The sequence below is a fragment of the Stenotrophomonas sp. GW821-FHT09E08 genome (assembly GCF_059416125.1).
Map to the genome: position 1 here is coordinate 30,555 of NZ_JBWKOO010000003.1, position 110,820 is coordinate 141,374.

The 110,820-nt window shown below is 65.0% G+C and carries 110 protein-coding genes and 5 tRNA genes (1 of these 115 cut by a window edge); 53 read left to right on the forward strand and 62 right to left on the reverse strand.

The annotated features are described in order from the left end of the window. The first annotated feature begins 4 nt into the window (after positions 1–4). From AC07M7_RS04760 to AC07M7_RS04770, 3 genes are all read left to right on the forward strand, one after another. Positions 5–80: transfer RNA gene (locus AC07M7_RS04760), tRNA-Glu, on the forward strand. A gap of 43 nt (positions 81–123) precedes the next feature. Continuing rightward, positions 124–199 (forward strand) — tRNA-Ala (locus AC07M7_RS04765). A gap of 47 nt (positions 200–246) precedes the next feature. Beyond that, positions 247–322, forward strand: a tRNA-Glu gene (locus tag AC07M7_RS04770). 140 nt (positions 323–462) lie between these two features. On the opposite strand, the gene AC07M7_RS04775 is transcribed toward AC07M7_RS04770, so the two are convergent. Continuing rightward, the gene (locus AC07M7_RS04775) at positions 463–879 is read right to left on the reverse strand and encodes a GNAT family N-acetyltransferase (protein ID WP_046987585.1); all 417 of its coding nucleotides are present in this window, start codon (positions 877–879) and stop codon (positions 463–465) included. Positions 880–956: 77 nt separating this feature from the next. Between AC07M7_RS04775 and AC07M7_RS04780 the strand changes: the two genes are divergently transcribed. Next, positions 957–1,913: an SOS response-associated peptidase family protein gene (locus AC07M7_RS04780; RefSeq protein WP_495206855.1), complete on the forward strand. Its 957-nt coding sequence runs from the start codon at positions 957–959 to the stop codon at positions 1,911–1,913. A gap of 45 nt (positions 1,914–1,958) precedes the next feature. On the opposite strand, the gene AC07M7_RS04785 is transcribed toward AC07M7_RS04780, so the two are convergent. Together AC07M7_RS04785 and AC07M7_RS04790 are read right to left on the reverse strand one after the other, a co-directional pair. Next, positions 1,959–2,156: a hypothetical protein gene (locus AC07M7_RS04785; protein WP_046987587.1), complete on the reverse strand. Its 198-nt coding sequence runs from the start codon at positions 2,154–2,156 to the stop codon at positions 1,959–1,961. Positions 2,157–2,225: 69 nt separating this feature from the next. Then, positions 2,226–2,606, reverse strand: coding sequence for a response regulator (locus AC07M7_RS04790; RefSeq protein ID WP_495206856.1), 381 nt, complete (start codon positions 2,604–2,606; stop codon positions 2,226–2,228). A 132-nt stretch (positions 2,607–2,738) separates the two neighbouring features. Between AC07M7_RS04790 and AC07M7_RS04795 the strand changes: the two genes are divergently transcribed. The 3 genes from AC07M7_RS04795 to AC07M7_RS04805 all read left to right on the forward strand — a co-directional run bounded on the left by AC07M7_RS04795 (position 2,739) and on the right by AC07M7_RS04805 (position 4,993). Then, positions 2,739–2,824, forward strand: a tRNA-Leu gene (locus tag AC07M7_RS04795). Positions 2,825–2,895: 71 nt separating this feature from the next. Next, positions 2,896–3,438, forward strand: coding sequence for a GNAT family N-acetyltransferase (locus AC07M7_RS04800; RefSeq protein WP_495206857.1), 543 nt, complete (start codon positions 2,896–2,898; stop codon positions 3,436–3,438). A gap of 115 nt (positions 3,439–3,553) precedes the next feature. Beyond that, the gene (locus tag AC07M7_RS04805) at positions 3,554–4,993 is read left to right on the forward strand and encodes a GGDEF domain-containing protein (protein ID WP_495206858.1); all 1,440 of its coding nucleotides are present in this window, start codon (positions 3,554–3,556) and stop codon (positions 4,991–4,993) included. Here the strand turns inward: AC07M7_RS04805 and AC07M7_RS04810 are convergent. Then, positions 4,990–6,816 (reverse strand): methyl-accepting chemotaxis protein, encoded by a 1,827-nt coding sequence (locus AC07M7_RS04810; RefSeq protein WP_495206859.1) that lies wholly within the window; start codon positions 6,814–6,816, stop codon positions 4,990–4,992. The two genes, AC07M7_RS04805 and AC07M7_RS04810, sit on opposite strands and share 4 nt — an antisense overlap. Before the next feature lie 255 nt (positions 6,817–7,071). Next, a complete protein-coding gene (locus tag AC07M7_RS04815; RefSeq protein WP_495206860.1) occupies positions 7,072–7,773 on the reverse strand; it encodes a GNAT family N-acetyltransferase in 702 nt (233 codons plus the stop codon). Here AC07M7_RS04815 and AC07M7_RS04820 point away from each other — a divergent pair. Both AC07M7_RS04820 and AC07M7_RS04825 read left to right on the forward strand, forming a co-directional pair. Beyond that, complete coding sequence (locus AC07M7_RS04820; protein WP_495206861.1) at positions 7,772–8,860, forward strand: DUF5694 domain-containing protein; 1,089 nt, start codon at positions 7,772–7,774, stop codon at positions 8,858–8,860. The genes AC07M7_RS04815 and AC07M7_RS04820 overlap by 2 nt on opposite strands. A 64-nt stretch (positions 8,861–8,924) precedes the next feature. Beyond that, entirely contained in the window at positions 8,925–9,884 is a 960-nt protein-coding gene (locus AC07M7_RS04825; protein WP_495206862.1) for a right-handed parallel beta-helix repeat-containing protein, read from the forward strand. Here the strand turns inward: AC07M7_RS04825 and AC07M7_RS04830 are convergent. The 10 genes from AC07M7_RS04830 to AC07M7_RS04875 form a co-directional block, all read right to left on the reverse strand. Further along, positions 9,858–10,142, reverse strand: a complete 285-nt coding sequence (locus AC07M7_RS04830; protein ID WP_046986760.1) for a hypothetical protein — start codon at positions 10,140–10,142, stop codon at positions 9,858–9,860. The two genes, AC07M7_RS04825 and AC07M7_RS04830, sit on opposite strands and share 27 nt — an antisense overlap. Before the next feature lie 62 nt (positions 10,143–10,204). Next, a complete protein-coding gene (locus AC07M7_RS04835) occupies positions 10,205–12,394 on the reverse strand; it encodes a PAS domain S-box protein (RefSeq protein WP_495206863.1) in 2,190 nt (729 codons plus the stop codon). Positions 12,395–12,601: 207 nt separating this feature from the next. Continuing rightward, on the reverse strand, positions 12,602–14,989 hold the full coding sequence (locus AC07M7_RS04840) for a Tex family protein (protein ID WP_495206864.1): 2,388 nt from the start codon (positions 14,987–14,989) through the stop codon (positions 12,602–12,604). Between the two features lie 207 nt (positions 14,990–15,196). Beyond that, positions 15,197–15,412 (reverse strand): hypothetical protein, encoded by a 216-nt coding sequence (locus tag AC07M7_RS04845; protein ID WP_006374014.1) that lies wholly within the window; start codon positions 15,410–15,412, stop codon positions 15,197–15,199. A gap of 771 nt (positions 15,413–16,183) precedes the next feature. Continuing rightward, positions 16,184–16,636 (reverse strand): hypothetical protein, encoded by a 453-nt coding sequence (locus AC07M7_RS04850; protein WP_065724526.1) that lies wholly within the window; start codon positions 16,634–16,636, stop codon positions 16,184–16,186. Next, positions 16,633–16,836, reverse strand: a complete 204-nt coding sequence (locus AC07M7_RS04855) for a PspC domain-containing protein (protein ID WP_006374017.1) — start codon at positions 16,834–16,836, stop codon at positions 16,633–16,635. The genes AC07M7_RS04850 and AC07M7_RS04855 overlap by 4 nt, the downstream gene beginning before the upstream one ends. A 65-nt stretch (positions 16,837–16,901) precedes the next feature. Next, complete coding sequence (locus AC07M7_RS04860) at positions 16,902–17,273, reverse strand: YfeK family protein (protein ID WP_046986298.1); 372 nt, start codon at positions 17,271–17,273, stop codon at positions 16,902–16,904. 53 nt (positions 17,274–17,326) lie between these two features. After that, complete coding sequence (gene phaC, locus AC07M7_RS04865) at positions 17,327–18,394, reverse strand: class III poly(R)-hydroxyalkanoic acid synthase subunit PhaC (RefSeq protein WP_495206865.1); 1,068 nt, start codon at positions 18,392–18,394, stop codon at positions 17,327–17,329. After that, positions 18,391–19,455: a class III poly(R)-hydroxyalkanoic acid synthase subunit PhaE gene (phaE, locus tag AC07M7_RS04870; protein ID WP_495206866.1), complete on the reverse strand. Its 1,065-nt coding sequence runs from the start codon at positions 19,453–19,455 to the stop codon at positions 18,391–18,393. Before phaE ends, phaC begins: the two co-directional genes overlap by 4 nt. Before the next feature lie 22 nt (positions 19,456–19,477). Next, positions 19,478–20,092, reverse strand: a complete 615-nt coding sequence (locus AC07M7_RS04875; RefSeq protein WP_180889873.1) for a CDP-alcohol phosphatidyltransferase family protein — start codon at positions 20,090–20,092, stop codon at positions 19,478–19,480. A gap of 344 nt (positions 20,093–20,436) precedes the next feature. On the opposite strand from AC07M7_RS04875, the gene AC07M7_RS04880 reads away from it, so the two are divergent. Further along, complete coding sequence (locus AC07M7_RS04880; protein WP_495206867.1) at positions 20,437–21,084, forward strand: class I SAM-dependent methyltransferase; 648 nt, start codon at positions 20,437–20,439, stop codon at positions 21,082–21,084. 75 nt (positions 21,085–21,159) lie between these two features. On the opposite strand, the gene AC07M7_RS04885 is transcribed toward AC07M7_RS04880, so the two are convergent. The 3 genes from AC07M7_RS04885 to ppsR all read right to left on the reverse strand — a co-directional run bounded on the left by AC07M7_RS04885 (position 21,160) and on the right by ppsR (position 23,168). After that, a complete protein-coding gene (locus tag AC07M7_RS04885; RefSeq protein ID WP_046986291.1) occupies positions 21,160–21,648 on the reverse strand; it encodes an NUDIX hydrolase in 489 nt (162 codons plus the stop codon). A 40-nt stretch (positions 21,649–21,688) separates the two neighbouring features. Continuing rightward, positions 21,689–22,198, reverse strand: coding sequence for a DUF1249 domain-containing protein (locus tag AC07M7_RS04890; protein ID WP_253078486.1), 510 nt, complete (start codon positions 22,196–22,198; stop codon positions 21,689–21,691). A gap of 148 nt (positions 22,199–22,346) precedes the next feature. Further along, on the reverse strand, positions 22,347–23,168 hold the full coding sequence (gene ppsR, locus AC07M7_RS04895) for a posphoenolpyruvate synthetase regulatory kinase/phosphorylase PpsR (RefSeq protein WP_012511422.1): 822 nt from the start codon (positions 23,166–23,168) through the stop codon (positions 22,347–22,349). A gap of 144 nt (positions 23,169–23,312) precedes the next feature. Here ppsR and ppsA point away from each other — a divergent pair, with 144 nt between their 5' ends. The 3 genes from ppsA to AC07M7_RS04910 all read left to right on the forward strand — a co-directional run bounded on the left by ppsA (position 23,313) and on the right by AC07M7_RS04910 (position 27,630). Further along, the gene (ppsA, locus tag AC07M7_RS04900; RefSeq protein ID WP_046986290.1) at positions 23,313–25,691 is read left to right on the forward strand and encodes a phosphoenolpyruvate synthase; all 2,379 of its coding nucleotides are present in this window, start codon (positions 23,313–23,315) and stop codon (positions 25,689–25,691) included. Between the two features lie 160 nt (positions 25,692–25,851). Continuing rightward, positions 25,852–26,625: a hypothetical protein gene (locus AC07M7_RS04905; RefSeq protein ID WP_337302707.1), complete on the forward strand. Its 774-nt coding sequence runs from the start codon at positions 25,852–25,854 to the stop codon at positions 26,623–26,625. 111 nt (positions 26,626–26,736) lie between these two features. After that, positions 26,737–27,630 carry a mechanosensitive ion channel family protein gene (locus AC07M7_RS04910; RefSeq protein ID WP_337302706.1) on the forward strand — a complete coding sequence of 298 codons (894 nt, stop codon included), beginning with the start codon at positions 26,737–26,739 and terminating at the stop codon, positions 27,628–27,630. A gap of 128 nt (positions 27,631–27,758) precedes the next feature. Here the strand turns inward: AC07M7_RS04910 and AC07M7_RS04915 are convergent, their stop codons facing one another. The 5 genes from AC07M7_RS04915 to AC07M7_RS04935 all read right to left on the reverse strand — a co-directional run bounded on the left by AC07M7_RS04915 (position 27,759) and on the right by AC07M7_RS04935 (position 31,654). Then, a complete protein-coding gene (locus AC07M7_RS04915; RefSeq protein ID WP_495206868.1) occupies positions 27,759–28,874 on the reverse strand; it encodes an alkene reductase in 1,116 nt (371 codons plus the stop codon). Positions 28,875–29,060: 186 nt separating this feature from the next. Further along, positions 29,061–29,933 (reverse strand): EcsC family protein, encoded by an 873-nt coding sequence (locus AC07M7_RS04920; protein WP_046986287.1) that lies wholly within the window; start codon positions 29,931–29,933, stop codon positions 29,061–29,063. A 114-nt stretch (positions 29,934–30,047) separates the two neighbouring features. Beyond that, positions 30,048–30,620 carry an oligoribonuclease gene (gene orn / locus AC07M7_RS04925; RefSeq protein WP_295381518.1) on the reverse strand — a complete coding sequence of 191 codons (573 nt, stop codon included), beginning with the start codon at positions 30,618–30,620 and terminating at the stop codon, positions 30,048–30,050. A 74-nt stretch (positions 30,621–30,694) separates the two neighbouring features. Further along, positions 30,695–31,219, reverse strand: a complete 525-nt coding sequence (gene tadA, locus AC07M7_RS04930; protein ID WP_136638195.1) for a tRNA adenosine(34) deaminase TadA — start codon at positions 31,217–31,219, stop codon at positions 30,695–30,697. Positions 31,220–31,294: 75 nt separating this feature from the next. Further along, positions 31,295–31,654, reverse strand: coding sequence for a winged helix-turn-helix transcriptional regulator (locus AC07M7_RS04935; protein ID WP_057501872.1), 360 nt, complete (start codon positions 31,652–31,654; stop codon positions 31,295–31,297). Positions 31,655–31,732: 78 nt separating this feature from the next. Between AC07M7_RS04935 and AC07M7_RS04940 the strand changes: the two genes are divergently transcribed. The 3 genes from AC07M7_RS04940 to AC07M7_RS04950 all read left to right on the forward strand — a co-directional run bounded on the left by AC07M7_RS04940 (position 31,733) and on the right by AC07M7_RS04950 (position 33,271). Further along, a complete protein-coding gene (locus AC07M7_RS04940) occupies positions 31,733–32,500 on the forward strand; it encodes an NAD(P)H-dependent oxidoreductase (RefSeq protein ID WP_136638196.1) in 768 nt (255 codons plus the stop codon). 68 nt (positions 32,501–32,568) lie between these two features. Further along, a complete protein-coding gene (locus AC07M7_RS04945) occupies positions 32,569–33,006 on the forward strand; it encodes an acetyltransferase (RefSeq protein ID WP_337302704.1) in 438 nt (145 codons plus the stop codon). 58 nt (positions 33,007–33,064) lie between these two features. After that, entirely contained in the window at positions 33,065–33,271 is a 207-nt protein-coding gene (locus AC07M7_RS04950) for a hypothetical protein (RefSeq protein WP_136638198.1), read from the forward strand. A gap of 22 nt (positions 33,272–33,293) precedes the next feature. On the opposite strand, the gene AC07M7_RS04955 is transcribed toward AC07M7_RS04950, so the two are convergent. Further along, a complete protein-coding gene (locus AC07M7_RS04955) occupies positions 33,294–33,791 on the reverse strand; it encodes a GNAT family N-acetyltransferase (RefSeq protein ID WP_136638199.1) in 498 nt (165 codons plus the stop codon). Positions 33,792–34,059: 268 nt separating this feature from the next. Here AC07M7_RS04955 and AC07M7_RS04960 point away from each other — a divergent pair, with 268 nt between their 5' ends. The 3 genes from AC07M7_RS04960 to AC07M7_RS04970 are packed head-to-tail and all read left to right on the forward strand — an operon-like array spanning position 34,060 to position 36,735. Further along, the gene (locus AC07M7_RS04960) at positions 34,060–34,716 is read left to right on the forward strand and encodes a hypothetical protein (protein WP_482997874.1); all 657 of its coding nucleotides are present in this window, start codon (positions 34,060–34,062) and stop codon (positions 34,714–34,716) included. A gap of 40 nt (positions 34,717–34,756) precedes the next feature. Continuing rightward, positions 34,757–35,410, forward strand: a complete 654-nt coding sequence (locus AC07M7_RS04965; RefSeq protein WP_480982226.1) for a hypothetical protein — start codon at positions 34,757–34,759, stop codon at positions 35,408–35,410. After that, positions 35,407–36,735, forward strand: a complete 1,329-nt coding sequence (locus AC07M7_RS04970) for an XVIPCD domain-containing protein (protein ID WP_480982227.1) — start codon at positions 35,407–35,409, stop codon at positions 36,733–36,735. The genes AC07M7_RS04965 and AC07M7_RS04970 overlap by 4 nt, the downstream gene beginning before the upstream one ends. A gap of 54 nt (positions 36,736–36,789) precedes the next feature. Here the strand turns inward: AC07M7_RS04970 and AC07M7_RS04975 are convergent, their stop codons facing one another. The 17 genes from AC07M7_RS04975 to AC07M7_RS05055 form a co-directional block, all read right to left on the reverse strand. Then, on the reverse strand, positions 36,790–38,064 hold the full coding sequence (locus tag AC07M7_RS04975) for a hypothetical protein (protein WP_495206869.1): 1,275 nt from the start codon (positions 38,062–38,064) through the stop codon (positions 36,790–36,792). A 97-nt stretch (positions 38,065–38,161) separates the two neighbouring features. Then, positions 38,162–39,166, reverse strand: a complete 1,005-nt coding sequence (locus tag AC07M7_RS04980) for an XVIPCD domain-containing protein (protein ID WP_495206870.1) — start codon at positions 39,164–39,166, stop codon at positions 38,162–38,164. A 57-nt stretch (positions 39,167–39,223) separates the two neighbouring features. After that, positions 39,224–39,760, reverse strand: coding sequence for a hypothetical protein (locus AC07M7_RS04985; RefSeq protein ID WP_032129521.1), 537 nt, complete (start codon positions 39,758–39,760; stop codon positions 39,224–39,226). An 887-nt stretch (positions 39,761–40,647) separates the two neighbouring features. Continuing rightward, a complete protein-coding gene (locus tag AC07M7_RS04990; RefSeq protein ID WP_495206871.1) occupies positions 40,648–41,229 on the reverse strand; it encodes a DUF4189 domain-containing protein in 582 nt (193 codons plus the stop codon). Then, positions 41,210–42,331: a TrbL/VirB6 family protein gene (locus AC07M7_RS04995; protein WP_495206872.1), complete on the reverse strand. Its 1,122-nt coding sequence runs from the start codon at positions 42,329–42,331 to the stop codon at positions 41,210–41,212. The genes AC07M7_RS04990 and AC07M7_RS04995 overlap by 20 nt, the downstream gene beginning before the upstream one ends. Before the next feature lie 59 nt (positions 42,332–42,390). Further along, complete coding sequence (locus AC07M7_RS05000; protein WP_495206873.1) at positions 42,391–43,236, reverse strand: hypothetical protein; 846 nt, start codon at positions 43,234–43,236, stop codon at positions 42,391–42,393. Beyond that, entirely contained in the window at positions 43,233–45,677 is a 2,445-nt protein-coding gene (locus AC07M7_RS05005; protein ID WP_495206874.1) for a VirB4 family type IV secretion/conjugal transfer ATPase, read from the reverse strand. Before AC07M7_RS05005 ends, AC07M7_RS05000 begins: the two co-directional genes overlap by 4 nt. Before the next feature lie 81 nt (positions 45,678–45,758). Next, positions 45,759–46,067 carry a VirB3 family type IV secretion system protein gene (locus tag AC07M7_RS05010; protein WP_010484859.1) on the reverse strand — a complete coding sequence of 103 codons (309 nt, stop codon included), beginning with the start codon at positions 46,065–46,067 and terminating at the stop codon, positions 45,759–45,761. Next, a complete protein-coding gene (locus AC07M7_RS05015; RefSeq protein WP_495206875.1) occupies positions 46,060–46,467 on the reverse strand; it encodes a TrbC/VirB2 family protein in 408 nt (135 codons plus the stop codon). The genes AC07M7_RS05010 and AC07M7_RS05015 overlap by 8 nt, the downstream gene beginning before the upstream one ends. A 73-nt stretch (positions 46,468–46,540) precedes the next feature. Beyond that, positions 46,541–47,479, reverse strand: a complete 939-nt coding sequence (locus AC07M7_RS05020) for a lytic transglycosylase domain-containing protein (RefSeq protein ID WP_495206876.1) — start codon at positions 47,477–47,479, stop codon at positions 46,541–46,543. Positions 47,480–47,482: 3 nt separating this feature from the next. After that, entirely contained in the window at positions 47,483–48,526 is a 1,044-nt protein-coding gene (gene virB11 / locus AC07M7_RS05025) for a P-type DNA transfer ATPase VirB11 (protein WP_046986269.1), read from the reverse strand. Positions 48,527–48,540: 14 nt separating this feature from the next. Beyond that, entirely contained in the window at positions 48,541–49,794 is a 1,254-nt protein-coding gene (locus AC07M7_RS05030; RefSeq protein WP_495206877.1) for a TrbI/VirB10 family protein, read from the reverse strand. Then, positions 49,791–50,579: a TrbG/VirB9 family P-type conjugative transfer protein gene (locus AC07M7_RS05035; protein WP_495206878.1), complete on the reverse strand. Its 789-nt coding sequence runs from the start codon at positions 50,577–50,579 to the stop codon at positions 49,791–49,793. Before AC07M7_RS05035 ends, AC07M7_RS05030 begins: the two co-directional genes overlap by 4 nt. After that, positions 50,576–51,631, reverse strand: coding sequence for a VirB8/TrbF family protein (locus AC07M7_RS05040; protein WP_046986266.1), 1,056 nt, complete (start codon positions 51,629–51,631; stop codon positions 50,576–50,578). The genes AC07M7_RS05035 and AC07M7_RS05040 overlap by 4 nt, the downstream gene beginning before the upstream one ends. Before the next feature lie 89 nt (positions 51,632–51,720). Further along, a complete protein-coding gene (locus tag AC07M7_RS05045) occupies positions 51,721–52,167 on the reverse strand; it encodes a hypothetical protein (RefSeq protein ID WP_046986265.1) in 447 nt (148 codons plus the stop codon). Between the two features lie 427 nt (positions 52,168–52,594). Beyond that, complete coding sequence (locus tag AC07M7_RS05050; RefSeq protein ID WP_046986263.1) at positions 52,595–54,274, reverse strand: type IV secretory system conjugative DNA transfer family protein; 1,680 nt, start codon at positions 54,272–54,274, stop codon at positions 52,595–52,597. 36 nt (positions 54,275–54,310) lie between these two features. After that, complete coding sequence (locus AC07M7_RS05055; protein ID WP_006374755.1) at positions 54,311–54,568, reverse strand: hypothetical protein; 258 nt, start codon at positions 54,566–54,568, stop codon at positions 54,311–54,313. A 235-nt stretch (positions 54,569–54,803) separates the two neighbouring features. On the opposite strand from AC07M7_RS05055, the gene AC07M7_RS05060 reads away from it, so the two are divergent. Then, a complete protein-coding gene (locus AC07M7_RS05060) occupies positions 54,804–56,015 on the forward strand; it encodes an MFS transporter (RefSeq protein ID WP_136638207.1) in 1,212 nt (403 codons plus the stop codon). A 16-nt stretch (positions 56,016–56,031) separates the two neighbouring features. Here the strand turns inward: AC07M7_RS05060 and AC07M7_RS05065 are convergent, their stop codons facing one another. Continuing rightward, positions 56,032–56,508, reverse strand: a complete 477-nt coding sequence (locus tag AC07M7_RS05065) for a MerR family transcriptional regulator (protein WP_046986697.1) — start codon at positions 56,506–56,508, stop codon at positions 56,032–56,034. A gap of 89 nt (positions 56,509–56,597) precedes the next feature. Here AC07M7_RS05065 and AC07M7_RS05070 point away from each other — a divergent pair, with 89 nt between their 5' ends. From AC07M7_RS05070 to AC07M7_RS05085, 4 genes are all read left to right on the forward strand, one after another. Next, positions 56,598–57,836, forward strand: a complete 1,239-nt coding sequence (locus tag AC07M7_RS05070; RefSeq protein ID WP_046986698.1) for an NADH:flavin oxidoreductase/NADH oxidase family protein — start codon at positions 56,598–56,600, stop codon at positions 57,834–57,836. Positions 57,837–57,929: 93 nt separating this feature from the next. Further along, positions 57,930–58,406 carry a hypothetical protein gene (locus tag AC07M7_RS05075; RefSeq protein ID WP_046986699.1) on the forward strand — a complete coding sequence of 159 codons (477 nt, stop codon included), beginning with the start codon at positions 57,930–57,932 and terminating at the stop codon, positions 58,404–58,406. 104 nt (positions 58,407–58,510) lie between these two features. Then, complete coding sequence (locus AC07M7_RS05080; protein WP_032971045.1) at positions 58,511–58,780, forward strand: hypothetical protein; 270 nt, start codon at positions 58,511–58,513, stop codon at positions 58,778–58,780. Positions 58,781–58,906: 126 nt separating this feature from the next. Continuing rightward, entirely contained in the window at positions 58,907–59,152 is a 246-nt protein-coding gene (locus tag AC07M7_RS05085; RefSeq protein WP_046986700.1) for a hypothetical protein, read from the forward strand. 45 nt (positions 59,153–59,197) lie between these two features. On the opposite strand, the gene AC07M7_RS05090 is transcribed toward AC07M7_RS05085, so the two are convergent. Beyond that, complete coding sequence (locus AC07M7_RS05090; RefSeq protein ID WP_495206879.1) at positions 59,198–60,727, reverse strand: FAD-dependent monooxygenase; 1,530 nt, start codon at positions 60,725–60,727, stop codon at positions 59,198–59,200. Positions 60,728–60,809: 82 nt separating this feature from the next. Here AC07M7_RS05090 and AC07M7_RS05095 point away from each other — a divergent pair, with 82 nt between their 5' ends. The 5 genes from AC07M7_RS05095 (at position 60,810) to AC07M7_RS05115 (ending at position 66,928) form a co-directional block, all read left to right on the forward strand. Beyond that, entirely contained in the window at positions 60,810–61,448 is a 639-nt protein-coding gene (locus tag AC07M7_RS05095) for a TetR/AcrR family transcriptional regulator (RefSeq protein ID WP_495207004.1), read from the forward strand. A gap of 153 nt (positions 61,449–61,601) precedes the next feature. Then, positions 61,602–63,428 carry a hypothetical protein gene (locus tag AC07M7_RS05100; RefSeq protein ID WP_046986703.1) on the forward strand — a complete coding sequence of 609 codons (1,827 nt, stop codon included), beginning with the start codon at positions 61,602–61,604 and terminating at the stop codon, positions 63,426–63,428. Between the two features lie 116 nt (positions 63,429–63,544). Then, positions 63,545–65,680 (forward strand): TonB-dependent siderophore receptor, encoded by a 2,136-nt coding sequence (locus tag AC07M7_RS05105; protein WP_495206880.1) that lies wholly within the window; start codon positions 63,545–63,547, stop codon positions 65,678–65,680. A 214-nt stretch (positions 65,681–65,894) separates the two neighbouring features. Then, positions 65,895–66,461: a putative periplasmic lipoprotein gene (locus tag AC07M7_RS05110; RefSeq protein ID WP_046986705.1), complete on the forward strand. Its 567-nt coding sequence runs from the start codon at positions 65,895–65,897 to the stop codon at positions 66,459–66,461. Continuing rightward, positions 66,458–66,928, forward strand: coding sequence for an outer membrane lipoprotein (locus tag AC07M7_RS05115; protein WP_046986706.1), 471 nt, complete (start codon positions 66,458–66,460; stop codon positions 66,926–66,928). The genes AC07M7_RS05110 and AC07M7_RS05115 overlap by 4 nt, the downstream gene beginning before the upstream one ends. Positions 66,929–67,005: 77 nt before the next feature. Here AC07M7_RS05115 and AC07M7_RS05120 read toward each other — a convergent pair whose 3' ends face one another. Further along, positions 67,006–67,287: a hypothetical protein gene (locus AC07M7_RS05120; protein ID WP_046986707.1), complete on the reverse strand. Its 282-nt coding sequence runs from the start codon at positions 67,285–67,287 to the stop codon at positions 67,006–67,008. Positions 67,288–67,501: 214 nt separating this feature from the next. Between AC07M7_RS05120 and AC07M7_RS05125 the strand changes: the two genes are divergently transcribed. The 7 genes from AC07M7_RS05125 (at position 67,502) to AC07M7_RS05155 (ending at position 74,444) form a co-directional block, all read left to right on the forward strand. Next, positions 67,502–68,176 (forward strand): response regulator transcription factor, encoded by a 675-nt coding sequence (locus AC07M7_RS05125; RefSeq protein WP_136638213.1) that lies wholly within the window; start codon positions 67,502–67,504, stop codon positions 68,174–68,176. Then, positions 68,176–69,525 carry a sensor histidine kinase gene (locus AC07M7_RS05130; protein ID WP_495206881.1) on the forward strand — a complete coding sequence of 450 codons (1,350 nt, stop codon included), beginning with the start codon at positions 68,176–68,178 and terminating at the stop codon, positions 69,523–69,525. The genes AC07M7_RS05125 and AC07M7_RS05130 overlap by 1 nt, the downstream gene beginning before the upstream one ends. Before the next feature lie 290 nt (positions 69,526–69,815). After that, entirely contained in the window at positions 69,816–70,265 is a 450-nt protein-coding gene (locus AC07M7_RS05135) for a hypothetical protein (RefSeq protein ID WP_495206882.1), read from the forward strand. Positions 70,266–70,400: 135 nt separating this feature from the next. Then, entirely contained in the window at positions 70,401–71,591 is a 1,191-nt protein-coding gene (locus AC07M7_RS05140) for an efflux RND transporter periplasmic adaptor subunit (RefSeq protein WP_495206883.1), read from the forward strand. Next, positions 71,588–73,558 carry a MacB family efflux pump subunit gene (locus tag AC07M7_RS05145; RefSeq protein WP_495206884.1) on the forward strand — a complete coding sequence of 657 codons (1,971 nt, stop codon included), beginning with the start codon at positions 71,588–71,590 and terminating at the stop codon, positions 73,556–73,558. The genes AC07M7_RS05140 and AC07M7_RS05145 overlap by 4 nt, the downstream gene beginning before the upstream one ends. Before the next feature lie 91 nt (positions 73,559–73,649). Further along, positions 73,650–74,036, forward strand: a complete 387-nt coding sequence (locus tag AC07M7_RS05150; RefSeq protein WP_495206885.1) for a hypothetical protein — start codon at positions 73,650–73,652, stop codon at positions 74,034–74,036. A gap of 30 nt (positions 74,037–74,066) precedes the next feature. Then, positions 74,067–74,444, forward strand: coding sequence for an EF-hand domain-containing protein (locus AC07M7_RS05155; protein ID WP_495206886.1), 378 nt, complete (start codon positions 74,067–74,069; stop codon positions 74,442–74,444). 177 nt (positions 74,445–74,621) lie between these two features. Here AC07M7_RS05155 and AC07M7_RS05160 read toward each other — a convergent pair whose 3' ends face one another. From AC07M7_RS05160 to AC07M7_RS05175, 4 genes are all read right to left on the reverse strand, one after another. After that, positions 74,622–75,077, reverse strand: coding sequence for a hypothetical protein (locus AC07M7_RS05160; protein ID WP_337302692.1), 456 nt, complete (start codon positions 75,075–75,077; stop codon positions 74,622–74,624). 94 nt (positions 75,078–75,171) lie between these two features. Next, positions 75,172–76,497: a Smlt3024 family type IV secretion system effector gene (locus tag AC07M7_RS05165; RefSeq protein WP_136638219.1), complete on the reverse strand. Its 1,326-nt coding sequence runs from the start codon at positions 76,495–76,497 to the stop codon at positions 75,172–75,174. Between the two features lie 31 nt (positions 76,498–76,528). Beyond that, positions 76,529–77,392 carry a Smlt3025 familytype IV secretion system inhibitor gene (locus tag AC07M7_RS05170; protein ID WP_495206887.1) on the reverse strand — a complete coding sequence of 288 codons (864 nt, stop codon included), beginning with the start codon at positions 77,390–77,392 and terminating at the stop codon, positions 76,529–76,531. A 197-nt stretch (positions 77,393–77,589) separates the two neighbouring features. Further along, positions 77,590–77,937, reverse strand: a complete 348-nt coding sequence (locus tag AC07M7_RS05175) for a winged helix-turn-helix transcriptional regulator (RefSeq protein ID WP_495206888.1) — start codon at positions 77,935–77,937, stop codon at positions 77,590–77,592. A gap of 102 nt (positions 77,938–78,039) precedes the next feature. Between AC07M7_RS05175 and acuI the strand changes: the two genes are divergently transcribed. Together acuI and AC07M7_RS05185 are read left to right on the forward strand one after the other, a co-directional pair. Then, positions 78,040–79,029 (forward strand): acrylyl-CoA reductase (NADPH), encoded by a 990-nt coding sequence (gene acuI / locus AC07M7_RS05180; RefSeq protein ID WP_495206889.1) that lies wholly within the window; start codon positions 78,040–78,042, stop codon positions 79,027–79,029. A 116-nt stretch (positions 79,030–79,145) separates the two neighbouring features. Continuing rightward, positions 79,146–79,478 (forward strand): hypothetical protein, encoded by a 333-nt coding sequence (locus AC07M7_RS05185; protein WP_248298424.1) that lies wholly within the window; start codon positions 79,146–79,148, stop codon positions 79,476–79,478. A 69-nt stretch (positions 79,479–79,547) separates the two neighbouring features. Here AC07M7_RS05185 and AC07M7_RS05190 read toward each other — a convergent pair whose 3' ends face one another. After that, complete coding sequence (locus tag AC07M7_RS05190) at positions 79,548–79,757, reverse strand: hypothetical protein (protein ID WP_253078526.1); 210 nt, start codon at positions 79,755–79,757, stop codon at positions 79,548–79,550. 178 nt (positions 79,758–79,935) lie between these two features. Between AC07M7_RS05190 and AC07M7_RS05195 the strand changes: the two genes are divergently transcribed. Beyond that, the gene (locus AC07M7_RS05195; protein WP_495206890.1) at positions 79,936–82,689 is read left to right on the forward strand and encodes a UvrD-helicase domain-containing protein; all 2,754 of its coding nucleotides are present in this window, start codon (positions 79,936–79,938) and stop codon (positions 82,687–82,689) included. A 153-nt stretch (positions 82,690–82,842) separates the two neighbouring features. Here the strand turns inward: AC07M7_RS05195 and AC07M7_RS05200 are convergent, their stop codons facing one another. Next, on the reverse strand, positions 82,843–83,094 hold the full coding sequence (locus tag AC07M7_RS05200) for a hypothetical protein (protein ID WP_046986722.1): 252 nt from the start codon (positions 83,092–83,094) through the stop codon (positions 82,843–82,845). A 351-nt stretch (positions 83,095–83,445) separates the two neighbouring features. Continuing rightward, positions 83,446–83,535: transfer RNA gene (locus AC07M7_RS05205), tRNA-Ser, on the reverse strand. Between the two features lie 124 nt (positions 83,536–83,659). Here AC07M7_RS05205 and AC07M7_RS05210 point away from each other — a divergent pair. Then, positions 83,660–84,727 (forward strand): DUF4241 domain-containing protein, encoded by a 1,068-nt coding sequence (locus AC07M7_RS05210; protein ID WP_495206891.1) that lies wholly within the window; start codon positions 83,660–83,662, stop codon positions 84,725–84,727. A 54-nt stretch (positions 84,728–84,781) separates the two neighbouring features. Here the strand turns inward: AC07M7_RS05210 and AC07M7_RS05215 are convergent, their stop codons facing one another. Beyond that, complete coding sequence (locus AC07M7_RS05215) at positions 84,782–85,774, reverse strand: LysR family transcriptional regulator (protein ID WP_006375981.1); 993 nt, start codon at positions 85,772–85,774, stop codon at positions 84,782–84,784. A 124-nt stretch (positions 85,775–85,898) separates the two neighbouring features. On the opposite strand from AC07M7_RS05215, the gene AC07M7_RS05220 reads away from it, so the two are divergent. Both AC07M7_RS05220 and AC07M7_RS05225 read left to right on the forward strand, forming a co-directional pair. After that, complete coding sequence (locus AC07M7_RS05220; protein ID WP_136638228.1) at positions 85,899–86,486, forward strand: FMN-dependent NADH-azoreductase; 588 nt, start codon at positions 85,899–85,901, stop codon at positions 86,484–86,486. 238 nt (positions 86,487–86,724) lie between these two features. Then, positions 86,725–87,075, forward strand: coding sequence for an SH3 domain-containing protein (locus AC07M7_RS05225; RefSeq protein ID WP_495206892.1), 351 nt, complete (start codon positions 86,725–86,727; stop codon positions 87,073–87,075). 105 nt (positions 87,076–87,180) lie between these two features. Here the strand turns inward: AC07M7_RS05225 and serS are convergent, their stop codons facing one another. Continuing rightward, the gene (gene serS / locus AC07M7_RS05230) at positions 87,181–88,461 is read right to left on the reverse strand and encodes a serine--tRNA ligase (RefSeq protein ID WP_253078531.1); all 1,281 of its coding nucleotides are present in this window, start codon (positions 88,459–88,461) and stop codon (positions 87,181–87,183) included. Positions 88,462–88,574: 113 nt separating this feature from the next. On the opposite strand from serS, the gene AC07M7_RS05235 reads away from it, so the two are divergent. Continuing rightward, the gene (locus AC07M7_RS05235; protein ID WP_136638230.1) at positions 88,575–89,213 is read left to right on the forward strand and encodes an energy transducer TonB; all 639 of its coding nucleotides are present in this window, start codon (positions 88,575–88,577) and stop codon (positions 89,211–89,213) included. A 119-nt stretch (positions 89,214–89,332) separates the two neighbouring features. Continuing rightward, positions 89,333–89,905 (forward strand): energy transducer TonB, encoded by a 573-nt coding sequence (locus AC07M7_RS05240; RefSeq protein WP_046987515.1) that lies wholly within the window; start codon positions 89,333–89,335, stop codon positions 89,903–89,905. Between the two features lie 212 nt (positions 89,906–90,117). Here the strand turns inward: AC07M7_RS05240 and aroA are convergent, their stop codons facing one another. The 4 genes from aroA to AC07M7_RS05260 all read right to left on the reverse strand — a co-directional run bounded on the left by aroA (position 90,118) and on the right by AC07M7_RS05260 (position 94,901). Beyond that, on the reverse strand, positions 90,118–91,425 hold the full coding sequence (aroA, locus tag AC07M7_RS05245; protein WP_495206893.1) for a 3-phosphoshikimate 1-carboxyvinyltransferase: 1,308 nt from the start codon (positions 91,423–91,425) through the stop codon (positions 90,118–90,120). A gap of 79 nt (positions 91,426–91,504) precedes the next feature. Beyond that, positions 91,505–92,704: a prephenate dehydratase gene (pheA, locus tag AC07M7_RS05250; RefSeq protein ID WP_006376055.1), complete on the reverse strand. Its 1,200-nt coding sequence runs from the start codon at positions 92,702–92,704 to the stop codon at positions 91,505–91,507. A 51-nt stretch (positions 92,705–92,755) separates the two neighbouring features. Further along, entirely contained in the window at positions 92,756–93,841 is a 1,086-nt protein-coding gene (gene serC / locus AC07M7_RS05255) for a 3-phosphoserine/phosphohydroxythreonine transaminase (RefSeq protein ID WP_337302680.1), read from the reverse strand. A gap of 253 nt (positions 93,842–94,094) precedes the next feature. Then, a complete protein-coding gene (locus tag AC07M7_RS05260) occupies positions 94,095–94,901 on the reverse strand; it encodes an FHA domain-containing protein (protein WP_495206894.1) in 807 nt (268 codons plus the stop codon). A gap of 125 nt (positions 94,902–95,026) precedes the next feature. Here AC07M7_RS05260 and AC07M7_RS05265 point away from each other — a divergent pair, with 125 nt between their 5' ends. From AC07M7_RS05265 to AC07M7_RS05275, 3 genes are all read left to right on the forward strand, one after another. Next, positions 95,027–95,302: a polyhydroxyalkanoic acid system family protein gene (locus AC07M7_RS05265; RefSeq protein WP_005410185.1), complete on the forward strand. Its 276-nt coding sequence runs from the start codon at positions 95,027–95,029 to the stop codon at positions 95,300–95,302. An 80-nt stretch (positions 95,303–95,382) separates the two neighbouring features. Next, the gene (locus AC07M7_RS05270) at positions 95,383–95,874 is read left to right on the forward strand and encodes a phasin family protein (RefSeq protein WP_495206895.1); all 492 of its coding nucleotides are present in this window, start codon (positions 95,383–95,385) and stop codon (positions 95,872–95,874) included. A 236-nt stretch (positions 95,875–96,110) separates the two neighbouring features. Next, positions 96,111–97,115 (forward strand): restriction endonuclease, encoded by a 1,005-nt coding sequence (locus AC07M7_RS05275; protein WP_495206896.1) that lies wholly within the window; start codon positions 96,111–96,113, stop codon positions 97,113–97,115. Between the two features lie 157 nt (positions 97,116–97,272). On the opposite strand, the gene hutC is transcribed toward AC07M7_RS05275, so the two are convergent. Both hutC and AC07M7_RS05285 read right to left on the reverse strand, forming a co-directional pair. Beyond that, positions 97,273–98,001 (reverse strand): histidine utilization transcriptional repressor HutC, encoded by a 729-nt coding sequence (gene hutC, locus AC07M7_RS05280; protein WP_253078537.1) that lies wholly within the window; start codon positions 97,999–98,001, stop codon positions 97,273–97,275. Positions 98,002–98,029: 28 nt separating this feature from the next. Next, on the reverse strand, positions 98,030–99,400 hold the full coding sequence (locus AC07M7_RS05285) for a formimidoylglutamate deiminase (protein ID WP_495206897.1): 1,371 nt from the start codon (positions 99,398–99,400) through the stop codon (positions 98,030–98,032). 67 nt (positions 99,401–99,467) lie between these two features. Between AC07M7_RS05285 and hutI the strand changes: the two genes are divergently transcribed. The 6 genes from hutI (at position 99,468) to AC07M7_RS05315 (ending at position 108,634) form a co-directional block, all read left to right on the forward strand. Further along, on the forward strand, positions 99,468–100,691 hold the full coding sequence (gene hutI, locus AC07M7_RS05290; RefSeq protein ID WP_495206898.1) for an imidazolonepropionase: 1,224 nt from the start codon (positions 99,468–99,470) through the stop codon (positions 100,689–100,691). Next, entirely contained in the window at positions 100,688–102,229 is a 1,542-nt protein-coding gene (gene hutH / locus AC07M7_RS05295) for a histidine ammonia-lyase (RefSeq protein WP_495206899.1), read from the forward strand. The genes hutI and hutH overlap by 4 nt, the downstream gene beginning before the upstream one ends. Beyond that, positions 102,226–103,080, forward strand: coding sequence for an N-formylglutamate deformylase (gene hutG, locus AC07M7_RS05300; RefSeq protein WP_428709322.1), 855 nt, complete (start codon positions 102,226–102,228; stop codon positions 103,078–103,080). The genes hutH and hutG overlap by 4 nt, the downstream gene beginning before the upstream one ends. Then, positions 103,077–104,744, forward strand: a complete 1,668-nt coding sequence (hutU, locus tag AC07M7_RS05305) for a urocanate hydratase (protein ID WP_478473638.1) — start codon at positions 103,077–103,079, stop codon at positions 104,742–104,744. Before hutG ends, hutU begins: the two co-directional genes overlap by 4 nt. A 149-nt stretch (positions 104,745–104,893) precedes the next feature. Then, positions 104,894–106,330 carry a serine hydrolase gene (locus tag AC07M7_RS05310; protein ID WP_495206900.1) on the forward strand — a complete coding sequence of 479 codons (1,437 nt, stop codon included), beginning with the start codon at positions 104,894–104,896 and terminating at the stop codon, positions 106,328–106,330. 192 nt (positions 106,331–106,522) lie between these two features. After that, positions 106,523–108,634 carry a TonB-dependent receptor family protein gene (locus AC07M7_RS05315; protein ID WP_495206901.1) on the forward strand — a complete coding sequence of 704 codons (2,112 nt, stop codon included), beginning with the start codon at positions 106,523–106,525 and terminating at the stop codon, positions 108,632–108,634. 46 nt (positions 108,635–108,680) lie between these two features. On the opposite strand, the gene AC07M7_RS05320 is transcribed toward AC07M7_RS05315, so the two are convergent. The 3 genes in view from AC07M7_RS05320 to AC07M7_RS05330 are tightly spaced (at most 13 nt apart) and all read right to left on the reverse strand, a layout consistent with a single transcriptional unit that may run on beyond the window. Continuing rightward, entirely contained in the window at positions 108,681–109,199 is a 519-nt protein-coding gene (locus AC07M7_RS05320) for a hypothetical protein (RefSeq protein ID WP_136638238.1), read from the reverse strand. A gap of 13 nt (positions 109,200–109,212) precedes the next feature. Further along, complete coding sequence (locus tag AC07M7_RS05325; protein WP_136638239.1) at positions 109,213–110,082, reverse strand: hypothetical protein; 870 nt, start codon at positions 110,080–110,082, stop codon at positions 109,213–109,215. Next, positions 110,082–110,820 carry the 3' portion of an energy transducer TonB gene (locus AC07M7_RS05330; protein ID WP_136638240.1) on the reverse strand. Its footprint extends 107 nt past the window's final position, so the window shows 739 of its 846 coding nt (coding positions 108–846); its start codon lies off the right edge, out of view; its stop codon occupies positions 110,082–110,084. Before AC07M7_RS05330 ends, AC07M7_RS05325 begins: the two co-directional genes overlap by 1 nt.

The window sequence follows — 110,820 nt, forward strand, 5'->3', positions numbered from 1 at the left end:
GTGCGTCCCCATCGTCTAGAGGCCTAGGACATCACCCTTTCACGGTGGCGACCGGGGTTCGAATCCCCGTGGGGACGCCAGTTTCAAACGGACTCTGCTCCCAGCAGAATTCCGACGTTTCATGGGGCCATAGCTCAGCTGGGAGAGCGCCTGCATGGCATGCAGGAGGTCAGCGGTTCGATCCCGCTTGGCTCCACCACTTCGACATTAGGCCGTCGAAGAATCTACAACTTGAAGTTTTCGTGCGTCCCCATCGTCTAGAGGCCTAGGACATCACCCTTTCACGGTGGCGACCGGGGTTCGAATCCCCGTGGGGACGCCAATTCTTGAAAACCCCGGTTTCGACCGGGGTTTTTCTTTGCCTGCGATCTGCTGGTGGAACGCATCCACGCATGGCGTGGATCTACCCCGACTCTGCAGTAGATCCATGCCATGCGTGGATGGAAAACGCTGGACCGCGCCTCAGAACCGCCGATACATCCCGATCGATGCCGGTGCCGTCGGTGCAAAACCGAACTGCGCGTACAGCCGATGCGCCTCGCCATCGGCCAACAGGCTCACATAGGCCGACGGCGGCAGGTTGCCCTGCATCCACTCGCTCAGGCGCCGCATCACTTCCTTGCCCAGACCCTGCCCCTGCAGGCGCGGCAACACCGCGATATCGCAGACCTGAAGGTGACATCCGCCATCACCAACGATCCGTCCCATCGCCACAAGTTCGTTGCCCTGGTAGGCACACACGCCGAACAAGGTATTGGGCAGTGCACGCGCCGCGGCCTCCTCGGTCTTGGCACTCAGGCCGGCCAGCACACGCAACCGGCAGTAGCCCTCGACGGTTGGCACAGTCTCGCGGAACTGGCAGGTGGCGGAATCATTCATGCGGTATCTCCCTATAGGTCGAGCTATCCTGCCTCATCCCCGTCGCAGTTGCTGCGATCCATCCCGGCAGATTTACCATGTGCTATTCCGCCCTGATCCGCGCCGACTACGCCAAGCTGGTGCGCGAGTTCGGCGCCATCCTGTCGCTGGAAGATTTCGCGGAGCTGTACGCGCACGATCCGGGCAAGAAGCGACCGAAGACACCCAAGGCGATGGATGACGGCTTCGCTGCTGCACGCACCGAGCTGGGGCGCGACATCGTGGCGAAGATCCAGCAGTGGCATGCGCAGGAGCAACGCGAATTGGAAGCGGACCTGGCCCGCCAGTGCGAGCGGCGTGATATCGCCAACGCCACGCTGGCGACCCGCCCTACCCAGAAAGCACGCAATGACCTGCGCGTGGCCGGCAACCGCATCGAGCGCGCGCAAGCCCGGCTTGAAGACCTGCACCGGGTGCAGTTGCTGCCACGCGATAACCGGATTTTCCCTGGCACCTATGCGCCGGTGATGATCAGCGAGAACGGTGAGCGGGTGATCAAGCCGATGCGCTACCAGTGCCGGCTTCCTGACAAGCCCGCACGCAACGACGTGCTTTATCCCGGCACCTACAACGCACGACGCGACAGTCTGGAAGGCTACTGGCGTGGTGCGTTCGGCCTGCGCCATGGCGTGGTGGTGGTGCAGGCGTTCTACGAGCACGTGCCCCGCCATGCCATCGCGGGACGCACGCTCGGCGCAGACGAAAAGGAACAGGACGTGGTGCTGGAGTTCCGTCCCGATCCACCGCGCGACCTGCTGCTGGCCTGCCTGTGGGCGGAATGGGAGGGCCCGGAGGGCCACCTGCTGTCATTCGCCACCATCACCGACACACCGCCCGGCGACGTTGCTGCGGCTGGTCATGATCGCGGCGTGGTACCTATCCGCAAGGAATACCTCGATGCCTGGCTCAATCCCGATCCGGACGACCTGGCGCGGCAGTACCGAATTCTCGATGACCGCGAGGACATCCGCTACGTGTATGAGGAAGCAGGTTGAACATGGCGCGCGAATGAAAAACCCCGCCTGGGCGGGGTTCCTGGATCAGGGGTTGCCGCCGCACATCGCCTCTTCGCAGAACGCTTGCTCCTGCAGGCACTGCTCAACCTCGCCACCCCGCGCAATGCAGCTCTTGTAGAGCTGGTAACAAGGCTGGCCGCACCACGCGGCAGAGGCCGTACCACCGAAGACAGCCATCGAAAGGACACCCGCAGCAACCACGCGCTTGATCCACTTCTTCATGCCACTCTCCTTGTAGGCCTGAGCATTCAGGCCCGGGCAGCATACGCCCGCCGATTCCATCAGGACCAATCAGGCCTTCGCGCTGGAACGACCCACCGCGCGCGCCAGCGCCCGGCTCAGATCCGCCGACAGGTACGGCTTGACCAGCAGCACACCAGCCAGCATGGACTCAGGCAGCTGCTCGGCCAGCATCCCCGTGGCCAGCACGAACGGTACGCCACGCGCCGACAGCGCAGCTGCGACCGGCTCGCTGGTTTCATTGCGGGCAAGGCGATAATCGAGCAGGGCCACGTCCGGCGCCGAATCCTCCAGCAGGCGCAGCGCTTCGGCCACGCCCGCCGCCAACCCGACCACGGTCGCGCCGGCATGCACCAGCTGCATCTGCAGCAAGGCGGCACTCATCTCGTCGTTCTCGACCACCAGCACCCTAAGGTCCTTCAACACTGTCATCGGCTACCGCTCCTGGAGGGATACATGCCGCCGCAGTATAGCCACCATGGGGTCGAAGCCGACAGGAAGCGCCCTGATCGCCTCTCCCCCTATGAAAGCCCTGCCGACCTCGGTTACACTCGCACGCTGCCTGCCGGTGTGGCGGAATGGTATACGCAGCTGACTCAAAATCAGCCGGGGGTGACCCCATGAAGGTTCGAGTCCTTTCACCGGCACCACTGCATCAAAGGCCAGGTCTCCGACCTGGCCTTTTTGCATTTCCGGGTTTGGAACGCCGACACTGGCAGCCATGCCCGCCCCTTTGCACCCCTCGCCTCCCGACACCCCGCCCCCGCGCCTGCGCTCGTTGCGGCCGGATGATGCTGTCGCCTGGTCGCGCTATCTTTCGCTGCCCGGCGTGACCGAACACACCAGCTGGGGTGACGTTTCTCCAGAAGCACTACGCCACCTGATCAACAGCTACGCAGCCTCGCCGGTCGACCGGCGCTGGGCACTGGTCGATGCAGACAACCTGCTGATCGGCACCGTAGGCCTGAACGGAATCGATCTTCAGCATCGCCGCGCCGAGCTCGCGTACGATCTCGATCCCCGCTGGCAGGGCCAGGGACTGGCCACGAACGCGGCGCGTGCCGTGCTGGCCTGGGGACGCACTACACTGGCGCTCGTCCGCATCCAGGCCACGGTGCTGGACAGCAATACCCGTTCGATCGCCGTGCTGGAACGCATCTGCATGCAGCGCGAGGGACTGCTCCGCGCTTATCGCCAGGTCCGCGGCCAGGCCGCTGACTTCTGGATGTACGCGCACATCGAGAACACCGCGTCATCGTGCTGAAACACAACGGCAACCACTGACAACGTTGCCAATGGACGCAGCGCACACTTTTCTTGCAAGCCTCACGTGCATCTGCCTATCTTGAGGGCAGCCGGACCTGGGGGCGGGGGAATGCATGACGTTGCGTGCTGCACTGTTTTTTCTGGTCACGCACGCGCTTGTCATTGCTCTGATCGGCCCTCAGGACCCGATAGGTTCCTTCCTGCTGTTGATGGCTGCTCCCCTGCTGGCGGCACTGGCATGTGTGCGGCGTGCCCGCGACAGCCGGGCCGCCTGCAAGTGGCGGCTGCTCGGCTTCGCCGTCGGCCTGTTCTCGATCGCCTTGCTGGCCCAGCTGTATCGCATCGCGGATGGCGGCGGGCAGGCACAGATGCCACTGTCGTCGCTGATCCTCTACGTGTTCTACCGGATACCGCTGACCTACGTGGCGGCCAGCCCTGGGGGCGGCAACCGCTACGTGCGCGCCGTGGACCTGTCGATCATTGCCCTGCTCTGGCTGCTGTACTACGTACACACGCGGGCGCTGGTGCACCTGGATGCAGCCCTGTGGATGCGGGGTCTGAACGCGATGAGCACCGTGCAGAACGGTCTCGTATTCTGCTTCGCGCTGATCCGCTTCCTGGCCGAAGACAATGCCGATCGGCGTGACTTCTTCCGTACCCTGACGACCTATGCGCTGGGCTATTTTCTGCTCGCGTTCTACATCAATCACTACCAGCCCCAGGTGCCCGACGGCGGTTGGGGCGACCTGCTGATCAGTGGCCTGTTCGTACTGCTGGCAGTGATGGCAGGCAGCCCATGGCGGCCGCCTGCGGTAGTGGTGTCGCGCAATCTGCGCCGCGTCGTCGATGCTGGTGTTCCATTGATGCTGCCCCTGTTGCTGATGATGGTGGCACTGCTGGTCTCACGCCTGCATCCAACACTGGCGATCGTCGGCTTCATCGGCGCCATGTTGGGTTACGCGTTGCGCAGCGTGCTGACCCAGGTCGAGATCCAGCGCCAGCGTGACGAACTGGAAGCACTGGCCCGGCGCGATCCATTGACCGGGTTGGGCAACCGGCGCAACTTCGACGAATCCCTCGGCAGTGCCCATCGCCGCGCACGCCGCCAAGGGCTGGGCCTGGCCGTGCTGATGATCGACATCGACCATTTCAAGCGGCTCAATGACACCTATGGCCACCCGGAAGGTGACCGCCGGCTGCGCGCGGCGGCCGGGATCCTGGACGGCTGCCTGCAACGCGGCGATGACCTGCTGGCCCGTTATGGCGGCGAAGAGTTCATCGCCGCCCTGCCCTCGCCCGATATCGCCCATGCCCTGAGCCTGGGTGAACGGTTGCGCGCGGCAGTCGAAGCCGCTGGCCTGCCGGCGGCCGAAGCCGTCGTCACCATCAGCATCGGCGTGGCCTGGCAGGCCGCCGGCGAGAACGGCGATCCGCGCGACCTGGTCGACCGCGCCGACCAGGCCCTGTACCGGGCCAAGCACGCCGGGCGCAACCGTGTGCACGGCGCCCCGGCCGCCACGGCCGGGAGCGAACGGCCCGACCGGCGCGCCTAGACCGCGCGCAGCACCGCTGCCCCGTGCAGATGCCCGGCCGCGCCCTGCACGCGGAAACCGGCCACGGTGTGCAGCAGCTGCGCCGACTGCTCCTCCACGCTGCGCGCCGCCGCCGACGCCTCCTCGACCAGCGCTGCGTTCTGCTGGGTGCCCTGATCAATCAGGTCGACCGCATGGTTCATCTGCTGGATGTCGTCGCTCTGCTGCTGCGCGGCGGTACTGATCTCGGTCATCAGATCGCTGACCCGACGCACGTTGACCACGATCTCGTCCATGGTCCGGCCGGCACTCTCGACCTGGGCGGTACCAGCGCCGACGTTGGCGACCGACTCGTCGATCAGGTGCTTGATCTCCTTGGCCGCGCTGGCCGAACGCTGCGACAGCTCGCGGATCTCGGTGGCGACCACGGCAAAGCCACGGCCGTGCTCGCCAGCACGTGCAGCCTCCACCGCTGCATTGAGCGCCAGGATGTTGGTCTGGAAGGCGATCCCGTCGATCACGCCGATGATATCGACGATGCGCCGCGACGAGGTGTTGATCACCGCCATGGTCTCGACTACTTCATGCACCACGCTGCCGCCCTTCGCCGCGACATCGGCAGCACCACCGGCAAGCTGGCTGGCCTGCCGCGCATTGGTGGCAGTGCGCTGCACGGTCTCGGCCAGCCCCTTCATCGACACCGCGGTTTCCTCCAGCGAGGCCGCCTGCTGCTCGGTACGCTGCGACAGGTCGCTGTTGCCCTGCGCGATCTCGGTCGCGCCCACCGCGATGGTGTCGGCGGCGAACTTGATCTGGCCGATGATGGCCGCCATTGCCTCGACCAGCGAGTTCACGCCCTCGCACAGCTCAGCGATCGGGCCACGCTTGTCGGCCGTGGCCACGCGCTGGGTCAGATCGCCGCCTTTGGCCGCCGCCACCACTTCACGGGTCTGCGCCACCGCCCGCTGCATGGCCTGGTTTTCATGTACCTGCGCGGTGATGTCCGTAGCGTATTTGACGACCTTGAACGGCTTCCCGTTGAGGTCAAGGATCGGGTTGTAGGACGCCTGGATCCAGACCTCGCGCCCGCCCTTGCCCAGGCGCCGGTACTGCCCGGCATCGTATTCGCCGCGTCCGAGCTTCTGCCAGAACTGCCGGTACGCTTCACTGCTGCGGTGGTCGGGTTCAACGAACAGCGAGTGATGTTGCCCACGCACCTCGTCCAGGCTGTAACCGGTGGTGGCGAGGAAATTGTCGTTGGCCGAGAGGATGCGGCCATCCATGCTGAACTCGATCACCGCCTGCGACTTGCCGATCGCTGCCAGCTGCCCGGCCGAGTCCGCCGCCTGCAGTTTCTGCGCGGTGATGTCGGTAGCGAACTTGACCACCTTGTAGGGGCGTCCCTGGCGGTCCAGCACCGGGTTGTACGAGGCCTGGATCCAGATCTCACGCTGGCCCTTGCCGAAGCGCCGGTATTGCCCGGCGTCATACTCGCCGCGCCCCAGCCGCGCCCAGAAGTCGCGGTACTCGGTGCTGCCGGCGTGCTCTGGATCGACGAACAACGAATGATGCTTGCCCTGGATCTCTTCCAGCCGATACCCCATTGCCTGCAGGAAGTTGTCGTTGGCCTGCAGGATGGTGCCGTCGAGCCCGAACTCGATGACCGCCTGCACGCGGTGCAGCGCCGCGACCTGCGCCTCAAGCTCGGCGCGGTCGTTCGCCGCCAGCTCGGTACTGGGCCGATGCCGGGGAGCCAACGCACCCAACAGCGCGCGCCAGGGAGACCAACGGGTATGCAGCTCGGCCGGCGCCTGCGCGCCCGCCGTGAAGCCTGGAATGAGCATTGTCTGATCCTCGGTGTCCGGTAAGCGGTTGCGATCCGACGGGCGGGATGCCCGGCGGCAACATCAGTTGCCTGGGACTACAGGTGCCGGCTGGCACCCCTCGAGCGGCTGGCAAGAACGTCTGGTGCGGGCGCGATCAGCATCTGGGAGCGGCGGAACACACGGCGCGGGCCGCCCATCGGGGGCAGCCGGGGGTCCTGCAGCGGGTGACTGGAGCGGGATCCAGAGGGGATATCGGCGATGCAGTCGGCGGCTTTAACCGGATTCCGCGACGCCCGTCGCATCTCCATGCTTTGCCGCAGGAATGCGGTAGACAATCGCCGTGTACTTCACGCCCTGCTCACGCCCGGCAGGCACGCCGCCAAGCGATTCGACCAGGCGCCGGCTCGGCGCGTTCTGCTCCGCCACCGGGTAGCGGAATGCCGCGCATCGCAGATGCGCGGAGGCCCGCGACCACACCGCCGAGACGGCTTCCCGGCCGTAGCCCTGCCCATGCATCGCCTCGCTGATCCAGATGCCGAGTTCGGGCTCGGCGTCTCTGCTGCGATGAAGGCCGGCCAAGCCAAGGAAGGCGCCATCGTCACGCCGGCGGATGACGAAGGTGATGTCCGTGCCCGAGGCGATGGTTGGCAACCACGCCTGCCAGACCACAGCGAAGGCCTCCTTCGACGGCGGCGGCTCGAACGCCATGTAACGGGTCAGCCCCGGCGTGATCGCTGCGAATGCCTCATCCGCATCCGCGGCCGTGAAAGGCCGAAGGCGCAACCGCGCGCTATCTATCATCCAGTTGCCGGATGCCATGTCATGCACCACCTGACCATTGAGCACAGCCTCGCCCAGCAGACTGATGCAGCGCAAGGCAAAAGGGTTTACATGACCAACGGGAGGTCCCCGGATACTGGGAAACGGCCAGCATGCAGTGACCTGCAGGACGTTCACGGACACGGAGATCAACATGCTTCCACGCTTGGCCAGCTACCTCTTCCTGGGCCTGTGCAGTACCGGCGCCCTGGCTGCCGATGCCAGCTACCGGCCGACCTTCCATCCCGACCAGCTGAAGGGCCCACCGGCCGGGCGTCCGAACGAGGTGCTGGTGTTGGGCAGCCCGCATCTGTCCAGCCTGCCGAAGACCTTCGAACCGGCGATGCTGGAGCCACTGCTGAAGCGGCTGGAGGCCTGGCAGCCCACCGCGATCGCGGTTGAGAACCTCTCCGGCCTGCAGTGCGATTTCATGCGCCGCAATCCGGCCCGATACGCAGAGAGCGTAGCGGACTACTGCGTCGATCCGGCGCCGGCACAGGCCGTCACCGGCCTGGACGTTCCCAGCGCCAACGTGGAAATGGAACGCCTGCTTGCAGATTGGCCGAAGGCGCCAACCGCTGCCCAGCGGCGCCGATTGGCTGCAGTGTTCCTGGCCGCGGGCGAAAGCAGTTCGGCAGTCGTCCAATGGCTGCGGCTGCCCAAGGAAGAGCGACGTGCCTCCGACAGCCTGACACCGGAGCTGGTGCAGTTCCTCGACACGCGCATGGCCCGCCGCAACGAGGCCGGCCTGGTGGCCGGCGTCCTTGCCGCACGCCTGGGGCTGGAGCGCGTGTGGTCGGTCGACGACCACACTGCGGATTCGCCGACGCCGGCATCCCAGCAGAAGGCCTATGCAGCGGCCATCCGGGGCGCCTGGGATAATCCCGTCGTCAAGGCACGCAGGGCGGCTGATGAACGGCTCGAAGCCAATCTTGCCCAACCGGACGGACTGCTCGCGATGTATCGCGCCTACAACACACCCGAGACCGCGATGGTGGCCTACAACAGCGACTTCGGCGCGACGCTGGTCGAGCCCTCGCCAGAAGGCTTCGGCCGCAACTACGTGGGCTACTGGGAAACCCGCAACCTGCGCATGGTCGCCAACATGCGCGACGTACTCGGCCAACAGCCGGGCACCCGCATGCTGACCATCGTCGGTGCCTCTCACAAGGGCTACTACGAGGCCTATCTCAACCTGATGCACGACGTACAGCTGGTCAGTTCGGATGAAGTGCTGCGTTGACGTCAAGCCGGTCGGCTGCGGTATCTTGGATGCAACTTCAACCACTCCACGGAAGGAACCCATAATGAAACAACGCATTTCCGCCGTACTCTTTGCCATAGGCCTGGCCGGTGCCGCGCAGGCCTCGGCATGCGATCTCACTCTCGACAGTGGTGGTAACCTTGCTGCCGCAGTGGCCACCGCACCTGGCAAGAAAATCTGCCTGCGGCCTGGCACCTACGTCACTGGCCCTGCACCACTGGAAGTTCCCTCCGGCACGACCATCGAGGGATTGGGTGCGAGCATGGCCGACGTCGTGATCTCCGCCCATGGCTCCCCACAGAAGGCGATCGGGCTCGGCAGTGGCACCATGCTGCACAACTTCACATTGTCCACCGGTGCAGGCGGAAACTTCGGTGTACTGGCCTATCATCAGGACCGCATCATCATCTGGAGCCTCGATATCGTCGGCTTCCAGATCAGCACTGGTGTCGTGGGCGGGAAAGGTGTGGATATATGGGACACCTTCATGCGTGCCAACGGCATAGCAGGCAACAATGTGGCGGACCCAAATCTGTGGATCACCGATTCCCGCGACGTCACCATTCTCTATGGGCAGCTGACCGGCCGAAAGGATGGCCCGGGGGGCGATGGCGAGATGGCCATCTACAACTCGAGCAACGTCATGATTGATGGCGCCCGCGTCATCGACTCCGGCGCCAGCGCCATCTATCTGGTGAACTGCGTCGACTGCACCATCAAGAACTCGGTGATCGAACGCCCTGGTGAATGGGGTATCGACGTCGTACAGGGTTCACAGCGCTTTCTTGCAGAAAACAATTCTGTAAGCGGTGCGAACTATGGTGGGGCGGTGTTTGAGACATCGGGCGGTACCACGGCCACATTCCGCTCCAACCGGTTCATTCAGAATCGTCGCTTGGGTGTTGGAAACTGCAACGGCATCAATGCAAAGGGTGGTGTTGCAGGCGTTCTATCGACAGGTAACATCTCTTTGCCTTCAGGTGATCTCTGCGCCTTCCCGTGAAGCGTGGGCCTGAGCATCAAGAGTATGAGGCGGTACCTCCTTCCGGCCCGCCCGCCACAACACGATGCTGGCCCCGCCGATACAGGACAGCGTGAACACCAGCAGGGCGATGGCACCGCCCTGCAGCACCGGCAGCAATGCCTGCGCGTGCAGATCGTCGCGCACTTCCTCCAGACGCAGGCAGGCCGCCAGCGCAAGGCACCAGCCAACCATCGCCGGGGCGTAGGCCCGCATCGCAACCGGGTTCCAGACCTTCATGGGATCACCTGCATGAGTGGATGTGCGCGCAGTATTCGCGCGCGTCCTCTCACAGGCTGAGATCAGCCTTCGGCCGCATCCGCGTCGTCGCCAGGCAGCTCACTGGCCTCACCCTGCACCTGCACGTTGTTGCGTCCCATCGCCTTGGCCCGGTAGCACTGGGCGTCGGCGGCGGCCACCGCCTGGTCCACGCTCATGCCGCCCGCCAGCGGCGCGATGCCGATGCTGGCCCCGACATGCAGGCGGTCCTGGTCCCACGGAATCGACAGCGACGCAAGGGTATGCAGCAGTTCGCCGCCGATACGCGCGGCACGCCGCGGCGTACAGCCGGACAGGATCACCGCGAACTCATCCCCCCCCAGCCGTGCCACCACATCCGAATCACGCACGCCATGGCGCAGCACGCTGGCCACCGCCCACAGCACCGCATCACCGGCCAGATGGCCCCAGGTGTCGTTGACCGGCTTGAAGCGATCCAGGTCGATGTACATCAACGACGCGGCCTGGCCCGTGCGCTCGACACGGGTGATCGCCTGCTGCAGGTGCACCTCGAAGCCGCGGCGGTTGCTCAGCTCGGTCAACGGGTCGATTTCGGCCAGGTGTCGCGCCTCGCGCTGGCGTGCACGCTGCTGGGTATCGTCGCGCAGCACCCACACCGCACCGCGTACATGGCCTTCGTCATCGCGAAGCCAGGCGCGGGTCAGGTCCACCGGTATGGTCGCCGTGCCCAGCCGCAACAGCAGGTCGGCATGCAGGTCCACTGCGTTGCTTTCCGGATCCAGCAGCACCGAGACATCCAGCACCGATCCAGGCGCGTACTCGGTGGTCAACGCCAGCACGTCCTGCACCTTGTGCCCGGCCAGCGACAGCGCACCATCACCGGCCAAGGTACGCACCGCAGCCGCATTGGCATAGTCGATGCGGCCATCGAGGCTGACACTGAGCACCAGGTCGGCGACCGCATCAAGAGTAATGCGGCTGCGCTGCTCACTTTCGAACAAGCGCTGCTCGCTGCTGCGCTGGGCGCTGATGTCCTGGATCTGCGACACGAAATGCACAGGTTCACCACGCTCGCTGCGCACCAGCGAAACCGACAGCCGCGCCCAGATCACCTTGCCGTCGCGATCGAGGTAACGCTTCTCCAGGTGGTAGTGGCTGCGCCGCCCGGCCAGCAGATCCTGCACCAGAGCCAGGTCGGTCTGCAGGTCATCGGGGTGGGTCAGGCGCTGGAAATCGACCTGCAGCAGTTCTTCGCGTGGATAGCCGAGGATCCGGCACAGCGCGTCATTGACGTCCAGCCAGCGCCCTTCCAGCGACACCAGTGCCATGCCCAGTGCAGCCGAGGTGAACGCACCGGCGAACTTCTCCGCCGACAGCCGTGCTTCGGCGCGCGCCTGCAGGATCTCGGTGATGTCGATCGCCATGCCGACGTAGCCGATCCGCGTGCCGTCGGCGCCATCCATGCGGCTGATCGACAGGCGGACCTGGCGTGACTGGCCATCCTTGCGACGCAGCGTCCATTGCCGCGAATAGGTCTGCCCATCGGCACGGGCACTGAGCGCCTCGAACACGCCAGGTACCTCGCCGTCGTCGCCCGCCAGCGGCTGCAGCCAGGCGCTCAGCTCGTCCGGGTCATGGAACGCATCCAGGCGCCGCTGGCCAACCACCTCCTCGGCGGTGTAGCCGAGCAGGCGCTGTGCGCCGGTATTGAACAGGGTGATGGTGCCGTCGATATCGGTGGCGATCACCGCAACCTCGTCGGAGGCGTCGACCACCGCCTGCAGTCGCTGCCGGGTCTCGGCCGCATCCTGGCGTGCCTGCTGCAGTTCGGTCACATCAGCATGCGCACCGGCCATCCACAGAGGCCGCCCCTGCCCGTCCCATTCGAACACGCGGCCACGGTCGTGGATCCACATCCACTGGCCGTTCTTGTGGCGCATGCGCAACAGGCAGACGTAATTGTCGCTGCGGCCCTCGAAATGGTCCTCGAGCGCCGCATCGGACAGGGCGATATCGTCGGGATGGACCAATGTCAGGAAGGTCTTCTGGCACACCGGCTCCAATTCTTCCAGCCGGTAACCGACGATCTCGGCCCAGCGCGCGTTGACCCGCATCTCGCCGGTCTGCACGTTCCATTCCCAGGTGCCGGCGGCGGTGCCGTCGATGATCATCGCCAGCCGGCGGCGTTCTTCAGCCAGCTCCTGCAGGCGCCGCTCCAGCAGCCCGTTGCCGTTGCTTCCCTGGCCGGCCATCAACCCGTTCCCCGGGACGCGCAGGCAGCCTCCGGCCGCAGCAGGGCGCTGCAGACGTCAATGAAGACGACGGGTCGTGCTGGCGTCATGGCCCTCCCCAGAGACAGCGGGGAGGCCACACGCCCCCCTCAGGCGCAAGTGTGCGCAATCACGGGGAAAATCGACAAGTCCCCCGCCCCGGATCAACCGTGACGGGGGACACGCTCCTCAGCTGCGCTTGGCGCGGGCGAAGGCGTCTGCCAGGGCATTGTTGGCCGGCGCCGCCGACTGGCCACCACGGCCGCCATTGCCCGGGCTGCGGTTGGGGCCACGGTTCTGGCCACCCGCGTCACGACGTGGCCCCTGGCCCTGATTGCGCTCATCGCGCTGGCCCGGGCGGCTGGTGGCCTGGCCGGGGGTGTCGTCCAAGCGCCGGGTCAGGGCGATGCGCTTGCGCGCCACGTCCACCTCCAGCACCTTCACCTTGACGATATCGCCGGCCTTGACCACGTCGCGCGGATCCTTCACGAACGTATCGGAGAGCGCCGAAATGTGGATCAGGCCATCCTGGTGCACGCCGATATCGACAAAGGCGCCGAAGGCCGCAACGTTGCTGACCACGCCCTCCAGCACCATGCCTTCGCGCAGATCCTTGATGTCCTCGACGCCCTCGGCGAAGCGGGCGGCCTTGAACTCCGGACGCGGATCGCGGCCCGGCTTTTCCAGTTCCTTGAGGATGTCGCGCACGGTCGGCACGCCGAAGGTGTCGTCAGTGAACTGTTCTGCCTTCAGGCCGCGCAGGAAGCTGCCATCACCGATCAGCGCCTTGATCGGGCGCGCGGTGCTGGCAACGATGCGCTCGACCACCGGGTAGGCTTCCGGGTGCACCGCCGAGGCATCCAGCGGCTGGTCACCATCGGCGATGCGCAGGAAGCCGGCGCACTGCTCGAAGGTCTTCTCGCCCAGCCGCGCGACCTTCAGCAGGTCCTTGCGACGCTTGAACGGACCGTTGTCGTCACGATGGCGCACGATGTTCTCGGCCACCGTCGCCGACAGGCCGGACACGCGCGACAGCAGCGCGGCTGAAGCGGTGTTGACGTACACGCCAACCGCGTTCACGCAGTCTTCCACGCGTGCGTCCAGCGCCCGTGCCAGGCGGTACTGGTCCACGTCGTGCTGGTACTGGCCAACGCCGATCGCCTTGGGCTCGATCTTCACCAGCTCGGCCAGCGGATCCTGCAGGCGCCGGGCGATCGACACCGCACCGCGCAGCGACACGTCCAGGCCCGGGAATTCCTTGGCCGCGAACTCCGAGGCCGAGTACACCGAAGCACCGGCCTCGCTGACCACCACCTTCTGCAGCTTCGGGTTGGCCGCGGCCTTGATCGCCTCTCCGGCCAGCTTGTCGGTCTCACGGCTGGCGGTGCCGTTGCCGATCGCGATCAGTTCCACGTTGTGCTTGGCGCACAGCTGCTTGATGGTCTGCAGCGACTGCTCCCACTGACGGCGGGGTTCGTGCGGGTAGATGGTGTCGGTGGCGACCAGCTTGCCGGTGGCATCGACCACGGCGATCTTGCAGCCGGTACGGATACCCGGGTCCAGGCCGAGCACGGTCTTCGGGCCAGCCGGAGCCGCCAGCAGCAGGTCCTTCAGGTTGTCGCCGAACACCGCGATGGCTTCGGCCTCGGCCTTTTCGCGGGCCTGGTTGAACAGGTCCAGCAGCAGATGGGTATGCAGCTTGGCGCGCCAGGTCAGGCGACAGGCATCCAGCAGCCAGCGGTCGCCCGCGCGCCCCTGGTCGGCAATGCCGGCCTTGCGCGCCACGCGGCCTTCCGCGTACTGGTGGCCAGCCTCGGCATCGCTGCCCGGGTCCAGCTCCAGGAACAGGATTTCCTCGCGGCGTGCGCGGAACAGTGCCAGCAGGCGGTGCGACGGAATCTTCGCCAGCGCTTCGGCGTGTTCGAAATAATCGCGGTACTTGGCGCCTTCGGTTTCCTTGCCCTCGGCCACGCGGGCACGGATCACCCCGGTTTCGCCGAGCCAGGTACGCAGTTCACCGACCAGCGCGGCGTCTTCGCCCCAGCGCTCCATCAGGATCGCGCGCGCGCCTTCCAGCGCGGCCTTGGTGTCGGCCACGCCCTTGTCGGCGTCGACAAAGGTGGCGGCTAAAACCTGCGGGTCCTGCGTCGGGTCGGTCAGCAGGCCATCGGCCAGCGGTTCCAGGCCGGCCTCGCGGGCAATCTGTGCACGGGTACGGCGCTTGGGCTTGTACGGCAGGTACAGGTCTTCCAGCCGGCTCTTGGTATCGGCGGCCAGGATGTCGTTGCGCAGCTCGTCGCTGAGCTTGCCCTGCTCGCCGATGCTGGACAACACGGCGGCGCGGCGGTCTTCCAGCTCACGCAGGTAGGTGAGGCGGGTTTCCAGGTTGCGCAGCTGGGTGTCGTCCAGGCCTCCGGTCACTTCCTTGCGGTAGCGCGCGATGAACGGGACGCTGGCGCCCTCGTCGAGCAGGCCGACAGCGGCGTGTACCTGGGTGGACTGGGCACCGATCTCGTCGGCGATGGTCTGGGCGATCTGCTGGGCGAGCGCGCTCTGGGCGTTCTTGGCGTCGTGCATTGCTTCAGGTCTGTGCCGCGATACGGGAAGACCCCATTCTGGCAATCCACGACGGAGCCGGACAAGGCATTGACAGGGGGCGAGGTTCAGCGGCGGGACCGGATTGGACGCCGGCATCCTGGCAAAGAGAGGGCTCGGACTGGCCCTGGGCTGGGATGCCGGCGCGGGCGCACGATGGTGGGCGCGCCCTGCCGCATGTTGCGAAGGTCAGCGGTAGTGGCGGGCGGCACGCTGCATGACGATCTCGTCACGCATGCTTTCCAGGGCCATCAGGCGGACCTTGCCGACACCCTGCAGTTCCATGAACCGCTCCGTGTAGAACTCCGGCCCCAGCGCGGTGTCGGCGCGGGATTTGCTGAAGCCGTAGGGCACCACGCCCTTCTCGCCATCCTTGCTACCACCGACATAAAGAACGATTGCCATGTGATGTCTTCCTCCAAATTGCTACTGCGTACTGCACTCGATGAGCGATGCTGCTAGCTCATCGAGGGAGAGCTTACCGCGTCGAACCTGACTGGAACGTCACAAAGGCTAATGACGATCGGTTGCATGCAGATGACTGCGGGATCGCAGCAGAATGCTTACGGATCTTTAACTTCCAGCTAACGAATCGGGGGTTTCCAGCGAACGGCGCAGCCCCTCGTGGGTGGTTTGGGATGATCGCGGAAAGCCGGTTTCCTGTAGGCTGGCCGGGTGGGTGGGGCTGGCGGGGACGCCGTGAACCCGTCCCTGGGGGCTTAGCCGCGGCATCCATGCCGCGGATACCCCACCAGCCCCGCCCACCCGGCCGCTGACAGATTTCTGCTGCGTCTGCCACCCACGGAGAAGAAAAAAGAAGATCAAAAGCAAAAGCAGCCTGGCTGGCCGCTTTTTGTAGAGCCGAGCCCACGCTCGGCTGCTTTCAGGCCAGTCCGCGAAGCCGACCGCAGGCTCGGCTCTATACGAGCAAGCGCAGCGCGCGACCCGCTTCTGCTCTTCTTTTTCTTCTCCGTGGGTGGTGCAGGCCATCGCCATCTGTCAGAGGACGGTCGGGTTGGGTTCGCGGGGGTGTCCGCGGCATGGATGCCGCGGCCAAGCCCCCATGGACGGGTTCACGGCGTCCCCCGCGAGCCCAACCCGACCGTCCAGCGCGACGGTTTTGCATTTGGCGACCAAACATCGCCAGCCACGAGGGGCTGCGCCGTTGGCTGGAAACTACGGCCACCAACCGTGCCCGAACCGGGCGAAATGATCGGCCGCGCGCTCGAACGGGTTGCGCGCACTCACCCCGCCGCACAGCAGGTATACCGGCAGGTACAGCGGCCCCAGCACCATGTACTGGTAGACGTGCGCGCGTTCGTGGTCATCCAGCCGGATCAGCGGCTCCACGCCCCACCCCGCCTGATGCGCATAGGTGCGGCAGGAAATGCCCAGGTCATGGCCGGTATGCAGGATCACGTTGCCCAGGGTGATCGCCCCGCCTGGTCCCCACGGCCAGCGATCGAACACCAGCGCACAGTCAAGGCTGCTCCAACGCAGCGTCGCCCCGCCAAGCATGCCGGCCAGGCCGCCGATCACGCCGAGCAGGGAATTGGGGGACGTCCACACCGCGCCCAGCACCTGCAGCGCGCGCAGCCAGATCGGCCAGGGCGTCACGGGAGTCTTCAATCGGCCTCGTTGGGAATCAGCAGCCACAGGATCAGGTAGACCAGGATGCCGGGGAAGGCCGCCGAGCCGATCGAGACCAGCACGAACACGATCCGCACCAGCGTGGGGTTCCAGCCGAAGCGGTGGGCGATGCCCCCCATCACGCCGGCAATCATGCGGTCGTTCAATGAACGCGACAGCGTGCGCGGCGTGGTGTTCATGGCGGTTCTCCTGAGCTACGGGAAAAAGCAGTCGTGCATGGCTCGACTTTACACCGCCCCTATGTCTACGGCGTGCGGTGGCGCAGGGCCTGCAGGCGTGCGCCGAACCAGGCGGCCGCGGTCTGTTCAGGCTGCCCTGGGCACTGGATGCGATAGGGCTTGCCGCTCATGCTGCTCTGGCTGGCGGCGCGCTCGATGAACTGCTCGGCGCTGTCCACCATGTCCTTCTTCAGCAGGTAGTCGTACTTGCGCTGCAGGTGCGCGCGCGCATCGCTGCCATCGTGCCAGCTGCCATTGCGCTGGAAGCGGCATTGGGAGCCGTCCAGGCTGGAGATCAGCTGCGCGATCTCCCGCTGCGCCTGCGGGCCGGGAGCGGCATGGGCGACAGGCGCTGCCAGCAGCAGCGCAGCAAGCATCATCGAAATCCGTTGCGACATCATCATTCTCCAGGCAGTCGAGCAAGCTCGACTCTACAAAAGCGAAGCAAGCCTTACACGTCGCGCGCTTTCAGCCAGCCATCGATCGTCGCCGGCACTTCGCGTTGTGCACGCCCGGAAACATAGATACCGATGTGCCCGCCGCGGAAACTGGACTCGGTGTAGTCGTCCGTGCCCAACCGGCCACGCATCGCGCGCGAGGCGTCCGGCGGCACCAGATGGTCCTGCTCGGCGTAGATGTTCAGTACCGGCAGGGTCACCTTCGACAGATCCACCGCCTCCTCGCCGATCCGCACCGTCCCGTTCATCAGCCCATTGCCCTGGTAGAACTGCTTGATGAAATCGCGGAACGCCTCGCCGGCCAGGTCCGGCGAATCGAAGATCCACTTCTCCATGCGCAGGAAATCCTCCAGCGCGGCCTTGTCATCGAGGATGTCGAGCAGGCCCACGTACTTCTGCACGTTCAGGCGGAACGGCTTGAGCATCAGGTAACTGGCATTCATCAGATCAGCCGGGATGTTGCCCAGCGTATCCACCAGCAGGTCTACATCCACCTGCTGCGCCCAATGCGAAAGCATGTTGTCGGTGGTGTGGAAATCGACCGGGGTGACCATGGTGATCAGCTTGCCCAGCTTCTGCCGGCGCAGCGCGGCGTAGCAGAGTGCGAACACGCCGCCCTGGCAGATGCCCAGCATGTCCACCGGACCACCGCTGCGCGCGCGCAGCGCATCCACCGCGCCATCGATGTAGCGCAGCAGGTAGTCCTCCAGGGTCTGGAAGCGTTCGGAGCGGTCCGGGTAGCCCCAGTCCAGCACGTAAACATCCTGGCCCAGCGCCAGCAGCTTCTGCACCAGCGAACGGTCGGCCTGCAGGTCAACCATGTACGGCCGATTGACCAACGCATAGACGATCAGCAGCGGCGTGCGCCGGGTCGGCGCCTGTTCGCCGACAAAGCGGTACAGCACCACCTTGCCATCGCGCCAGACCTCCTCGCGGGCGGTCACGCCGTAATCAACATCTTCGACCTGCGGCAGCAGCTTCAGCCCTTCCATCAGCTTGCGCTGCATGGCCAGGGTTTCCTGCATCAGGTCATCGGCGTTGAAACCCAGCGGCCCCTTCATCGGTCACGCGCCCGAGTGGAAGTACGAGGTGCGGCCTTCTTCGCAGACGACTTTTTCGCAGGCGCCTTCTTTGCGGGCACCGTCTTCTTCGCAGCCTTGCGCGCGGCCGGCTTCACCTTCGCCGGCGCCGGTTGCGCCACCGGATCCACCTCGGCGGTACCGGCCAGCACCGCCACCTGCGCCTGCAGGCGGCGCAGGCTGCGCTCCAGCTCGGCGATGCGGCGGTGTGCGGCGTCCATCTCGCTGCGGGTCGGCAGGCCGATCCGTTCACTCATCTGTTCCACCTCGCGCTGCAGGCCGGCGCGCAGGCGCATCTGTGCATTGCCCAGCGCGGCATACACCTGCTGGAACGGTTCGGACATGGCGACCTTGGCGTAGGCCTCCTCGGCCACTTCGATCCACAGGTCGAACATCGCCCGGGCGCTGGTCAGCTGGCTGCCTGGCTGCTCGTGCTCGGCCAAGCGCTGCTCGAACAGCGCAAAGGCCTCGTCCAGTGCCTGCTTGATCTGATCGACGTAGGCGCGTGAATGCTGCTGGTATTCCTCCTGCGCACGCAGCAGGGACTGCCAGCGCGCCTGGTGCTCGCGGCCGGGGCCGAACGCCGGGCTCTGCAGCCAAGGGCCGGCCTGCAACTGGAACTGCTGCAGCCACGCGGCGAACTCGGGCACGGCGGCGCCGGCCTGGGTGCTGCCACGGGCGCCCTGCAGCATCCACTGCAGCATGCCATCGCCCTGCCCCTGCACCGCCTCGCGCCAGGCCTGGGCCACGTCGGCGCTGCTGGCATCGCGGCCGGCGAAGCGCGCAGCCACTTCCTGCATGGTGCCGTACCAGCTGCCCGCCTGTTCGCGGAAGCGGCGCACGGCATCTTCCGGCGCGCCCTGTCCCTGTTCGGGCAGCAACTGGCCCCACCAGTCGAACAGGCGCCGCCAGCTGCCGGGGTCGTCACCGGCCGGTGCACCCGGGGTGGAGGCATGACGCAGGGCGTCGCCCCAGGCGCCGAAGTACTGCCGGGCCAGGGTCTCGAAATCACTGCTGCCGGGGTCGTGGGCCGAGCTGGTCATCGCAGGCCTCCGCAGGGCTGGCTCATGGCTTGGGGATGCGCAGGGTCTTGCTGATCATCAGCGACCCGGACAGGGCGAACAGCAGCACCATCGGGTGCAGCTGCCACGGCCCGATCTGCCACTGGCCGAACCAGATCTCCTGGCCGATGGCGCCGGTGCCGGCGGCGATGGCCAACACGATCACCAGCAGCAGGCTGGTCGGGATCGGCGTGCCCTCGAAATACTTGACCTTGCCCTCGTCGCCGGCCAGTGCCTCGGCGGTGACGTTGTAGCGGGCCAGGCGGCTGACACCACAGCAGACGAAGTAGCTCAGCACCAGCCAGTCCCAGCCGCCCTGCATGCCGCAGGCATAGGCCAGCGCCGCCGGCGCCACACCGAAAGAGATCACATCGGACAGCGAGTCCAGCTCACGGCCCAGGGTGGAGCTGGACTTGCGCCAGCGCGCGATGTGCCCGTCGAGTGCATCGAAGATGAAGGCCAACGGGATCAGCGCCATGCCGAACAGCAGATAGCCGCGCTCGCCGTCCTGCAGGAAGCGCATCGCAGCGAAGACCGCACCGGTGCCGCAGAAAGCATTGGCCAGGGTGAACCAGTCGGCCAGCTGGAATTCGCGCAGCATCGAGAAGTGACGTTTCATGGGGTCTCACGGAGCATCAAGGCCCACAGGTTACCGCGAGCACCGCTGCTGGCGACAGCGGCGGCAGGGACCACCCTTCACCGCTCCCTCACCCGCCCTCACCGGCGGTGAATTTTTCGCCACCCATCTTGACAGCCTAGGGGGGTGGCGCCTGTCGACGCTTATCCACAAAGTTGCCCACGCGTAATCCACACCCCCTGTGGACAACCAGATCTCACCGACTGCGACGCTGGACATTTCCTCATCACCCCGAAGCGGGGTTTCCCTACTTCCCAAGCCGCAGGGTCGGCGCTATGGTCACCGGCGGACCCGCCGTCGCCACGTCCGAAACTCTGCAACGGACGATGATGATGCTGGATGCTCCTACCCTGGCCGCACAGCTGCGGCAGCCCCATGGCGAGGCTGCGCTGGAGGTGGCCGACGCGATGAACCGCAGCAACGGCGCGCTCAACCAGGCCGCGATCGGGCTGCTGGCGGCCTCCGCCGGCGAACGGATCCTGGAGATCGGTCCGGGCAATGCTGCATTCGCGCCACAGCTGCTACAGGCCGGCAGCCACTATCTGGGTATCGAGCTGTCCCCGGCCATGGTCGAGGCCGGCAACCAGCGCCTGGCCAGTGCCGGACTGGCTGAGCGTGCCGCGATGCGCCATGGCGACGCCCATGCTCTGCCGGTCGCCGACGCCTCGATGGACGCCGCGCTGGCGGTCAATACCCTGTACTTCTGGCCGCACCTGGCGCCGGTGCTCGACGAGTTGGCGCGGGTGCTGCGCCGGGGTGGCCGGCTGTGCCTGGCCTTCGGTGACGCGGCCTTCATGCGCAGCCTGCCATTTGCCAGCGACTTCCAGCTGCACGAGCTGGACGCGGTGGAACTGGCCCTGCGCGTATCTGGCTTCACTGTCTCGGCCTGGCGCAGCCATCGGGAAACCGCGACCGGCAATGACGGGCAGGTTCGCGAGAAGCACTTCCATCTGCTGCTGGCGCAACGGCGGTAATGCTCGCCGGGCATGGCCCGGCGCTACCGAGGCTGCGCCGGATGGGTAGCGCCGGGCCATGCCCGGCGAGCCGGGTCACAGCCGGCTGTAGGACCAGCTCACCATGCGGCCGTCCTTGTAAGGCATCACGCCATGGAACGGACGCGGGTCGGCGTCGAACACCAGCGGCAGGAAGTTGCGGTCACCCTCCCACATCGGCAGCTGGTCGAGCTTGTCCACATCCACCCATTCCAGGGTGCCCTCGTGGTTGCCCCCATGCGGGCTGCCCTCGAAGCTGTCGATGACGAACACGAAGCCCAGCCAGTCCTCGCCATGCTTGCCGAAGCCCGGCCAGCTGATGGTGCCGCGCAGGCGCATGTCCATGCAGTCGATGCCGGCTTCCTCGGCGATCTCGCGGCGCATGCCGGCGGCCACGTCTTCGGTCGGTTCGATCTTGCCGCCCAGGCCGTTGTACTTGCCCAGGTGGTGGTCACCTGGACGGGTGTTGCGATGGATCATCAGCACCTGGCGACGATCCGGCGACAGCACGTAGCCCAGGGTGGCGACGATCGGGGTATACGGCATGGCAGCATCCAGCGGCAGGTCAGCCGTGGATTATGGCCGATCAGCGCACCAGCGACAGGCGGCGCTCGGCGGGCGTGCTGGCGCCGTCGGGATCACGACGCAGGGTGGCGACGCCGTGGCCGCGTTCGGCCAGGTATTCCAGCCACTTGCCGAGGAAGGTGTTCATCCGCATGCGGTGGCTGATCAGCTCCGCCGGCGGTGGGTACAGGCCCATCGTGTCCTGCCAGCGGCGGCCGACATAACAGTGGGTGGTCTCGGCCTGGCGCGCATCACGGTACAGGCGTACATAGGCCGAGGGATCCGGCTCGCCGGTGACCGGATCGGCCAGGTCGTAGGTCAGGCGCAGTTCCACCGTGTAGCGGTGGCACTCGATCACGTCCAGGCGAACATCCAGGCCGTCGCCGATCGAGGAGATGTAGCTGCCCGCCACCAGTCCGGCCGGTTCGAACAGGCGCACCAGATGGCGGTAGTTTTCCGCGTACAGGCCCATGAGCCAGCTGAGCCGGCTCATGCGGGGAATGCGTTCGGTGCGGGGCAAGGCTCGGGCCATGGGTCGATCCTACACGTTGGTGCTTCAACGTGGGGGCGCGCACGTGCAAGCCAACCCCTGGGTAGTGCCGGCCGCTGGCCGGCAGCCCCGCATCACGGCCGAGGGTTCATCGACCAGCCGGCCAGCGGCCGGCTCTAACAGACGAGGATCAATACAGCTCGCGCTGCAGCCCCAGCGTGGCAAGCACCTTGCTGGAGATCTCCTCGATCGAGGTATGGGTGGTGCTCAGGGTCGGGATGCGTTCCATCTGGAACATGACCTCGGCCGCTGCCACCTCGCGTTTGCAGGTATCCAGGTTGGCATAGCGCGAGTTCGGGCGGCGCTCCTGGCGGATCTGCTGCAGGCGGTCCGGGTCGATGGTCAGGCCAAACAGCTTGCGCCGGTAGTTGCGCAGGCGCGGCGGCAGGCGGTCGCTTTCCAGATCCTCATCGGTCAGCGGGTAATTGGCCGCACGCACCCCGTAATGCAGGGCCAGGTAGATGCAGGTGGGCGTCTTGCCGGCCCGCGACACCGCCACCAGGATCACGTCGGCGTCGTCGTAATTCACCGCGATGCCGTCGTCATGGGTCAGCGCGAAGTTCATCGCGTTGATGCGGCGGTGGTAGGTGTCGAAGTCGACCATACCGTGCGCCTGCCCCACCCGGTTCACGCGCGAGCTGGACAGTTCACGCTCCAGCGGCTCGATGAATGGCGCGAACACATCGAGCATCAGGGCCCCGCTCTCGGCCAGGATCAGGCTCAGGCTCTGGTCCACGCAGGAGTTCACCACGATCGGCCTGACCTGGTAACGCTCCCCCGCCGCCTGGATCCGGGAACAGGCTTCCCGGGCTTTTTCGGGGTCGTCTACAAACGACATCCGGTCGGTAATGAAGCTGAACCCGGAGAACTGGGTCAGCAGGCTATGCCCAATGGTTTCAGCGGTGATACCGGTTCCATCGGAAACGTAGAACACCGGACGGATGGTCGACATGCGCGCTTTTACCCCCTACGAAGCCTAAAAGGGCCGCCAACACAAGCTTGTGCCGACAGCGGTCTGCCCGGCATCATATCGGCTTCTTCCTACGGACGCGGCCACTCAGCCCGCCTCGGGCGATGGCCAAACGGAGCATCGCGCTTGAACGAGAACATCCTGTGGTTGCACGAACTGCGTCTGGCCGACCTGGCCCGCGTAGGCGGCAAGAATTCCTCGCTGGGCGAGATGATCGGCAATCTGGCCGGTCTGGGCGTCTCCGTTCCTGGAGGTTATGCGACCACGTCTGAAGCCTTCAAGGACTTCATCGCGCACAACGACCTGTCCAAGCGCATCTTCGACAAGCTGGCCACGCTGGACGTCGAAGACGTCAACGCGCTGACCGCCGCCGGCAAGGAGATCCGCAGCTGGGTGATCGACGCGCCGCTGCAGCCGCAGCTGGACCAGGACATCCGCACCGCCTACGCCAAGCTGAGCGCCGAAAACGGCGGCGGCGACGTGGCCGTGGCCGTGCGTTCGTCGGCCACTGCCGAGGATCTGCCGGATGCGTCCTTCGCCGGCCAGCAGGAAACCTTCCTCAACGTCACCGGTGCCGACGACGTCGTGCACAAGGTCAAGGAAGTGTTCGCCTCGCTGTACAACGACCGTGCCATCGCCTACCGCGTGCACCACGGCTTCAAGCATGAAGACGTGTTCCTGTCCGCCGGCGTGCAGCTGATGGTGCGTTCCGGCGTCGGTTCCTCCGGCGTGCTGTTCACCCTGGACACCGAGTCAGGCTTCCGCGACGTGGTGTTCGTCACCTCCTCGTTCGGCCTCGGCGAAATGGTCGTGCAGGGCGCGGTCAACCCGGACGAGTACTACGTCTACAAGCCCACCCTGCAGGCCGGCAAGCCGGCGATCCTGCGCCGCTCGCTCGGCAGCAAGGCGATCCGCATGGTGTATTCGGATGTCCCCGGCGAGCGCGTCAGGATCGAGGACACCCCGGCAGAACTGCGCAACACCTTCTCGATCAGCGACGAGGACGTGCAGGAACTGTCCAAGCAGGCGCTGGTCATCGAAAAGCACTACGGCCGCCCGATGGACATCGAGTGGGCCAAGGACGGTGTCAGCGGCAAGCTGTTCATCGTGCAGGCGCGCCCGGAGACGGTGAAGTCGCGCAGCCATGCCACCCAGATCGAGCGCTTCGCGCTGACCGAAAAGGGCGGCAACGTGCTGGCCGAGGGCCGTGCCGTGGGTGCCAAGATCGGCGCCGGCGTGGCCCGCGTGGTGAAGACGCTGGACGACATGAACCGCGTGCAGCCGGGCGACGTGCTGATCGCCGACATGACTGACCCCGATTGGGAGCCGGTGATGAAGCGTGCATCGGCCATCGTTACCAACCGTGGTGGCCGTACCTGCCACGCCGCGATCATCGCGCGCGAGCTGGGCGTGCCGGCCGTGGTCGGTTCGGGCAACGCCACCAAGGTCATCGAAGATGGTCAGCTGGTCACCGTCAGCTGCGCTGAAGGCGATACCGGTTTCATCTACGAAGGCAAGCTGGGCTTCGAGCGCACCACCACCGATCTGGGCAACATGCCGCCGGCACCGTTGAAGATCATGATGAACGTGGCCAACCCGGAACGTGCCTTCGACTTCGGCCAGCTGCCGAACGCCGGCATCGGCCTGGCGCGCCTGGAAATGATCATCGCCAGCCACATCGGCATCCACCCGAACGCGCTGCTGGAGTACGACCGCCAGGATGCGGCGACCAGGAAGAAGATCGACGAGAAGATCGCCGGTTATTCCGACCCGGTCGGCTTCTACGTGGACCGCCTGGCCGAAGGCATCGCCACCCTCACTGCCTCGGTCGCACCGAACGCCGTGATCGTGCGCCTGTCGGACTTCAAGTCCAACGAGTACGCCAACCTGATCGGCGGCAGCAACTACGAGCCGCACGAAGAGAACCCGATGATCGGCTTCCGCGGCGCCAGCCGTTACGTCGACCCGAGCTTCTCGGCCGCCTTCGCGCTGGAGTGCAAGGCCGTGCTGCGCGTGCGCAACGAAATGGGCCTGGACAACCTGTGGGTCATGATTCCGTTCGTGCGCACCCTGGAAGAAGGCCGCAAGGTCATCGAGGTGCTGGAACAGAATGGCCTGAAGCAGGGCGAGAACGGCCTGAAGATCATCATGATGTGCGAAGTGCCGTCCAACGCACTGCTCGCCGATGAGTTCCTGGAGATCTTCGACGGCTTCTCGATCGGCTCCAACGACCTGACCCAGCTGACCCTCGGCCTGGACCGCGATTCGTCGATCGTCGCGCACCTGTTCGACGAACGTAACCCGGCGGTGAAGAAGCTGCTGTCGATGGCGATCAAGGCAGCACGTGCCAAGGGCAAGTACGTCGGCATCTGCGGCCAGGGCCCGTCCGATCATCCGGATCTGGCCGAGTGGCTGATGCAGGAAGGCATCGAGTCGGTGTCGCTGAACCCGGACACCGTGGTCGATACCTGGCTGCGCCTGGCCAAGCTGAAGGCCAACGGCTGATCCGGCTGTAAGGCTGAATAAAGAAACCCCGCCTCGGCGGGGTTTCTGCTTTTGGGGACCAACTGGACCGATATGTCATTTGCAACTATTCCAGTAGGCGCCCTGAAATGGCCGACGCACACTGGGAGGACTGGAATCACTTGCCGGCAAGGTTCGCCCCATGACCATCCCGTTCGCACTTGGACTGTTCAACTACTCCGGCCCACTGGCAGGAGCGCAGGATTTCCAGAAGTTTCACGAGTTGGCTATATCCATGCTCGAAAAGCGTGGAGTAGAGGCCACCTACTTTGCGTCTGACGGAAAGGGCCACAGCAGCAAGTTGGCGAAGCTGGGCAATGCAGCACATCGAAGACTTCTGGCCAGCAGCTTCAAGGAGCTGACCCTCCTCAGCGTTGTCGCTGTACCCAAAGGAAGTGATGCGCCGGCTTACGATCTGACGGCATCAGTTGATTTCTCCTCCTGTGGTGATCTTGGAACGGAACTGACTCTGTTCTCCAGGGACAATCGCTTCCCCCTGGAATCGCATTCATTCCGGGAGCTCTTGGTGAGGCTGATCACCCTGTATGACTGGGACTTCGGCTACGTGACCCATCCCCCATTCGAGCGCAGCCCACAGGCCTACATTGCGAGCTACTGCGATGGCACACAGCCGCAGGACGAAGAAGACCGCAACCAGATCTGGTATGACGCCCCGCCAGAGGTGCGCCTGCACAAGGCCCGCAACATCTTCCCGCTTAGCCTGCTGAATCCAGTGCAGTTGGGTGTGTCCGTCGCGCCCGGCAAGACATTGGCGGGGATACTGCAAGGTACTCCCGGCTGCACGTTGGACGAACTGGTGCCCGGCCGCCTCTGGCTCAGTACGGTAGAACCGCACCTGGTACAAGGACTCCGCTCGCTGCTCAAGGGTACGGGCGCGTTGATCGAAGGCGGCTGACATCACGTTCATCCCGCGATGCCGATAATCTGCCCACATGCAACCCCGCCTCTGCGGGGTTTTCAGTTTTTGGCGTTCTTGAGCGCCGCGCCCGTTCGACAAGGAGCCCGCATGATTGCTACTGCCCCACCCGCCCCCGCCACGACCTCCTGGTTCCATTCGCTCGACTGGGAACGCCTGCTGGAGACCTACGGCGTGCCATTGCTGGCCGCGATCGTAGTGCTGCTGGTCGGCATGTGGGTGGCACGACGCCTGTCCAATGCGATGCCGCGCGCCACCGCGCGCATGGGCGTGGACCCGATGCTGGGCAGCTTCCTGCGCAACGTGGTGTATGCCACGTCGCTGGTGATCGTGGTCGTGCTGGCCATTGGTACGCTGGGCGTGCAGATCACCCCGCTGCTGGCCGTGCTCGGCACCGCCGGCCTGGCGGTGGGCCTGGCCCTGAAGGATTCGTTGTCCAACATCGCCTCGGGTGTGATGCTGGTGACGCTGCGTCCGTTCCGCGTCGGTGATGTAGTGACGGTGGCCGGGCAGACCGGCACGGTGCGCGAGGTGCGCATCTTCCAGACCGTCATCACTGGTGCCGACAACCAGCACACCACCATTCCGAACACGCTGATCACCGCCGCACCGATCATCAACCTGACCGCCGAACCGACGCGCCGCGTCGAACTGGTGATCGGCATCGGCTACGAGGACAACATCCAGCTGGCACGCGACACCGCGCTGCAGTTGATGAAGGCCGACCCGCGCGTGCTGCAGACGCCAGCACCGGACGTGGTGGTGTACGAACTCGGCGCGCATGCGATCAACCTCGGCATCCGCTGCTACGTGAAGTCGGCCGACTGGTTCGGCACCAAGGTGACGCTGCTGGAGCAACTGAAGCTGGGCTACGACAAAGCCGGTATCAACATTCCGTATCCGCAGCAGGACATGCACCTGTACCTGCATGGCAAGGATGGCGGCGTGATCGAGGCCGACGCGCTGGTGCGCGACAAGCCTTGATCGGGAGTGCCGACCAACGGTCGGCACCCACCCACCGGCGATCCGAGATTGAAATGCCGGCCAGCGGCCGGCACTACCCTGCCCCGCACGCCCCGGTAGTGGCGGCCGCGGCCCGGCAGCCTCCGGGATCAGGCGGCGACGCTTTCTTCCAGCGTCGGGTAATCGGTAAGCCCGACCGCGCCACCGCCAAAGAATGTCGCGCGATCCGGCGGATTCAGCTCCGCCCCCAGACGCAGGCGCTCGGGCAGGTCCGGATTGGCAATGAACGGGCGGCCGAAGCCGATCAGGTCGGCCCAGCCTTCGGCCAGTGCCCGCTCCGCGCGTTCGGCGGTGTACTTGCCGGCGTAGATCAGCGTTCCCGGATAGATCATCCGCAGCGCCTGCTTGAACGCCACCGGCATCAGCGGTGCGTCGTCCCAGTCGGCCTCGGCGATGTGCAGGTAGCCCACGCCCAGCCCGCCCAGCAGGTGTGCCGCAGCCAGATAGGTGGCCTGCGGCGTGTCGTCCACCGCGCCCTGCAGGGTGGTCAGCGGCGCCAGGCGCACGCCAGCGCGCTCACCACCGGCCACCGCCACCACCGCCTCCACTACTTCACGCAGGAAGCGCAGCCGGTTCTGCAGCGCGCCACCGTAGCCGTCGGTGCGCTGGTTGGCCTGCGAATCGATGAACTGGTTGATCAGATAACCATTGGCCCCGTGCAGTTCGACGCCATCGAAGCCGGCGGCCAGCGCATTGCGGGTGGCCTGCGCGTAGTCGGCGATGATGCCCGGAATCTCAGCCTCGGCCAGCGCGCGCGGCATCGAGTGCTGGATCATCTCGCCCACGCCCGCTTGCGGACCAGCGCCAGTAGGATCGACAAACACCTTCACGCCTTCGGCCAGCAGCGCCGACGACGACACCGGCGCGGCACCACCGGGCTGCAGCGCGACGTGCGAGACCCGACCCACGTGCCACAACTGGGCGTAGATGCGACCGCCGGCAGCGTGCACGGCGTCTGTCACCTGTCGCCAGCCCTGCACCTGTTCGGCGCTGTGGATGCCCGGGGTCCAGGCGTAGCCCTGGCCCTGCGGGCTGATCTGGGTACCTTCGCTGACGATCAGGCCAGCACCGGCGCGCTGCGCGTAGTAGGCGGCCATTTCCGCAGTGGCAACGTTGCCGTCGGCGGCACGCGAGCGGGTCATCGGCGGCATCACGATGCGGTTGGGCAGGGCCAACAGGCCCAGAGGGTGGGGAGTGAACAACATGGCGGCGATCTCTTGCGGGGGGACTGACCGCAAGGATGGGGATGGATGCCGCAGCGCAACAGGCGGATCGTGGCAAAACAGTTGTGCCTGGCAGGCAAGGGTCAGAGCCCTTCCTGCGGAAGGGATCTGACCCTGTGCGAGGTCGGAGTCGGATCCCTTTCCGCAGGAAAGGGCTCTGACCCACCGTTACAACGTGGGCTCGATCAACGCCCCGCCGTGCGCCACGCGGTCATAGCAGGTGCGCACCACGTCTTCGCCGTACTTGCGCTCCAGCCTGCGCACGATGAAGTGGCCGCGCGCCATGTCCTGGTAGTAATCGGTGAACATCGTATTGAGTGTCGCACCGGCAGCTGCACCCACGATCGGCACCGCCTGCGCGGCGAATTTCTCGGTAACCACCACGCCGAAGCGCGCGGCCACCTTCTCCACCATCTTCGCCAGCAGCTTGCCGGCTTCCTTCGGTGCCACGCCCAGGGTCAGGTCACGGCCGGTCACCACGCGCCCGGCCAGCTCAGCCGACAGATGGCGCATCACATCGGTGGTGAAGCCACGGGCCAGGTAATAGCCAGTCTCGCTGGCGTCATCGCGCGGCGAGTTGCCGCCCAGCGCGAACACCTCCAGGCACGCCTGGCGGGTACTGAACTCGGACAGATCGAAGCCTTCGCTGCGGGCCACGTCGGCCACGGCACGCATCATGATGGTGGTCGACACCGGCAGCTCGATGAACAGCGCGGCAAAACCAAAGGCGCCGCCAACCGCACCGGAGGTCGCTGCGGCCAGCTTGTGCCAACGTGTGGATGCCCCCTTGCCGGGGGTGTTGTCCATGCTCCACAGCGCCGCCTGCGCCGACTTGGTCAGCGCGGCCTGCACCGCGCCGTGGATGCGATTGGAGACCGAGCTGGGCAGCGCCTTGACCGCGAACTCCAGCGGCGTGCCGACCAGATTGGCCATGCGCGCGGTCAGGGTCGGCGCTTCCAGCAGGGCCACCGCTCGCTGCAGGTCAGACCAGTCGCGGGCGTCGTGGGCAATATCGCGGGGGAGCAGGATGGGCTCGTTCATGGCGCCGATCTTAGCGCCAGGGAGTTGAACGGAGAGTGGTGCCGGCCGCTGGCCGGCAACCTTATACACCTCACGAAAGTCCTGGAACTGCCGGCCAGCGGCCGGCACTACCGGTCAAGAGGTCGGCAACCCCGACAGCGCGCCCATGAACTGGCGATAGTGGCGCAGCTCGGCGATCGAGTCGTGCACATCGCTCAGCGCGGTGTGGTTGCTGTTCTTGCCGACGCCGGCGGCCACGGTCGGTGCCCATCGCTTGGCCAGTTCCTTCACCGTGGACACGTCCAGGTTGCGGTAGTGGAAGTACTTCTCCAGGCGTGGCATCTGGCGGTGCAGGAAGCGACGATCCTGGCAGATCGAGTTGCCGCACATCGGCGACAGGCCGGCCGGAATCCACTGCGCCAGGAAATTCACCGTCTGCGCTTCAGCCTGGGCAAGGGTCACCGTGCTGTCCACCACACGCTGCCACAGGCCCGAGCGGCTGTGCTGGTTACGGTTCCACTCGTCCATCGCTTCCAGCGTTTCCAGCGGATGGTGGATGGCGAATTCCGGACCTTCGGCCAGCACGTTGAGCTGGGCGTCGGTGACTACGGTGGCGATCTCGATGATCGAATCGTTGTCGGTATCCAACCCGGTCATTTCCAGGTCGATCCAGATCAGTCGTTCGTTGGCCGCGCCGTTGTCCGCCATGTGTCGCCTCGTTGCTGGGCAGGCGCGCGGCCTACCGGTGATGGAAAGAGGCGCCCATCATACCCGTTCGCCCCTCAGGCCTCGCCGGCATGGTCTTCCAGCAGCAGCGGCGGCTTGCCGCGCTTGGCGCGGAAATAGTTGGTCAGCCGCATGCTGGCTTCCTTGGCCAGCACTCCGCCGTGGATCTCCACCCGGTGGTTGTGGCGGGCATCGCCGAGCAGGTCGAACACGCTGCCGCAGGCCCCGGTCTTGGGATCGCTGGCACCGTAGACCAGTCGTGCGACGCGCGCATGCACAATCGCCATCGCACACATCGCGCACGGTTCCAGGGTCACATACAGGGTGCTGCCGAGCAGGCGATGGTTGGCGAGCAGTTTTCCACCTGAACGCATGGCCACGATCTCGGCGTGCGCGCTGGGGTCGTGCGAGGCGATGTTGAGATTCCAGCCTTCGCCCAGCAGCTGGCCATCGGCGCTCACCAGCACGGCTCCCACCGGAATCTCGTCGAACTCGCGCTGCGCGCGCTCGGCCAGCGCCAGCGCATGGCGCATCCAGTGTTCGTCGGTGTCGTGCACCGGCACGCCCAGGGCGTCGGTCATGGCGGTTCTCGCGTGTCTGCAGGGCCAGGATGGCCGCCGGGGCCGCATTGTACGCCCGCGGCCGTGCAGGTGCCGCTAGCGCGCGTCGAAGCGCTCGCGGGCCGCGTCCAGTGCGGGAAAATTATGCTCGGCCCAGCGGTCCAGGGCGGACAGCGTCTCGACCAGACCGCGCGCGACCTCGGTCAGGTGGTACTCCACATGCAGTGGTTTGCTACCGAGATCACACCGCTCGACCAGGCCATTGCGCTCCAGCTGCCGCAGGGTCTGGGTCAACACCTTCTGCGAGATGCCTTCGATCTTCCGCAGCAGCGCACCGTTGCGTTGCGGGCCCTGCGCCAACGCCGGCAACAACAGCATCACCCACTTGCCCGAGATCAGCGCCAGCGCATCGCGCGCCGAGCAATCGGCGGCATAGACATCTCCGGGAAAGGCCATGGTTACCTCAAGGTGCGTAATTGCCGGGGCATGCCGGCACCGCGAGGATGGTCGCACACTCCTCGAACACCTCGCTCCATGCGCGCCCTGATCCTGCTTGCCCACCCCGAACCCCGCTCCTTCAACGCCCACCTGGCCGTGCAGGGGGCCGAGCAGCTGCGGCACGACCACCTGCAGGTGGACGTGGTCGACCTTTATGCGGAAGGCTTCGATCCGCTGGAAGCGGCCTGGCACCATCCACGGCGCCTGCAGCCCGAGCGCTTTGATGCCCAGCGCGAACAACGCTACAGCGCCGAACACGACCAGTTGCCCGCCGATGTGCAACGTCACCTGCACCTGCTACGGGCCGCAGACCTGGTGATCCTGCAGTTCCCGCTGTGGTGGTTCGCGGCGCCGGCCATCCTCAAGGGTTGGCTGGACCGCGTGCTGGTCTATGGGCCGATGTACAACAGCCGTCAGCGCCACGAACATGGCGTAATGCAGGGCAAGCGTGCGTTGCTGAGCGTCACCACCGGCTCTTCGGCGCGGGCGTGCGCGGTCGATGGCCGTGAAGGCGATACCCGGCTGTTGCTGTGGCCGTTGATGTACAGCCTGCGCTACATCGGCTTTGAGGTGATGGAGCCGCATATGGTGCACGGCGTGCGCTCAGGGCATGCAGCGGAGCGTAAGCAGGCCCACGATGAGGCGCTCGCCACGGCTACGCGCAACTACCTGGAACGGCTTGCTCGGTGGAGGCAGTGGCCGATCGTGCCTTTCAACGACAGCGGGGACTTCGAGGATGGCGTGGTGCTGCGCGCCGAGGCAAAGACCCATAGCCCCTTCATCCGCCATCGCAACGATGGATGAGTGCGCGCCCGCACCTGCAGCCGGAAGGCTTCATAATGCGCACTCTTCCGAAGCACCTTGGTGAACCCATGACCACTCTGCGCCCCTCGCGCGCCGACGACGGTGTCGCCCTCGTCGACCTCTGGCGTCGCGCCGTCGACGCTACCCATGACTTCCTCAGTGCCGAAGACCGCCAGGCCATCGATGCCGAAGTAGCCGCTTTCCTGCCGCAGACGCCGATGACCGTCGCCGTCGATGCACAGGACCAGCCGCAGGGCTTCATGCTGATCGATGGCACCCACCTGGAAGCGCTGTTCATCGATCCGGACGCGCGCGGCACCGGTATCGGTCGGCAGCTGTTGCAGCATGCGCTGGCGCTGCACCCGCAGCTGAGCACCGACGTCAACGCACAGAACGCGCAGGCCGTAGGCTTCTACCTGCGCATGGGCTTCGTCGAAACCGGTCGCTCGCCGCTGGATTCGCAGGGCCGCCCGTATCCGCTGATCCACCTTCGGCATAAGGCCTGACATCCGTCGGCAGCAGCCGCGTGCTAGCGTGGCTGCTTTCGATCAAGGAATGCCGTGCATGGATGGTGCAAAAGCGCTGTTTACCCTGTTTGCGCTGGGAATCAGCCTGGTCTGGATCCTGGTGCCGTTCGCCATCTTCGCTGTGCGCAATCTGCTGCGTGAGGTACTGGTCGAACAGCGCCGTACCAACGCACTGCTCGAGCATATCGGCGGCTACCGCATTCCCAAGCCGCAACCCGAACCGACCGTCTGGCGCGCGCCCTGAGCTGCAGCGCGCCAGGTCCGGCTCAGGCCGTCGCCTCGAAGGCCGGTGAGTACTGCACCCCGCCCTGTGCCACCGGAGGCTGCAGGCAAAGCGCCTGGAAGTACTCTGCCGGCACGCCCGGCAGCACCAGGCCCGGCTCGGCACGGAACCCGAAGCGCCCGTAGTACGCCGGCTCACCCAGCAACACGCAGCCGTACGCGCCCTGTTGGCGCAGGGCTTCCAGAGCCGCGTGCATCAGGGCCGCGCCAACGCCCTGCCCCTGCCATGCGGGCAATACCGAAATCGGGCCCAGGCCGAACCAGCCGGCGCTGCCATCGCTGACCGTCACCGGCGACAGGGCAATGTGGCCGACCACCTGGCCCTGAGTTTCGGCGACCAGCGAAATGCTCAACTCCCCACGCGAACGCAGCGCATCGACGATGAACTGCTCGGTGTGGCTGCTGTGCGGGGCTTCGCGGAAGGCGGCCTCGGTGAGTGCGCGGATGGCGGCGTGGTCGGCCGTGGTTTCGGTGCGGATCATGCAGCTCAAGGAGAACGCCTTTGATAATGTGATGAATGTGTGAATTATTGATTTACGTCGCAGATTCCACCGCGAACAGACCCTGCCAGCAAGTCCAACGCGACGCCCGAATCCCCTGTGCTGCAATCGATTCGCCGGAATACACCGCATCGGGCGCGTCAAAAAGCCGTCGCGACGGTGGCGCAGCATTCCTGACACGCTCCATAATCGAGAAACCTGTCACCCAGGAAGGATATATGGACATGGACGCACGATGCAGGATCAGGCCATGGGAGTAGTGCTCCCTGAAAGGAAAAGGCAGCCGCTGCTGGCGTTGCTCGCCCTTATCCCACTGGCCGCATGCTCGCCCTATGCTGATGCCGAACGCGACGTCGCCGCTGGTGGGCGCGGCTTGGCCAAACTCAACCCTGCACCAAAGCAGGGCTACGAGCTGGTACTGACACTTAAGGATGCCCCTGGTCCATTCACGGTGGTCGAGGGCGTTGCCCAGTACGACGTCAGCAACCACAAGGACTGCGGCCGGGTCCTGAGGGCGACCGGTACCGCCAGCCGTATTACCAGCCAGGAGCTCGTCACGCTGCGCAAGGTCGGTGAGAACGAGTACCGCGGTACGTTCTACCTCGACCGCATGCAGGACCAAGACTATTACGATCGCGGCGTCTGTCATTGGACACTGACCGGAGTTGGTGCGATGTTGCGCGCCACGACCGACGAAGCGGACACTCGATTCCTGACGTTCGTCGACAAGGAACGCATGGACGCGAGGAGTCCATTGACTCTCTATTATCCGAAGGTTGCCTATCCTCGCGCCGAGCTTGCTGCCAACTATCCTGCCAGCGGCAAAGAGAATCCTTCGGAGTACAAGGGAGAGCTGCGCGACGCGCTGTTCTCGACCACCACCACTGTGCAGAAACTCGCGCCATGAGCTGCCAGTTCAACCATTCCTACCCCCAAGGAGGCCGACATTGCGCCACAAGATGATCCCGTGCCTTGCTCTGCTTCTGTTGACCGCCTGCAATCCGGAGACCGCCATGAACCAGGAACGTGCCGCTGCTGAAGCCGATGTCGCCCAGGGTGGGCGTGGCCTCGCCAAGCTCAACCCCAGCCCGCGCAAGGCCTATGAACTGGTGCTGCGCCTGAAGGATGCCCCCGGTGATTTCGCGGTGGTCGAAGGTGTCGCGCAGTACGACGTGACCAACGAAGACCAGTGCGGACACATCGAACCGGCCACCGGCACCGCCGCACGCATCACCAGCCAGGAGCCGGTGGAGCTGCGCAAGGTCGCCGACGGCGAATACCGCGGCACGTTGTATGTGGACCGCATGCTGGATGAGGACTACTACGGCCGTGGCGTGTGCAAGTGGGAGTTCAGCGGCGCAGGGGCGATGCTGAAGGCCACAGGCGCCGAGGAAGAAACCCGCTTCCTGACCTTCGTAGACGCCAAGCCGTTGACCGAAGGTGGCGCCCATACGCTCTACTACCCGGATCTGGTCTATCCGCGGGCAGATCGCGTTCCCAATTTCCCAGCGAGTGGCGAGCCTGATCGCAGCAACTATGCCGCCGATCTGCAGGACAAGCTGTTCACGATCAGCCTTTCTGCAAGTGAGGTGGCACCGTGACCATCACCTCCCAGGATTACGCAGCGTTATCTGATGACGCGTACAAGGACCGCGCCGTCGGTCGACGCGCCCCTGGCCAGGAAGAAAAGGTCATACTGAACGGTCATGAGTACAAGATCCTTGAGCATGTCGACAATCGTCTCAATGGCTATCAAGGTACCGTCTATCAACGCGTAGACAGCAAAGAGATCGTCATTGCCCATCGTGGTACCGAGCAGATCGCCCGCGATGCAATTCTGACCGATGGTGGAATGGTGGTTGCACGGACAAATGTGCAGGCACCTGACGCGATCGCATTGACGCAGAGGACAATTGAAGGCGCCGCACTTCAGTCCCGCTTGAGCGGCGGACCTGCTCCCCAGGTTACCGTCACAGGCCACTCCCTCGGCGGTGCCCTGGCCCAGATCACCTCGCACCACTTCAACGTCAAGGGCGAGACCTTCAACGCCTACGGCGCGGTCAGCCTCAGCTACCGCATTCCGGAAGGCGGCAACACCATGATCAACCACGTCATGGCCTCCGATCCGGTCAGTGCTGCATCGCCCCACTTCGGCCAGGTCCGCATCTACGCCAAGCCCGATGAAATCAAGACGCTCGCGGCAAACGGCTTCAGCAATCACGCCCTGCGTGATCTGATTCCAGACCGTCCGATCATCGCGGCCACCAGCTCATTCGGCGCGCACAAACTGGGCAACTTCCTCAACGAAGGCTCGGTACTGAAGCACCCGGAAACGCAGAAGCTGGCGAAAGACAACGCCAAGATGATCGAGGAGTACCGCGACGACGTCGAGTCACTGCGTCGTGGCGTCACCCGCGCGGCACGCGGCATCCCGGGCGGTGCCGTCGATCTGTACGACCACATCCGTGGCCCGCTGCAACCCGGTGAGCCGGCCCGTCGCGAGGCGGAGAAGAACGGCCACCACACCAGCATGCTGCGCATGGACGATGCCACTCATCTTGGCAACCCGCTTTTCAACGACGCGATCCGTGGCGTGCATGCGCAGGACGTTCGCGTCGGCCGCGTGCCGGATGTGATGAGTACGCAGTTGGCCGGTAGCCTGGCGGCGGAGATGCACGCTGCAGGCGGCAAGCGCATCGACGAAGTGGTGATGAATGCCGATGCCTCGCGCAGCTTCGCGGTGCAGGGCCAGGGCGGCGACCCGGCGCATCTGCGCGTGTCGGTGGACACGGCCGTGGCGATGAACACCCCGCTGGAGCAGAGCAGCCAGCGCATTGATCAGCAAGCCGCGGGACAGCGTCTGGCACAGGACCGCGATCAGCAACTGGAACAACAGCAGAACCAGACCCGCAGCATGCAGGCCTGATGAACAGCGCGGGAGCCGGTCATTCCGGCTCCCGCGTCACTTCGGCCCTCTGCCTCAGGGGCTGGAGGCCGCGACCGGCGCGGACGCACCGGCGGTCACGAACAGATCCAGCCCGGAATCCGGGAAGCCACCACAGGCGCGATCGCCCGGTGCTACCGGATCACAGGGCCACTGCGCCCGCGCGACCTTCTCACGCAGCTCGAAGCGATCCCCAGTCCAGACCACGAAGGCCAGGTGCTCGCGGTTCCAGTCACTGTAGGCACGCGGACCGACCTTCTGCGCCGTCTCCGGGTACTGCACGAACCAGCGCATGGCCGGGCCGTACTGCAACTTGCTGTGGTCCAGGCTGATCCGGCCGTCGCGCGACAGCTGCCGCGCACGATCGGCCTCCGTCACCTGGGGCATGGCCGGCATGGCATCGGCGGTCACATCCCTCGGCGCGGCGTCCCCGCGAACCTGGTACACACGCTGGGCCACATAGGCCTCGCGGCAGTCACCCGCTGGCACACGTACCGGCTCCGCGCCGTACTCATCGCGGTTGGCGACCCGGTCGCTGCAGGTGAACGGTGCCGACACCAGGTAGAACGTGCTGTCGGCGTCGCGTCCTTCCAGCGAGCGCACCCAGATGTCGCCCATCCGCGCGATGAAGTCCGGGCGCTGGCCGTAGCCCGGCACCGCCTTGAACCAAACCTTCTGTTGCACCTCACGCTCGCGCCAGCTGCGCGGCAGGTGGATGTCCTGCTGGGGCAGCGCGACCAGCAGCGCGGCCAGATGCGCCGGCATCGTGCCCTGGCAGGCGCCGATCAGCAGCTCGGCCTGGGCCGCCAGCCGCCCAGCCAGATCCACCGGGCAGCGGGCACCAAGCGCACGCTCGGTCGCCTGCTCGGGCGGCAACGGCGCGATGACCAAGGCGGGCGGCGCGGGAGCTACCGCCGGGACGGCTGGCTCGACGACAGCAGGCGGTGCAGCGACAGGCGCCGCCGCTGCGGGTGCAACGGGCACAGGCGTCGGGTCTGCAGCCGGCGCCGGCTGCGCGTCCACCACTGGTGTCGCAGGAGGTGTCACGGCAGCCGGTACATCGGGAGCCGGCGCCGCGACAACGGCTTCGGTGGCCATGGGCGCTGCAACAGGTGCCATCCCTGCAGGCGCGTCAACGATCGCCTCGGCGGCGATGGGCGCCTCCACGACGGGCGCCGCTGTCTCCTGAGCCTGAGCCTGTGCCGACGCTGCGGCAAGTCCAAGAGACAGCAGCCAGAGCGGCGGCAGGCGGCGCGCGGATGCATCGCAGCGGGCAGCGACGTGCCGGGCATTCGAGGGAACGATTCGCATGTGGTGTCCTTCCGAGTGGGTTTCCATGTCGGCGCCACAGGGCGCCACGCGTCGTACGTAAAGCGCCGGCGGGTCCCCTGCCCGCCGGCATCAGGTGTTACAGGGATCGAGAACGCTGCTCCTGCTCGCGGGCGAGCGCGGCCGCCGGGTCCTGCTGGGCGACACTGGCAGCCAACTGCTGGCTGCTCTGCGCCAGCGGCTGCTGGGCGGCCTGCTCCCGGTCAACGGACGCACGCAGCATCGCCGGATCTCCCAGCGCGCCCTGCACCGCAAACAGCGTGCGCCCGTCGTTGCCCGCCAGCAGATGATCGATACGCGACAGGCCGGCCTTCTGCGCCCCCAGCGCCAATGCGCCAGCGGTATTGTCGAGCTCCTGTGCACTGCGCAGTCCATTCTGTGGTCCCATCTGCTGCAGGTGCCGGCGCGCATCCTCGAACAACGCGTTGCCGGGCTCACCGGTCTGCGACATGTCTCGGGCAACACTCTGCGCCGGCGCACCGACTTCGCCCCGCTCCAGCCGCGCCATCACATCAGGCGTCAGCTTCTGCTGCCACGCATCGAATCGCTGCTGGCGGGCCTCGATGCCGTTCAGGCCACCATTGATCGCGCGCGTCGCTTCGCGCACATCCTCGCGCGCCGCCTCCGGTACCCGCGTCTGCCACTGCCACACCGCAATACGGCCTGCGTGCTCGGGCTGCGCGGCCAGTTCCGGCTGATTCACCAGATCCAGATCCAGCGCCTTGCCGGCACGCTCATAGTTTTCCTTGCCGACCAGCGGCAGATAGCCGCGGCCGTGATACTTCAATGCGTCGCCGGGCGCATCATTGCCCATGCGCCCGCCGTACATCAGCTCGGCCAGATTCTCCGGACGGCCGCGCAACGCGTCCTGGCGGGCGCCCTCAAGCGCGCCATTGCCATTGCGCCACGCCGCTTCCACCGGGATCTGCGAGATACCCCGCGTGAAGTTGAAACTTTCATTGAGCCGGCTCAGGCCACGGGACTCGTGCCCGGCCTGCGCCATGAAGTTGGCCAGTTCCCGGGACGAGGTGATGCCGGCCTCCGTGGCCTGCCGCAGCAACTGCGACTCTCTATCCTGCGACACGGTGAAACTCCTGCTCGATCATCGTTGGGTACTCCCGCCTCCTCACAGGCATGGCACTCAGGGCAAGCTCACGTCGGCGACAACGGACGGATCGAAATCCTCGAACCGCACCCGACCAAGTTCGGCCGCCGAGAAATCGCGTGTATGACTGGCCTCGGTCTCGGTGTCGACCACCCTGCGCTGCACGCCATGCACCCAACAGGCCTCGTCGGCCGGAACGTAGCGGAACGTGTAGATGCTGCTCCAGCGCTCACGGCTCCCACCGTTGGTGATCACACTGAAAGCGCCATCCTCGATGGTCACGTACGCGAAGGGGTCGCCGGCAATGCCCCCACGGGTGGAGCACGGCACCAGCTTGTCGTTGCGCGCGGCCAACTGCCATCGGCCCGCGGCGTCACCCAGCAGCAGCAACAACACCCGGTTAGGACCGTGCTCGCCGGGCACCAAGCCGTCGGGTGCCGGTTGATCGATCACCAGCAACTGGTCGTCGATCCCGTTGCCGGTGAGATCACCGCGTACCGCCTCCAGCAGGTTCGCGCCGGACGGAACGAACGCCAAGGCATTGTCCATGTGTACGCCACTCCCCTTCTGCATCCCCTGCGACTCCTTCAATCCTGACCTTCCAGTACCCGCGCGACGACCGGGAAACCGTGCGCTGCGCTGCAGGCTCCGGTGTCCGCCATGGCGGATGATAGCCCCGGCCCGGCGGCGTCTGCGATGGTCGCAATCATCATCCGCATCGTGGGTCGTCAGAGTCCTCATGGACGGAAAAGCTCCTGCGCTCGATGGCACCGATGCGTCGGGATTTTGACGCGTACGCAGCTTACTTCGAGGAGGCGGCGCTCGTCGAAGGGGACTTTGGATGAAAAGCGCACTTGATCACAGAAAAAGCGCGGTTAACGTGGATGGCGCCTTATTTGGACAAGCTGCCTGCCTGCGGCTCGCGCTACCAATACCACCACTGGAAGCATCGCGCTCAGGCCGTTGAACAGCCACTTCAGTAGCAGCCATTCTGCCAACCAGCTTGCAGCCGCGAAGAAAAGGAAAGGGTTCGAGTTGACAACAGTGCAGAGGCCCAATTTCGCTGAGAGCTGCAGTTCTACCGATTCTGAAAAGAAACGACCTGCTCGACGGCAGGCCATTTCATTGCATTGCCGCATGATCAGCAGATAGGTGGGGCGTACTATCCATCTGCAGAACTGGTTGAATCCGGCGGCCGTCCTCGCCAGCCGAGAGGAAGGAACCGATGCCAATACCGGAGCGAGAACAAGTCTCATAAAGAGCATGATCTTGTTCGTCCATTCCTCAAAGCACCCCTACATGTCGAACGCCTGTCTTGAATCCCGGACCATGGAGCCATTACTCAACTGCAAGCATCTCAAGAAACAGGTCAAGACTTCCTGCTTTTCATGAATGAAATAGAACCACTCAAAACAGGCTCACTGCAATCCGCATATACGATCTTGCACCGCGGCTGGACTTCATCCACCTACTAGAACGGGGAGGCTGCAGGCACTGTAGACAACATGGCATCCCTTCTGGGATGGATCTGCACAGTTCCTTTTGGCCGCCACTACCGCGAGAGCCTCGGAAGACCCAGTCCCTAAACCACCTGCGGCGCCCATCCGCTTCTCCGAAGGCATGACCCAAGCTGCGCATTGGTTCCTGTACTTCAGGATCATCTTGCAGTCGCGCGCCCCATTCCTGGCACATTGTCGCAAAGCCTCGGATTCAGCCAGAACCTCGCTATCGCGACCAACCACATCACCTGCATCGCTCGTAGCATTAGAGAACGCAATGGCGCCCCATCGATCCATATAGCGCGTACGCGGCTGCGGATTTCCGCCCCGCCCCGCTGCCCCCGCATTGGCGCCAGGAATCGGAGCGCACCCTTGAACACCCTGACCTCCGATTGGGTAGAAGCCAGGCGGACAGTTTCCTTCCGCAGCGGCATTTTCCATAAAACCCCACCCACCGAAGACCACAAGAGCAAAGAGAGCGAGTAGAAATTTATGCATATGGATATCTCTCATAGCTTGTGAATCAGGTGGAGTCCTGCGCATTGCCACGACTACCCGCTGGTGTACTGCCGCCGGAGAAATTCGGAGTCGCAACTATGGTTCGGGTAGCACTCACTTCGCTGGGAGAACTAGCTGGAGTAGGTGCACTGGCCACCGAACCAGGCGGCTGCCCTTGCGGTCCCGGCTGTGCGGCTGGTGAGCCGCCAATCTGCGAATAAGCCATGAAGCTACCCAGCGTGCCCTGGAAGAACATCGCAGCCATCGGCGGCGACGTAAGAATCAACGTCGTCAGAATCAAACCCATGCCGCCCTGCTGCAAGGCCATGCTTGACATGCCTTCGGTGAAGTTCTCACCCATCAGGCTTCCGAGCAAGGTCGACCCCCAGAAAGCCAGCGCAACCTTTGCCACCATCTTCATCGCGATCGCAGTCATTGCAGCCAGCACCGCCATCGAGAACATCGTGCCTATGCCATACATCAGCCACTTCTGGAATAGCTGCTTGGTCTGATCAAATAGCAGACAAAGAATGAACAATGGCCCAAGGCCAATGAACAGGGCCAATGCGACCTCATAGAGAAGCAACATGGAGCCGGCCGTCACGGCGGGTCCGCCAGTTCCCATTCCGATGAACCACATGGCACGCGTCTTAGCGTTGTCCAGGGTCACATCACCAACGACATCCAATGTGTCCACTGAAGCCAGGGCAAGCTGCATGTAGCCAAGATTCTCATCGATGAGATCCTCCGGGGAGTCCTTCTTGCCGGTGATGACCTGGGTGATCTCGTTCTTCACATCCTTGTTCAGGAACGTATGGAGGTCGCGACCGAACATGGCCATGGTGGTCGCCACCGACACAATCAACGCTGCCCTCGCCATGTTGGTGACAAGGATCATCATCGAGTCCCGGCTGCGGCCTGTAGCTATCCGGAAGCCTTGGATAAGGACCCAAAGCGTCATGAGTGTGAGCGCGATGGCCCCAACCCACTTCATCATTCTCCCGAGCAATGCGATACCGAAATCCGCAATCTCCTTGTGGAGATAATCGAGGATCAGACGAAAGAACATGAAGTCGCCAACCGACGACGTCACGTGCAGGTTTTGCAGCATATCCAGCGCACTTGAACCAAACATGCCGCCCACCATCCCTAGACTCATGACTTCACCCAATTATTGAATACGGCCCAAAGAGACCGAGTTCGGCATTACAGCGACAGCGCGCCCTTGAGGGCCGCAGCCTTCACCACAGTACCAAGCGGCGAGCGGGTACCTTTCAATGCTCGCTCAGTCAAGAACTGTTGCTGACTCTCGAGCGCCGAAATCTGGCGATCGTACATTTTGATCTGCGTTTCCCAAGAGGCGAAACCCGCATTCATATAGGAATCGGATACCTGAGCATTGGCCATTGTCTCGGTCATTCCACCTTCGGTAGAGGTCAGGTCTCGAATATTCTTGATCTTGTCGAGAACAGAGCGCATCTGCGGCAGAGTTTCCTGCACCACGGCAATCGTCTCATTGTATTTTTTGTTCTCGATCATCTGGATCGCCGCACAGATCTGCTTCTGCTGCGCGGCGATATCGCCCTTCGGGTTCAGCTTCATCGCCGAAAGCAGATCACCGATGCCTCCGATAACGCCAAGGCCACAGCGCTCGGCCACATTCCAATCTGCCTCGACAGGGGTCAGCTTGATACCACCCGGCATGTTGGGAGAAGCGATGATCTGCTGGAACTTTGCCAGCTTCTGCGCCCAGTTCTGCGTCGTCTCGATGAATCGCTGAGCCTGGGTGCCGTACTCGGCAAACGCCTCGGCCTGCGACGCAAGGGTGTTGACTTCGGTCATCGTGCCATTGAAGAGATTCATGCCGATCTCAACAACTGGAAGTGTGTAGGCCTGAACCGGAACAGCCATCATTCCGGCCAGTGACAGCGCCAGCATCGTGTTCCTGACGCGGGTGGTGGCGCTCGATGCTTTTTTGATACGAATGGCGGCCATGTTCTTCTCCATCGAATTCAAGGAATTCACGCTTTTCACACCCTCGGCAGCACTCATGCCGCCACCTCACTATTGTTGGCTGACTTCCCCGAACCCCTCCGGTTCTTGTAGAAATCTTCCAGCCATTGCTCCGGCGTGAGCTCGTCCACGGTGATCCGGTTGCGGACCGCCGCCGTCTGCAAAACCCGATGCATGATGTCGATGTTGTCGGTCGAGGCCGAGATCACAGACAGAATGTCGTCCATGCCACGCAGGTTGAGCTGGCAGACGCTGGATGCATGACCCTGCTTGACCAGGAAGCAACGCGAGCGCTCGTCCAGGGCAGTAACCACCTTGAACTCGGCCTCCGTCAGCTTCAGGCCATCCATGTAGTCGCTCTTGCTGGCATTCGGGTTCGGCAGCAGGATCAGCGTCGCGGTCTGCTCGATCAGGGCTGCGGAGATATCGCTCTTCAGCGCATCCTCCGGGCTCTGCGTTGCAAAGATGCCCAGACCGTTCTGCTTACGGATGGTCTTCTGCTTGTTCTTCGCGAATTCCTTCAGGCCTCCCTCACCATCCAGGATCTTCCAGAACTCGTCCATCACGTAGATCAGCGGACGGCCATCGATCAGCGATTCCAGGCGGTGCAGCAGGTAATTGATCACCGGCACGCGCACTTCAGGGTTATCGATGATGTCGGTGTAGTCGAAGCCGATGATGTTGGCCTTGCTCAGGTCAACGGTATCGATCGGATTATCAAACACCCAGCCCAGCGAGTTCCCCGAGGTCCAGCGGCGCATGCGCGCGTAGAGGCCATCGTCACCCATGTTGGGCAGGCTCTTCTGGAAGTTGGTCATGCTGCGCAGGTGCATCGGCGTATCGAGCATGCTTTCCACTGCGCGGTAGATGTCCTCCTCCTCGCGCGCACTGTACTCGCGCTTGCCGGCCAGCACCTTGATCAGATCAGCCAGGAACTGCACATTGGATTCGTTGTTCTCGCACTGGAACGGATTGAATCCGGTCGGCGCACCATTCTCCAGGGCCAGATAATTGCCACCGCAGGCGCGCACGAAGATCTCCGCACCACGGTCCTTGTCGAAGAAGAAAATGGTCGGCGACGGTTCATACTTCTGCACCTGGCTGAGCAGGAAATTGATCAGCGCGGTCTTACCGGTACCGGACTTGCCGATCACCATGGTGTTGGCGATCGCCTTTTCGCCCAGCGAATTTTCCGACGGATGGGTCGCATGGAAATTGAAGTAGTACGGCTGGCCGTTGGTGGTCTGCAATGTGGTGACGCAGTCACCCCAAGGATTGTTGTGCTGCTTGCCGGTGGCGAAGTTGTGCAGCGGAGACAGGCCCAGGAAGTTCAGCGAGCTGACATTGGCCAGGCGCGTGCGGTAGCGCCAGTTACCCGGCAACTGCGAGTAGAAGGACGAGGTAACGGCCAGGTCTTCCTTGGTCGATACGAAACCGGCATTGGAAAGCTCCGCGCGGGTCGAGGCGATGTTCTGCGAAAGCTTGGCCTGCGTGTCGCCGTAGACCGCCATGATGAAGTGATATTCACCCAGCACGAAGTTGCCCGATGACAGCTGATCCATGGCCTGATCGAGCTCGACGATCTGGCTGACCGCTTTGTCGCCGGAGGAGATCATCATTCCCTTGGTGCGGTCGAGCACCTTCAGCGCGTCTTGACGCCCCATCGGGCTGAACGAATGGGTGATGACGTACTCGTAATCCAGATACTTCAGGCCATTGAGGATGCCGGGGTAGGTCCCCTCGGCATACTCCTTGATGTTCAGGATGGCGCCGTAGTGATTGGCACCATTGGGGGTATTGATCGCGAAGTCGCCGGTCTTCGCCGAGAACATATGGCGGCTGACAGGCAGGTAATCCTTGATCGGTGCCGCCAGCACCGGCACCGGCTCGTCGATGCGATTGATCAGGTAACCGAACAGTTCCAGCGTTTCCGAGAACACCACCCCGTTCTTGGCTTCGTACATGCCCAGGCGATACGGCGCGTAGTCGCGGATCACGGCCTCGACGTTGCCGGCGAGTTCCATCAGCTTCTCGACCGCCTGCTCCTGCTCGGCGCGCAGCTTTTCCACGTTCGCCGACTTTTCGACGAAGCGTTTACCCGCCACCACCGGGCGATAGATCATGGTCAGGTACAGCTCGTTCTGCATGATGCGCTGCGAGGACAGCATGCCCATGTACTGGTCGGACACGTCCTGATTGAAGCGCTGCCTGTAGTTGCTCTTGCCCTTCAACGTGCGGCGACGACGGATGTCGTGCACCCAGAAGGCAACGTTGACGAAGTCGGGCGCGCGCAACGTCTGCAGCAGGCGGTTGAACGTGTTGTGACGATGCTCGAGCTCCCACTCCTCGCGGCCGACGAACGGCAGCCCTTCCAGATGCCAGGTCAGCAGGTAGTCGCCGCCCGTGGTCTTGACCACGTTCGGGGCTACATGCGACGACAACGGAATGAACTCACTGATGGAGGTGTCAGGGCTGAACATACGACTGCTTCCAAAGAGGTACTGCCAAGGAGTTTCAAGAGACCTGGCGGGCGCGGACGCCCGCCAGGCCAGATCCGGACCTCAATCCATTCGGGCCGGCTTGTTACGGTAGTGATTGGGGTTGAATACCCACATGCCGTCATGTTCCGGTACGTTGCGCACCTTCAGCTTGAACATCAGGCGCAGGCCCAGCAGCCGGAAGATCATTTCGTCACGCTTGGCCATGTGCCGCATGATGAAGATCGCCACCGGAATAGTGAGCAGGAACCAGAAGTTCGTGTACACGCTGAGCAGCAACAGCCCGCCCGCCACCATGAAAAATGGCAGGTAGGGCACGCCCAGGAACATCGCCGGGCGCGTGCAACCGCGGAACACGACGTTCTTATGCACTGTAGTACTGGATGGCGTTGTTGATCAGGTAGTAGGTCGTGCCGCCACCGGTGCACTTGCCGTCACTGCCCTCGCCCAGCAGCATGCGCGCGATCTGGCCGGCGGCACCGATCAGAACACCACCGATCAGGATCGGCGCGACGTCACCGATGCGCTTGTGCGCGAAGGCGATCTGATAGCCGGCGAAGATCACCGCAATGGTCACCACGGCGATCGAGGCCATATTCAGCAGGCCATTGATGTTGGAGAAGAAACCGCAGACCTTTTTGTCGGTACCGCCGAAGTCGGTACCGTTGGCGAACACCTGCGGGGCGAACATGGCGCCGACGAAGATCGTGGCCATCAGCAGGGTCTTCAGCGTGCGCTGGGCCTGGACGAGGTCGAGATTGGATCGCTTCATGGATTGATTTCCTTGTTGATGGACTAACACAACTGAATTGGCCTGGCGGGCGCCCGGCCGAACCACGACTTCGTCAGAACACGAAGGCCGCATCCCCTGCGGGAATCTGCTGCACCGGTGCAGCCTGTACCGGTGCGTTGTATGAATTGTCACCACCGGCGACAGGCTGGTTGCGCTCGCTCCAAGGCCGCAGCATCACGGGGCCCTCATTGCCGACGCCAGCGGCACCCGGCAGCTGCTGCGGCATGCCCGCGGCCTGCTGCTGCGGATAGACGGCCCCTTGGGCCGGCTGCGCCTGTGGCTGCATCATCCGATCCACCGAGCGCAGCAGCACCTTGGACAGCGCTTGGTCTGCGATGTTCAACAGGCTGCCGCGGGCCATGGCACCAGTGGACGGATACACCACATAGGCGCGTGCCGGATCTTCGGACGGCACGTATACCGGGCCATTCGACTGGGCAACGATGCGTGCCTGCGCCGGCGACGCCAACTGCGGATGATGCTCGACCTTCACGCTGCGCCGTTCACCACGACTGATCACGTCGATCGGAGCAACGCCGTTGCTGGCCACCTGCTGGCCGCGACGGATCGAGTCATAGACTTTCTGCACATAACCGTGGCGGAAGCCGGTCTCGAAATTGCCGGAGTAGTAGCAACTGAACGACTTGCCCCAGTCGCCACCCGAGCGCTTGTAGCACTCGGCCAGGATGCGTGACCCGGCCTGCAGGTTCGGGCACTGCTGGAAGGCCTTCTCATAGGAATCCAACCCGTACTTGTCGAGGTTGTAACGATTGACCTGGGCCAGGCCAATCGAGAAGTTGTAGCCCTTCTCTTCCAGCATGCGCACCGTCGCCAGCGCTTCATCCAGCGCCTTGGGCTGACGCGCCAACGCGCCGCCAACCACGCCGATGGCATAGGGATTGCGCGACGATTCGACGTTGATGACGTGCTGCATCACGTCCATCGACACCGCCATCTCCGGGCACGCCATCATTTCCAGTCCTGGCAGCATCCTTCAGCCCTCCTGCCCCTGGGCACGCCCAGGATTGAAGTCGATGCCGGTGATGTAGCGCGAACCGGCGTGCGCCTTGATATGTACGACGATGTCGATGGTCATCATCAAGAGTCGCTTGATCACGTTGAATTCCAGGCCCGAGCCTTCGGTCGAGGCCTTCACCATCAGGGCCAACTGGTCCCAGGTCTGCTCCGGGCTGCCCGCATGGCAGCTGGTGATCGAACCCGGGTGGCCGGATGCACAGTTGCGAATGAAGTAGAACGCTTCGTCACCACGCAGCTCGGCGAGGATGATGCGTTCGGGCTTCATGCGCAGGCAGGCCTCCATGCAGCTTTTGGCGCTGACGTTGCTGGTGCTCTGCCCACCCTTGGAGTACAGCAGGTGCACCACATTGGGTTGGGTCAGAAACAACTCGCGCGCATCTTCGATCGTGACCAGGCGTTCGCTGTCCGGAATATGATTCACCAGCGCTTTCATGAAGGTGGTCTTGCCGCTACCGGTTGCGCCGGATACCACGATGTTCTTGCGGTACATCACCGCACGCCGGAAGAACTCGGCATACTCGCGCTGCTGACGCAGCTCCAGCAACTCACGATCCTGCTCGCTGATGCTGCCATCGCTTTCCAGGATCTGGTTGAAGAACCCATCTTCGTGATACTGGCTGAGCGACTTGGTGTGCTTGGACGGCAGGCGGATGGTGATTGACACCTTGCCTGCATCGCACGCCGGCGGAATCACGAACTGGGCACGCTGGCCGGTGGGGAACGTGAGCGAGACCACTGGATCGGCATCGGTGATGCGCTGGCCGGTGTTGCTCTCGTTCACCACGGCAGTGCAGAACTGCCGGGCCCGCTCGAAGGTCAGGCCCGGTACGTCCACGCGTTGCCACCCGGCCCGGGTTTCCAGGTACAGCTCGCCGGGACGGTTGATGCAGATTTCCGTCACTTCCGGAGAAGTCATGTACTCGGCGATGCCCAGCACTTCGTACTGATAGCGCAGAAAATCGCTGGAGACGAGGGCGAGGGGTGACACTTCAGCGTCCATGATCGTTCGATGGTTTACCGGCGGGGGGGCAGCACGTTGGTAAAGTCGACGTCCTTGGCGACGTAGACGTTCACGATCGTGCCCTGATTGATGGTGACAGTCGGCGGACGACGGTTGCTGCTCAGTGCTTCGTTGGCCAAGCGCTCCATCGTGCGTGCGGTAGAACTCTCATAGGGTGACTGCACCGTCATGCCATTGTTGGCGATGGTGGTCGTCTCCGGACCGTGCTCGGCAGCCGCGTACTTGAAGGCATCGGAAATCAGGCTGATCATCAGCGCCGAAGCAATGCGACTACCCCAGTGTGCGCTGTACTGGCCCGGATGACCGGCGCCGCCCAGTTGATCCACGCCCGGGCTGGACATCGCAACGTCGATGCCATTGGGAGTGGTGATGCGATCCCAGATCACTTCCACACGCTTGCCGATCGGACCGCCGCCGTAGGCGCCATAGATTTTGGAGCCCTTGGGCAGCAGCAGGTTGCGACCGTTGATCGAGTACACCGGCTCGGTCAGCAGGCACGAGGTATAGCCGGCGAGATCGGTGATGATGCGGGTTTCCAGCACGCATCGCAGGTACGTGCCGCGCACCAGCAGGGCATCGGGGCTCTGGATGTAGGTGGCACTGGAGACGTCTTCCACGTCCGGCCCACGGCGAATCTTCTGCTGCCCCTGCTGGTTGGGCATCATGTTCGCAAGCAGCGCTTGACGGGTCTGCTCGTCGATCGCGCTGCGCTGCGGTTGCGCCCGATTGCCTGCCGCAAGCGCGGCATCATCCGCGCCGGCCATCCGGCGCTCGACCAGCGACGGCCCACGGGGCTCCATGGCTTCCGGCCGTGACGCGATGGGCACCAGTTTCGGATCTTCATCCTGCGACATCGGTGGAAGCATCGGAATCGGTTCGGCGGCAGTCGGCGGCGCCTGCGGAGGCGGCGCAACATCCGGCAGTGTCGGCGTGCTGGCACGTGCGACATCCGGCACCTTCTGCGCGTCGTCATCACCATCCTGGCCCTTGCGGAAAAGCAGGAAGCCCATGGCAACAAGCAGCACCACGATGCCGCCCAGGAACAGCAGCGCCTTGCGGTTCAACCGCTGCTCTTCAGCCGAGCGCAGCTGCGGCGCGGCCGCGTCCAGATCCGGTGCGGGCTCAGCCTGGGTCGTGCCGAAGTACGGATTCGTCTGCGCCTGCGGAGCAGCCTGGGCACCGTACGGACTCTGGCTCTCGTCGCGTCCGTTGTTCGGGTCGTTTCCGGGAGTGTTCTGCTGGCTCATTTCTTCACGTTCCTTCGCAGGCCGACGACGAAGTCGCCGTGGCGGATGACCAGGTACGGGTAGGTCCCGTGCACGATCAGCGTATTGCCTTCAACCGTGGTGTTGACCACGAAGTCTTCACCGTATTCCGTTTCACGACCGAACACGGCCGGGAAGATGCCGGTCTTGTATTCCGGCGAGTTCGGCAGTTTCAGGTAGGTGAAGCGGCTGTCGTCGTAGGCGTTGACCGGGATCAGCCAGCCCATCTTCTTCGCCTTGCTGGTCGAATAGGAGTAGTTGAAGTTGTACTGGCGATCCTTGGCCAGTTCAGAGCTCAACAGCGGCTTGGCCTCTTCCTCGACAGCTTCCTGGGCGACGCCGAACACGGTGTCGTTGGGATAGACGAAGGCGATCTTGTACTGCACGCCTGCGCGGCGGGCCTGTTCCAACTGGCGCCAATCAGTGGCCACCACCTTCAGTTCGAAGATGTAGGAATGGGTCTCGGTGCGCACCATCATGTTGGTGTCGACGTCGACGTTCTTCGGCTTGAGATAGAACACGTTCTCTCGACGTGTCAGTTCCCAGCCACTGCTGAAACCGGTGCTGTAGTCGAGGATCTTCTCGTTCGGGCTCAGTTCGATCTGGGTGGTCAGGCCCAGGCCGGTGCGAACCGGATAGATCCGGTCCTTCTCGTACTCGTAGTGGTCCACCGCCTGCGCCATCGCAGCTGCTGAAAACAACAGCGACAACAGCGACAACATCGACAGCAGCGCCAGCGCGCTTCCCCTGATATCTCGACTACTCATCGGTTGCTTGCTCCATCAGCAGTTCCGGTGGAATTGTTCTGCGCCGGCCTCATGGCCGGCTGACCGGGCATGGCCTGCCCCGGTGTTGCTTGACCCGGTACCGGCTGCGCCGGCATCGGTTGCCCCTGTATCGGCTGCCCCTGTATCGGCTGGCCCGGCACCTGGCCATTGGCCGGCACGGCGACCGGCTGGCCGGTGGCCGGATCGATCATCATGGCCGCGGCCGGATTGTTGGGATCGTAGGCAGCCTGGGCCTGCTGCGCGGCCTGTGCTGCCTGCTGCGCCTGTGCCTGCATGGCGCCGTCATCCGGCACCGGTACGCCACGCGAATAGTCGTTGTCGACGCGGTACTCGGTGACCTGGAAGGCCAGCGGATTGAGGATGCGATCCTGTTCGGACAGCGCCAGGTTCTGGTTGTACCCGAAGCGCATCGTCACCAACTGGTTGTCCAGATAGGTGGCAACGCCGGTGCGCTTGTCCAGCAGACTGCGCTGGATACGTACCGAAGCTCCGCGGAAGCTGCCGTTCGGCTCAGCACCCAGCGGCGTGATGCTGAGGATCTTGACCCGGATGGCGCGCTCGCGGCCGTACATCACGAACGGGTTCTGCGGGTTGTTGCCGGCATAACGCACGCGCATGGACTGCGCCACCGGATCGGTGGACATCACGAACACCAGTTCCCAGTCACGCAGGCCCATCACCGCCGAGTCGTACGATTCACGCGCCAGCACGTACTGGGCCACGTTGCTGCGATTGATCGCTTCATTGCTGGTGATGGTCTCGCCCTGGAAGGTGCCACTCAGGCGCGCAACCGTGGCAGTACCGGTGTAGGCATCGGCCATCACCAGGAACGGCACCTTCTCCTTCAGCGGCAGCATGTAGTAGTAGCCACCGGCCAATGCCAGCGACATCAACAGCGAGCCCGTGGCGACCCACCAGGCACGTCGCTCGCTGCGACGCGCCATGTCGGCCACGGTGATCTCGTAGCTGACCGCCTTGGCGACCGACTGCTCGACCTTGGGACTGTTGCCGGGATCCTTCTTGCGGAACATGGATTCTTCCGTACTGCTGAAACATCAATGGGCGTGAAGCCCCTGCGCCAGGCGCGGGGAGCAGCACGTTCGATGATTTCGATGTGGACTCAGGTGCCGCTGTTGGAATCAGCGCCCTGCGCCGACGCGGTCGGCGTCGCGCCAGCGCTCTGCACAACGATCTGGTTGCCAACGATGGAGACGGAGATTCCCTGCGTCGCATAGGCCGCAGTGAGATCGATCACGGCCTGCTGTGCATTGGTGGTGTCGATGTTCGAGACCGCGCCGTACAGCGTGAAGTCCGAGCTGAGGCGGTAGTCCAGCGTGCGCCCGGAATCCTTGGCCCAGCGCTCAAGCATGGCTTTGAGCGTGCCATCCATCGGCGAAGCCTGGTAGACGTAGCTGGAGTACAGCGGGATCTCGGTCGTCGCCGCAGCGAAACGGTTGACCGGCTTCCAGCGCCCTCCGAAATCGGGAGCGGACTTGGTGGCACACCCTGCCACCATCAACGCCGCCACTGCGGCGATGGATATTTTCGCGATAAACGCCTGATTCATACGGGCTTCACTTTGACGTACGAAAAAGCAGTCCCGAACATTGGCTCCCCTGGTCGTCCGGCGCCGCATCACGCGCACCGGAAACGGGAAGACGCGCTGGCTCGCAGCACACCTGCCCCGGTTCCCCTGCAGCCCGAAAGCCGCCAACCAGGTGACGGGGCCGCCAGTCATTGCCGACGACACACCCGCACACATCTCCAACGTCGAAACCATCCTTGTTTCCATGGCACAAACTCCTGGCCACCCTGCTCTACAACATTTGACACCCAGCACACATTTCTGGAAGACGAACACAGGGTCGCACAACCACGCGTCAATTCCATGTCAGACAAGTCTGAATTTCTATGAACAGATGATGTTTTTTTGACTTAGCTCACGAATTCACGTCAATGAATATGAATCTACGTCACAAATTTAGCGACGTGAATTAGACGTTAAGCATCGGAACGTCGACCTTCGGCAGCAGCCTCGAGGTGAAGTAGCGATCCTTGTAGTAGCGGATCTTGTCGCACTTCACAGGATGCGGTATGCCCTCGTACAGGAATACTTCCTTGTCCGGCCCCATCGCCTTCAGCTCCTGCGGCAGCATCAGTGCGCGCCGCTCCTCGGTGAAGCTGTGGGTCTTCTCGCGGGCATGGGTGACGTTCTTCTTGCGGATGGTGGTGTAACCGAGCATGTCCGAGTAGTCATTGGCGTCCTGCTGCTCACGCGGCGCGTAAAGGATCTGCAGCGCGTGGTTGGTGATGATCGTGCGCGACACCTCCCGCCCGTAGGTGGCATCGAGCTGGGACATGCTCTGGATGATCGGCAGCAGGCGGATGTTGTAGCCGGCCATGTAGGACACCGCCGACGCGATGATCTCGACCTTGCCGATCGAGGTGAATTCGTCCATCAGCAGCAGGCACTGGTACTTCAGGTCCGGATTGGACTTGGGCAGTTCCTTGGTGTTGAGGTTGATCAGCTGGCTGAAGAACAGGTTGATGATCAGGCGACTCTCGGCCAGCTTGTTCGGCTGGATGCCGATGTAGATGGTCATCTTCTTCTTGCGGACATCGGTCAGCAGGAAATCGTTGCTGCTGGTGGCCCTGTCCAGCACCGGGTTGATCCAGGCGTTGAGTGGTTCCTTGAAGGTACCCAGGATCGAGGCGAAGGTCTCATCGGCCTGGGACAGCATGTTGGCAAACGCCGAGCGCGCGTTGGAACTGAGGAACGACCGCTCCGACAAGGCTTTGAGGTATTTCTTCAGATCGCTGCCGTCACCCGATGACAACCGGTAGACAGCGCCCAGGGTGGGCGTGCCCGAGCCGCCCGGGAAGCCACTGCTGCGCTCGTCATCCCAGTTCTCGAACAGGTACAGGGTGAAGGCCATGAACGCGTTGCGCGCCTGGCTGACCCAGAATTTCTGGTCCTCGGCACCATCCGGATACAGCATCGCGGCGATGCTCATCAGGTCCGAAACGCGGAACGCCGGGTCGTCGGAGACGTAGCTGAGCGGATTCCAGCGATGCGTGCGGCGGTCTTCGGCGAAGGGATTGAACAGGTAGATCTCCTGGCCCTGGCTGGCACGCCAGCCGCTGGTCAGGTCGAAGTTCTCCTGCTTGATGTCCAGCACCACCAGCGATTCGCCGTACTCCAGCAGGTTCGGAATGACCACGCCCACGCCCTTGCCCGAGCGGGTCGGCGCGGCCAGGATCACGAACTGCTGGCCGTCCAGCCGCACCAGCTTGCCGCCATGGCTGCCGACCACGATGCTCTGGCCGGTCTTCTTGAACATGCCGTGCTTGGACAGGTCGGCGCTGGTGGCAAAGCGTGCGTCACCGTGCAGCGAGCGCTTGTCCTTCTTCAGCAGCAGCACCAGGCCGGTCACCAGCAGCACCAGCAGCGGCAGGCCGAAACCGAGATAACCGGCCCACTTGATCTTGCCCACGAAGGGCGCGACCTGTGGCTGGCCGAGCGCGTTGAAGTACTGGTAGTAGGTGTTCCAGGTGAACAGCTTGGTGTCCAGCCCCAGCAGCAGCAGGGTCAGGTAACCGGAAAACACGAAACCAAGCAGCAGGGTCGCCAGCGTGATGATGGCGATGAGCAGATACTTCTTACTGGGCAACACCCGAATCCTCCATGATGCGCACAAGGGCGCGACGGCCTAGCGGCGGCGCCAGCGCGACGCCTTCTTCCGCAGGTGGTTTTCGTTCTCCAGCCCGGGCTCCTCGCCCTCTTCACGCACCAGTGCCTGCAGGCGTTGGCGCGCTTCGGCCAGCGACATCAGGTCGGTCAGACGATCCCCATCGTCGGCTACGACCGCATGGCCGACCACATCGCCCGGAGCGTACACCGGCGCGTAGGACACCGCTACCAGCTGATAGCGACCTCGCGTCTCCAGTACATGCCTGAATTCCTGCATCGACATCCTCCTTGTTCCTGCACTCCACAGCCCCTGTGTTTCGCATCATGCCGACCGCCATGTCGTCATCACATGCAGGACGCCGACAACAGCGCCCCGAACCTGCCGTCGTACCGAGCCCATGCCCGGCTTGCCGCAGCTCCACGGATCAAACGCTGTTTTACCGCCAGCGTGGCTGCTGCTGTTGCGGTGCAGCAGTACAATGGCGAGCTCCCCGCCCCCATCGCGCCCCCGCATGAGCCCCAACTCTTCCCTGGCTGCGCGGCTGACGCCCCGTCAGCGCACCCTGATCATCCTTGCCCTGTCACTGGGCGGCTTCGCCATCGGTACCAGCGAGTTCGCCAGCATGGGCCTGATGCTGGAGATCAGCCGCGGCCTGTCGATTTCCGAAACCCAGGTCGGCCACCTGATCAGCGCTTACGCCATCGGTGTGGTGGTCGGTGCGCCGATCCTGGCCTTCGTCGGCGCCAGCTTCCCACGCCGCAAGCTGCTGCTGGCGCTGATGGGCTTCTACGCCGTTGGCAACCTGGCCAGCGCCCTGGCCCCGAACTACGGCACGATGCTGATAGCACGTTTCGTTGCCGGCCTGCCGCATGGCGCCTACTTCGGCGTGGCGATGCTGGTGGCCGCTGCGATCAGTCCGGCCGGCCAGCGCGGCCAGGCGATGTCGCGGGTGCTGCTGGGCCTGTCGATCGCGATCCTGATCGGCAACCCGCTGACCACCTGGCTGGGCCAGCAGCTGAGCTGGCGCACCGCCTTCGCTCTGGTCAGCCTGCTGGCCATCGCCACCGTGGCGATGATCGCGCGCTTCCTGCTGCCGGACCCGGACGAGGTGCGCACCTCGCCGATGCGCGAACTGCGTGCCTTCAACACCACCCAGGTGTGGCTGGCGCTGGCGATCGGCGCGGTCGGTTTCGCCGGCATGTTCTGCGTGTTCACCTACCTGGCGCCGACCCTGGTGCAGGTCACCGGCGTGGCCGAATCGTGGATGCCACTGGCAGTGGGCGTGTTCGGCATCGGCGCGATCATCGGCAACATCGCCGGTGGCTGGCTGGTCGACAAATTCCACTTCAAGGCCGCTGCGGTGGTGCTGCTGTGGTCGATCGTGATGCTGCTGCTGTATCCGTTGGCCGCACAGTCGGTGTGGACCATCGGCCCGATGATCATCACCGTTGGCACCATGGGTGCGCTGGCTGCGGTGCTGCAGACGCGCCTGATGGACGTGGCCGGCGAAGCGCAGACCTTGGCTGCCGCCTCCAATCATGCCGCCTTCAATACCGCCAATGCGCTCGGCCCGTGGCTGGGCGGCATGGCGATCAGCGCCGGCTTCAGTCCGGCCAGCACCGGCTATGTGGGCGCGGCCACCGCCATCGGCGGCCTGCTGCTGTGGTGCGTGGCGGTGATGCTGGACAAGAAGCGCAAGGCCGCCGTAGCCGGCAGCCACTGAACATCGCGCCGGATCGTCAGTCGCGGCCTATGCGGCGGCGATCCGGGCGCAGCATCGCCACATCACCGGCCGCCAGCGTCGGCCGCGCCAGCTCACCGCGCTTCACGCGGTCCAGCACCCGCCGGGAATTGGCCGCGCAATCGATGCCCTCCGGGCGCGCCTGGATATCTTCGATCAGCGCCAGCAGATGCACACGGCTCTGTTCCAGCCGCAGTTGCAGCGCCTCGATGTCGGCCACTTTCTGCTGCAGCATCGTAATCAGCGCGTCGTGCTGCCACTGGCCCATGTCCGGCGGCAACAGCGCGCGGATCTCTTCCAGGCTGAAACCGGCGCGCTGCGCACCGGTGATCAGCTCCAGCAGCAGCACCGCCTGCTCCGGATAGTCGCGATAGCCGTTGGCCTGGCGCTGCACAACCAGCAACCCTGCATCCTCATAGAAGCGGATGCGCGATGCCGCCAGGCCGGTGCGTCGCGCCAGCTCACCGATCTTCATCTGCCTGAATCCTCGACATTGGAACCCGTTGACCTTCAATCAAACTTGAAGGTTAGCGTAGCGCCATTCCCCTGTCCTGGAGCTGTCCGATGTCGCTGTTCTCGCCCTTGGTACTGCCTTCCGGTGCCGTCATCCGCAACCGCATCGCCAAGGCGGCGATGGAAGAAAACATGGCCGACGCCGACCACGCGCCCTCGGCCGCGCTGCTGCAGCTGTACCAGCGCTGGGCGGACGGCGGCGCCGGCCTGATCATTACCGGCAACGTGATGGTCGACCGCCGTGCCATGACCGGCCCCGGCGGTGTGGTGCTGGAAGACGATCGCCACCTTGATCGCTTCATCGCCTGGGCCGACACCGCTCGTTCGCGCGGTGCGCAGATGTGGATGCAGATCAACCACCCCGGGCGGCAGATGCCGGCCGCGCTCGGCCAACCGGCGTTGGCACCCTCATCGGTAGCCATGGATCTGGGGGCCCTGTCCAAGCAGTTCGCACCGCCGCGGGCGATGACCGGGACCGACATCGAGGAAGTGATTGCCCGCTTCATCCGCAGCGCCGAACTGGCCGAACGTGCCGGTTTCAGCGGGGTGGAAATCCATGCCGCGCACGGCTACCTGCTCAGCCAGTTCCTGTCGCCGCTGTCCAACCGGCGCGAGGACCACTGGGGCGGCAGCCTGGAAAACCGTGCGCGCCTGCTGCTGGAGATCGTGCAGGGCGTACGCGCGGCGGTGTCGCCCGCCTTCGTGGTGGCAGTGAAGCTCAACTCAGCCGATTTCCAGCGCGGTGGCTTCTCGCACGAGGAGGCGCGCGCAGTAGTGGAGATGCTGGCACCACTGGGCGTGGATATGGTGGAACTGTCCGGCGGCAGTTATGAAGCGCCGGCGATGACCGGCGCCGCACGCGACGGCCGCAGCCTGGCCCGCGAAGCCTACTTCCTCGAATTCGCACGCGAGATCGCCACGGTGGCAACGATGCCGCTGATGGTCACCGGCGGCATCCGTCGCCGTGCAGTGGCCGAGCAGGTGCTGGACAGCGGTGTTGCGATGGTCGGCATCGCCACCGCGCTGGCAATCGAGCCGGACCTGCCACACCATTGGCAGCAAGGCCGCGATCAGGTACCGACCCTGCGCAACATCGACTGGCGCAGCAAGCCGCTGGCTGCCAGTGCACACATGGCCACGGTGAAGTACCAGCTGGGGCGGTTGAGCCGACGTCAGCCGACCGCCCCCGGCGTCTCGCCAGTGTGGGCACTGCTGCTGGCACAGGCCGCGGCCACATGCAGGACCCGCCGCTACCGACGCTGGATGGGGGCACGCGCGGCCGCGCACTGAGCCGGAAAGGCTTCTCATCACCGGGGCAATACCCCACCATCTGCAGGATCGGCGGCACCCCGCCGCCGATCGCAACGGGCAGAAGGAACCGACGTGGCAGCAGCACCGACCAAGGACCGCGAGAAACTGCTCGATGACCTGCTCTCGTTGGGCCGCAACTGGGCACTGGCCATCGCCATCGCCGGTGCCGGGGCCGCCGTGCACTACAGCGAATCGGTATATGAAGCGGGAATCTGGCGTGGCCTGCTGCCCACGCTCTGCTTCCTGGTCGCGATCGTCTGGATCGTGCTCAGCATCATCCGTTTCGACCTGACCATCCAGCAGCACTTCGAGCGCAAGCTGTCGCGCTGGCTCAGCCGCCTACTGTATGTCGTGCTGCTCGGCACCGGCGTCACTGCAGTGTTCTTCGTCACCGAACTGGCGGAGAACAACCACATCGCGCGGATGTGCGACTCGGTGGCCAACGAACCCGGCAGCCGCATCCACAGGTCGGAAGAGTGCCAGCGCCTGTACCAGCACCGGGCGGCGTACCGGCAGCGACTGGAATCGGCCGAGGGTGAGTTCGACTGAGCGCCCCTGCTGCAGGCACATGGCGCACGCGAAGTACACGCGGCGTGGATATGGGGTCGGGCACAGTAGCTGCGCCGCCCTTCCATGTGACCACTCCGGCCAGCATGTTCCGCCACCCTGCCCCTGCCCGCCACGATGCCGTTGCCCTGCAGGCCGGCGTGCTCGGCAGCGTGCTGGGCGTGGCCTTGTTCAAAGCGATTGCGTTGTCTGCGCTGGCGAGCGGATCACTGATGGTGATCGGCCTCTGGCTGCTGGCCTGCGCACTGCTGGGCGCCTGGGCGCTGGCAGCCTACCTGGCCTGCCTCGCATTGAGCCGGCGTGTGTTCGTGCTGATGCTGGTGCTTTGCACGGTGCTGATGATCTGCCTCGCCTGATCCGGGCAAGCGCACGACTATCACTTAAACGTTACAAGATAACAAGTGCGATCAGTCGGATTGTGCGTGCCGGGGGTCACGGATTGGAATGCCATGGCCACCCGGCATTACCCCCGAGACCACGCCATGACCCTGCAGCCCCTGTATCGCGCCGCCCTTTCCGCCATCGCCCTGGCATCGCTCAGCGCCTGTGCTACCTATGACGACAGCAACATGCATCAGGCCTGCCAGGAGTCGCCGCATCTGAAGGATCTACCGCGCGAAGTGGCGGCCCGCGAGAGCCGCTGCAACAAGAGCATGGAAGTGTGGTCAAGTGAGCGCAAGGGCAGTGACCGGCCGCTGGATCTGAGCGGAAAGAAGAAGGACCTCTGACCACAACTGGCGCAGCCCTTGCCGGCTGCGCCACCGTCTTGCCGGTCAGCCTGCTGCCATCGACCCGAACCAGCGCCGCAGCGCATTGGACATCCCGGCCCCATCCCCCCCCGCATCACAGGCCCAGGCAACGATGCCATCCGGGCGCACCAGCACCGCGCCCAGTCCGAGCGTGTCATCCACCGCCTGCCGGATGAGGGCCGGGCGCCGTTGGCAACCCTCGATGCTTGCGCACAACGACGTGCCCGCGTCGAACACCAGCAGCACGCCCTGCCCTGCACGCAGCAGTTCACCCATGCGGCGTCCATCGGCCAGTTGGAAGTCCGGCGCGCTGCGGCCGACCAGCGGATGGCCCACGCCCAGATCCAGCTGCTGCGCAACGCCCCAGACCCGCTCAGCCAGGTATGTCGCACCATCACGGGTGTCGGCCAGATCGGCCATCACCGCCGCCAGCGCGCGCGAGCCAGCGCCCGGCCGCATCAACGCGACCTGCGCACGCGACCAGTCCAGCACCTTCGCGCCGATCGGATAGCGCTCGGCCTGGTAGCTGTCCAGCAGCTCCTCATCGGCATCGCCACGCACCACGGCGGCCAGCTTCCAACCGAGGTTCATCGCGTCGCCGATGCCAAGGTTCAGGCCTTGCCCGCCAAGCGGCGAATGCATGTGCGCTGCATCGCCGGCCAGCAGCACGCGTCCCTTGCGATAGGCCGCGGCCTGGCGCGCGGCATCGGTCCAGGTGGTAGCCAGATGCACCGCCGTGATGGTCGCTTCACGTCCGGATATGCGCCGTAGCATGGCCTGCGCGCGCTCCCGGTCCAGCGGCGTGCGATGACCGGCACCGCCGTCGAAATCGGCCAACGCCAACACGCCTGGCGGATTGAAGTTGTACATCCCAGCGACGGTGTAATGGCGCCCCGGCGTGAGCACCGACGGGTCTTCCAGCTCGATCAGCAGCGAGTGCCCGGTGAATTCCGGCTCGGTACCGGCGAAGGTGAAACCTGATTGCTTGCGCACGGTACTGCGCGCGCCGTCGCAACCGATCAGCCAGCGGCCATGGGCTGTACCGCGAAGGGTCTCCACGGCAACCTGCTCACCTTCCATGCGCACCGCCTGCACCGCGCTCCCGCGGTCGATGCGCACGCCAAGCGCGGTCGCGCGTTCGGCCAGCACCGCTTCCAGCGCCTGCAGTTCAATCGCCATCTGGAAGCCGACCGGCGACGGCAGGCGATACAGCCAGCGCTCGCTGGCCACGCTGTCCAGCGCAAACGGAATGCCAGCGAAGTGGCCGCCCAGCGGCCGGGGCTGCGCCAGCCAGTGGGCGGTGCCGGGCGGTGGTGCGCCCTTGTCGGGTTTCAGCACCTGGCGCGCGGCCACCGCCTGCAGCAAGTCGCGCCTGTCCAGCGCCTCCAGGGTGGGCGTGTTCAAGCCGCGCAGCCCAAAGGGCAGGCGCTTGAGGGGTGATTCCGGGGACTCGGCCTGCTCCAGCACCAACACCGAACAGCCGGCCAGGGCCAGCTCGCAGGACAGGAACAGGCCGACCGGGCCAGCCCCGGCAATGACGACGTCGTACAGCATCGGAATTCCTTGTGAGCACCGGGCCGGCACTCTGGCGAAGCGAATGTTACACTCGGTGTACTTTTTCACAAGTGAGCCGCCCATGACCCCGCCCCCAGGCCGTCGCGAACAACGCAAGGCCGAGACCCGGCAAGCGATTTCGGACGTCGCCACCGAGCTGATCATCCGGCGCGGCTTCGAAGCCGTATCGATGTCCGAGATCGCCGAGGCCGCAGGTGTCTCACGCAAAACGGTCTTCAATTACTTCGCGAGCAAGGAAGACCTGGTGTTTGACCGCGACGAGGAGGCCCGGGATCTACTGCGCGAGGGAATGCTGGCGCGCCGCAGCATGCCCCCGCTTGTGGCCTTCCAGTCGCTGGTGCAGGAACTTCTGGAGAGCGGCCACCCCCTGCTGCGGATCAACACAGGCGCGGCGGCCTTCTGGCTGACCGTAGCCGAAAGCCCCGTACTTGCAGGCCGCGCACGGGAGCTGCAGGCCCTGCTCATCGCAGACCTTGCATGCTTGATGGCAGATGCCACCGGGGCCGACCCCGCCGACGCACCGGCACAACTGGGTGCATCGATGCTGATGGCAGCGCTGGTGGTGGCCTATGCCGATGCACTGCGTGCCTTCAACAAAGGCAACGATTCCACGCCGGCATTCGCTGCAACCTGGCAGCGCGGCAGCATCGGCGTGCGCGCTGCGCTCAGCGGGACCGCCTACACAGCACGCGACCAGTAACCAGCCCGCAACGATCATTGAATCCACCGCATCGGCGGTCACGACCAGCATCGATTGCCCCGATCATTCCCGCTTGCCGGCATCTACGGTGAAGCCACTGTTGCGTCAGGCCCCACCTCGCGCAGCACCCTGTCTTCCCGCAGAGGCCAAGCCATGAAAGAGACACCTGAGCAAGCCGACTGGCGCCGCCAGATCAGCGGCGACCTGACCAAGAAGATCAACAGCGCGCAGACGTACCCGGACATCCGCAACGCCGTCATCAGAGCGCTGGCCGACATCGACGGGAAACTGCATGCCCTGTCTGACGGCGTGCGCACCAAGTACCTGCTCCGCCAGGACATGTCGTTGGTGCATTTCTACATCAAGGGCGGCAATGCCTTCGCCGCACGAATGGACATGTTGCAGAACCACAACGAACACCTTTTCACCTCGGGTGACTCGGACTGGGATACGCAGATTGTGATCGATCCCTGGCTGCCAGGCGCGGTGCAAAACGAACTGCATGCCTTGATCGAAGATCTGGTGGTGGAAGAACTCACCATTGCCGGCCAGAACGTCGCACTCCTGATCGATCAGCTCGCAGCACAGAATGCGGCGTATCCGCTGCAGCCCCTTCCCAGACCGCCGCAGCCCGCCGCATCGCCGCTGGAACCGACGCCTCAGCCATTGCCCCTCCCTCCAGGCCAGCCCGCGAACATCACCTGGCGTGCCACCTGCGATCCCACCCAGGCACTGCGCCGTGTCTACAGCCGCGACACCACCGGGCTCACCCTTGACACCCGCCGTGACCTCACATCGCCGGGACGTGCAGCTCCGCCGGGCATCATCCTCAACGACGCCATCCGGCCCTTCATCCTTTACCGGATGGGTTACACCTGGCATGCCGAGCTGATCACCGCGCCGCCGAATCCACCTCAGACGGCGCCCGCTACGCCCCGACCGATCCTGATGGAACTGATCGACGTCAGCCTGCCGCGCCGGAACTCGATCGAGGCGGTCACTGTCTGGTCGGAAATCGACCGCGGAAAACTGGTGATCGGCACCGATGGTGGGGCCCAGGATCCGGTCCGTCTGCCACTACCGGACATGGACTACCACCTGCGCGAGAACCTGGTGATGCTGTGTGAGATCGCCGTCGACCCCAACCGCCCCAGCGCGCGCAAGCGACACAAGCGGGTGGCGCGCGTAAACGAGATCTACACCCTCTACGCGGGCCAGGACCGTCTGGCACAGTTCAAGAAGGTAGTCGACAGCATGGCCGGTGAAGAGGCCTCCGCCAACGCCAATGCGTCTGCCGACCAGCAGATCAATGGACTGACAGCGGTAGTGCAGCGACGCATGCAGGACGCCAACGCCAGCTATGTGCAGAACAATCCAGCACCGGCGGTACTTCAGCGGATTGCCCAGGGACGCCAACGCGCACTGACCATCTTCGAGCTGCTCAAACAGTCCTTCACCGCCCCCGTCGACCCCTCTGCCATGTTCAGTGACGATCTGGTCCTGGTGCAGAGCCTGAAACAGAGCCCCTATCTGGACGTGCCACAGGTTCCGTTTACCGGTGTCGATGTTGCGTTCATGGTGCGCGTCGACCAGAAGACACAGATGGCATTCGATAAATGGGATTTCGCCCGGAAGCTGCAGGCCGTACTGCCCAAGGGAACCAAGGTCAGCGTGCGCAGCCACGCCTACAACACCCGGCGCGGCGGCAGCCTCAGTTATGAGGTCACTCTGGTAGTGCTGACCACCAACGCGGAACTGAAGGAGAACAAGCGCGCGCTGGCCTTCATCACGCTCACCTCCGCCACCGAGATGGAGGCGCCTGGGCGACCGAGTCCGAACGACCCGACCGTGCGCTATGCCTCGCTCCAGGACATCGATGGGCAACGCAAGGCCGCTGCGGCCCTGCTGCACGATTTCGTGCTGCAACAGCAACTTGGAAAGCAGCACGATGCCATCAGCGAGTTGCTGACACCGACGTGAGATGCACGCTCCCGGCGCTGCCCACCCTGACCGGGCAGGCAGCGCCTGATCGGCGAAGCGGCACTATGACAATGCAAATGATAGTCTTTCTCATTTGAAATCCATACTGTCGCCCCATGGCCCTCCCATCGCTCTGTAGGTATCCCCTTTGCGCCGCTCTGGCCATTGCCCTGACACCCCTCCCCGCCCATGCGGCGGATGGCCCGCCGAAGGAGCTGGATTCCGTCGAAGTGCGCGGCCGCGCACAGACGCTGTACCGGGTGGACGACGCTGCGGTCGGCACCCGCACCGATACACCCCTCGAGTTGGTCCCACAGTCGATCCAGGTGATCCCGCGCGAGCTGATCGACGATCAGGCCGCGCGTCAGGTGACCGACCTCTATCGCAGCATCAGCGGCATCAGCTATTTCAGCTATGCCGGCGTGACCCTGCGCGGCTTCCGCCAGGAGAACGTGCTGTATGACGGCCTGCGCGGCGACCCGTACGCGGGCTTCTCGGTACCACAGCTGTTCAACATCGAACGCGTGGAGGTGCTGAAGGGACCGGCCGGCGCACTCTACGGTGGTGGCGACGCCGGCGGCGTCATCAACTATGTCACGCGCAAGCCCAGGGCGGTCGCTGAGCGCCGTATCGAAGTGCAGATGGGCAACCGGGATTTCCGCGCCGGCTCAATCGAAGGCACGGCTCCATTGAATGCCGCTGGCAGCGTGCGCTACCGCGCCGGCCTGTACGCCGACACCGAGCAGGGTGTGCGCTGGAATGCCGACAGCGAGAGCGTGATCGGTGATGCCTCATTGGCCTTCGATGTTGGCCAGACCGGCGAGCTGGTGCTGCAGTTCACCGACATCACCCAGAACCTGGGCGGCAACCGCTTGCGCGGCGTGCCGGTGAATGATGCGGGCACCTTCCTGACCGACCGCCGCTGGAACCACAACGAGACCAGTGACTTTCTCGACATGCGCGCCAAGGTGGCGCTGGCGCAGTACCGCTTCGCACCGCGCGACAACCTGGACGTCGATTTCGCCGCACGCTGGTTCAGCAACAACGAGCACCAGATGTATCACGAGCCAATGGGGCTGATCGACCGTGACCGCGATGGCGTGGCCGAGTGGATGACCCGCCAGCTGCGCAACCAGATCCGCGACAACGAGGCATTCACTGCCAATGGCAACGCGGTCTGGCGGGTGAATACCGGCGCCGTCGAGCACAAGGTGCTGTTCGGCGCGGACGTGTATCAGCTGGATGCGGATTTCACTGCACAGACCGCCAACAGCGCCGACCTTGCACGTGGCGCCGGGCCGGTGCGAGGCATCGACCTGTTCAATCCCGTGTACGGGGCCAGCACCTGGCACGACTACAACCTGGCTGCCCTGCCGTGGCGTAGCACGTCCACCCGCAGCAAGCGCTACGGCGCTTACCTGCAGGACGAACTGGCGCTGACCGCTCGCTGGCACCTGCTGGCCGGGCTGCGCTGGGATGGCTTCAAGGACGACGACCGCATCGCCGGCAGCAGCGTGGATGGCAACGACCTCAGCTGGCGGCTGGGCAGCACGTTCACCGTCCGCGAAGGCCTGAATGTCTACGCCAACGTGGCCAGCGGCTTCGTACCGCAGAGCGCGGCCAACCAGAATCCCGCCGCCGGTGGCCCGTTCGATGCCGAGCGCAGCAAGCAGTGGGAGGTGGGCATGAAATCCCTGCTGGCCGACCGCGTGACCTTGAACTTGGCGGCCTACCGGATTGACCGCAGCAACATCGTGCAGGCCACGGGTGAAGTGATTGGCGGCGTGAACCAGCTGGCCGCACTGGGCCTGGTGCGCAGCACCGGCATGGAGCTGGATCTGCTGGCCGACGTCACCGATCACTGGGTATTGAACCTGACCTACGCCTACAACGACGCGCGGGTGAAGGACGCAGGTCCAAGCGGCATCACCAATGCCTCCGGCAACCGCTTCGCCAATGCGCCGCGCAACAAATTAGGTCTGTGGACGCGCTACGACCTGCCGGCGCTCAATTCGGCCATCGGCTTTGGTGCTGACCATGTGGGTGAGCGCGTCAGTCTGGACGGGCAGACGGTGAAGGCTTACACCGTGTTCGACATGAGCTGGAAGACCAGCTGGAAGCAATGGCAGTTCCAGGCCAACGTCAAGAACCTGTTCGACAAGGTATATGCAGCCAGCGGCTTCATCGAGCGCAACGGGCATTTCCCAGGTGAGCCGCGACGGGTGTATCTGCAGGCCGCTTACAGTTTCTGAGAAGGGGAACCTCCGCAGCCCTGTTGCCTCGCCTTTGGCACGCCTCTTTTGGTGCGGAGCAGCAAGGCCGCGATCCGCTGTGATTCGGGTATTCTTGCGCGCAGTCAGCCACGCTCGCAGCCGACCATCGGCGGTAATTGCGGTGCAGCAGGAGCGTTGCGGGCCAGCACACGATTCACCATGGATGTTCCAACGCAATCACAGGGGAAAATGGATGAAGAAGTTCCTGTTCGCAGCGATCATCGCTGCGTCGCTGGTGGGTTGCACCACCAATCCGCCGCTCAATTTCTCGGTCCCGAACGTCGGGGTCAGCAGCAAGAAGATCGACGGCGAGCTGAAGTCACTGACGGTCACGCTGGCACGTCCGGATGAGGCCAAGGGCAAGATTCCCGCCCAGGCCCAGCACGAAGTCCCGCAGATGTGGCAGAACGCGCTGACCGAAGCGCTGAACAAGATGGCCGTCTTCCGCGACGACGCGCCGGTGAAGCTGAGCCTGTCGGTGAAGATCCTGGCGATCGACATTCCGAGCTTCGGCGCCTCGATGACCACCAAGACGGTCGCCCGCTACGAGCTGATCGACCGCGCAACCGGTGGCATCGTCTATACGCAGGATGTCAGCGCATCGGGGGAAGTGCCGTTCAACTATGCCTTCGCTGGTGTGGTCCGGGCGCGTGAATCGATCAGCCGCTCGGCACAGAACAACATCGCCCAGTTCCTGCAGGCCCTGGAAACCGTGGACGTGTCCAAGCCGATGTTCCCGAACAAGCAGGAAGCACCGTGAAGCGTCTGCTGCTGGCCGCATCGGTTACCGCGATGCTGACGGCCTGCGCGCCCAACGTACGTACCGACAGCTATTCCATCGGCTCGGTTGGACAGGTCAATCGGACTGTCAGCGGTACCGTCATCAGCGTTCGTGCCGTCAGTATTGACGGTTCGCAGGGAGGTGGAGCCGTTGCTGGAGCTGCCGCCGGCGGTGTGGCTGGCTCCACCATCGGTGGCAGCGATCAGGCTGCGGCCATCGGTGCCATCGGCGGCCTGGTGGTGGGCGCGATTGCCGGTGCGGCTTCCGAACGCGCGCTTTCGCAGGCCAAGGGCCTGGAATACGTGGTGCAGACCGAGAACGGCAATCTGATGACCGTCGTGCAAGGCCCCGATCCTGTGTTCAGTGCCGGCATGCGGGTCCTGGTTCTGTATGGATCGCCCTCGCGCATCATTGCCGATCCGCGTCAAGCGAAGACAACGCCGTAAACCCCAACGATGCCCCTTCCGAGGGGCATCGTTGCATTGGACACCAGGGAGGTGGCAACCCACCTCCCCTGCCGGCATCAGTGCGAGCAGGACACCAGCATCGAGCGGGTGGCCATCTGGGTGGAGGTGAAGCCGTTCCTGTTGCCCACGGCGATGGCGTTCCCTTCATCGCCATCCTTGCTGAAGACAACATAGCCACCCGGGCACATCTGCCCGGCCTTTTCGTAGCAGCCACTCCAGGAACTGGAGCCGCTGCAGTCGATGGAAACGCCACGCCGGCCGTCGGGGGTAACGGTCATCTTGGCGGTGGTGCAGCCGCCCAGAACGGCAACGAACAACAGCGGGATGAACAACTTCATGGGTACTCCAGGGGTTGGGAATCAGCAAATGGGCGCCAAGGCTGGAGTGCCCGGATTGCGCGAACCTTGCGCCCGGCGGCCCGCGCCGCAACGGCGTTTCGACGTCATCGGCAGGCCCTGAAGGCACGCCATGTTCACGCAATGTTCCTGTAATACGGTGCCGGCGCGTGCCGAAGCCCCCTCCTGCGCCCTCCTTCCCGCCCGATTCCCGCCGATGCACATCCTGCTGATCGAAGACGAAGCCGAACTGGCTGCCACCTTGAAGTCTGCCTTGCAGCGCGAGCGCTATGTGGTGGACCTGGCCAATACCCTGGCACTGGCTCGCGAAGCCGCACTTTCCGGGCCACACGACCTGGTGCTGCTGGACCGCACTCTGCCCGATGGTGACGGGCTGGGCCTGATTCCGGTGCTTCGTGGGCGCAACCCCGGAGTGCCGATCATCGTACTGAGCGCGCTGGGACAGTTGCCGGACCGCATCACCGGCCTGGATGAGGGAGCCGACGATTACCTGGCCAAGCCGTTCGCGCTGGAGGAGCTGTTCGCGCGGATCCGTGCGGCCGCGCGCCGGCCGAGTGGCATGCAGGTCGAGCCGGTGAGCATCGGCCGGCTCCTGTTCGATCCCGCCTCGGGCGAGGCCAGCGTTGGCGGACAGCGACTGGAGCTTCCGCGGCGCGAGATCCGCGTGCTGGCGGCCCTCACCCGTCGACTGGGCCGCACGGTGCTGCGCGAGTCCATTGAAATGGCAGTGTACGGCTTCGACGACGGCATCCATTCAAATACGCTGGACTCGCATGTCTCACGCTTGCGGCGCAAGCTGGCCGACGCTGATGCGGGGGTGGAAATCCATGCCATCCGCGGCGTCGGCTATCTGATGCGGGAAACGAAGTAATGGCGCGTCGTCCCTCACTCAAGCGCCCGCTGATCGTCAAGACACTGATCTACCAGCTGCTTGCGCTACTGGTGGCGTTCTTCGCCCTGCTGATGGTGCTGGTGCGTGTTGACAGTGGCGGCTACTACACCATCCAGACCTTCGCCCCGGTGGCGGCAGATGCCGTTCACCGCGACAGCAAGGGCGAACTGTATGTGAAACACACGCCGGAGCTGGCCGAGCTGCTGAAGATCGTCCCCGGCGCGTGGTTCATCGCCGAGGATGAGCAGGGCCACCATGTGACATTCGGCCATGTCCCGCCAGCGTACGCGTCGCTGGTTGGCGCCCTGGACGGAATTCCCTATGGCGACCTGCGCGGACGCGGCCGCAACGACGGCCTGGCCGTGGTGATACGCCAGCAAAGCGGCCCGGCCGGCAAGCTGACCATCATGGCCCATGGCGAAACCGATTCGCTGACCTGGCAGATGGCGCTGGCTGCACACATCATCACCCTGCCGATCTTCCTGCTGCTGGGCCTGGCCACTATCATCCTGACCCCGATCATCGTGCGCCGCGCGCTGGCCGGTGTGGAACGCATCGCGCAGGAAGCCCGCAACATCTCTGCCAGCCGCCGCGGTATCCGCCTGACGGAGACCGCAGTACCGGTCGAGATCGCCCCCCTGGTTGCAGCGGTGAACGAAGCGCTTGACCGTCTGGACGAAGGGCACGAACGGCAACGTCGCTTCATCGCCGCTGCCGCCCATGAGCTACGTACGCCCATCGCCATCCTGCGGGTGAAGATCGATGCGGCCGACGACTCCACCTCGCGTAGCCTGACCGTGGAGGTCGCTCGGCTGGCAACACTGGCCGAGCAGCTGCTGGACCTGCACCGCATGGAAGCAGATGGGCCGAAGGACTCCCTCAACCTGGCCCACGTGGCCAAGCGGGTCGTCGCTGATCTGGCCCCCCTGTTGATCCAGTCCGACAAGACAGTCGCCGTGGCCGTGGAACCGAACTTCCCGGTGCTGGGCGAGTCCGGTGCCATCGAACGGGTGCTCTCCAACCTGGTGCTGAATGCCGCCGAGCACGGTGGACGCCACATCATCGTGCGCGTGCAGGGCAGCTGCCTTGAGGTGGAAGACGATGGCCCCGGCATTCCGGTCGACCAGCGCGAACGCGTGTTCGAACCCTTCCAGCGCCTGCGCCCCCGGCAGACTGGCGCCGGATTGGGCTTGAACCTGGTGCGGCAGGTGATCGACCGCCACGGTGGCCACGTCACGATTCTGGATGCACCCAGTGGCGGCGCCCTGATCCGCGTCGAGTTCCCCCTGCATCCAGGCGTCACCAGCGCATCGACGCCGGCGCACTGAGCGCTTCCCCCACGTGTATGACTACCGGCTGTCCACGCGCATCCGCCGCGGTTGATGCGCAAGGTTGCGGCAATGTTCTCTGCCCAGCATCCAGGTGAGTTGCACCGCTGAAGGTGCTGCGTCCGGATCTGACAGGAAGCCTGCATGTGACACAGGGAGCTTCTCCACCGCCCTCCTCCACACCAACGACGCCTCCTCGGAATGCGCCCAGCCTGACCGCCGCAGCGTGGAACTGCCGCGCGCATGCAGGCCGCGCGCGTGGGCTTGAACACTGGCCGCACTGGCTGCGGATGATTCCCGAACGCGAGCGGGCAGGCGTGCTGATCCGCCTGTTCGCCGCCCTGTTCCTGCTGCTCCCAGGCCTTGCGCTGGTGGCCTCAGCCTATCGGCACGCGCACCCAACGACCACCGCCGTGGTGGTGTTCGTCGTCGTGCATGCCGCACTGCACATGCTGGCAGTGTGGCGGGGAGCTGCATCGCGCCCCGTTCCTCAGTTCCTGCAGACCCTGCATGCATATGCGGCCGCCGTGATGTTTGCTGCAACATTGCTGATCATCGCGATCAGCGCAGCTGCCGCGAGGCTGCCCGCTACTGCATGTGTCGTGCTGGTCGTCGGCGCGCTATGCCAGCTTTCGAGCCTGCACACAGCAGTACAACGCCTGCACCATGCGCTGCTGGCGCTCGGCAGCGTGCTCCAGTTCATCGCGATGGCACTGCTCACGCTCGGCGTTGCCTCCTGAAACGGGCGCACCACCGCAAGGTTCACGCAATCCAGCGCATCGAGACTCGACGGCCATCCACGCCTGCCCTGCCGGCGTGCAATCCCATCTGTCGCGAGGACACACGATGCACTGTCTTTTCTGGATGCTGTACCGATGAGCGCCGCACCGCACAGCCGCCGCCGCGCGCTGATCATTGCTGCTGCAGTCCTCTGCACCCTGTTGGTGCTCTTCGCGTGGCTCTGGCCCGCACCACCACCGCAACTGCAGGTGGCACCGGTCGCCCGCGGCAACATCGAGCAGGTTGTGGAAGCCACCGGAACACTGAAGCCTTCGCGACTGGTGAGCGTGGGCGCGCAGGTCTCCGGCCGCATCGAGACCTTGCATGTGAAGCTGGGCGACAAGGTGAAAGCTGGCGATCCGATTGCCGATATCGATTCACGCACCCAGCGCAACGCGTTGTTGAGTGCGCAGGCGGCACAGCGCACCGCGCGTGCCAACCGCGACGCGCTGGCCACCGACCTGCACCAGTACCAGCTGACCCTTCAACGCCAGCAGGCTCTGGTGTCAAGGCAACTGGTCGCGCGCGCAGACTACGATGCGGCCAAGGCCAAGGTCGATGCTACCCGTGAACAGATCGCCGCACTCGATGGCGAAGTGGTGCAGCGCCAGACCGATGTGGATGTGGCACAGACCAACCTGGGCTACACCCGCATCACTGCGCCCACCGATGGCACCGTGCTGGCCGTGGTCGCGCGACAGGGCCAGACAGTCAATGCGGTACAGAGCGCACCGACCATCGTGATGCTCGGCAACCAGGACGTGATGACCGTCTACGCCGAAATCTCCGAGGCCGACGTGGTCCACACCGCACTGGGACAGGAGGCGTTCTTCACCATCCTGGGCGACAGCGACCGACGCTACAGCAGCACGCTGCGCGACATCGCACCGGCACCCGACTCGATCACCAACGAAGACACCTCCGGCTTCGCGCCCGCCAGCGCTTCGGTGGGCGCCAGCCGCACGGCCATGTACTACAACGGTCAGTTCGACGTGGACAACGCTGATGGCCGTCTGCGCAGCTACATGACGGCACAGGTGCGCATCGTTCTGGGGCGTGCCAAGGGCGTGCTGACCATTCCCTCGGCCGCACTGGGTGCGCGTGCCGCCGATGGCAGCTACAGCGTGCAGGTACGCGGCGCGGATGGCCAGCCTGCGCCGCGGCGCATCACCACCGGGCTGGACGACCAGATCAACGTGGAAGTGCGCAGTGGCCTGCAGCAAGGTGAGCAGGTAGTACTGGTCCAGTCCGGCGATGCTGCCGGCGCAGCCGCTGCACAGCCATGATGGATGCAGAGAAGGACGCACCGCTGCTGCGCGTGCGCGGCATCCGCCGCGAATTCGCGGCCGGCGAACAGACCCTGGTCGTGCTCGATGGCATCGATCTGGATATCCGCGCCGGTGAGCTGGTGGCCATCGTCGGCCAGTCCGGTTCGGGCAAATCCACCCTGATGAACATTCTGGGCTGCCTGGACCGACCCTCGTCCGGCGCCTATCAGATCGCCGGTCGCGAGACCGCGCAGATGGCACCGGACGAACTGGCCGAGCTGCGCCGCGAGCACTTTGGTTTCATATTCCAGCGCTACCACCTGCTGACCGACCTAACCGCGCTGGGTAACGTGGAGGTACCGGCCATCTACGCCGGCCAACCCAGCGCCGACCGCCATACCCGCGCCCAGGCCCTGCTTCAGCGACTGGGCCTGGGCGAACGCATGCTGCATCTGCCCGGCGAGCTTTCCGGCGGGCAGCAGCAGCGCGTGTCGATCGCGCGCGCGCTGATGAACGGCGGCGCAGTGATTTTCGCCGATGAGCCCACCGGCGCATTGGACACCCAGTCCGGCAAGGAGGTGATGAAGATCTTGGGCGAACTGCACGCCGAAGGCCATACGGTGGTGCTGGTCACCCATGACATGGCCGTGGCCGGGCATGCGCAGCGCATCATCGAGATCCGCGATGGGCGTATCGTCGACGATCGCCCCACCGCTGCCGCGACAGGCACCGCCAGCAGCATCGCGGCCAGCCTGCAGGCAGGCAGCGAAGGCACCGGCTGGCAGGCCCTGCGCGACCGCTTCAGCGAAGCCTTCCGCATGGCCCTGCGCGCGATGAACGCACACCGCATGCGCACCTTCCTGACCATGCTCGGGATCATCATCGGCATTGCCTCGGTGGTGTCGGTGGTCGCCCTGGGCACGGGCGCACGTCAGGCGATCCTGTCCAACATCGCTTCGCTGGGCACCACCACCATCGAGGTCTATCCGGGCTCCGGCTTCGGCGATGTGCACGCCGCACAGGTCGAGACCTTGACGCCCGGCGACAGCACGGCGCTGGCCGGGCAACCATTCGTGGACAGCGCCACGCCCGGCGTCGCCAGCAGCGGCACCGCACAGCGTGGCAATCGCTCGGCCAACGTGCAGATGCAGGGTGTGAGTGAGCAGTACTTCCGCGTGCACGGCCTGAAGCTGGGACAAGGGCGCTTCTTTGGCCAGCCCGCCGTCGCCGGCTACCAGCAGGTGGCGGTGATCGACGCCAATACGCGCGAACGGTTCTTCACCGCACAGGAAGACCCGATCGGCCAGACCTTGCTGCTCGGCAATGTTCCGGTGCGGGTGATGGGCGTGGTGAAGAAAGAGGCCGGCGCCGTGGGCGATGCCTCGTTGCTGCAGGTCTGGGTGCCCTACACCACCGCCATGGCGCGCATGTTGGGGCAGAGCCATGTGTCCAGCATCACCGTGCGCGTGTCCGATACCGTGGGCATGCAGGCCGCGGAAGCCTCCATCCGCCGGCTGCTGGAGCGCCGCCACGGGCGGCAGGACTTCTACATGAGCAACAACGCACAGATCCGCACTTCGATCGAGCAGACCACCCGTATCCTCACGCTGATGATCAGCTCCATTGCCGCCATCGCACTGGTGGTGGGCGGTATCGGGGTAATGAACATCATGCTGGTCTCAGTGACCGAGCGCACCCGCGAGATCGGCGTGCGCATGGCGGTGGGCGCGCGCCGCAGCGACATCCTGCAGCAGTTCCTGATCGAATCGGTGCTGGTCTGCCTGCTCGGTGGCGTGCTGGGTATCGGCGTGGCACTCGCGCTGGGGGGAGTTCTGGCGCTGGCCGACATCGGCTTCTCGCTCGTGTTCTCGACAACCTCGATTCTGGCCGCGTTTGCCTGCAGCAGCCTGATCGGCATTGGTTTCGGCTTCCTGCCGGCACGCCGTGCGGCACAGCTGGACCCGGTGGAGGCGCTGGTGCGCTGAACGAAGGGCGTCCAGCGGAGACGGCTACAGGTTCGCGCAATGTCCGCGCGCTGTACTGGCACCACCGACACAGCCGCACAGGAGCGGAACGATGTTTCAGAAGACAGGACGTGCAGCGTTGCTGCTGGGTGCCGCACTGCAAGTGCTGGTACTGCTGCCCTATGCGGACCAGGCTCACGCACAGAACCGGGATGGCTACCGCTCAGGCTGGGACCGGGGCTACCAGGACCGCCAGCGCGACGAATGGGAGCGCCGCGAACGCGAACGTGAGCGTGACCGGCGCGACGATGCCAAAGCCAAGCGCATGGTGGTGGGCGTGGTCGGCGCGGCGGTGGTGGCCGGCGTGATCGCCGCCGCGGCCAAGCGCGAGCGTGAGGTTCGCGAGCGCGCCGACTACTGCATGAGCCGCTACGGCAACTACGACCGCCGCAGCGACACCTACCGAGGTTCGGATGGCTACAGCTATCCCTGCCGCTGACCTGCCCTGCATTGCGAAGGAACCGACCGCATGAACAAGACGCTTCTCATCATCGCCCTGTGTGCCACACCGCTGATCGGCCACGCCGCCAGCGGCGACCCGAAGCAGGCCTATATCGACTCCAGCTTCGCCGTCATGGACAGCAACGGCGATGGCCACATCGACAAGGCCGAGTACGCGAAGTACCAGCAGGCACGCTTCAACAAGCAGGCCGACTCCATCGACGCCGCGTTCAAGGAAATGGATGCCGACAAAGACGGAAAGATCAGCAGGAAGGAAGCCGCTTTGGTGCCGGAAATCGCGAAGTATTTCGCGGGGCTGGATACTGATGGCGATGGCTATCTGTCGCTGAAGGAAATGCAGCAGGCCATGGTGGCCGCGCAGACGGCAGACGCACCGGCCAAGTAGCGCTTCGGTATTGATAGTTGCCCACCCTGGTGGGCAAAACGCCTGATCGCGCGCCATTACCGGATGCCACGTCGCATCGCTTTGGTGGGTGCCCACCGTGGTGGGCACGGCTCCATCACCACGCGCGAGGGCCAGAACGCCCACCAAGGTGGGCATCTACCAGCTAGCACGCAGCGCTCAGCGCACCTTGTACAGCACCGCCGCACCCGGGCGCGGCTCAAACGAGGGCACCGTCTGCTGGGTAAGCGCCGTGCCCTTCGCGTCCCACACCATCGTCTCCACCGGGTACTCATCCTTGCGGGTCATCTGGTCGATCTTCGCCACGACCACGGTCGCAGCCGCCGGCACCTCCGGATTCCAGCCAAATACACCCATGCGGCCGTAGAACACCGCGGGTGCAGAGGCATCCAAGCGACGGTCCGGGCACATCACCAGGCCGCGGTCGAGCATGACGCGCAGCGCACCCACTGGCACCCTCTTCACCGTAGGCGCAGTGCGCTCGGTGCTGTGGCCAGGGCAGACGTTGGCCGCGCGGGTCACCATGTCTTCGGCCACCTGCCGGTCGGATTGGGCGAAGGCCAGGGCCGGGGCAAGGCAGAGGCCAAGCAGGACAAGCGGGGACGTCCGGGTCATTGCAGGTTCCTGTGATGGATGCCAAGCGAACTTAGCAATGCCCGCGCACCGAGTTGCAAAGACCGCGTGAGGTGGGCTGGGGCAGGCCGGAAACCTAGCCCATACGCATGGCAGGCGTGTCGCGCGCCTGCACATCGATCTCCTGCTGCTGGCGCTGCGCATGTGCCTGTCCACGATCCGCACCGACGGCCTGCAGGGCCTGCAGTGACTGCTCGACCGGTGTCTGCACTGCCCTGTCCGTGGGCATGGAGGTCCGCAGATGCGCCGGATCGTTCAACTCACCCTGCACCACGAACACGTTGCGGCCGGCCGGGTGATCGGTGGTCTGCGCGCTCAGCAACACGTGATCGGCGCGTTCAAGCTGGTTGCGACGCGCCAATGCCATCACGCTCGCCACAAGGCGCTCACTGTTCTCATCATGAGTACGCCCGGCGCTGGCATCGATCGCGGCCACGCCTTCGCGCACCTGCTGCATCAATGCGTACTCACGGTGGCCAGGACCAATGTCGGCCAGACGGGTCGGTGCCTGCGAGGGATCCGGCACGTCGTCCACGGCTGCGGTAAGCGGGCTGCGGGTAATGGTCCGGTATGGGTCGTCCGGGTGGAACTGGGTAAGCTTCTCCTGCCGTTCCAGACGAACCTCGCGGGCGTCGTTGAGTTCGGCGATACGGGCGGGATCGGTGATCTCGCGCAGCGACATGTGGCCGCCGCCTGCACTGACGCTGGCCCATTTCCTGTCGGCTTCGAAGTACATCGCGTAGTAGCTGTTGCCGCCGATGACGTTCGGATCGACCGCTGAGCGGCCCTCTAGTGTCTGGGTGGCTTCCAGCACGCTCAACCGGGTCAGGTACTGCCCGCCCTTCGCCCATCCCATCTGGCTGATGGCATCAACGCTGGTGTTGCCTACGCGCGGGCCTCCGGCGTAGTCGTTGTTGAGCATGTTGGTCCAGATCTGCTCCAGCTTCGCGGGGCCGCTCTTCTGCTCAGCCGCCTGCAGCAGCACGCGCGGCGTCCAGCAGTTGGGATCAAGCTCATGCCGTTCAAATGCCCGATCGTGGGCCAGCATCACATCCTTGCCGGGAAGATTCAGTGCCAGGTCTGGGCGGCGCTCGTTCATCCACTGCTGCCGCAATTCAAGATCTCTTTCGAGCAGGGTCTGCCCAAAGGACTCCCACTGCCGCTCGGTCAACTGTGCATTTGAGAAACGCGATCCCTCATCCTGTTGGGTCTTCGCGTAGTTCTGTGCATAGGTGTTCGCTACACGTCCCGGAAGGCTGTCATTGCGTACAACACCCAGTGCCAGCGTCCCGTAGCCATCGGCTCCCGGCAGCTGCGACAGGTAGTTCCAGTAAAGCTCGCGGTTGCCGTCTCTGGCATAGCTGCCAAGGACTCTGAGATCGCGTTCGGTCAATCCACTCATACCCTGTCCCTTCTCTTCCTTGATTCACCGATCACTGGGACCGGGTGCGCGCGATGACATCCCTGACAACCTCTTCCATACGCCTCCAGCCCTTCAGAAACGCTCTCTTGTAGTCCAGGCTGACGGACAGCTTGTTGTCGATGTCCACGAAATAATGAACGCAGCCGGCTGCCACTTCTCCTGGCTCACTGATCACCTCGCTTCCCTCCAGCCGCACGCCGTCGCGTCGGAATTCCTTGCCGTCACATTTGATAAACGAGCTGATCCGGCCGTCGGCCTGGCGTGCGATGTACCAGTCTCTCTCGTAGGCGGGATTGCGGACAGGCGGCTTCCCGTACCGCGCCTCATACTTCTTCGCGTACACCACCATCTTCGCTTCGTCGATTGCATAGGGCGTCAGCCCCAAGGTCTCCGGCTGTGCAACGCGTTGATCGAGACGATCCCTGGGATCCTCCCTTTCCACAGAATCCTCTTCCGTGACGGCTTCATTTGACGACAGCCTTGAAAGCAGTGTTTCGACGGGAACGCGATCAACGTAGTTGATCCGAATGGGAATCTCCTTACGGAAATCATTCGTACGCGGATTGGCCCGGGCACCTGGCAGTGTCGGCTTCATGTCCGGCCACTCGATGACCAGCGTCACGCCCTCGCCAGGCCACGGTGCGATCTGGCTGTCCAGGTAGTTGGCCGGAATGCGGAAGGTGTTCGGCCCCAGCTTCACGTCCACGGGGGCATCGGTATAGGTGTGACCGTTGATCGTGCGGCCGGTCTGGGTTGCGCCGGACATGGCGGGATTCCTTTCGTGTTCGGTGGACGGCGGACGTGCACACGCGCCGGCACTCACTACGACGGCAAGCGCGAGCGTCAGGCAACGGCCGGGAGACATCACGTGCATGGGCATTCCATTGCAGGGTTCCGGCGCCACTATAGGCAACCGGGCGTCAATGGAACAGGAATTGCTTCGCAGCCCTTCACCGAGTGAGGCGGCGCTCCACATGCGCTGCCTGCAGTACTGCGGCTATTGACGTGGTCTCCAGGACGCTGCGGGGAGCATGGGCCATGTCGACGACGCTCGGCGCTCCGCCTCAGGTCTCAGCCGTCGCTGTCCGTGCTTCTATGGCCGCGATAGGTTTCACCCCACTCGCGCATCGCCAGCAGCACCGGCACCAGCGTGCGCCCGAACTCGGAAAGCTCGTACTCCACCTTCGGCGGCACTTCCGGGTACACGTGGCGGATCACCACGCCATCGGCTTCCAGTTCACGCAGCGGGCTGGTGAGCATGGACTGGGTGGCATTGGGCACCCGCCGCGTCAGTTCCATGAAGCGACGCTTGCCGGACATCAGGTGAAAGAGGATGACAGGCTTCCACACGCCACCCATCACCGACAGCGTGACCTCCACAGCGCAACCGCTCTTGCCGTCCCAACGCTTGCTACGCATGAATACTCCGGAAAACCATAGTACCTACGGAAAATCATCGTTCTTGTTGCGATGACGGTGCGAGCCTAGCATGGGCTCATCCACTGAACGTGAGCCCCCACCATGAGTTTCAAGGCACTGCTGACCCGCAAAACGAACGACGGCGTATCCACGGAACTGGTCGATTTCGATGACGCCAACCTGATGGACGGCGACGTGCTGGTGCAGGTTGAATATTCAACGCTGAACTACAAGGACGCACTGGCCCTCACCAATACGCGCCCGGTCATCCGCACCTTCCCGTTGATTCCCGGCATCGACCTTTCCGGCGTGGTGCTGGAGTCGAGCAATGCCGATTTCCAGCCCGGTGACCGTGTCGTGTTGAATGGCTGGGACCTGAGCATGGGCCACCATGGCGGCCTGGCACAGCGTGCCCGCGTGCGTGGCGAATGGCTCAACAGGATTCCCGACAACTTGAGCACCCGCGACGCCATGGCCATCGGCACCGCTGGCTATACCGCCATGCTGTGCGTACTGGCCCTGGAACAAGCCGGCGTGACGCCCGACAAGGGCGATGTGCTGGTGACCGGCGCCAACGGTGGCGTCGGCTCGATTGCGGTGGCAATTCTCTCAAAGCTGGGCTATCGCGTTGTGGCCGCTACCGGGCGCCCGGAACACGCCGAGTATCTGCACAGCCTGGGCGCCGCCGAGATCATCGATCGCGCGCAGCTTTCAGAACCGCGCGACCGTCCGGTGAGCGCCGAACGATGGGCCGGCGTCGTCGATGTGGCTGGCGGCCCTACCCTCGTCAACGCGATTGCCGAGACGAAATACGGCGGTGCCGTCGCCGCCTGTGGACTGGCGCAGAGCGATGCACTGCACGGCTCGGTGCTGCCCTTCATTCTCCGCAACGTAACCCTTGCGGGCGTGGATTCGGTGAATGCGCCGCAGGACGTTCGCCAGCGTGCCTGGGACCGACTTGCCACCGACCTGGATCCGCAGAAGCTTGAAAGCACGGTGCAGCTGATTGGGCTTGCCGACGTGCTTGAGGTCTACGAGCAGATCATTCCGGGCAAGGTGCGTGGGCGGATTGTCGTGGATGTGAATGCCTGAGGAAGCCTCCCCAGCGGAGTCCATCCGGCAACGAATGGTGAACACGCCGTGAAACCATGCGAGCGTCAGTGGCCGCTTGCCACTGCTGCTCGCATACGCTCAGGTTTCCGACGACTGTGGACACCGCCATGTCAATGACTGCACTTGCACTTGCCACCGCCCTTTCCGGCCTGGCCGACATTGCCTGGGAGCGCGAGCGCGGTGAAGACGCGCACCAGCTGATGCTCTGCCAGATCCATCGCGATGAGCTGATGCAGGATGACGCGAAGAACGATGCTTACCAGCGAGCCAAGGCGGTATGCGATCTTCTGGCGCGTGAGTACAGGAACAAATGGGATTTCGATGCGCAGGAGGCATTGGCAGCATCGGCAGTGGATCTGGATGAGCTGATCCGGCGGGGAGACCTGGTTGAGGTGCCTCCAACGAGGCAGGACCGCGTCTACGAGTGATTCCATGCTGGCAGGTGCTGGCACCTGGAGCTGCCGCAGAGGGGCCAGGTCCAGTGCCGATCGGCGCGGCTAGCGGATGCGACTCCGCGCCAGTGCCAGCCGCCTGATCTCGTCTGGCGGAAGGACGATGCCATCTTCCATCTCGATGCGCATCTGCGAGACATCACCCTCGTGCCCCTGCATTGCAGCGGTCACCAGAATCTTCAGTGCATCCGTGCGGATATCGTAGCCGCCGACGGAGTGCTTCAAGGTACCCACGCTGTTCCAGTCGATTTCCATGATCGGCGCCCATATCCACAGGCGTCATGCTGGCAACCGCCTTCACGAACGTCAATGAAACCGGTCGCATGGCCGGCCATGAAGCGAAAGGCCACATGCGTCGTCAACGCCCCTTATCATGGAGGCGTAAGGGCTCTGCAAGCCCAATTGACGTACGCAAGGCAGTAACTGGATGTCTATGGATTGGCACCCCTCGGGCTGGGGTCGACTTCTTACCCGCTCACCAGATTGGCGGCTGAAGCTTGATGGTGAGCACGTCGAGCTCACGGTCGGCGGCAAGCAGTACCGGCAGCACGCGGCTGACGACGAGCGCGTGCAGGTCATTCCCGGACTCTTCTGGGCCAGGGTCGTGCTGCAGACCCAGGGCGGCGGCGTTCTGACCATGTATGGACTGCCCAACGGCCAGGCCTCCCGGCTCGCGGCTGCCTTGCAGCATGTGCGTTTCGCGCGCACGACGCGCGGGCGCAAGGCCCTCTTTGAGACCCTCCTGGAGCAGATCCAGTCATGGCTCGCCGAAGCAGACGCCCTCATCGACCGGAGCAGCACCGGCCGCCGCTGGATCACGCACGAACAACAGCAGGCACTGCTGGCCGGTCGCCCCGCCCTGCCGCTCCCGCCACGCGAGCTGGAACAACTGTTCCTCGATGAGGATGTGCACCAGGACCTGCATTCGCCCAACCACCGTGCAGTGCTGCACGCCCTGCACGACTGGCAGCTGGATTGGCCTGCCGTGTGGGCCGAGGCCAACGCGACCATGGCAACGCGTGAGTTGGTGCTGGCCAAGGACTTCCTGGACAGGGTCGAGAGCAAACCACTGACCGAGGAACAGGCCCGCGCCGTCATCTGCTTCGACAACCGCGTGCAGGTCGTGGCCGCAGCCGGCTCCGGCAAGACCTCCACGATGGTTGCCAAGGCCGCTTACGCCATTGATCGCGGCTTTGTCGAACCCGAGCGGATCGTGATGCTCGCCTTCAACAAGGATGCCGCCAGGGAGCTTGAAGAGCGCGCACAGCGTTCCTTCGACCGGTTGGGCATGGGCGATATCGCAATCGAGGCACGGACCTTCCATGCACTCGGCCTGGCCATCGTCGCCAAGGTCACCGGACGCAAGCCCGACATCCCCGAATGGGCCATTGACGCAACGCTGGGCTTCAACAAGCTGGCCGAACTGGTGGACGACCTGAAGGATCGCTCAACCCACTTCCGCACCCAATGGGACATGTTCCGTCTGGTGTTCGGGCGCGACCTGCCGCCATTCGGCGCGGAAATGGAGGCCGACGGCTACGACCGCGATGGCACGCCCTACATCCGTACCCTGCAGGGGGAACGGGTGAAGAGCCTGGAAGAGTGCGTGATCGCCGACTGGCTTTTCTACAACGGCGTGACGTACGACTACGAGCGACGCTACGAATTTGATGCGGCGACCGACACCCATCGCCAGTATCGCCCCGCCTTCCATTACCCGGACGCAGGGCTGTATCACGAGCACTTTGCGCTGGATGCTGATGGCCAGCCGCCGGAGCACGTTTCCGACTATCTCGAAGGCATGCGCTGGAAGCGCCAGCAGCATGCAGCGCGCGGCACGGCCCTTGTCGAGACGACCTCCTTTGGCCTGCGCAGCGGACATGCCCTGCTGGACCTCGCAGAGAAGCTCGGCGAGTCTGACATCGAACTCGACCCGAACCCGGACCGCGAGCTGCCCGACCAGGGCGCCAAGCCGATGCCCGATGCGGACCTGATCGGCCTGATGCGAACCTACATTGCGCATGCCAAGAGTAACTGCCTGACGCTGGACGATATGGCGGCGCGCCTGCGGCGGATGCCCGAGGATCAGTTCAAGGAACGCTACCGGCGCTTCCTGGAGATCGCCGGGCCGGTTTTCCAGGCCTGGGACAGTGCGCTGGCTGACGAGCGCAGCATCGACTTCGAGGACATGCTCAACATGGCGGCCGGCCTGCTTGAACAGGGCCACTATGAATCACCCTACGAACTGGTGATGGCCGACGAATTCCAGGACGCCTCACGCGCCCGTGCCCGACTCTGCCGTGCATTGGTCAGCCGCCCCGGCCGCTATCTGTTTGCAGTGGGCGACGACTGGCAGTCGATCAACCGCTTCGCCGGTGCCGACGTTTCGGTGATGACCGGATTCCGCGAGTGGATGGGACACGGCCAGGTGCTGATGCTCGAGCAGACATTCCGCTGCCCTCAAGCGCTCTGCGATGCCTCCAGCCACTTCGTCAGCAGGAACCCGGCGCAGATTGGCAAGGAGGTTCGTTCTGCAGCACCGGCCATTGGCCCAGTGCTGCAGGCGTTCCAGATGAATCGGCGTGAGGAGGTGCAGGATGGCGTTCGCCAGTACCTCGCCACGCTGCATCAGCAGTTGTTGTCCGGGGCGGTGCCACAAGGGCGCAACGGACGCGTGACGGTCTTCATCCTGGGGCGCTACCGCGCCGATCGCAGCGCGATGCCTTCGGATTGGAAGACCGCCTTCGGCAGCACGATGGACGTGGAGTTCCTCACGGTCCATCGGTCGAAGGGACGCGAGGCGGACTACGTTGTTCTGCCGGGCATGGTCAACCGCAGCTTTCCGAGCCTGCGCGCGGATGACCCGGTGCTTTCGCTGGCAATGCCGGATGGGGATACCTACCCATTGAGCGAAGAGCGGCGGTTGTTCTATGTCGCGCTGACGCGTGCGCGACGCTCGGTGGCCATGTTCACCCTGCAGGGGAAGCACTCGCCGTTCTTGGACGAGCTGGTGAAGGACGGAGCTGTGGAAGTGACCGCGATATCAGGCGCGGCGATCCACGAAGAGCGCTGCCCGGTGTGCAAGGTGGGCGTGTTCGTGGACCGGAATGGGCCGCATGGGGCCTTCCGGTCGTGCTCCAGTTACCCGTTGTGCCATAACAAGCCGAAGGGTGGGCGCCGCGGGTAGCCGTCCAGGATCTGCCACCCGTTCGAACACGCTGACACTAAACCTCAGCGGTGGGATATCGACTGTAACGGCGGCAGGGCCACCGACTCCCACTTTCCCACAAAGAGAAAGCCGGCACTGGGCCGGCTTATGGATCCTTTTCCAGCACCTGCATCAACGCTTTGAGCACAGCTTTCTCAAGCTGAGCACGATGTCCGCAAAGCCATAAAGGAAAGGCGCAGCAAGAAGCGCGGAGACGCCTGATCCCAAAAGCCAGGGAACAATGCCAGTAAGCGCCAACACGATGCTGATGACGCCAACCGCGGCCGACAAACCTCCGACCGTCTGGATGACAAGCGGCAGCGTCTCACTCTCTACTCGTGACTGTTCTGCCGAAGCCGGGTCCACCGCATCCATTTCACTCATGATTAGTCCTGTCCGTGAAACCTGAATATTAGCTCAATAAACGGCGTTTTGTGCTGGTGTCTCTCGGAACATCCCACCGATCCAGTGGGAGCGCTTCTTATCCGCCGACTCAGCAAGAACACAGGGGTACCGCGCACCACTTCCTGCTTGGGCCGCAGCAGCGCCGTCGAAATCAGACTCCGCGTGAAACAGCGCGATCACTTCCACTGCAGCAACGGTCTGAATCGATTTCTTGATTCTCTGCCGAGAGTTTTTTTGCATCCATCCCTGTCCTCAGCTGAGGACAGCTGCGCAGGTAGGGAAGCCTGAGAAAACAAAAAGGCCCCTATCACTAGGGGCCTTCTGGAATCCTGGCGGAGAGAGTGGGATTCGAACCCACGGAAGGTTTGACCCTTCGCCGGTTTTCAAGACCGGTGCCTTAAACCGCTCGGCCATCTCTCCAATCGGGTCCCGGTCGCCCGGGCAGCGCCGTATTCTCGCACGTGAAGGCCATTTGCCCAAGACCACCCTTGCTCCCTCCCTTCGCATGCGGCACGGTGGGGCCTTCACTGCAATCGGAGCCCCCATGGCCCACCTCGACCTGGCCAACCTGCGCACCACCCTGCTGGACGACACCCAGCTGGCCGCAGTGGCCCTGCACCGTACTTTCGCCGGGCACCTCCCGGTCAGCAGCGGGCATCTGGTGGTCTGCGATCCGCTGGTCCAGGCCGAGGCGCCTGCGCTGGCCGACCACACCGCCCCGCTGGGCCGGCATCCAGTGGAGATCATCGTGCACAGCGGCCGCCCCGCACTGGCCGTGGCCTGGTTCAAACCCCGCGAAGCCCTCATTGCGTCTGCCCTGCATTGGCAGATGGCGCGCTGGACCACGCAGGACCTGACCGGCCTGGACGAGGACAGCTTCATCGGCTATCCGGTCGACGCCGGCATCGGCTGCTTCATGGATACCGATACCCAGCAGGCGCTGCTCGCCTTGATCGAGCAGGCTGACGGCGACGATGACGGCGAATGGTCAGATACGCTGATCGACCACGACGGACTGGACGAAGGCGCCGAGTACCGCCCTTGGGGCGAAGACTCGCCGCATGGCCTGGTCGTGTTCACCAGCGGCTGGGGCGACGGTGTGTATCCCAGCTACTGGGCGCTGGATACCTCCGGCATTCCGGTCGCCCTGGTCACCGACTTCCTGTGCATCCAGGGCGGTGACGGGCGCGACGAGCGCGAGATTGCCGACCAGGCCTACCGCGACAATCTTCCACCCGAAGAAGCGGATGCCCTGGCGCGGCTGGTGGCTGCCGTGGAGCGAGACGACGTAGACGCACTGAGAGCCCTGCTGAAGGACGCGCCGCGGCGCGCCAACCAGATCGAGCCGGGCTGTGGCGGCACCGCGCTGTTCGAGGCGGTCCGCCTGGACCGCCCGCAAGCGTTGCGGGTGCTGCTGCAGGGCGGCGCGTTGCCGGCGATGCCCGAGCGCCTGCACATGAGCAAGGTGACCAGCTACATGGACTACGCCCGCTTCCTGAAGAAGCCACGCAGCGCGGAACTGATGGCGGTGCTGGAAGCGCCGGTCGTTGCTCCCCAGCCAACGGCCCAGCCGCGACGCGGCTTCTGGGATCGGTTGTTAGGGCGGAATTGATCGCGATCGGAAGCGACAACGCCGGGCATGGCCCGGCGCTACCGTTCAACTCTCTCAGCCGGCATCCACTGCCAGCGCACCCAGTGCACTGGCCTTGATCCGCTCCTTGGCCTTTTCACAGGCGCCACCGCAATCCAGGCGCGAGGCCTCCAGCTGCGGCGGCAGGTGCTCGGCCAGGAAGTCGATGAACACGCGCACCGCCGGCAGCAGGCCGCGGCGCGAGGCGAACACGGCATGGCACACGCCCTGCGGCAGCGACCAGTCCGGCAGCACTACTTCCAATTCGCCGTTGCGCACCGCATCGGCGCACACGGTTTCCGGCAGCATGGTGATGCCGAAACCGTCCTTCACCATGCTCTGCAGCAGCGGGAAGTCGAAACCGGCCACGCGCGGCTGCAGGTCGACCCGGCGCACTTCGCCTTCCGGGCCATGCAGCTCCCAGCGCTGGCGGGCTTCGTCTTCGCTGATGCTGAGGGTGACGTGCTGGGTCAGCTCTTCAGGATCCTTCGGGCGTCCCGCACGGTCCAGGTACTTCGGGCTGGCCACCAGCAGTTCCTGCACCTGGCCGAAGCTGCGCATCACCAGGCTGCCGTCGTCGTCCAGTCGCGAACGCACGCGCAGGGCCACGTCGTAGCCTTCATTGATGATGTCCACGCGGCGGTTGCTGATGTTCAGCTGCAGCCGCACCTTCGGGTACTGCTCGAGGAACTTGGGCAGCAGCTTGGGCAGCTGCATCTGCGCGAGCGATACCGGCACGCTGGCACGCACCAGGCCGCGCGGTTCCGCACTGAGGCGATCCACCACCTCGCGTGCGGCCTGCGCCTCGGCCAGCATCGTCTGCGCGTGGCGATGCACGCTGGTACCAACGTCGGTCACCGCGAAACGGCGCGTGGAGCGCTGCAGGAGGCGCACGCCCAGGTCGGTTTCCAGCTGGCTGATGCGGCGGCTCAGGCGCGACTTGGGGATACCCAGAGCGCGCTCGGCGGCGGCGAATCCACCGTGGTCGACCACCATCGCAAAGTAGTACAGGTCATTCAGGTCATGCATGCCCGAGTTCCATATCTAGAACAATACGTGGCATTCAACCACCTTTATCCCGCCTTTGCAACAACCTATCGTTCTCTCCGTCGGCGGGCCACCCGCCCTTCCCTCCAGAACATAGGTGACTGCCATGAAGCTTCTGCATCTCGACGCCAGCGTGCTTGGCGAGAACTCCGTCTCCCGCCACCTGACCGCCGCCGTGGTGGCCCGGTTCAAGCAGCAGGTCGAAGGCCTGCAGGTCGATTATCGCGATCTTGACGCCAATCCGGTACCGCATCTGCGCAGTGGTTCGCTGGCCAAGACCGACGTGGCCGAAGCCGCCGAGGCTGAACAGGTGCTCGAGCAGTTCCTGGCAGCTGACATCGTGGTGATCGGCGCGCCGATGTACAACTTCAGCATCCCCTCCACCCTGAAGGCTTGGATCGACCGCGTCGCCGTGGCCGGCCGCACTTTCAAGTACACCGAGAACGGCCCTGTGGGCTTGGCCGGTGGCAAGCGGGTGATCGTGGTCAGCAGCCGTGGCGGCATCTACACCGATTCGCCGGCGGACTTCCAGGAGCCCTTCCTGCGCCAGACGTTCGCCTTCTGGGGCATCAACGACATCGAGTTCGTGCGTGCCGAGGGCATTGCCTATTCGCCACAGCACCGCGAAGACGCGATTGCCGGTGCGCTGGCAGCGCTGCCGTCGCACCAAGCGGCTGAAGCCGCCGCGGCGTAACACGTTCCAGCGTTCCAGCGTTCGGCGCCGCTCTCTCCTCGTCTGGGCGCTGAACGGGGGCCGGGATCCCCTCCCCCATCCCGGCCCACCCTGGCGGCCCCGCATTGCGGGGCCGCTTTTTTTGCATGCCGATTCTTGCCCGCCGGGCATGGCCCGGCGCTGCCCGTGCAGGTGCCGGCATGGTCCGGCCGGCTCTGGTAGCGCCGGGCCATGCCCGGCGGAAGCGGTACAGTGGTTCATGGACTACATCGTGACCACTGCACATCGCAGCGAATTTCCGCACCCGATCACCCTGCGCCGTGGCCAGGCACTGGTGGTCGGCGAACGTTATGAGGGCCCGGAGGGCTGGGAAGACTGGTTCCTGTGCGAAGCCGAGGGCCAGCAGCCCGGATTCATGCCGGCGCCGGTGATCGGCCGCGATGCGCAGGGTGGCGCGTTTGCCACGGTGGACTACTGTGCGCGCGAACTGGATGTGGATCCAGGGCAGATGCTGCGCGGGCAACACACGCTCAATGGCTGGGCGTGGTGCGTGCCGGAGACGGGCGAACCCGGATGGGTGCCGTTGGAGAAGGTGCGCGCCGTGGAGTGATCGCGGTGGTTCATCCACGCATGGCGAGGATGTAGCCCGCATTGTAGATCCACGCCATGCGTGGATACGGTGCCATGCAAGCATGGCACCCACCCGATCAGGGAATCAGCCGATGGTTTCCAGGCCACCCATGTACGGGCGCAGGGCCTCCGGCACGGTGATGCTGCCGTCGGCGTTCTGGTAATTCTCCATCACCGCGATCATCGCGCGGCCCACGGCCACGCCCGAGCCGTTCAGCGTGTGCGCCAGTTCCGGCTTGCCCGTGGCGGGGTTGCGCCAGCGGGCCTGCATGCGGCGGGCCTGGAAGTCACCACAGTTCGAGCACGAGGAGATCTCGCGGTAGGTCTCCTGCGACGGCAGCCAGACCTCCAGATCGTAGGTCTTGATGGCCGAGAAGCCCATGTCGCCGGTGCACAGCAGCACCTTGCGGTACGGCAGGCCCAGTTTCTCCAGCACCACTTCGGCGCAGCGGGTCATGCGCTGGTGTTCGGCGTCGCTGTCTTCCGGGCGGCTGATCGAAACCAGCTCGACCTTCTCGAACTGGTGCTGGCGGATCATGCCGCGCACGTCGCGACCACCGCTGCCAGCCTCGGCACGGAAGCACATCGAATGGGCGGTCATGCGCAGCGGCAGGCGTTCGGCATCGACGATCTCGTCGCGCACGATGTTGGTCAGCGGCACTTCCGAGGTCGGGATCAGGTAGCGCGTAGAGTCGCCCACGGCGGTCTTGAACAGATCGTCCTCGAACTTCGGCAGCTGGCTGGTGCCGCGCAGCGAATCGGCATTGACCAGCAGCGGTACGTTGGTTTCCTCGTAGCCGTGCTCACCGGTGTGCAGGTCGACCATGAACTGGGCCAGGGCACGGTGCAGGCGCGCGATCGGGCCGCGCAGCACGGTGAAGCGCGAACCGGACAGTTTGGCCGCGGTTTCGCCGTCCAGCCAACCGTTGCGTGCGCCCAGCTCAACGTGGTCCAGCACCTTGAAGTCGAACTGGCGCGGGGTGCCCCAGCGCGACTGCTCGACGTTGTCGTTCTCGTCGGCACCGGCCGGCACGTCATCAGCCGGAAGGTTCGGGATACCCATCGAGATGGCGTCGATCTTCTCGCGCAGCTCGTCCAGCGCCACTTCCGAAGCCTTCAGCTCGTCGGCGAACGCGGCGACCTCAGCCATGATGGCCGAGACGTCCTCGCCCTTGGCCTTGGCCTGGCCGATGGCCTTGGAACGGCTGTTACGCAGGCTCTGCAGCTCCTGGGTCCGCACCTGGATGCGCTTGCGATCTGCCTCCAGGGACTCCAGGGCAGACACGTCGAGCTCGAAGCCGCGGCTGGTGCGCAGGCGTTCGGCGAGGTCGGCGGGCTGGTGGCGGAGCAGGGCTGGATCAAGCATGGCAGGTGTCGTGGTGGGTATCAGGAACGGGATTATCGCCTGTTATACGGATTTCTGCCGCCCGGTTCATTCCCGCCGTGGCAGAATCGAGCCATTCCGTACTGGTCTGGTCCATGTCTGCACCTCGCTCGTCGCCCGCCAAGTCGTTCACTGTGCATATCCCGCGCAACGCCCTGAAGATCGCCGGCATCGCCTTCGGTGTGGGCGTGCTGCTGTTCGTGCTGGTCTGGTTGACCGGTCGTGACAAGGAGTTCTTCCGCGCCGACCCGGCCGCGCAGACCCCGCAGGAAACCGCCCAGGTCGAGCCCCTGCCGGAACCGTTGGCCGCTGCGGCCGGTTCCAGCGACATGCCTGACGCCAAGCCGGCACCGGTGGAGGAAGAAGCGCCGAAGCTGGTCGAAACCGCTCCGCCGCCGCCCGCCCCGATCGCCGAGCCGGCCCCGGCCGCCCCGGGCGCGGCGCCGGCCGCGACCGGCAACAGCCAGCCGATGCCGATTGCCGGCCAGTCGCCGCCTCCCTCCTACCCTGCCGCCGCCCTGCGTGCCGGCGAGACAGGTACCGTGGTGGTGCGCGTGGACGTAGATGCCACCGGCTACCCGAACAACACCACGCTGATCCAGCGCAGCGGCTCACGCGAGCTCGACCGTGCCGCCACCGACGCCGTGCGGCGCTGGCGCTTCACTCCGGCACAGAGCAACGGCCAGGCCGTACCGGGCAGCATTGAGGTGCCGTTCGACTTCAAGACGCAGTAACTGAACGCTTTCCGGCAGGCAAACTGAACCCTGCCGGTGGCGTTGACGCAACGCTGACACTCCTCGTCCGTGGCTCGGGCAACACTTCCCACGTCGCCAAGTGACGGAAGGAGTTTGCGATGACTGCCACCACCCACGAGAACCTCCACTCGCCGCATCTGCCGCAGGATTCCAGCGCACAGCACACGCCCACCTCGCCCTGGATGTGGATTGCGCTGATCGTGGCGATGTTTGCTGCCGCCCTGCTCTGGTTGCGTTACTCCAACCAGGAAGATGTGGCGCCGGCACCGGTCGGTGAGCGCATTTTGCCGGCCCCTGAGCAGGCTGCGGCGATCGATGCAGCGGCACCTGCAACGCGCCAGGCCGCCCCGGCCTCAAGCCAGCGCAAGGCTGCGCCAGTGGTGCGTAATCGTGAAGCACGCCCGCTGGCCAGCAATCGCATGCCTACCTACCCCGCTGCCGCACTGCGCAGTGGCGTGCAGGGCAGCGTGATCGCAAGCCTGAATGTCGATACCCGCGGCAATGTCGCCAACGCTGCGATCGTCTCGCGCAGCGGCGAGCGCAGCCGTGACCTGGATCGTGCGGTGCTCAACACCGTGCAGAACTGGAAGTTCCAGCCGGCAATGCATGAAGGCCGTGCCGTAGCAAGCGTGGTGCGGGTTCCGGTGGATTTCCGTACCGAGCAGCGTTGATCGCGGACGAGGGGTTCGTGATGTTTCGACGGAGGCTTCGGCCTCCGTCCTTTTATGCGGAGACGTCTGCCAACCAAGGTTGGCACCTACCGGGCGATGTGAGCGTGCCAACCAGGGTTGGCACCCACCGGGTGATGGAAGCGTGCCGACCAAGGTCGGCAGCTACCGGGGCGCGCAATCCGCCGGGCATGGCCCGGCGGATTCGGTACCGCTCAGCCTAGATTGAACCCGGCCCCGCGCGCCAGTCCGTCGAAATCCGGGAAGGAGGTGGCGACGTTGGCGATGTCGTTGATGCGCACTTCGCCGTCACTGATCTGGCCGGCAATGGCAAACGCCATGGCGATGCGATGGTCGCCATGACTTTCGATGGTGCCACTACCCAGGCGTACACCGCCGTGCAGGGTTGCGCCATCTTCAGTTTCGTCCACCTGCATGCCCAGAGCGCGTAGGCCAGTCGCCATTGCGGCAAGACGATCGGATTCCTTCACTCGCAGTTCGGCAGCACCACTCACCACGGTCTGCCCTTCGGCGGCCGCAGCGGCCACGAACAGCGCCGGGAACTCGTCGATCATGTCCGGCACCAACTCCTCCGGAATGCGCGCACCCTTCAGCGGCGCGTAGCGCACCACCAGGTCTGCCACCGGCTCACCGCCCTGCTCGGCCAGGTTCTCTTCGGTGATGTCCGCCCCCATCAAGCGCAGCGCGTGCAGCAAACCGGTGCGACGCGGATTCAGGCCGACCTGCTTCAGGCGCAGTTCGGAGCCGGGAATGATGCTGGCAGCCACCAGATAGAACGCGGCCGAGGAGAAATCGGCGGGCACCACGATGTCGGTGGCACGCAGGCGCTGCCCGCCACGCAGGCGAGCCTTGCCCGGCGAGAATTCGATCTCCACCCCGAATGCAGAGAGCATGCGCTCGGTGTAGTCGCGGGTCGGATGCGGCTCCACCACGCTGGTTTCGCCCTGCGCATACAGGCCGGCCAGCAGCACCGCCGACTTGATCTGCGCGCTGGCCACCGGCGAGGCGAAGTCGATGCCGTGCAGCGATTGCCCGCCATGCACGTGCAGCGGCGGCGTGCCGTCTTCTGCGGTGTCGATCTTCGCGCCCATCTGCGACAGCGGGCCGGTGACGCGGCGCATCGGGCGCCCGGACAGCGATTCATCACCGATCAGCGTGCAGTCAAATGGCTGGCCCGCCAGCAGGCCGGCCAGCAGGCGCATGCCGGTACCGGCGTTGCCACAGTCCAGCGGTGCATCCGGTGCTTTCAGGCCGTCGATACCGACGCCGTGCACGATGCGCTGCGACGGGCTTGGGGTCTCTATGCGCACGCCCAGCTGGCTGAAGATGCGCGAAGTGGCGCGAGTATCTTCGCCTTCCAGGAAACCCTCGATATGCGAGGTGCCATCGGCCAGCGCGGCGAACATCACCGAGCGGTGCGAGACCGACTTGTCGCCGGGAATGGTCAGGCTGCCCTGCAGCGGCTGGCCCTTGCGGGCAATCCAGTGTTGCGCGTTGCTCATCGTTCGATCGTTCCGTAAACGCCGGCAGCACCGGCGATGCATCAGGGAGCGGCAGCCGCAGCCACCGCAGCAGCAGCAATCAGGGCACGGCCACCGGATAGGAGCCGAGCACCTTGATCTGCGCCGAGTGCGCTTCCAGTTCGGCCAGAGCGGCCTGCATCGGCGCGTCGTCGATGTGGCCAGCCAGGTCGATGAAGAAGCCGTATTCCCACTTGCCGTGGTGCGACGGGCGCGACTCGATGCGGTTCATGCTGATGCCATGGCGGGCGAACGGGCTGAGCACGTCGAACAGCGCACCGGGCTTGTCATGGATGAACACCAGCACCGAGGTGCGATCGTGGCCGGAGGTCGGGAAGATGTTGCGGCCCACTACCAGGAAGCGGGTGGTGTTGTCGGCATCGTTCTGGATCGGCTTGGTGACCACCTTCTTCAGGCCATATACGTGGCCGGCGCTCTCGCCACCGATGGCCGCCGCGTCGTCGGCATTGCGCGCACGACGCGCACCTTCGGCATTGCTCGAGACCGGAATCTTCTCGGCCTTCGGCAGGTTGGCGCGCAGCCAGGCCGAGGTCTGCATGAACGACTGCGGGTGCGCGTAGATGCGCTCGATGTCCTCGATGCGGCCGCTGCGCGACATCAGGTACTGCTGCACGCGCAGTTCCACTTCGCCACAGATCTTCAGGTTGGAGGTCAGGAACATGTCCAGGGTGATCTGGATGGTGCCCTGCCCGGAATTCTCCACCGGCACCACGCCGAAATCGGCGTTGCCCGCTTCCACTTCCTGGAACACTTCTTCGATGCTGGCCATCGGCAGGCCCAGCGCCGAGCGGCCGAAGTGCTTGAGCACGGCCTGCTGGCTGAAGGTGCCTTCCGGGCCAAGGTAGCCGATCTTCAGCGGCTCCTGCTGGGCCAGGCAGGCCGACATGATCTCGCGGTAGACATGCACCAGCAGCTCATCGCTGAGCGGGCCTTCGTTGCGGTCCACCACCATGCGCAGCACCTGCGCTTCGCGCTCGGGGCGGTAGTAGTCGACGGCGGCGGCGAGCTTGCCCTTGGCCTTGCCGACCTGGTGGGCAAAGCGTGCGCGCTCGGCGATCAGGTTCTGGATGTCGCGGTCGATCTGGTCGATCTTCGAGCGCACATCGGCCAGCGCCAGCGGCGCCAGGGTGGGCGCCGGATTCGAGGCGGCCTTGGCCTTGCTCTTCGCCTTGGTGGACGCGCTGTCCTTGGCCGGTTCGGCCTTCTTCGGCGCCTTCTTGCTGGATTTGCTGCTTGCCATCGGAGTTCCTTGTTACGGGGCCCGCACCCAACGGTGCGCGCCGTTCATTGCTCAGCCGTGACGCTGCTGGAAATCGGCCATGAAGGCGACCAGCGCCTCGGCCCCGGCCAGCGGCATGGCGTTGTACAGCGAGGCGCGGATGCCCCCGACCACCTTGTGTCCCTTCAGCGCCAGCAGGCCAGCGGCCTTGGCTTCGGCGACGAAGCGGGCATCGAGCTCGGCATCGGGCAGGAAGAACGGGATGTTCATCCGCGAACGTGCCGCATGCGCGACCTCGTTGCGGTAGAAGCCACCGGAACCGTCGATGGCTCCGTACACCAACGCGGCCTTGGCGGCGTTGCGCTTGGCGAACTCGGCCACGCCACCTTCGGCCAGCATCCACTTGAACACCAGGCCGGCCAGGTACCAGTTCCAGGTGGGAGGCGTGTTGAGCATCGAATCGCGGGCAACGTGCGAGCGGTAATCGAAGATGTCCGCCCGCGGCTGGCCGCTGCGCTCCAGCAGATCGCGGCGGATGATCATCACCGCGATGCCGACCGGGCCGAGGTTCTTCTGCGCTCCGGCGTAGATCACGCCATAGCGGCGCACGTCCAACGGCTCACTGGCGATGGACGAGCTGAAGTCGGCCACCAGCGGCACGTCGCCGGTATCGGGCACATCACGGAACTCGACGCCGTGGATGGTCTCGTTGGCGGTGAGGTGCACGTAAGCGGCATCAGGCGAGAGCTGCCAGTCGGCGCGCGGCGGCAGCGTGCGGTAACCGTTGGCCTCGCTGCTGGCGGCAATATTGACGTCGACATAGACGCCGGCCTGCTTGACTGCGGTCTTGCCCCAGTGGCCACTGACCACATAGTCGGCCCGCTGACCGGGGGCGGCGAAGTTGAGCGGGATCAGCGCCTGCTGGGTGGTGGCACCACCGGACAGGAACAGCACCGCATAGTCTTCGGGGATGTCGAGCAGGCGCCGCAGGTCGGCCTCGGCTTCGGCGGCCACGGACATGAATTCCGCGCCGCGATGGCTCATTTCGACGATGGAGGCACCGCTACCGTGCCAGTCCAGCATTTCCGCCTGCGCCTGGCGCAGGACCGATTCCGGCAAGGTTGCAGGGCCGGCACTGAAGTTGAACGCGCGCGTCATGTCACACCTGTGGGGCAAGACCCCTAGTATGCCGCAGTGCACCAGCCTTGCGGCCTTGTGCGGCAAGGGAAATTTGGTTTCATTGGAATCCATTGACGGCCAGCATGGCGCCGGTAGTCGCCGACCTTGGTCGGCGTACGCCGTCAGGCGTCATCCCCACCTAGAGAGCGTGCCGACCAAGGTCGGCACCTACCAGGAGCGGGGAGATGAACACTGTCCCGGTAGCGCCGGGCCATGCCCGGCGAATGCAGGATCAGCGCGCGCCGAACCAGAGCAGCAGGCTGAGCACCGCCGCCAGCAGCAGCGCACTGACCAGCAGCCACGGCCAGCGCCGGACCTTGCGCGGGGCGGCCGGCAACACCGGCGCCTGCTCGGTGTCCTGACTGGATTCGTCTTCGTCCGGCAGCGGGCGCCGCCGCGGGTCGTGTGGCACTTCCAGCACGAAGCGGTGCTGGCCATCGAACACTACCTGGTCACCGGCCTGCAGCCAGCAGTGGCGCACGGCCACGCCGTTGACCCGGGTGCCCTCGGCACTGCCCAGGTCACGCAGCAGCACACGCTCGCCATGCACTTCCACGCGGGCGTGCTGTTCGGCGAAGGCCGGTTCATTGATCTCGATGTCGGCGTCACCGCCGCGACCGACCAGGCGGGTTCGCGACAACGTGAAGCTGCGGCCATGATGCAGGCCGCCGACGCCGCGCAGCAGGCGCTGCTGCTCGTCGTTAACACCATCGCTGTTGGGCGCGGGCGCCTGCAGCAGGCTCTCGACCTCGCCCTGCAGGACCATTTCCACGCCATCCACGTACACCGCATCGCCTGCACGCAACAGGGCCATGCGCCGCACCGGGCGACCGTTCACATGGATGCCGCGGATGCCGTTTCCAACCTGCAGCCAAAGGCCGCGATCGTCCATGCAGAACTGGGCCAGCAGCAGGGCACCGTTGCCGGCATCGCCCAGCCGCACGCTGCCGTTTGCCTGGCGCACGATGCGTTGCACCCCGGGCCGCAGCGGCTGGTCGGGCTGTTGTTGTTGGCTGAAGTGAACAAGCAGGTTCTGCACGCGGCGCAGCCTAGCAGGTTGGTCGCCCCCGAAGAAGAACCCACGATGAGCGCTTGGCGCGAAGGCCCTCGATGCGCACAATGCTCGCCCTCATTGATCATCCCCGCTTTGCGCCAGGAGCCTGCATGTCCACCATCGATGTCCGCCACGCCCACGCCCTGCCCGACGCACAGGCGCGCGCTGCGATCGAACAGGTTGCCGCCAAACTGTCCGAGCGCTTCGGCCTGAAGTCGTCCTGGGCCGCCGACGTGCTGAACTTTTCCGGCAGCGGTGTGGACGGCGCGATCGAACTGCAACCGGGCGCCGTGCGCGTGACCGCCAAGCTGGGCTTCCTGCTGTCGGCGATGAAAGGCATGGTCGAAGGCGAGATCCAGCGCGTGCTGAAGGAAAAGCTGGGCTGAACCCCGGCGGCGACCGTCACGACGGTGCAACGCCGTCACGCGCTACTCTCGGGCCAGGCCCAACTCCCACGGGAAGTGCGATGAACCGCTACGAAAATGACGACCGCCGCGACGACGACGCCTCTTTCGGTGACCAGGCTGAGCGCTTCTCGCGCAAGTTGAGTGACTCGGCACAACAGGTATGGCTGGCCGGCCTAGGTGCCCTGGGCCGCGCCCAGGCCGAAGGCGGCCGATTCTTCGATGGCCTGGTCAAGGAAGGCGAAGCCTGGGAGGCTCGCCGCCGTGAACGCAATGGCGAACAGCCTCCGGGTTGGCGTGACAACGTCGAATCGTCGCTGGACGAGGCTCGCGAAAGGGCCTCCGGCACGTGGACCAAGGTCGAGAAGGCCTTCGATGACCAGGTGCAGGGCGTGCTCAAGCGCCTGCATGTCCCCACCGCCGACGAAGTGACCGCGCTGGAGGCCCGCATCGACGCGTTGCAGGCACGCTTGGCCAAGCTGGAAAACCGCGCCGCCTCAGACATCGATGCACCGGCGCCGGGCAGCCATCAATCGCCCGGCAGCGTGCCCTGACGGCGATTGTTGCAATGCAATAAAATTTGATCGACAATCGCGAGCAACCCGCCAATCGCTTCGGCTGCCGTTTGTTCCCTCCCCTCACGGCTTCAGGATTGGCGGGTTTTTCGTGCCCGCTCTACGCCGATCTGCGCGTTCCATCACGCTTCCTGTCAGGATCCTCCTGACCCAGCGGCACGGTGCGACCTTTACACTGTCGTTCTCCGCATTCGCCCCTTCCGCGCACCTCCTGCATGCTCCCTTGGATCCTGGCCCTGCTGTCGGCCCTGCTTACCTGTTCCCTGGCCGTTGTCTATCTGTGGTGGATCAAGCGGCGACAAAAGGAGATGCAACTGGGCCTGCAGGCCCTGGCCGGCATGCATTGGCGCGAGTTCTCCGTACTGGTCAAATGCATGCTGCGCGAGCAGCGCGGCCTGCGAGAACTGAACGACCCCGCCGAGGAGTCACGCGAACCCAGCAGTGATTTCCTGCTGAGCGACGGCCCCAACAGTTGGCTGGTCTCGTGCAAGCACGGCCTGGCCTATCGCATCGGCACCGCCGCAGTGAACGAACTGGGTGCGGCGGCCCGCCTGGCCGGCGCCCGCGGCGGTGTGCTGCTGACCGAAGGCCAGATGGAACGCGACGGCCGCAGCGCCGCCGAGAAGCAGGCGGTCGAGGTGCTGGACGGCCCGCGTCTGTGGCCGCTGCTGCAGCCCTATCTGCCGGTTGATATCGAAGCCCGTGTGCGTGCCAGTGCCCGTCATGAGGCGCTGCGTCGCATTGCCATTGCCGCATTGGGTTCGGTGACGCTGGGCCTGCTGGTGGGACTGAGCCTGCAGGGCCTGCATGTGCAGGACGCCCCGCTCGTTGCGGAGGTGCCGGTCGCCCCCGCGCCCGTTGCGCCTAAGGTTGAAGCGGCGCCCGAACCGGCCCCCGCTACCAGGCCACCGGCCGCTGCGCCTGCACCGGCCACGTCCTCTACCGACGCGCGCAGCAACCCCAACCCGGATGCCGCCACGCTGGAGCGCTTCCAGGCCGATCTGTCCCGTGCCTTGGCCGGCAAGCCCGGTATTGCCAGCGGTGTCTGGCTGACCCGGCAGACGCTGGCGATCAACCGCACCGGCGAGCTGGACGCGGTGTGGCCGCGGGTCTGCGAGGAAGTGCTGCACTACCCCGCCCTGCGCAACGTGCGCATCCAGCTCAACGCCCGCCCCGGCGTGGATGAGCCCGTACGCTGGCGGCAGTGCGCCACGTATTGATTGGGGTGTCCGTAGATCAACGCCATGCGTGGACGCCCTTGTGGAGTCGAGCCACGCTCGACTCAATCGCATCGCGCGAACAGCAGCCGAGCATTGGCTCGGCTCTACATGGCGCCTGTTCAGCCCAATGCTGCGAGATGCGCGAGCGGGGTCGACCCTAGCGCGCCCCAGGCGCGAAGCGCGCAACCAGGTCCCAGGCATCCCCGAGGAACACCTGGCGCACACGGGTGATCGGCTGTTCGCCGCGCCAGGTAAGGCGCTCGATCACCAGACAGGCGGTGCCGGGCTTCACGTCCAGCAGCTTGGCGGTGGCGGTGTCCGCGCCCCAGGCGCTGATGCGGTGCTGGGCGCGGGTCCACGACACGTTCTGCAACAGCCAGCTACCCGGCGCGGTAGTGTTGAAATCGACGTCCAGCACCTCTGGCACACCCATCGGACTGATCAGCCGGTGCTCCAGTGCCAGCGGCCGGCCATCGGCCAGATGCAGGCAGCGCATCGCCAGCAGCTGTTCGCTGCCGGCCAGCTCCACTTCGCCAACATTGCCGGCATCGGCCAAGCGCAACTCGCGCTGCAGCAGGTGGTAGCCGTACTGGTGGCCACGCGAACCCACTTCCATCGCGATATCCGGAATCTCCAGCGCCACCTGCTCCAGGTGCGGCGGCTGCCGCGCCACGAACGAACCGGCGCGGCGGCGGCGCTCGATCATGCCGCTCTCGGCCAGCGCGGTCAGCACCTTGTTCACCGTCATCCGCGAGCAGCCGTACTGCTCCATCAGCTCGTGTTCGTACGGAATACGGAAGCCCGGCGCCCACTCTCCGCTGAGGATGCGGCTTTCCAGATCGCTGCGGATACGCTGGTTGAGCGTGGCGGACTTGCTGGCCTTCACGTAATGGGGTCTCGGTGGCGGGAGGCGATCAGCCCAGCACGCCACGCAGGGCGGCAGCGAAGGCGGTGGTGATCGCCTCGCGTTGCAGGTGGCGGCCCTCGGCCACGCATTGGCGGCCATGGCGCCAGACCGATCGCAGCGCGCCATTACGTGCGGCGAACACCCAGCTGTCAAGCCATGCGTCGTCCTGACGCGCCTGCAGCGCGGGGTGCTCAGCATCCAGTTCGACCAGATCGGCACTGGCGCCCACCTGCAGGCCGGCAGCCACGCCCAGGGCCTGGGCGCCACCGTGCAGTGCGCCTTCAAACAGGAACCGGCCGCTGCTGCGGGTGGCATCCGGTGCCAGCACATTGCGCCCGCGCAGGGTCAGGCGCTGGCCGTATTCAAGCAGGCGCAGTTCTTCGGCCGCATCGATCAGCACATTGGAATCGGAGCCGACACCGAAGCGCCCGCCCTCGCGTGCGAACGCCTGCATCGGGAACAGACCATCACCCAGGTTGGCCTCGGTGATCGGGCACAGGCCGGCCACCGCCTGGCTGGCCACGATGGCCGCGCGCTCGTCATCGGTGATGTGAGTGGCATGCACCAGGCACCAGCGCGCATCCACCGGCGCATGGTTGTACAGCCACTGCACCGGGCGCTGGCCGCTCCAGGCCAGGCAGGCCTCGACTTCACGCACCTGCTCGGCGATATGGATGTGCACCGGGCCGTCGGTCAGCGGCAGCAACGCACTCAGTTCTTCGCCGGTGACCGCGCGCAGGCTGTGCGGGGCGATGCCGAGCACCGCGTCGGGCAGCGCGGTCAGTGCCGGCTTCGCGGCTTCCAGCAGCTGCGCGAAGCCGTCCACGTCGTGGATCAGCCGACGCTGTGCCGGATTGGGGGCTGCACCGCCGAAATCGGCGTGCGCATAGAACACCGGCAACAGGGTCAGGCCGATGCCGGTCTGATCAGCCGCCGCCGCAATCCGCGCACTCATCTCGGCGCGGTTGGCATAGGGATGGCCATCGGCGTCGTGGTGCAAGTAGTGGAACTCGCCGACGCGGGTGAAGCCGCTTTCCAGCATTTCCATGTAGGCCTGGGCGGCGATGGCCTGCACCGCGTCCGGGCGCAGGTGGGCCAGGAAGCGGTACATCAGCTCGCGCCAGCTCCAGAAACTGTCACCGTCGCCGCCGCCGATCTCGGTCAGCCCGGCCATGCCGCGCTGGAAGGCGTGGCTGTGCAGGTTGGGCAGGCCCGGCACCAGGATGCCGACGCGGGTGTCACCGTCCTGCGCGCCCTGCCCCGTGTGGATCGCCGTGATGCGGCCGTCCTGCACCTGCAGGCGGACATCGCGGGTCCAGCCGTCGGCCAGCAGGGCGTGGGCGGCATGGAAACTGTGCGGGGAACGCGAATCGGACATGGCTGGACAACCCGAAATGGACGCCTATATTGTATAGACATATAAGCACAGCCGCGTTGTGGATGCCATGCACGTCGATACCCTCTGGTCCAACGTTCACCTGATCACCCTCGATGGCGATGGGCTGGGTGTCATCCGCGATGGCGTGCTGGCCTGCGCTGACGGCCGCATCGTCCATGTCGGCCCAGCAGGCAGCGATGCCCAGCTGCGGCCGACTACCCGCATCGATGGCGAAGGCCGCTGGATTTCGCCCGGCCTGATCGACTGCCACACCCACCTGGTCTACGCCGGCAACCGCGCCAACGAGTTCGAGCAGCGCCTGCAGGGCGTCAGCTATGCCGACATCGCCCGCGCCGGCGGCGGCATCGTCTCCACCGTGCGCGCCACCCGCGCCGCCACGCCGGAACAGCTGGCCAGCGAAAGCCGGCCGCGCCTGCTGGCGATGCGCGCCGAGGGCGTGACCACCCTCGAGATCAAGTCCGGCTACGGCCTGACCCTGCCCGACGAGCGCAAGCAGCTGCAGGTGGCGCGCGCGCTGGGCGAGGAATCCCGGGTCAACGTGGTGACCACCTTCCTCGGTGCGCACGCGATTCCGCCGGGCCGCGAAGCACAGGAGTACACCGACGAGGTGTGCAACGAGATGATCCCGGCCATCGCCGCCGAAGGCCTGGCCGAAGCGGTGGATGTGTTCTGCGAGAACATCGCGTTCTCACCGGCGCAGGCACGGCAGGTTTTCGAAGCCGCACGCGCGCACGGACTGGCGATCAAGATCCACGCCGAGCAGCTGAGCAACCAGCATGGCGCCGAACTGGCCGCCAGCTTCGGCGCACTCTCGGCCGACCATATCGAACATCTGGACGATGCCGGCATCGCCGCGATGGCAGCGGCCGGCACTGTCGCCGTGCTGCTGCCCGGTGCCTTCTATTTCACCCGCGATACCACCCTGCCGCCGATCACCGCGCTGCGTGCGGCGGGCGTGCCGCTGGCGCTGGCCACCGACAGCAACCCGGGCACCTCGCCGCTGACCAGCCCGCTGCTGGCCATGAACATGGGCGCCACCCTGTTCCGCCTGACCGTGGACGAATGCATCGCCGGCTTCACCCGTGAAGCGGCGCGCGCACTGGGCCATGGCGAGCGCATCGGCCGCCTGGCTGTAGGCATGGACTGCGACCTGGCGATCTGGGACATCGACGCCCCCGCCGACCTGGTCTATCGCATTGGATTCAACCCGCTGCACGCGCGCGTGGTGCGCGGACAGCCCGACCTGCCTGCCTCCTGGAGCAACACATGAGCAACACCCTGGTTCTTCGCCCCGGCCATGTCACCCTCGCCCAGTGGCGGCAGGTCTATCGCAGCGCATCGCTGGCACTGGACCCGACCGCGCTGCCGGCCGTGCGTTCCAGTGCCGCGACCGTGGCTGCCATCGTCGCCAAGGGCGCGCCGGTGTATGGCATCAACACCGGCTTCGGCAAGCTGGCCAGCGTGCGCATCGAGCGCGAAGACCTGGCCACCCTGCAGCGGAACATCGTGCTCTCGCATGCCGCCGGCGTGGGCGAGCCGATGCCGGCCAACGTGGTGCGGCTGATGATGGCGCTGAAGCTGGTGAGCCTGGCCCAGGGCGCTTCGGGCATCCGCGAGGAGACCCTGCTGTTGCTGGAAGCGATGCTGGTCAAGGACGTGCTGCCGGTGGTGCCCGCACAGGGCTCGGTCGGTGCCTCCGGCGATCTGGCGCCGCTCTCGCACCTGGCCAGCGTGATGCTGGGCGTGGGCGAAGCCTTCATCGGAGACGAACGCCTGCCGGCGATCGATGCACTGTCACGTGCTGGCCTGCAGCCCATCGAGCTGGGTGCGAAGGAAGGCTTGGCACTGCTCAACGGCACCCAGTTCTCCACCGCCTATGCGCTGGCCGGTCTGTTCGAGATCGAGACCGTGTTCCAGGCCGCACTGGTCACCGGTGCGCTGTCGGTGGAAGCCGCGAAGGGCTCGGATACGCCGTTCGATCCGCGCATCCATGCCCTGCGTGGGCAGCGCGGTCAGATCGCAACCGCTGCCACCCTGCGCAGCTTGATGCTGGACTCGGGCATCCGCGAATCGCACCGCGACAACGACGTGCGCGTGCAGGACCCGTACTGCCTGCGCTGCCAGCCACAGGTGATGGGCGCGGCACTGGACATCCTGCGCCAGGCGGCGACCACGCTGGAAATCGAAGCCAACGGCGTCTCCGACAATCCGCTGGTATTCACCGAGACCGGTGAAGCGCTGTCCGGTGGCAATTTCCACGCCGAGCCGGTGGCCTTCGCCGCCGACATGCTGGCGATGGCGGTATGCGAGATCGGCTCGATCAGCGAGCGCCGCCTGGCGATGCTGGTCGACCCGGCGCTGTCGGGCCTGCCTGCGTTCCTGACCCCGCGCCCCGGCCTGAATTCCGGCTTCATGATCCCGCAGGTTACCGCTGCCGCGCTGGTCTCGGAGAACAAACAGCGCGCCTATCCGGCCAGCGTCGACTCGATTCCGACCTCGGCCAACCAGGAAGACCACGTGTCGATGGCCGCGCACGGTGCACGCCGCCTGATGCAGATGGCCGAGAACGCGGCCAACGTGATCGGCATCGAACTGCTGGCCGCTGCGCAGGGCTGCGACTTCCACGCGCCGCTGCGCTCCAGCACCGCGCTGGAAAGCGTGCGCGCCACCCTGCGTGCGCAGGTGCCGACGTTGGAAGAGGATCGCTACTTCCATCCGGACATGGTGACCGCCACGAACCTGGTGCGCAGCGGCGCGCTGGCGCAGGGCTTGGCCGGGCTTCTGCCAACCGTGGAACCGCAGGCATGAATGCCCGCCCCGAATGGCTGACGGTGCACGAAGGTGATGCCCCGTTGATCGTCAGCTTCCCGCATACCGGCAGCGAACTGCCGCACGACCTGATCGGCGACTACCACTCACCGTGGCTGGCCCGCCGCGATGCCGACTGGTGGGTGCACGAACTGTACGACTTCGTGCGTGGCATGGGCGCGACCACGGTGCGCTCGGCGATCTCACGTTCGGTGATCGATCTCAACCGCGATCCCAGCGGCGTGTCGCTGTACCCCGGCCAGAACACCACCGGCCTGTGCCCGCTGACCACCTTCGACAACCAGCCGCTGTATCACGCCGGCCGCGAGCCGGACGAAGCAGAAATTACTCGCCGTCGTGATACCTATTTCCTGCCCTACCACGATGCATTGGCCACGCAGATTACGCGCCTGCGTGCTCGCCATGGCACCGTGGTGGTGTACGACGCGCACTCGATCCGCTCGCATATCCCGCACCTGTTCGAGGGTGAGCTGCCGCAGTTCAATCTCGGCACCGCTGGTCCCTCCGGTGCTCCGGATACGTCTTGCGACAACGCTCTGAGCGACGTAGTGGAAAACCTGCTGAAGATCAGTGGCATGAGCCAGGTGCGCAACGGCCGCTTCAAGGGTGGCTGGATCACCCGCCACTACAGCAACATCGCCGGCGGTGTGCACAGCCTGCAGATGGAGCTGGCCTGCCGTGGCTACATGCACGAACCCCTGCCCGACCAGGTGGACGAGCACAGCTGGCCCACCCCGCTCGACCCCGACCACGCTGCACCGCTGCGCCACACTCTGGCGCAGGTGCTCAACGCCTGCCTTGAATTCGCTACGAACCGGAGCGCCGCATGACCCGCAACGACCCGTCCCGCACCATCGCCGCGCCGACCGGCACCACGCTCAACGCCAAGAGCTGGCTGACCGAAGCGCCGTTGCGCATGCTCATGAACAACCTGCACCCGGACGTGGCCGAGCGCCCGCAGGAACTGGTGGTGTACGGCGGTATCGGCCGCGCTGCGCGCGACTGGGAGAGCTTTGATGCCATCGTCGAAACGCTCAAGCGCCTGGACGATGACCAGACCCTGCTGGTGCAGTCAGGCAAGCCGGTGGGCGTGTTCCGCACCCACGCCGATGCGCCGCGCGTGCTGATCGCCAATTCCAACCTGGTGCCGCGCTGGGCCAACTGGGACCACTTCAACGAACTGGATAAGAAGGGCCTGGCCATGTACGGCCAGATGACCGCCGGCAGCTGGATCTACATCGGCGCGCAGGGCATCGTGCAGGGCACCTACGAGACCTTCGTGGAAATGGGCCGCCAGCACTACAACGGCAGCCTGGCTGGCAAGTGGCTGTTCACTGGCGGTCTGGGTGGCATGGGTGGCGCGCAGCCGCTGGCCGCAGTGATGGCCGGCGCCTCCTGCCTGGCAGTGGAATGCCGCAAGAGCAGCATCGAAATGCGCCTGCGTACCGGCTACCTGGATACCTGGACCGACAACCTGGACGAAGCACTGCGCCTGATCGACGAGTCGTGCAAGGCTGGCACGCCGAAGTCGGTGGGATTGCTGGGCAATGTGGCCGACGTGCTGGCCGAACTGCTCAAGCGCGGCGTGAAGCCGGACCTGCTGACCGACCAGACCTCCGCGCACGACCCGGTGAACGGCTACCTGCCGCAGGGCTGGACGGTCGAGCAGTGGGATGAGAAGCGCGTTTCCGCCCCCAAGGAAGTGGAAAAGGCCGCGCGCGCGTCGATGGCCAACCATATCCGCGCCATGCTCGGCTTCCACGCGCTGGGCGTGCCGACCGTGGACTACGGCAACAACCTGCGGCAGATGGCGCTGGAAGAAGGCGTGACCAATGCCTTCGACTTCCCCGGTTTCGTACCGGCCTACATCCGCCCGCTGTTCTGCCGTGGCATCGGCCCGTTCCGTTGGGCGGCACTGAGCGGCGATCCGGAAGACATCGCCAAGACCGACGCCAAGGTGAAGGAACTGATTCCGGACAACCCGCACCTGCACCGCTGGCTGGACATGGCCGCCGAGAAGATCAAGTTCCAGGGCCTGCCCGCGCGCATCTGCTGGGTTGGTCTGGGCGATCGTGATCGACTGGGCCTGGCCTTCAACGAGATGGTGGCCAACGGTGAACTGAAAGCGCCAGTGGTGATCGGTCGCGACCATCTGGACAGTGGCAGCGTGGCCTCGCCGAACCGCGAAACCGAAGCGATGGCCGACGGCTCCGATGCGGTCTCCGACTGGCCGCTGCTGAATGCCCTGCTCAACACCGCCAGTGGCGCGACGTGGGTATCACTGCACCATGGCGGCGGCGTGGGTATGGGCTTCTCGCAGCACGCCGGCATGGTGATCGTCTGCGATGGCACTGAAGCGGCGGCCAAGCGCATTGCACGCGTGCTGTGGAACGACCCGGCCACCGGCGTGATGCGCCATGCTGACGCGGGCTATGAGATCGCAATCGACTGCGCGAAGGAAAAGGGACTGGATCTGCCGGGGATTCTCGGCTGATCGCGGCGTTGCCGGCCAGCGGCCGGCACTACCGGAAATACAGGGTAGTGCCGGCCGCTGGCCGGCTCTCCCTGATGCGGGAATCGGTGCCCTTGACCCGGCCTTCCGCCGTGACCAACATGCGCCATCACCGCTGACGGATCACCGCGATGTACCGCACCCTTGCAGCTGCATTGCTCTGTGCCCTGGCCATCGCCCTGCCCGCCTCGGCACGTGACGTCCCCATCGCTCTCTCTACTCAGCTCGACGCCCAACTTCAGAGCAACCGCGGGCGCTACGGTATCGCCGGCCAGGCAGTGCTGGTCGCACACAACGGCAAGGTGCTTTACCAAGGCGCCAGCGGCGAACGCGATCCCGCTGCCCATGCACCCGCCACCGTCGATACCATCTTCGCCGCGCAGTCGATGGCCAAGCTGCTGACCAGCTCGCTGGTGATGCAGCTGGTAGACCAGGGGAAGGTGGATCTGGATGCACCCGCCGGCCGCTACGTGCCTGACCTGCCCGCAGCCTGGCAGGCGATCCACGTGCGCGATTTCCTCAACCATAGCTCCGGCATCGCCGAGTACTACGACCGGGTGGACAACCGCTGGGTGAGCAAGGGCTACACCGGTGTGGCGCCCGATCTTGCCGCTGCGCTGAAGGTGGCTGCGGCGGCGCCGATGCAGTTCGCCACCGGCAGCCGCGTGCAGTACACGCAGGCCAACTACCTGGTGCTGACGGCGTTGCTGGAAGCACACTATCGCAAGCCTTACCCAGCCATCGCACGCGAACGCATCCTGCTGCCATTGAAGATGACCAGCACCTCTTGGGGCGTCGCCAGCGTGCCATCCCAACGCGCGGCGGTGCCGTACATCGGCAAAGACGGCGCATTGCAGCCGGCCAATGAAGATCCCTGGCCGGACTACGGCTGGGGCCATGCCGACCTGCAGACCACCGTGGGCGACATGAACCGTTTCCTGCAGGCGCTGGCGACCGGCAAGCTGCTGCGCACGGCGACCCTGGAAAAACTCTGGCAGCCGCAGAAACTGAGCGGTGGCGGCAGCAATTTCTTCTCCACCGGTTGGGACACCACCCGCAGCGACGGCTACACCCAGGTTGGTCACGATGGCGGTACCCGTGTACGTGCGCGGCTGGCCTACAAGGGCTCGCTGGCCAGCGGTTACTGGGTGTTCGTGTACCTGACCAACGGCAGCGCACGCAATGTCTGGTCGAGCACGCTGGTGGAGAGCACGATGGCGGTCGCCGCACCGCGGGAGTTCCCGCATGCGGTGCTGTCCGAGCGGCTGATCGCGTATGCGCTGGATGACAGTGACGATGCGGCCGAAGCAGTGCATCGCTGGCTGCGCGACAGCAATAAGGTTGCTGCCAGCGAACTGGAGCGCGCGATCAATGCCGATGCGTACGCGGTCCGCGAAAGCCTCGGGGCACGCAAGGCGGTGAAGGTGTTCGCTCTCAATACCAAGCTGTATCCGAATTCGACCAATGCGTGGGACAGCCTCGCGGAATGCCACGCCGCGCTGGGTGAGAAGGAAACGGCTGACCGGCTGTATGCCAAGGCCAAAGCGCTGGCCAAACCCTCGCCGTAACCTTCTGTAGAGCCGGTCCAATGCTCGGCTGCTCTTCGCTTCGAGCGAAGGAAACCCGCCCTGCGCGCGATAGCCGAGCATGGGCTCGGCTCTACATGGATGCTGCGGATGGCCCATACGCCGCCGATGGGTGACGTGGCGCCCCCGACCTGTTAACTTGCGCGCCACTTTCGTGGTTTACAGCATTCCCGCATGTCGCTCTCGTCGTACCGTCCCACCCCGTCGCTGTTGTTCCTGGCCGTTTCCCTTGGCCTTACCTCCACTGCCGCAGCCGCTCCGCAGGCCACCACTCTGGATGCCGTGCAGGTCACCGCTGCTGCCGATGCCAGCGCGCAGGCGCGCGAGGCGCTGAAGCGCGTACCCGGCGCCAGCAACGTCATCGACGTCGCCAAGGCCGACAGCCGACTGTCCAGCAGTGCCGATGTGCTGGCCTACCAGCCGGGCATCAGCGCACAGTCGCCGGGCAACGAAGGCACCAAGGTGTCGATCCGTGGCTCGGGCATCAACCGGGGCCCGGGTGCGCACGCCTCGGGCATCGCTGTGTCGATCGACGGTCTGCCGCTGACCGGCCCGGGTGGTACGCCCTATGAGCTGCTGGAACCGCTGTGGCTGTCGCGTGTGGAAGTCCTGCGCGGCGCCAACGGCTTCGAGCGCGGCGCGTTGGCGCTGGGCGGTGCCATCGACTACGTCAGCCGCAGCGGCCGTGATTCGGCCGGCGTGCAGCTGCACTACGAAGCCGGCAGCCGTGGCTACCAGAAGCGCGGCATCAGCTGGGGCGGCGTCAAAGGTGATGTCGATTACTTCCTGGCCTACACCGATACCGAGTTCGATGGTTATCAGCGCCATGCGCGCGGCGACGGCAAGGGCGCGATGGCCAACATCGGCTGGCAGATCACGCCCGATCTGCAGACGCGCTTCTTCGTGCGCTACCGCGAGACCAATCACGAAACGCCCGGTCGCCTGACCCGCGATCAGATCCGCAACGACCCACGTGCCGCGAATGCGGCCAACCTGGCCATCGATGCCCGTCGCCCGCAGCCCGGCAGCACGTGGGTGGGCAACGTCACCACGCTGCAGATCGATGAGGATTCTTCGCTGCAGGCGGGACTGGTCTATCACAAGTACCCGATGGACTTGAACGAGAGCCTGTACCGCCAGCAGCTGGACTACGCCAACCTCAACGCCACGCTGGACTACCGCCACCGGCACCGGCTGTTCGGCCTGGACAGCGAAACCACGGTCGGCCTGCGCGTCACCCATGACCTGGATGCCGATGTGCGCGAGTCGCTGCGTTTTGCCAGCAACGGCTATGCCGCCGGCACGCGCACGCGTGACTTCCGCCACCACGGCACCGACAGCACGCTGCACGTCGGCAATATCCTCACCTTCAATGACCGCCTGCGCATGCAGACCGGGCTGGCACTGATCAACACCCGTCGCGATGTGCAGGTGACCTGGCCGAGCAGCGGCGGCCGCCTGCGCGACCACGACTGGGACTATGCGCCACGACTGGGCTTCACCTGGCAGCACAGCGCCCAGACCCAGTGGTTCGGCAACCTAAGCCGCTCGGTGGAAGCACCGCACCCGTGGTCGATGATCTGGGGCTCGAACCAGTACTTCGGGCCGGGCAATGGCCCGTCCACCGGACGCCAGCGCACGCCGGTGCCGATGCAGAACCAGACCGCCACCACGCTGGAACTGGGCGCGCGCGGTGACGCGGCGCTGGGTCGCTGGGAACTGACCGGCTACTACGCGCACGTAAACCACGAACTGCTGAGCGTCGAACTGCAACCGGTGCCGAACCTGTTCATCGCCGAGAACAACGCCAGCCCCACCGTGCACCGCGGCATCGAAGCGGGGCTGGACAGCACGCTGTGGCAGGCTGCACCGGGCCGCGTGTCGCTGCGCCAGGCGTACACCTTCAGCGACTTCCGCTATCGCCACGATGCGCGTTTCGGCAGCAACCGCCTGCCAGGCCTGCCGCGCCACGCCTATCAGGCCGAGCTGCGCTTCGATCACGCATCCGGCCTGTACGCTGCACTCAATACCGAATACGCGTCGCGCATCGCGGTGGACTACGCCAACAGCTACTGGGCTGACAGCCATGTGATCTTCGGCAGCCGCATCGGCTACGACGCACCCGGCGGTCGCTGGCAGGCCTGGGCGGAGATGCGCAACATCGGCAACCGCCACTACGCCGCCACGGTCACGCCAGGCTACAACGATGCCGGCAAGGATATTGCCCGCTCGACGCCGGGCGAAGGCCGTGGCATCTACGCTGGTGTGCGTTTGCGCTTTGACTGATGACCGCAGGCGGCGCCGGGTGTGATCCAGCGCCGCCGTTTCAATGTCAGCTGATGCGCCACGCCGGCAGGCGCTCGCTGCGTTTCCAGATGGAAGGCGCGAAGCCGATCAGCACCATCGCCGCCAACCACTTCGGTGAGGTAGTGAGCAGTGTCGATGTGAGCGAGCCATCGACGGGGGCGGCCATTTCCTGCCACGGGTTGTAGCCCAGGTAGACGACGCTGCCAGCCCACCACAGCAACGCCACACCGACACCCACCAGCAACAGGGCCAGCGTGCGGCAGGTCCATCGTTGCGAGGTGGTGCCCCATTCGCGGGATACCGCCACCAGCAGGCCCACCACCAGCAGCGAAATCAGGGCCACCAGGCCGATGTCGACCTTGGGCCCAATACGCTCATAAGTGCAGGCGCGGCATTGCGCCTCTTCCGCGGCAGTAGCGGCTTCGGCGGTATCGGCCTGCCCGGCTGCGGGCTGCGCCAGTGCTGCAAACGGCATCAGTACCGCCAGCAGCGTCGCCATGATCCAACGAAACAACGTCCTGTTCCTGCGTGCAGCGACATCCATGCGCTCTTCCTCGTCAGTGGTTGTACGTCCAGGGCCGCAGTATGCGGCCGTCCCATACGCCGCCCAGACCTCGTTCCGGGGGGGCGGCCATCCAGCGTTCTTGTTCGCGATGCAGTACAACAAGCTCCCGGTAGACGAAATCGCCGGAACACGAATCCCAGGCGACCGCGATCATAGCCCACTGCCCATCGACGCTGAAAACGGGCCGGGTCAGATAGGCGAAGTGGTCGTATTTCCGAGTCGGCCCATGCACCGTTGCCCTGCACCCCTGCTCCCGCAGCGCTCGAAGCTCCGCGCTGTCCGTCCACTGCGCACCGGCCAATGCGGCTGCAGGCACTGGCGTGGACCGGCGATTGGCAGGAACCAGGTCTGCCTGCAGCTGCAACCGCAGCGCATGGATGTCCGGCGGCCACCGGTCGTCCAGCGGCAGGACCAGATCGTCCACCTCCTGGCAGGCGGAGGCACTGCTGCCCGGCCAGCAATAGGGCAAGGTCTGCTCCATCACGTAGATGTCCTCCCCCACCGGGTCGGTCAACTGCGGCTGCTCCTGCGGGCCCCATCGATCGACGCGCGTGGACGGCGTCTGCGGTGTGGTGGGCACCTCGCTCAGCGACGATGGCAGAACCGTCGGCTGCGGCACCGGCGGGGGTGGAGGGAGGAAGGGCGGCCTCTGCCGGATCGCCAGCGCCATCGCCTCAGCCTGCATCTGCGCGGTTCCCAGGTTGACCGGCGGCGGACCGATTTCCTGCTGCCACCTCGGGCGCAGGCTGCAGATTCCGGCCATGAGAGCCAAAGCCGACAGCGCCGCCGCCAACGATGCAATGCGTCGCCAGGCGATCCGCTGTTGGCAATCACGGTCTGGCATGCACGAGGTGTCCGTCATCACGACTCCGGCAACGCGGGCCACAGGCCGTGTCCAAAGCTCATATGGCGGACAGGCTCCACTCGAACACGCTCCCATCCGTCCTTCCCGCGGTGCAGAAGGTAGAGGTCGCGCATACCCGTTCCTCCACTGCATAGATCCGAGGCGACCGATGCCATTGCCCAGTTCCCGTCCATGCTGAACACAGGACGCTGCAGATAGACGACGCCCAGATCCGGATTGCCCGGGCCACCCGTGCACCCCTCGACGCCGCGTGCGCGCCGTTGCTGAAGCTCGTCCCACGTCATCCGTTGCGCTCGCACATGCGCAAGCTCAAACGCGAGGTCGGGTACGCGTACAGCCCGGCGGTTCGCAACCTGCAGCATCGCCTCCAGATGCTGCTGAAGTTGAATGGACGCCGCACTGTCATCATCGCGCCACTCGACGACGTTGTGACGAACCTGGCAGACCGGGACGGGGTCTCCTTCACCGCAGGAAGGCGCAGTCCATTCCATCACTGCAAATGGCACGTCGGGTTCCCAGCCGGGCGGCTCGAAGTGTGCTGGCGCGACATCTGCCAGCGGCACCTCCGCGGTCGCGAACCCACTGTTGCCGGTCAGCATCGGGGAGGAGACTGCCTTCATTGGAATCGGTAGTCCCGGCGGCTTTCCTGGCGGTGTCGGTCGCAGGTCGATGAGCTCTGCCATCACCTCGGCCTGCATCCGTGCCGTTCCCAGGTTGATCGGAGGCGGGCTGACA

Bases quoted from the DNA above. Each gene is read 5' to 3' on its own strand.
- AC07M7_RS05060 (WP_136638207.1), top strand. From the start codon at position 54,804: ATGAGCCCCAACTCTTCCCTGGCTGCGCGGCTGACGCCCCGTCAGCGC.
- AC07M7_RS04885 (WP_046986291.1), bottom strand. From the start codon at position 21,648: ATGCCGTATACCCCGATCGTCGCCACCCTGGGCTACGTGCTGTCGCCG.
- AC07M7_RS04890 (WP_253078486.1), bottom strand. From the start codon at position 22,198: ATGGCCCGAGCCTTGCCCCGCACCGAACGCATTCCCCGCATGAGCCGG.
- AC07M7_RS05110 (WP_046986705.1), top strand. From the start codon at position 65,895: ATGAAGAAGTTCCTGTTCGCAGCGATCATCGCTGCGTCGCTGGTGGGT.
- hutG (WP_428709322.1), top strand. From the start codon at position 102,226: ATGAATGCCCGCCCCGAATGGCTGACGGTGCACGAAGGTGATGCCCCG.
- AC07M7_RS04945 (WP_337302704.1), top strand. From the start codon at position 32,569: ATGACCACTCTGCGCCCCTCGCGCGCCGACGACGGTGTCGCCCTCGTC.
- AC07M7_RS04990 (WP_495206871.1), bottom strand. From the start codon at position 41,229: ATGCGCAGGACTCCACCTGATTCACAAGCTATGAGAGATATCCATATG.
- AC07M7_RS05035 (WP_495206878.1), bottom strand. From the start codon at position 50,579: ATGAGTAGTCGAGATATCAGGGGAAGCGCGCTGGCGCTGCTGTCGATG.
- AC07M7_RS05030 (WP_495206877.1), bottom strand. From the start codon at position 49,794: ATGAGCCAGCAGAACACTCCCGGAAACGACCCGAACAACGGACGCGAC.
- AC07M7_RS05080 (WP_032971045.1), top strand. From the start codon at position 58,511: ATGTTCCGCCACCCTGCCCCTGCCCGCCACGATGCCGTTGCCCTGCAG.
- phaC (WP_495206865.1), bottom strand. From the start codon at position 18,394: ATGAAGGGGCCGCTGGGTTTCAACGCCGATGACCTGATGCAGGAAACC.
- AC07M7_RS04875 (WP_180889873.1), bottom strand. From the start codon at position 20,092: ATGAAACGTCACTTCTCGATGCTGCGCGAATTCCAGCTGGCCGACTGG.
- orn (WP_295381518.1), bottom strand. From the start codon at position 30,620: ATGGCGGACAACGGCGCGGCCAACGAACGACTGATCTGGATCGACCTG.
- AC07M7_RS05000 (WP_495206873.1), bottom strand. From the start codon at position 43,236: ATGAGTGCTGCCGAGGGTGTGAAAAGCGTGAATTCCTTGAATTCGATG.
- hutH (WP_495206899.1), top strand. From the start codon at position 100,688: ATGAGCAACACCCTGGTTCTTCGCCCCGGCCATGTCACCCTCGCCCAG.
- AC07M7_RS05320 (WP_136638238.1), bottom strand. From the start codon at position 109,199: ATGGATGTCGCTGCACGCAGGAACAGGACGTTGTTTCGTTGGATCATG.
- AC07M7_RS04860 (WP_046986298.1), bottom strand. From the start codon at position 17,273: ATGTCGCAACGGATTTCGATGATGCTTGCTGCGCTGCTGCTGGCAGCG.
- AC07M7_RS05015 (WP_495206875.1), bottom strand. From the start codon at position 46,467: ATGAAGCGATCCAATCTCGACCTCGTCCAGGCCCAGCGCACGCTGAAG.
- AC07M7_RS05160 (WP_337302692.1), bottom strand. From the start codon at position 75,077: ATGACCCGGACGTCCCCGCTTGTCCTGCTTGGCCTCTGCCTTGCCCCG.
- AC07M7_RS05190 (WP_253078526.1), bottom strand. From the start codon at position 79,757: ATGGAAATCGACTGGAACAGCGTGGGTACCTTGAAGCACTCCGTCGGC.
- AC07M7_RS05285 (WP_495206897.1), bottom strand. From the start codon at position 99,400: ATGTCCGATTCGCGTTCCCCGCACAGTTTCCATGCCGCCCACGCCCTG.
- AC07M7_RS04840 (WP_495206864.1), bottom strand. From the start codon at position 14,989: ATGCACGACGCCAAGAACGCCCAGAGCGCGCTCGCCCAGCAGATCGCC.
- AC07M7_RS05070 (WP_046986698.1), top strand. From the start codon at position 56,598: ATGTCGCTGTTCTCGCCCTTGGTACTGCCTTCCGGTGCCGTCATCCGC.
- AC07M7_RS05145 (WP_495206884.1), top strand. From the start codon at position 71,588: ATGATGGATGCAGAGAAGGACGCACCGCTGCTGCGCGTGCGCGGCATC.
- pheA (WP_006376055.1), bottom strand. From the start codon at position 92,704: ATGGCAAGCAGCAAATCCAGCAAGAAGGCGCCGAAGAAGGCCGAACCG.
- AC07M7_RS05020 (WP_495206876.1), bottom strand. From the start codon at position 47,479: ATGCTGCCAGGACTGGAAATGATGGCGTGCCCGGAGATGGCGGTGTCG.
- tadA (WP_136638195.1), bottom strand. From the start codon at position 31,219: ATGACCGACGCCCTGGGCGTGCCGGTGCACGACACCGACGAACACTGG.
- AC07M7_RS04800 (WP_495206857.1), top strand. From the start codon at position 2,896: ATGCCCGCCCCTTTGCACCCCTCGCCTCCCGACACCCCGCCCCCGCGC.
- AC07M7_RS05315 (WP_495206901.1), top strand. From the start codon at position 106,523: ATGTCGCTCTCGTCGTACCGTCCCACCCCGTCGCTGTTGTTCCTGGCC.
- AC07M7_RS04880 (WP_495206867.1), top strand. From the start codon at position 20,437: ATGATGATGCTGGATGCTCCTACCCTGGCCGCACAGCTGCGGCAGCCC.
- AC07M7_RS05105 (WP_495206880.1), top strand. From the start codon at position 63,545: ATGGCCCTCCCATCGCTCTGTAGGTATCCCCTTTGCGCCGCTCTGGCC.
- AC07M7_RS05155 (WP_495206886.1), top strand. From the start codon at position 74,067: ATGAACAAGACGCTTCTCATCATCGCCCTGTGTGCCACACCGCTGATC.
- AC07M7_RS04810 (WP_495206859.1), bottom strand. From the start codon at position 6,816: ATGCTCATTCCAGGCTTCACGGCGGGCGCGCAGGCGCCGGCCGAGCTG.
- AC07M7_RS04910 (WP_337302706.1), top strand. From the start codon at position 26,737: ATGATTGCTACTGCCCCACCCGCCCCCGCCACGACCTCCTGGTTCCAT.
- ppsR (WP_012511422.1), bottom strand. From the start codon at position 23,168: ATGTCGACCATCCGTCCGGTGTTCTACGTTTCCGATGGAACCGGTATC.
- AC07M7_RS05175 (WP_495206888.1), bottom strand. From the start codon at position 77,937: ATGCGTAGCAAGCGTTGGGACGGCAAGAGCGGTTGCGCTGTGGAGGTC.
- AC07M7_RS04780 (WP_495206855.1), top strand. From the start codon at position 957: ATGTGCTATTCCGCCCTGATCCGCGCCGACTACGCCAAGCTGGTGCGC.
- AC07M7_RS04775 (WP_046987585.1), bottom strand. From the start codon at position 879: ATGAATGATTCCGCCACCTGCCAGTTCCGCGAGACTGTGCCAACCGTC.
- AC07M7_RS05140 (WP_495206883.1), top strand. From the start codon at position 70,401: ATGAGCGCCGCACCGCACAGCCGCCGCCGCGCGCTGATCATTGCTGCT.
- AC07M7_RS04805 (WP_495206858.1), top strand. From the start codon at position 3,554: ATGACGTTGCGTGCTGCACTGTTTTTTCTGGTCACGCACGCGCTTGTC.
- AC07M7_RS05065 (WP_046986697.1), bottom strand. From the start codon at position 56,508: ATGAAGATCGGTGAGCTGGCGCGACGCACCGGCCTGGCGGCATCGCGC.
- virB11 (WP_046986269.1), bottom strand. From the start codon at position 48,526: ATGGACGCTGAAGTGTCACCCCTCGCCCTCGTCTCCAGCGATTTTCTG.
- AC07M7_RS04940 (WP_136638196.1), top strand. From the start codon at position 31,733: ATGCGCGCCCTGATCCTGCTTGCCCACCCCGAACCCCGCTCCTTCAAC.
- AC07M7_RS05045 (WP_046986265.1), bottom strand. From the start codon at position 52,167: ATGAATCAGGCGTTTATCGCGAAAATATCCATCGCCGCAGTGGCGGCG.
- AC07M7_RS05195 (WP_495206890.1), top strand. From the start codon at position 79,936: ATGGATTGGCACCCCTCGGGCTGGGGTCGACTTCTTACCCGCTCACCA.
- serC (WP_337302680.1), bottom strand. From the start codon at position 93,841: ATGACGCGCGCGTTCAACTTCAGTGCCGGCCCTGCAACCTTGCCGGAA.
- AC07M7_RS04985 (WP_032129521.1), bottom strand. From the start codon at position 39,760: ATGCAGAAGGGGAGTGGCGTACACATGGACAATGCCTTGGCGTTCGTT.
- AC07M7_RS05200 (WP_046986722.1), bottom strand. From the start codon at position 83,094: ATGAGTGAAATGGATGCGGTGGACCCGGCTTCGGCAGAACAGTCACGA.
- AC07M7_RS04815 (WP_495206860.1), bottom strand. From the start codon at position 7,773: ATGTTGATCTCCGTGTCCGTGAACGTCCTGCAGGTCACTGCATGCTGG.
- hutI (WP_495206898.1), top strand. From the start codon at position 99,468: ATGCACGTCGATACCCTCTGGTCCAACGTTCACCTGATCACCCTCGAT.
- AC07M7_RS05100 (WP_046986703.1), top strand. From the start codon at position 61,602: ATGAAAGAGACACCTGAGCAAGCCGACTGGCGCCGCCAGATCAGCGGC.
- AC07M7_RS05235 (WP_136638230.1), top strand. From the start codon at position 88,575: ATGTCTGCACCTCGCTCGTCGCCCGCCAAGTCGTTCACTGTGCATATC.
- AC07M7_RS04995 (WP_495206872.1), bottom strand. From the start codon at position 42,331: ATGGTGGGCGGCATGTTTGGTTCAAGTGCGCTGGATATGCTGCAAAAC.
- AC07M7_RS05135 (WP_495206882.1), top strand. From the start codon at position 69,816: ATGATTCCCGAACGCGAGCGGGCAGGCGTGCTGATCCGCCTGTTCGCC.
- AC07M7_RS04905 (WP_337302707.1), top strand. From the start codon at position 25,852: ATGACCATCCCGTTCGCACTTGGACTGTTCAACTACTCCGGCCCACTG.
- AC07M7_RS04920 (WP_046986287.1), bottom strand. From the start codon at position 29,933: ATGAACGAGCCCATCCTGCTCCCCCGCGATATTGCCCACGACGCCCGC.
- AC07M7_RS05120 (WP_046986707.1), bottom strand. From the start codon at position 67,287: ATGAAGTTGTTCATCCCGCTGTTGTTCGTTGCCGTTCTGGGCGGCTGC.
- AC07M7_RS04935 (WP_057501872.1), bottom strand. From the start codon at position 31,654: ATGGCCTTTCCCGGAGATGTCTATGCCGCCGATTGCTCGGCGCGCGAT.
- AC07M7_RS05210 (WP_495206891.1), top strand. From the start codon at position 83,660: ATGGCCCACCTCGACCTGGCCAACCTGCGCACCACCCTGCTGGACGAC.
- AC07M7_RS05150 (WP_495206885.1), top strand. From the start codon at position 73,650: ATGTTTCAGAAGACAGGACGTGCAGCGTTGCTGCTGGGTGCCGCACTG.
- AC07M7_RS04820 (WP_495206861.1), top strand. From the start codon at position 7,772: ATGCTTCCACGCTTGGCCAGCTACCTCTTCCTGGGCCTGTGCAGTACC.
- AC07M7_RS04785 (WP_046987587.1), bottom strand. From the start codon at position 2,156: ATGAAGAAGTGGATCAAGCGCGTGGTTGCTGCGGGTGTCCTTTCGATG.
- AC07M7_RS04950 (WP_136638198.1), top strand. From the start codon at position 33,065: ATGGATGGTGCAAAAGCGCTGTTTACCCTGTTTGCGCTGGGAATCAGC.
- AC07M7_RS04790 (WP_495206856.1), bottom strand. From the start codon at position 2,606: ATGACAGTGTTGAAGGACCTTAGGGTGCTGGTGGTCGAGAACGACGAG.
- AC07M7_RS04960 (WP_482997874.1), top strand. From the start codon at position 34,060: ATGGGAGTAGTGCTCCCTGAAAGGAAAAGGCAGCCGCTGCTGGCGTTG.
- AC07M7_RS05225 (WP_495206892.1), top strand. From the start codon at position 86,725: ATGGACTACATCGTGACCACTGCACATCGCAGCGAATTTCCGCACCCG.
- AC07M7_RS05055 (WP_006374755.1), bottom strand. From the start codon at position 54,568: ATGCAGGAATTCAGGCATGTACTGGAGACGCGAGGTCGCTATCAGCTG.
- hutU (WP_478473638.1), top strand. From the start codon at position 103,077: ATGACCCGCAACGACCCGTCCCGCACCATCGCCGCGCCGACCGGCACC.
- AC07M7_RS04915 (WP_495206868.1), bottom strand. From the start codon at position 28,874: ATGTTGTTCACTCCCCACCCTCTGGGCCTGTTGGCCCTGCCCAACCGC.
- AC07M7_RS04830 (WP_046986760.1), bottom strand. From the start codon at position 10,142: ATGAAGGTCTGGAACCCGGTTGCGATGCGGGCCTACGCCCCGGCGATG.
- AC07M7_RS04835 (WP_495206863.1), bottom strand. From the start codon at position 12,394: ATGGCCGGCCAGGGAAGCAACGGCAACGGGCTGCTGGAGCGGCGCCTG.
- aroA (WP_495206893.1), bottom strand. From the start codon at position 91,425: ATGAGCAACGCGCAACACTGGATTGCCCGCAAGGGCCAGCCGCTGCAG.
- AC07M7_RS04825 (WP_495206862.1), top strand. From the start codon at position 8,925: ATGAAACAACGCATTTCCGCCGTACTCTTTGCCATAGGCCTGGCCGGT.
- serS (WP_253078531.1), bottom strand. From the start codon at position 88,461: ATGCTTGATCCAGCCCTGCTCCGCCACCAGCCCGCCGACCTCGCCGAA.
- AC07M7_RS04955 (WP_136638199.1), bottom strand. From the start codon at position 33,791: ATGATCCGCACCGAAACCACGGCCGACCACGCCGCCATCCGCGCACTC.
- AC07M7_RS05270 (WP_495206895.1), top strand. From the start codon at position 95,383: ATGAACCGCTACGAAAATGACGACCGCCGCGACGACGACGCCTCTTTC.
- AC07M7_RS05040 (WP_046986266.1), bottom strand. From the start codon at position 51,631: ATGTTCCGCAAGAAGGATCCCGGCAACAGTCCCAAGGTCGAGCAGTCG.
- AC07M7_RS05085 (WP_046986700.1), top strand. From the start codon at position 58,907: ATGACCCTGCAGCCCCTGTATCGCGCCGCCCTTTCCGCCATCGCCCTG.
- AC07M7_RS05095 (WP_495207004.1), top strand. From the start codon at position 60,810: ATGACCCCGCCCCCAGGCCGTCGCGAACAACGCAAGGCCGAGACCCGG.
- AC07M7_RS05090 (WP_495206879.1), bottom strand. From the start codon at position 60,727: ATGCTGTACGACGTCGTCATTGCCGGGGCTGGCCCGGTCGGCCTGTTC.
- AC07M7_RS05215 (WP_006375981.1), bottom strand. From the start codon at position 85,774: ATGCATGACCTGAATGACCTGTACTACTTTGCGATGGTGGTCGACCAC.
- AC07M7_RS04855 (WP_006374017.1), bottom strand. From the start codon at position 16,836: ATGAACACCACGCCGCGCACGCTGTCGCGTTCATTGAACGACCGCATG.
- acuI (WP_495206889.1), top strand. From the start codon at position 78,040: ATGAGTTTCAAGGCACTGCTGACCCGCAAAACGAACGACGGCGTATCC.
- AC07M7_RS04975 (WP_495206869.1), bottom strand. From the start codon at position 38,064: ATGCGAATCGTTCCCTCGAATGCCCGGCACGTCGCTGCCCGCTGCGAT.
- AC07M7_RS05005 (WP_495206874.1), bottom strand. From the start codon at position 45,677: ATGTTCAGCCCTGACACCTCCATCAGTGAGTTCATTCCGTTGTCGTCG.
- AC07M7_RS05220 (WP_136638228.1), top strand. From the start codon at position 85,899: ATGAAGCTTCTGCATCTCGACGCCAGCGTGCTTGGCGAGAACTCCGTC.
- AC07M7_RS05125 (WP_136638213.1), top strand. From the start codon at position 67,502: ATGCACATCCTGCTGATCGAAGACGAAGCCGAACTGGCTGCCACCTTG.
- AC07M7_RS05130 (WP_495206881.1), top strand. From the start codon at position 68,176: ATGGCGCGTCGTCCCTCACTCAAGCGCCCGCTGATCGTCAAGACACTG.
- AC07M7_RS05170 (WP_495206887.1), bottom strand. From the start codon at position 77,392: ATGCACGTGATGTCTCCCGGCCGTTGCCTGACGCTCGCGCTTGCCGTC.
- AC07M7_RS04845 (WP_006374014.1), bottom strand. From the start codon at position 15,412: ATGGCAATCGTTCTTTATGTCGGTGGTAGCAAGGATGGCGAGAAGGGC.
- AC07M7_RS05310 (WP_495206900.1), top strand. From the start codon at position 104,894: ATGTACCGCACCCTTGCAGCTGCATTGCTCTGTGCCCTGGCCATCGCC.
- AC07M7_RS05240 (WP_046987515.1), top strand. From the start codon at position 89,333: ATGACTGCCACCACCCACGAGAACCTCCACTCGCCGCATCTGCCGCAG.
- AC07M7_RS05165 (WP_136638219.1), bottom strand. From the start codon at position 76,497: ATGAGTGGATTGACCGAACGCGATCTCAGAGTCCTTGGCAGCTATGCC.
- phaE (WP_495206866.1), bottom strand. From the start codon at position 19,455: ATGACCAGCTCGGCCCACGACCCCGGCAGCAGTGATTTCGAGACCCTG.
- AC07M7_RS05325 (WP_136638239.1), bottom strand. From the start codon at position 110,082: ATGACGGACACCTCGTGCATGCCAGACCGTGATTGCCAACAGCGGATC.
- AC07M7_RS05265 (WP_005410185.1), top strand. From the start codon at position 95,027: ATGTCCACCATCGATGTCCGCCACGCCCACGCCCTGCCCGACGCACAG.
- AC07M7_RS05275 (WP_495206896.1), top strand. From the start codon at position 96,111: ATGCTCCCTTGGATCCTGGCCCTGCTGTCGGCCCTGCTTACCTGTTCC.